Source organism: Streptomyces sp. NPDC051364, from assembly GCF_040682115.1.
GTDB lineage: Bacteria > Actinomycetota > Actinomycetes > Streptomycetales > Streptomycetaceae > Streptomyces.
Genome location: NZ_JBFBAH010000029.1, coordinates 1 through 85,405, shown reverse-complemented (window position 1 = coordinate 85,405; position 85,405 = coordinate 1). Strand labels below are relative to the sequence as shown.

General features: G+C 71.4%; 74 protein-coding genes, 1 pseudogene and 1 riboswitch. Of the genes and pseudogenes, 57 read left to right on the top strand and 18 right to left on the bottom strand.

Features of this window, described 5'->3' with window-relative positions:
• Positions 1 to 94: 94 nt before the first annotated feature.
• Positions 95 to 763, bottom strand: a complete 669-nt coding sequence (locus AB0M76_RS35265; protein ID WP_365956830.1) for a bifunctional DNA primase/polymerase — start codon at positions 761 to 763, stop codon at positions 95 to 97.
• A 479-nt stretch (positions 764 to 1,242) separates the two neighbouring features.
• Here AB0M76_RS35265 and AB0M76_RS35260 point away from each other — a divergent pair, with 479 nt between their 5' ends.
• The 6 genes from AB0M76_RS35260 (at position 1,243) to ftsH (ending at position 11,031) form a co-directional block, all read left to right on the top strand.
• On the top strand, positions 1,243 to 2,676 hold the full coding sequence (locus tag AB0M76_RS35260) for a hypothetical protein (RefSeq protein WP_365956831.1): 1,434 nt from the start codon (positions 1,243 to 1,245) through the stop codon (positions 2,674 to 2,676).
• Positions 2,677 to 3,068: 392 nt separating this feature from the next.
• Positions 3,069 to 4,415: an ammonium transporter gene (locus tag AB0M76_RS35255; RefSeq protein WP_365956829.1), complete on the top strand. Its 1,347-nt coding sequence runs from the start codon at positions 3,069 to 3,071 to the stop codon at positions 4,413 to 4,415.
• Positions 4,412 to 4,750 carry a P-II family nitrogen regulator gene (locus AB0M76_RS35250; protein WP_030162445.1) on the top strand — a complete coding sequence of 113 codons (339 nt, stop codon included), beginning with the start codon at positions 4,412 to 4,414 and terminating at the stop codon, positions 4,748 to 4,750. The genes AB0M76_RS35255 and AB0M76_RS35250 overlap by 4 nt, the downstream gene beginning before the upstream one ends.
• 17 nt (positions 4,751 to 4,767) lie before the next feature.
• Positions 4,768 to 7,209, top strand: a complete 2,442-nt coding sequence (locus tag AB0M76_RS35245; RefSeq protein WP_365956828.1) for a [protein-PII] uridylyltransferase — start codon at positions 4,768 to 4,770, stop codon at positions 7,207 to 7,209.
• A 197-nt stretch (positions 7,210 to 7,406) separates the two neighbouring features.
• Positions 7,407 to 8,975: a signal recognition particle protein gene (ffh, locus tag AB0M76_RS35240; RefSeq protein ID WP_266636366.1), complete on the top strand. Its 1,569-nt coding sequence runs from the start codon at positions 7,407 to 7,409 to the stop codon at positions 8,973 to 8,975.
• Positions 8,976 to 9,114: 139 nt separating this feature from the next.
• Positions 9,115 to 11,031 carry an ATP-dependent zinc metalloprotease FtsH gene (gene ftsH / locus AB0M76_RS35235; RefSeq protein ID WP_365956827.1) on the top strand — a complete coding sequence of 639 codons (1,917 nt, stop codon included), beginning with the start codon at positions 9,115 to 9,117 and terminating at the stop codon, positions 11,029 to 11,031.
• Between the two features lie 31 nt (positions 11,032 to 11,062).
• On the opposite strand, the gene AB0M76_RS35230 is transcribed toward ftsH, so the two are convergent.
• Positions 11,063 to 11,740: a methyltransferase type 11 gene (locus AB0M76_RS35230; RefSeq protein ID WP_365956826.1), complete on the bottom strand. Its 678-nt coding sequence runs from the start codon at positions 11,738 to 11,740 to the stop codon at positions 11,063 to 11,065.
• Positions 11,741 to 11,871: 131 nt separating this feature from the next.
• Between AB0M76_RS35230 and proS the strand changes: the two genes are divergently transcribed.
• The 18 genes and pseudogenes from proS (at position 11,872) to AB0M76_RS35140 (ending at position 26,563) form a co-directional block, all read left to right on the top strand.
• Positions 11,872 to 13,284, top strand: a complete 1,413-nt coding sequence (gene proS / locus AB0M76_RS35225) for a proline--tRNA ligase (protein WP_365956825.1) — start codon at positions 11,872 to 11,874, stop codon at positions 13,282 to 13,284.
• 216 nt (positions 13,285 to 13,500) lie between these two features.
• Positions 13,501 to 14,100, top strand: a complete 600-nt coding sequence (locus AB0M76_RS35220) for a hypothetical protein (RefSeq protein WP_365956824.1) — start codon at positions 13,501 to 13,503, stop codon at positions 14,098 to 14,100.
• A gap of 281 nt (positions 14,101 to 14,381) precedes the next feature.
• Positions 14,382 to 14,822, top strand: coding sequence for a 30S ribosomal protein S16 (rpsP, locus tag AB0M76_RS35215; protein ID WP_030298453.1), 441 nt, complete (start codon positions 14,382 to 14,384; stop codon positions 14,820 to 14,822).
• 2 nt (positions 14,823 to 14,824) lie between these two features.
• Entirely contained in the window at positions 14,825 to 15,064 is a 240-nt protein-coding gene (locus tag AB0M76_RS35210) for an RNA-binding protein (protein ID WP_030011889.1), read from the top strand.
• 94 nt (positions 15,065 to 15,158) lie between these two features.
• Positions 15,159 to 15,716: a ribosome maturation factor RimM gene (rimM, locus tag AB0M76_RS35205; RefSeq protein ID WP_030859857.1), complete on the top strand. Its 558-nt coding sequence runs from the start codon at positions 15,159 to 15,161 to the stop codon at positions 15,714 to 15,716.
• The gene (gene trmD, locus AB0M76_RS35200; protein ID WP_266636353.1) at positions 15,716 to 16,537 is read left to right on the top strand and encodes a tRNA (guanosine(37)-N1)-methyltransferase TrmD; all 822 of its coding nucleotides are present in this window, start codon (positions 15,716 to 15,718) and stop codon (positions 16,535 to 16,537) included. Before rimM ends, trmD begins: the two co-directional genes overlap by 1 nt.
• A gap of 133 nt (positions 16,538 to 16,670) precedes the next feature.
• Entirely contained in the window at positions 16,671 to 17,021 is a 351-nt protein-coding gene (rplS, locus tag AB0M76_RS35195; RefSeq protein WP_008737520.1) for a 50S ribosomal protein L19, read from the top strand.
• 44 nt (positions 17,022 to 17,065) lie between these two features.
• On the top strand, positions 17,066 to 17,827 hold the full coding sequence (lepB, locus tag AB0M76_RS35190) for a signal peptidase I (protein WP_266663305.1): 762 nt from the start codon (positions 17,066 to 17,068) through the stop codon (positions 17,825 to 17,827).
• A 232-nt stretch (positions 17,828 to 18,059) separates the two neighbouring features.
• Positions 18,060 to 19,017, top strand: a pseudogene (gene lepB / locus AB0M76_RS35185) (signal peptidase I); the annotation flags it as partial.
• Positions 18,944 to 19,837, top strand: coding sequence for a signal peptidase I (gene lepB / locus AB0M76_RS35180; RefSeq protein WP_365956823.1), 894 nt, complete (start codon positions 18,944 to 18,946; stop codon positions 19,835 to 19,837). The pseudogene lepB (AB0M76_RS35185) and the gene lepB (AB0M76_RS35180), both read left to right, overlap by 74 nt.
• 44 nt (positions 19,838 to 19,881) lie before the next feature.
• Positions 19,882 to 20,700: a signal peptidase I gene (gene lepB / locus AB0M76_RS35175; protein ID WP_365956822.1), complete on the top strand. Its 819-nt coding sequence runs from the start codon at positions 19,882 to 19,884 to the stop codon at positions 20,698 to 20,700.
• A complete protein-coding gene (locus tag AB0M76_RS35170) occupies positions 20,690 to 21,196 on the top strand; it encodes an NUDIX hydrolase (RefSeq protein WP_365956821.1) in 507 nt (168 codons plus the stop codon). Before lepB (AB0M76_RS35175) ends, AB0M76_RS35170 begins: the two co-directional genes overlap by 11 nt.
• A 55-nt stretch (positions 21,197 to 21,251) precedes the next feature.
• A complete protein-coding gene (locus AB0M76_RS35165) occupies positions 21,252 to 21,560 on the top strand; it encodes a DUF2469 domain-containing protein (protein WP_006139554.1) in 309 nt (102 codons plus the stop codon).
• Between the two features lie 109 nt (positions 21,561 to 21,669).
• Positions 21,670 to 22,041, top strand: coding sequence for a YraN family protein (locus AB0M76_RS35160; RefSeq protein WP_365956820.1), 372 nt, complete (start codon positions 21,670 to 21,672; stop codon positions 22,039 to 22,041).
• The gene (locus tag AB0M76_RS35155) at positions 22,041 to 23,675 is read left to right on the top strand and encodes an ATP-binding protein (RefSeq protein WP_365956819.1); all 1,635 of its coding nucleotides are present in this window, start codon (positions 22,041 to 22,043) and stop codon (positions 23,673 to 23,675) included. Before AB0M76_RS35160 ends, AB0M76_RS35155 begins: the two co-directional genes overlap by 1 nt.
• Positions 23,672 to 24,907, top strand: a complete 1,236-nt coding sequence (gene dprA / locus AB0M76_RS35150; RefSeq protein ID WP_365956818.1) for a DNA-processing protein DprA — start codon at positions 23,672 to 23,674, stop codon at positions 24,905 to 24,907. Before AB0M76_RS35155 ends, dprA begins: the two co-directional genes overlap by 4 nt.
• Before the next feature lie 209 nt (positions 24,908 to 25,116).
• A complete protein-coding gene (whiG, locus tag AB0M76_RS35145) occupies positions 25,117 to 25,953 on the top strand; it encodes an RNA polymerase sigma factor WhiG (protein ID WP_365956817.1) in 837 nt (278 codons plus the stop codon).
• 52 nt (positions 25,954 to 26,005) lie between these two features.
• A complete protein-coding gene (locus AB0M76_RS35140) occupies positions 26,006 to 26,563 on the top strand; it encodes a TetR/AcrR family transcriptional regulator (protein ID WP_266672654.1) in 558 nt (185 codons plus the stop codon).
• A gap of 84 nt (positions 26,564 to 26,647) precedes the next feature.
• Here AB0M76_RS35140 and AB0M76_RS35135 read toward each other — a convergent pair whose 3' ends face one another.
• Positions 26,648 to 27,148: a M23 family metallopeptidase gene (locus AB0M76_RS35135; protein WP_365956816.1), complete on the bottom strand. Its 501-nt coding sequence runs from the start codon at positions 27,146 to 27,148 to the stop codon at positions 26,648 to 26,650.
• 250 nt (positions 27,149 to 27,398) lie between these two features.
• On the opposite strand from AB0M76_RS35135, the gene rpsB reads away from it, so the two are divergent.
• The 10 genes from rpsB (at position 27,399) to AB0M76_RS35085 (ending at position 37,572) form a co-directional block, all read left to right on the top strand.
• Entirely contained in the window at positions 27,399 to 28,319 is a 921-nt protein-coding gene (gene rpsB, locus AB0M76_RS35130; RefSeq protein ID WP_365956815.1) for a 30S ribosomal protein S2, read from the top strand.
• A 135-nt stretch (positions 28,320 to 28,454) separates the two neighbouring features.
• Positions 28,455 to 29,291: a translation elongation factor Ts gene (gene tsf / locus AB0M76_RS35125; RefSeq protein WP_266663285.1), complete on the top strand. Its 837-nt coding sequence runs from the start codon at positions 28,455 to 28,457 to the stop codon at positions 29,289 to 29,291.
• A 162-nt stretch (positions 29,292 to 29,453) separates the two neighbouring features.
• Complete coding sequence (gene pyrH / locus AB0M76_RS35120; RefSeq protein WP_365956814.1) at positions 29,454 to 30,233, top strand: UMP kinase; 780 nt, start codon at positions 29,454 to 29,456, stop codon at positions 30,231 to 30,233.
• A gap of 85 nt (positions 30,234 to 30,318) precedes the next feature.
• Positions 30,319 to 30,876, top strand: a complete 558-nt coding sequence (gene frr / locus AB0M76_RS35115; RefSeq protein ID WP_030298420.1) for a ribosome recycling factor — start codon at positions 30,319 to 30,321, stop codon at positions 30,874 to 30,876.
• Complete coding sequence (locus tag AB0M76_RS35110) at positions 30,876 to 31,952, top strand: phosphatidate cytidylyltransferase (RefSeq protein ID WP_365956813.1); 1,077 nt, start codon at positions 30,876 to 30,878, stop codon at positions 31,950 to 31,952. Before frr ends, AB0M76_RS35110 begins: the two co-directional genes overlap by 1 nt.
• A 94-nt stretch (positions 31,953 to 32,046) precedes the next feature.
• Positions 32,047 to 32,214: a hypothetical protein gene (locus AB0M76_RS35105; RefSeq protein ID WP_365956812.1), complete on the top strand. Its 168-nt coding sequence runs from the start codon at positions 32,047 to 32,049 to the stop codon at positions 32,212 to 32,214.
• Between the two features lie 160 nt (positions 32,215 to 32,374).
• Complete coding sequence (gene rlmN / locus AB0M76_RS35100; RefSeq protein WP_266997254.1) at positions 32,375 to 33,487, top strand: 23S rRNA (adenine(2503)-C(2))-methyltransferase RlmN; 1,113 nt, start codon at positions 32,375 to 32,377, stop codon at positions 33,485 to 33,487.
• A gap of 58 nt (positions 33,488 to 33,545) precedes the next feature.
• A riboswitch (TPP riboswitch) is annotated at positions 33,546 to 33,655 on the top strand.
• Between the two features lie 85 nt (positions 33,656 to 33,740).
• Positions 33,741 to 34,874: a thiamine ABC transporter substrate-binding protein gene (locus tag AB0M76_RS35095; RefSeq protein ID WP_365956811.1), complete on the top strand. Its 1,134-nt coding sequence runs from the start codon at positions 33,741 to 33,743 to the stop codon at positions 34,872 to 34,874.
• Between the two features lie 59 nt (positions 34,875 to 34,933).
• Positions 34,934 to 36,550 (top strand): iron ABC transporter permease, encoded by a 1,617-nt coding sequence (locus AB0M76_RS35090; RefSeq protein WP_365956810.1) that lies wholly within the window; start codon positions 34,934 to 34,936, stop codon positions 36,548 to 36,550.
• Positions 36,550 to 37,572 (top strand): ABC transporter ATP-binding protein, encoded by a 1,023-nt coding sequence (locus tag AB0M76_RS35085; protein WP_365956809.1) that lies wholly within the window; start codon positions 36,550 to 36,552, stop codon positions 37,570 to 37,572. The genes AB0M76_RS35090 and AB0M76_RS35085 overlap by 1 nt, the downstream gene beginning before the upstream one ends.
• Positions 37,573 to 37,718: 146 nt before the next feature.
• Here the strand turns inward: AB0M76_RS35085 and AB0M76_RS35080 are convergent, their stop codons facing one another.
• The 6 genes from AB0M76_RS35080 to AB0M76_RS35055 all read right to left on the bottom strand — a co-directional run bounded on the left by AB0M76_RS35080 (position 37,719) and on the right by AB0M76_RS35055 (position 43,727).
• Complete coding sequence (locus tag AB0M76_RS35080; RefSeq protein ID WP_365956808.1) at positions 37,719 to 38,648, bottom strand: hypothetical protein; 930 nt, start codon at positions 38,646 to 38,648, stop codon at positions 37,719 to 37,721.
• 91 nt (positions 38,649 to 38,739) lie between these two features.
• A complete protein-coding gene (locus tag AB0M76_RS35075; protein ID WP_365956807.1) occupies positions 38,740 to 39,831 on the bottom strand; it encodes an LOG family protein in 1,092 nt (363 codons plus the stop codon).
• A gap of 26 nt (positions 39,832 to 39,857) precedes the next feature.
• Positions 39,858 to 40,931 (bottom strand): hypothetical protein, encoded by a 1,074-nt coding sequence (locus tag AB0M76_RS35070; RefSeq protein ID WP_365956806.1) that lies wholly within the window; start codon positions 40,929 to 40,931, stop codon positions 39,858 to 39,860.
• The gene (locus AB0M76_RS35065) at positions 40,913 to 41,674 is read right to left on the bottom strand and encodes an ATP-binding cassette domain-containing protein (protein WP_365956805.1); all 762 of its coding nucleotides are present in this window, start codon (positions 41,672 to 41,674) and stop codon (positions 40,913 to 40,915) included. Before AB0M76_RS35065 ends, AB0M76_RS35070 begins: the two co-directional genes overlap by 19 nt.
• A 184-nt stretch (positions 41,675 to 41,858) precedes the next feature.
• Positions 41,859 to 43,220: an aspartate aminotransferase family protein gene (locus AB0M76_RS35060; RefSeq protein ID WP_365956804.1), complete on the bottom strand. Its 1,362-nt coding sequence runs from the start codon at positions 43,218 to 43,220 to the stop codon at positions 41,859 to 41,861.
• A 3-nt stretch (positions 43,221 to 43,223) separates the two neighbouring features.
• Entirely contained in the window at positions 43,224 to 43,727 is a 504-nt protein-coding gene (locus tag AB0M76_RS35055) for an Lrp/AsnC family transcriptional regulator (RefSeq protein ID WP_030298396.1), read from the bottom strand.
• 169 nt (positions 43,728 to 43,896) lie between these two features.
• Here AB0M76_RS35055 and AB0M76_RS35050 point away from each other — a divergent pair, with 169 nt between their 5' ends.
• The 3 genes from AB0M76_RS35050 to AB0M76_RS35040 all read left to right on the top strand — a co-directional run bounded on the left by AB0M76_RS35050 (position 43,897) and on the right by AB0M76_RS35040 (position 47,218).
• Complete coding sequence (locus AB0M76_RS35050; RefSeq protein WP_365956803.1) at positions 43,897 to 45,336, top strand: gamma-aminobutyraldehyde dehydrogenase; 1,440 nt, start codon at positions 43,897 to 43,899, stop codon at positions 45,334 to 45,336.
• 104 nt (positions 45,337 to 45,440) lie between these two features.
• The gene (locus AB0M76_RS35045; protein ID WP_365956802.1) at positions 45,441 to 46,619 is read left to right on the top strand and encodes a spermidine/putrescine ABC transporter substrate-binding protein; all 1,179 of its coding nucleotides are present in this window, start codon (positions 45,441 to 45,443) and stop codon (positions 46,617 to 46,619) included.
• A 98-nt stretch (positions 46,620 to 46,717) separates the two neighbouring features.
• Complete coding sequence (locus AB0M76_RS35040) at positions 46,718 to 47,218, top strand: hypothetical protein (RefSeq protein ID WP_365956801.1); 501 nt, start codon at positions 46,718 to 46,720, stop codon at positions 47,216 to 47,218.
• Here AB0M76_RS35040 and AB0M76_RS35035 read toward each other — a convergent pair.
• The 5 genes from AB0M76_RS35035 to AB0M76_RS35015 form a co-directional block, all read right to left on the bottom strand.
• Positions 47,185 to 48,414 (bottom strand): serine hydrolase domain-containing protein, encoded by a 1,230-nt coding sequence (locus AB0M76_RS35035; RefSeq protein WP_365956800.1) that lies wholly within the window; start codon positions 48,412 to 48,414, stop codon positions 47,185 to 47,187. The genes AB0M76_RS35040 and AB0M76_RS35035 overlap by 34 nt on opposite strands.
• A gap of 145 nt (positions 48,415 to 48,559) precedes the next feature.
• Positions 48,560 to 49,291 (bottom strand): response regulator transcription factor, encoded by a 732-nt coding sequence (locus tag AB0M76_RS35030; RefSeq protein ID WP_365956799.1) that lies wholly within the window; start codon positions 49,289 to 49,291, stop codon positions 48,560 to 48,562.
• A complete protein-coding gene (locus tag AB0M76_RS35025; RefSeq protein ID WP_365956798.1) occupies positions 49,288 to 50,481 on the bottom strand; it encodes a histidine kinase in 1,194 nt (397 codons plus the stop codon). Before AB0M76_RS35025 ends, AB0M76_RS35030 begins: the two co-directional genes overlap by 4 nt.
• The gene (locus AB0M76_RS35020; RefSeq protein ID WP_365956797.1) at positions 50,478 to 51,185 is read right to left on the bottom strand and encodes a glycerophosphodiester phosphodiesterase; all 708 of its coding nucleotides are present in this window, start codon (positions 51,183 to 51,185) and stop codon (positions 50,478 to 50,480) included. Before AB0M76_RS35020 ends, AB0M76_RS35025 begins: the two co-directional genes overlap by 4 nt.
• Before the next feature lie 22 nt (positions 51,186 to 51,207).
• Positions 51,208 to 52,233 (bottom strand): adenosine deaminase, encoded by a 1,026-nt coding sequence (locus AB0M76_RS35015; RefSeq protein ID WP_266663245.1) that lies wholly within the window; start codon positions 52,231 to 52,233, stop codon positions 51,208 to 51,210.
• 111 nt (positions 52,234 to 52,344) lie between these two features.
• On the opposite strand from AB0M76_RS35015, the gene AB0M76_RS35010 reads away from it, so the two are divergent.
• On the top strand, positions 52,345 to 53,004 hold the full coding sequence (locus tag AB0M76_RS35010; RefSeq protein ID WP_365956796.1) for a DUF4190 domain-containing protein: 660 nt from the start codon (positions 52,345 to 52,347) through the stop codon (positions 53,002 to 53,004).
• Positions 53,005 to 53,143: 139 nt separating this feature from the next.
• On the opposite strand, the gene AB0M76_RS35005 is transcribed toward AB0M76_RS35010, so the two are convergent.
• Both AB0M76_RS35005 and AB0M76_RS35000 read right to left on the bottom strand, forming a co-directional pair.
• Complete coding sequence (locus AB0M76_RS35005) at positions 53,144 to 54,739, bottom strand: TROVE domain-containing protein (RefSeq protein WP_365956795.1); 1,596 nt, start codon at positions 54,737 to 54,739, stop codon at positions 53,144 to 53,146.
• A gap of 480 nt (positions 54,740 to 55,219) precedes the next feature.
• Positions 55,220 to 55,774: an NADAR family protein gene (locus tag AB0M76_RS35000; RefSeq protein ID WP_365956794.1), complete on the bottom strand. Its 555-nt coding sequence runs from the start codon at positions 55,772 to 55,774 to the stop codon at positions 55,220 to 55,222.
• A 182-nt stretch (positions 55,775 to 55,956) separates the two neighbouring features.
• On the opposite strand from AB0M76_RS35000, the gene AB0M76_RS34995 reads away from it, so the two are divergent.
• The 8 genes from AB0M76_RS34995 to AB0M76_RS34960 all read left to right on the top strand — a co-directional run bounded on the left by AB0M76_RS34995 (position 55,957) and on the right by AB0M76_RS34960 (position 65,792).
• A complete protein-coding gene (locus AB0M76_RS34995) occupies positions 55,957 to 57,474 on the top strand; it encodes a gamma-aminobutyraldehyde dehydrogenase (RefSeq protein ID WP_365956793.1) in 1,518 nt (505 codons plus the stop codon).
• 127 nt (positions 57,475 to 57,601) lie between these two features.
• Positions 57,602 to 58,849, top strand: coding sequence for a spermidine/putrescine ABC transporter substrate-binding protein (locus tag AB0M76_RS34990; protein WP_365956792.1), 1,248 nt, complete (start codon positions 57,602 to 57,604; stop codon positions 58,847 to 58,849).
• A gap of 71 nt (positions 58,850 to 58,920) precedes the next feature.
• A complete protein-coding gene (locus tag AB0M76_RS34985) occupies positions 58,921 to 60,090 on the top strand; it encodes an ABC transporter ATP-binding protein (RefSeq protein ID WP_365956791.1) in 1,170 nt (389 codons plus the stop codon).
• Complete coding sequence (locus AB0M76_RS34980; protein ID WP_365956790.1) at positions 60,087 to 61,016, top strand: ABC transporter permease; 930 nt, start codon at positions 60,087 to 60,089, stop codon at positions 61,014 to 61,016. Before AB0M76_RS34985 ends, AB0M76_RS34980 begins: the two co-directional genes overlap by 4 nt.
• Positions 61,016 to 61,810 carry an ABC transporter permease gene (locus AB0M76_RS34975; RefSeq protein ID WP_266663230.1) on the top strand — a complete coding sequence of 265 codons (795 nt, stop codon included), beginning with the start codon at positions 61,016 to 61,018 and terminating at the stop codon, positions 61,808 to 61,810. Before AB0M76_RS34980 ends, AB0M76_RS34975 begins: the two co-directional genes overlap by 1 nt.
• A gap of 21 nt (positions 61,811 to 61,831) precedes the next feature.
• Positions 61,832 to 63,250 carry an FAD-dependent oxidoreductase gene (locus AB0M76_RS34970; RefSeq protein WP_365956789.1) on the top strand — a complete coding sequence of 473 codons (1,419 nt, stop codon included), beginning with the start codon at positions 61,832 to 61,834 and terminating at the stop codon, positions 63,248 to 63,250.
• A gap of 164 nt (positions 63,251 to 63,414) precedes the next feature.
• Complete coding sequence (locus AB0M76_RS34965) at positions 63,415 to 63,879, top strand: hypothetical protein (protein ID WP_365956788.1); 465 nt, start codon at positions 63,415 to 63,417, stop codon at positions 63,877 to 63,879.
• 86 nt (positions 63,880 to 63,965) lie between these two features.
• The gene (locus AB0M76_RS34960) at positions 63,966 to 65,792 is read left to right on the top strand and encodes a glycoside hydrolase family 18 protein (protein WP_365956787.1); all 1,827 of its coding nucleotides are present in this window, start codon (positions 63,966 to 63,968) and stop codon (positions 65,790 to 65,792) included.
• A gap of 215 nt (positions 65,793 to 66,007) precedes the next feature.
• Here AB0M76_RS34960 and AB0M76_RS34955 read toward each other — a convergent pair whose 3' ends face one another.
• Together AB0M76_RS34955 and gabT are read right to left on the bottom strand one after the other, a co-directional pair.
• Positions 66,008 to 66,778: a phosphatase PAP2 family protein gene (locus AB0M76_RS34955; protein WP_365956786.1), complete on the bottom strand. Its 771-nt coding sequence runs from the start codon at positions 66,776 to 66,778 to the stop codon at positions 66,008 to 66,010.
• 133 nt (positions 66,779 to 66,911) lie between these two features.
• Complete coding sequence (gene gabT / locus AB0M76_RS34950; protein ID WP_365956785.1) at positions 66,912 to 68,258, bottom strand: 4-aminobutyrate--2-oxoglutarate transaminase; 1,347 nt, start codon at positions 68,256 to 68,258, stop codon at positions 66,912 to 66,914.
• A gap of 248 nt (positions 68,259 to 68,506) precedes the next feature.
• Between gabT and AB0M76_RS34945 the strand changes: the two genes are divergently transcribed.
• From AB0M76_RS34945 to AB0M76_RS34895, 11 genes are all read left to right on the top strand, one after another.
• On the top strand, positions 68,507 to 70,933 hold the full coding sequence (locus AB0M76_RS34945) for an ATP/GTP-binding protein (protein WP_365956784.1): 2,427 nt from the start codon (positions 68,507 to 68,509) through the stop codon (positions 70,931 to 70,933).
• Positions 70,934 to 71,032: 99 nt separating this feature from the next.
• Entirely contained in the window at positions 71,033 to 72,613 is a 1,581-nt protein-coding gene (locus AB0M76_RS34940) for a PucR family transcriptional regulator (RefSeq protein ID WP_365956783.1), read from the top strand.
• Positions 72,614 to 72,776: 163 nt separating this feature from the next.
• A complete protein-coding gene (locus tag AB0M76_RS34935; protein ID WP_365956782.1) occupies positions 72,777 to 74,222 on the top strand; it encodes an aldehyde dehydrogenase family protein in 1,446 nt (481 codons plus the stop codon).
• Positions 74,223 to 74,480: 258 nt separating this feature from the next.
• Positions 74,481 to 76,415 (top strand): acyl-CoA dehydrogenase family protein, encoded by a 1,935-nt coding sequence (locus AB0M76_RS34930; RefSeq protein WP_365956781.1) that lies wholly within the window; start codon positions 74,481 to 74,483, stop codon positions 76,413 to 76,415.
• Between the two features lie 71 nt (positions 76,416 to 76,486).
• Complete coding sequence (locus AB0M76_RS34925; RefSeq protein ID WP_365956780.1) at positions 76,487 to 77,863, top strand: hypothetical protein; 1,377 nt, start codon at positions 76,487 to 76,489, stop codon at positions 77,861 to 77,863.
• Positions 77,864 to 77,883: 20 nt separating this feature from the next.
• Complete coding sequence (gene dxr, locus AB0M76_RS34920) at positions 77,884 to 79,137, top strand: 1-deoxy-D-xylulose-5-phosphate reductoisomerase (RefSeq protein WP_365956779.1); 1,254 nt, start codon at positions 77,884 to 77,886, stop codon at positions 79,135 to 79,137.
• Positions 79,134 to 80,435: a site-2 protease family protein gene (locus tag AB0M76_RS34915; RefSeq protein ID WP_365956778.1), complete on the top strand. Its 1,302-nt coding sequence runs from the start codon at positions 79,134 to 79,136 to the stop codon at positions 80,433 to 80,435. Before dxr ends, AB0M76_RS34915 begins: the two co-directional genes overlap by 4 nt.
• Before the next feature lie 175 nt (positions 80,436 to 80,610).
• On the top strand, positions 80,611 to 81,768 hold the full coding sequence (gene ispG / locus AB0M76_RS34910) for a flavodoxin-dependent (E)-4-hydroxy-3-methylbut-2-enyl-diphosphate synthase (RefSeq protein ID WP_266663204.1): 1,158 nt from the start codon (positions 80,611 to 80,613) through the stop codon (positions 81,766 to 81,768).
• Between the two features lie 165 nt (positions 81,769 to 81,933).
• Positions 81,934 to 82,776, top strand: a complete 843-nt coding sequence (locus tag AB0M76_RS34905; RefSeq protein ID WP_365956777.1) for a GNAT family N-acetyltransferase — start codon at positions 81,934 to 81,936, stop codon at positions 82,774 to 82,776.
• 86 nt (positions 82,777 to 82,862) lie between these two features.
• Positions 82,863 to 83,435, top strand: coding sequence for a GNAT family N-acetyltransferase (locus tag AB0M76_RS34900; protein ID WP_365956776.1), 573 nt, complete (start codon positions 82,863 to 82,865; stop codon positions 83,433 to 83,435).
• Between the two features lie 41 nt (positions 83,436 to 83,476).
• Entirely contained in the window at positions 83,477 to 85,174 is a 1,698-nt protein-coding gene (locus tag AB0M76_RS34895; RefSeq protein WP_365956775.1) for a proline--tRNA ligase, read from the top strand.
• Positions 85,175 to 85,405: the final 231 nt, after the last annotated feature.

Genomic DNA, 85,405 nt, shown 5'->3' with positions numbered 1-85,405 from the left:
GCGCCCCCGTACCGGGCGTACTCGGGTGCCGCGACAACGCGGCGAGGTGCCGTGCCGGGCGGCGCGGGGGCGTGCCCCACTTCCCCGAGACCGCTTAGCGCCGCAGGCGGTGGCAGATGTACGCGAGGGTGCCGAGCAGCAGCCGGGCCTGCGGCGGGCCGCCCGCGGAGTCGAGCGCCGGCGGGCGCAGCCAGCCGACCGGGCCGAGGCCCGCGTGGTCGGAGGGCGGGGCGGTCAGGAAGGCGCCGACGCCCAGGGCGCGCAGGTCGAGGTCGGCGTCGTCCCAGCCCATCCGGTACAGCAGCTGCGGCAGCTCGGCGGCCGCCCCCGGGGCGACGAAGAACTGGGCCCGGCCGTCCGGGGTCGCGGTGACCGGCCCGAGCGGCAGGCCCATCCGCTCGAGGCGGACCAGCGCGCGGCGCCCGGCCTCCTCCGAGACCTCGATGACGTCGAAGGCGCGGCCCACGGGGAGCAGGACCGCGGCGCCCGGGTAGCCGCCCCAGGTCTCGGTGACCTCGTCGAGGGTGGCGCCGGCCGGGACGGTCGGAGCGAGGGGCAGCGGATGTGCCCCCGGCGTGAGGCAATTCGTATGACCGCAGGAGCAGTCGCGGGCGGGGGCCGCGGCGCGGGCGCCGGGGACCACGTCCCAGCCCCACAGCCCGGTGTACTCCGCGACCGCCGTGCACTCCGACGTCCGGCCGCGGCGCCGCGAGCCGGAACGGAACTCCTTGGTGCTGCGGCTGCCGCCGATCGTGAAGCCCATGCCCATGCCCCCTCCAACGGGTCGGACGCGCCGGTGGTTACGACGTCGGCGGGACGGGATGCGGGGCCGGGTGCGAGCCCGGTGTCCCGAGGGCCACCCGGCGCACTCCTCGCCGCGTGCGCCCCTGGTGCACTCCCGTCCAACCGATCGTTTTCGCCTCGGTGTCAAGTGAATCGCGCCTGGCCGGTGGCTAGTTCATTCGAAGGGGTGGCGAATGGTGGCGTTTCCGGAATCGACCTCGCGGCAGGGGTGATCGTAGGATTACTTTCAGTGCACCAAACCCCGAAGGCGTGGCGTCCGTGGTTATGCCGGAGGCAACTTGTGGAGGACCTGTGAAGGTCCGTGGCGGCGCTCGCCGCCCCAGCCAGGGTTTCGTATGAAGAGGCTGAGTGGATGGGGGCGTTCCTGTGAGCGGCAACGGCGCAAGCGGAACGAGCGAGGAGCCGGAGGTCCCGGGCTCTGCAGCCCGCAATGAGCAACTGACTTCCTGGTTCGTCCGCAGCGGCTGGTCGAAGGGCGAACTCGCCCGCCAGGTGAACCGGCGCGCCCGTCAGATGGGCGCCCACCACATCAGCACGGACACCTCCCGGGTGCGCCGCTGGCTCGACGGCGAACAGCCCCGCGAGCCCGTCCCGCGGATCCTGTCCGAGCTGTTCTCCGAGCGGTTCGGCTCCGTCGTCGCCATCGAGCAGCTCGGGCTGCGCACCGCCCACCAGACGCCCTCCGTCTCCGGCGTCGACCTGCCCTGGGCCGGCCCGCAGACCGTCGAGCTGCTCGGCGAGTTCTCCCGCAGCGACCTGATGCTGGCCCGCCGCGGCTTCCTGGGGACCTCCCTCGCCCTCTCCGCCGGCCCCGCCCTCATCGAGCCCATGCAGCGCTGGCTCGTCCCGGTCCCCGCCGCCGACCCGGGCCCCCGCGAGGCGGGAGCGGCCGGAGCCCTCAGCGGCCACCGCCCGCCGCGGCTCTCCGAACCGGAACTCGGCCTCCTCGAAGCCACCACCGTGATGTTCCGCCAGTGGGACGCCCAGTGCGGCGGCGGACTGCGCCGCAAGGCCGTCGTGGGCCAGCTGCACGAGGTCACCGACCTGCTCCAGGAGAACCACCCGGCGCCCGTCATGAAGCGGCTCTTCAAGGTCGCCGCGGAACTCGCCGAACTGGCCGGCTGGATGAGCTACGACGTCGGCCTGCACCCCACCGCGCAGAAGTACTTCGTCCTCGCGCTGCACGCCGCCAAGGAGGGCGGGGACAAGCCGCTGGGCTCGTACATCCTCTCCAGCATGAGCCGCCAGATGATCCACCTGGGCCGCCCCGAGGACGCCCTGGAACTCATCCACCTCGCGCAGTACGGCAGCCGCGACTGCGCCGGCCCGCGCACCCAGGCCATGCTGTATGCGATGGAGGCCCGCGCCTACGCCAACATGGGCCAGCCCAGCCGCTGCAAGCGGGCCGTCCGGATGGCCGAGGACACCTTCTCCGACGTCGCCTTCGGCGGCGAGCCCGAGCCCGACTGGATCCGCTTCTTCTCCGAGGCCGAGCTCAACGGCGAGAACTCCCACTCGTACCGCGACCTGGCCTACGTGGCCGGGCGCAGCCCCATGTACGCCTCCCTCGCCGAACCCGTGATGCAGCGGGCCGTGGAGCTCTTCGGGAAGGACGACGAGCACCAGCGCTCGTACGCCCTCAACCTCATCGGCATGGCCACCGTGCACCTGATCCAGCGCGAGCCCGAGCAGGCCACCGTCCTCGTCGGGCGCGCCCTCGACGTGGCCGGAAAGGTGCGGTCCGAAAGGGTGAACACGCGGCTGCGCAAGACCGTCGACACCGCCGCCCGTGAGTACGGCGACGTCGCCGACGTGGTCCGGCTGACCGACCAGCTCGCCTCCCGGCTCCCCGAAGCCGCGGAGGCCGTCTGACGGCCCGAGCGGCCGCCCCCGAAGGCCCCGGCCGCGGCAGTCACCCCGTGAAGCCCGATCAGGCTCCCCCAGCCAGGTCCCCCGGGTCACTGCCGCGGCCGGCCTCTTTTTTGCGCCTGAACCGGCGCCGCTCTCGCGGAGGCGGTTGCTCGCCGTCGTGGTTCCTCAATTGATGGTTGCGGTCGTCCGTCGCAGTTCATCACCCCGTAACAGCCCGGACGCCTTCGTCATCGGCGCGAAACACCGAGCTGCGCCGCCGGAAACCGGCCTGCGCGAATCTCAGGGTCAATAACCGGCCAGCCCCCAGGCCCCACCCCCCGGCCTTACGCCTTGCGCCGCTCAGGTTTTCACGATCGCCCGCACGCGAACGTACCGACGACGAGGAGACGCCGATGGCATCAGCCATCACGACCCTCGCCGCAGACGCCCCGACGCTGTCTGCTGCGAACACCGGGTTCATGCTCATCTGCTCCGCCCTGGTCATGCTGATGACCCCGGGACTCGCTTTCTTCTACGGAGGCATGGTCCGCGTCAAGAGCAGCCTCAACATGCTGATGATGAGCTTCATCAGCCTCGGGATCGTCACGATCCTCTGGGTCCTCTACGGCTTCAGCCTCGCCTTCGGCGCGGACTCCGGCAGCATCATCGGCTGGTCCTCCGACTACGTCGGCCTCAGCGGCATCGGCATCACCGAGCTGTGGGACGGGTACACCATCCCGGTCTACGTCTTCGCCGTCTTCCAGCTGATGTTCGCAGTCATCACCCCCGCCCTGATCAGCGGCGCCCTCGCCGACCGCGTGAAGTTCAGCGCCTGGGCGCTGTTCACCGCCCTGTGGGTCACCGTCGTCTACTTCCCCGTCGCCCACTGGGTCTGGGGCGCCGGCGGCTGGCTCTTCGAGCTCGGCGTCATCGACTTCGCCGGCGGCACCGCCGTCCACATCAACGCCGGCGCCGCGGCCCTCGGCGTCATCCTGGTCATCGGCAAGCGCGTCGGCTTCAAGAAGGACCCGATGCGCCCGCACAGCCTCCCGCTCGTGATGCTCGGCGCCGGTCTGCTCTGGTTCGGATGGTTCGGCTTCAACGCCGGATCCTGGCTCGGCAACGACGACGGCGTCGGCGCGGTCATGTTCGTCAACACCCAGGTCGCCGCCGCCGCCGCGATGCTCGCCTGGCTCGGCTACGAGAAGCTGCGCCACGGCTCCTTCACCACCCTCGGCGCCGCCTCCGGCGCGGTCGCGGGCCTCGTCGCCATCACCCCCTCCGGCGGCTCCTGCTCCCCGCTCGGCGCGATCGCCATCGGCGTCATCGCCGGTGTCGTCTGCGCCATGGCCGTCGGCCTCAAGTACAAGTTCGGCTTCGACGACTCCCTCGACGTGGTCGGCGTCCACCTCGTCGGCGGTGTGATCGGCTCGCTGCTGGTCGGCTTCTTCGCCACCGGCGGGGTCCAGTCCGACGCGGCCGGCCTCTTCTACGGCGGCGGCCTGGAGCAGCTCGGCAAGCAGGCCATCGGGGTCTTCGCCGTCCTCGCCTACTCTCTCGTCGTGTCCGCGATCCTCGCCTTCCTCCTCGACAAGACGATCGGGATGCGGGTCACCGAGGACGACGAGGTCTCCGGCATCGACCAGGTCGAGCACGCCGAGACCGCCTACGACTTCAGCGGAGCCGGCGGCGGCGCCTCCTCCCGGAGCACCGCCACCCCCGTCCCCGCTGCCGCCGCGAGCAAGAAGGTTGACGCATGAAGCTGATCACCGCGATCGTCAAGCCGCACCGGCTGGACGAGATCAAGGACGCCCTCCAGCGCTTCGGAGTCCAGGGGCTCACCGTCTCCGAGGCCAGCGGCTACGGCCGCCAGCGCGGCCACACCGAGGTCTACCGCGGCGCCGAGTACACCGTGGACCTCGTACCGAAGATCCGTATCGAGGTGGTCGTCGAGGACGACGACGCCGAATCGGTGATGGACGTCCTGGTACAGGGCGCCCGCACCGGAAAGATCGGTGACGGCAAGGTGTGGAGCGTCCCCGTGGACGCGGTCATCCGCGTCCGCACCGGCGAGCGCGGCGCAGAAGCGCTCTAGGCGATGGGAGCTCCTGGGTGACGAGCGTCGAGCAGACCACGACGGGTGATTCCGGCGATCCGTCCGGCTCGGGACCCAGCGGGTACGCCGCGGCCCGGCTGCGACTCCTCCAGGAGGAGTCGCGGTCCGGGCCTTCGCGGCGTTCCGCGCTGGCCGGGCTGACCGACGACTGGCTGAACGCCCTGTTCACCACGGCCCTGAGGGAGACCGGGGTACGGGGCGCCACCCTCGTCGCCGTCGGCGGCTACGGGCGGGCCGAACTCTCCCCGCGCAGCGACCTCGACCTGCTGCTGCTCCACGACGGCAAGGCGGAGCCGCGGGCGCTGAGCGCGCTCGCCGACCGCATCTGGTACCCCGTGTGGGACCTGGGCGTGGCCCTCGACCACTCGGTGCGGACCCCGGCCGAGGCGCGCAAGACCGCCGCCGAGGACCTCAAGGTGCACCTGGGGCTGCTGGACGCCCGGCCGGTCGCGGGAGACGCGGGCCTGCTCGCGGGCCTGCGCACCTCGGTACTGGCCGACTGGCGCAACCAGGCCGCCAAGCGGCTCCCGCAGCTGCACGCGCTGTGCCGGGAGCGGGCCGAGCGGGCCGGGGAGCTGCGCTTCCTGCTGGAACCCGACCTCAAGGAGGCCCGCGGCGGGCTCCGCGACGCCACCGCACTGCGGGCGGTCGCCGCGTCCTGGCTGGCCGACGCCCCGCGCGAGGGGCTGGCCGAGGCCCGGCGGCGGCTGCTGGACGCTCGGGATGCCCTGCACCTGGTGACGGGCCGGGCGACCGACCGGCTCGCGCTCCAGGAACAGGACCAGGTCGCCGCCCAGCTGGGCCTGCTCGACGCGGACGCGCTGCTGCGCGAGGTCTACGAGGCCGCGCGGGTCGTCGCGTACGCGGGGGACGTGACCTGGCGCGAGGTCGGGCGGGTCCTGCGGGCCCGGGCGGCCCGGCCGAGGCTGCGCGGGCTGCTGGGGACGCGGGGGGCCGCGGCAGCCGAGCGGGCGCCGCTCGCCGAGGGGGTCGTGGAGTCCGACGGCGAGGCCGTCCTGGCCCTGGCGGCCCGGCCCGACCGGGACCCGGTGCTGGCGCTGCGGTTCGGCGCCGCGGCCGCGCAGGCGGGACTGCCGGTGTCGCTGCACGCCGTACGCCGGCTCGCGGCGCAGGCGAAGCCGCTGCCCGTGCCGTGGCCCGCGGAGGCGCGGGAGCAGCTGCTCACCCTGCTGGGGGCGGGGGAGCCGACGGTGGCGGTCTGGGAGGCCCTGGAGGCCGAGGGCCTGATCACCCGGCTGCTGCCCGACTGGGAACGGGTGCGGTGCCGTCCGCAGCGCAATCCCGTGCACACCTGGACGGTGGACCGGCACCTGGTCGAGACGGCGGTGAGCGCCTCGGCCCTGACCCGCCGGGTGAGCCGCCCCGACCTGCTGCTGATGGCCGCGCTGCTGCACGACATCGGCAAGGGCTGGCCGGGGGACCACTCGGTGGCGGGCGAGACGATCGCCCGCGACGTGGCCGTTCGGGTGGGCTTCGACGCGGACGACGCCGCCGTGCTGGGGGTGCTCGTACGGCACCACCTGCTGCTGATCGACACCGCGACGCGGCGCGACCTGGACGACCCGGCGACGGTCCGGTCGGTTGCGGAGGCCGTGGGATCGCTCGGCACGCTGGAGATCCTGCACGCGCTGACCGAGGCGGACGCCCTGGCCACCGGGCCCGCGGCGTGGAGCACGTGGCGGGGCTCGCTGGTGGCGGACCTCGTGGCGCGGGTCGCGTCGGTCCTGGGCGGGGCTGCGCCCGTCGCGGCGGAGCCGGTCATCCCGACGACGGAGCAGGAACGCCTCGCGGTGGAGGCGCTGCGCACCCGGGAGCCGGTCCTGGCGCTGCACGCGCGCCAGGAGGAGGACGACGCGGTCGGGGTCGAGCTGGTCGTGGCGGTCCCGGACCAGCCGGGGGTCCTCCCGGCGGTCGCCGGGGTGCTGGCGCTGCACCGGCTCACGGTCCGCGCCGCGGACCTGCGCTCGCTGGAGCTGACGGATCTGGCGGGCGAGGTACTGGTCCTCCGCTGGCGGGTGGCGGCGGAGTACGGGGCTCTGCCGGAGGCCGCCCGGCTCCGGACGGACCTGATCCGGGCGCTGGACGGCTCTCTGGACGTCCCGGCGAAGCTGGCGGACCGCGAGGCGGCGTACCCGCGGCGGCGCGGGGTGGTCCCGCCGCCGCCCCGGGTCACGGTGGTCCCGAACGTCTCCTCCCTGGCCACGGTCCTGGAGGTCCGGGCCCCGGACGCGGTGGGCCTGCTGCACCGGATCGGGCGCGCGCTGGAATCCTCCGGGGTCCGGGTCCGCAGCGCGCACGTCTCGACCCTCGGTGCCAATGCCGTGGACTCGTTGTACGTGGTCGACGCCGACGGCAAACCGCTGGCGCCGGCTGCGGCCTCGGCCCTGGCCGCCGCCCTGGAGGCGAGCCTCCACTGACCCGGGGCCACAGGTCCCGCTGCGCGGGCTTGCTCCCCGCCCCGCGCAGCGGCAGCCCATGGCGCCGGCCGGAGCCGGTCGGCAGGGGTGGACGGGGCGGCGGGCCGTACCGGGAACGGGCGGGTCCCCGGACAGGGGAAGGGCCCGATACCCTGGGGGGCGACCACACGCCCCCGACCCGAGGAATCGCGACCACCGTGTTCGATACGCTTTCCGACCGCCTCAGCGCGACCTTCAAGTCCCTCCGGGGCAAGGGCCGCCTCTCCGAGCAGGACATCGACGCTGCGGCGCGGGAAATCCGTATCGCCCTCCTCGAGGCCGACGTCGCCCTCCCCGTCGTCCGCTCCTTCATTGCGAACGTCAAGGAACGCGCCCGCGGCGAAGAGGTCTCCAAGGCCCTGAACCCGGGCCAGCAGGTCCTCAAGATCGTCAACGACGAGCTCGTCTCGATCCTCGGCGGCGAGACCCGGCGCCTGCGCTTCGCCAAGACCGCGCCCACCGTGATCATGCTCGCCGGTCTCCAGGGTGCCGGTAAGACCACCCTCGCCGGAAAGCTCGGCCTCTGGCTCAAGGGCCAGGGCCACTCCCCGCTGCTCGTCGCCTGCGACCTCCAGCGCCCCAACGCCGTCAACCAGCTCAGCGTCGTCGCCGAGCGCGCCGGTGTCGCGGTCTACGCGCCCGCCCCGGGCAACGGCATCGGCGACCCGGTGCAGGTGGCCAAGGACTCCATCGAGTACGCCCGCACCAAGCAGTACGACATCGTCATCGTCGACACCGCCGGCCGCCTCGGCATCGACTCGGAGCTGATGCAGCAGGCCGCGGACATCCGCGACGCCGTCAGCCCCGACGAGATCCTCTTCGTCGTCGACGCCATGATCGGCCAGGACGCGGTGAACACCGCCGAGGCCTTCCGCGACGGTGTCGGCTTCGACGGCGTCGTGCTCTCCAAGCTCGACGGCGACGCCCGAGGCGGTGCCGCGCTCTCCATCGCGCACGTCACCGGCAAGCAGATCATGTTCGCCTCGAACGGCGAGAAGCTCGACGAGTTCGACGCGTTCCACCCCGACCGCATGGCGGGCCGGATCCTCGACATGGGTGACATGCTCACCCTCATCGAGCAGGCCGAGAAGACCTTCAGCCAGGCCGAGGCCGAGAAGATGGCGGCCAAGCTGGCGAAGGGGCCGAAGGAGTTCACGCTCGACGACTTCCTGGCCCAGATGGAGCAGGTCAGGAAGATGGGCTCCATCTCCAAGCTGCTCGGCATGCTTCCCGGCATGGGTCAGATCAAGGACCAGATCAACAACATCGACGAGCGCGACGTCGACCGCACCGCCGCGATCATCAAGTCGATGACCCCGGCCGAGCGCCACGACCCGCACATCATCAACGGCTCGCGCCGTGCCCGTATCGCCAAGGGCTCCGGTGTCGAGGTCAGCGCCGTCAAGAACCTCGTCGAGCGCTTCTTCGAGGCCCGCAAGATGATGTCCCGCATGGCCCAGGGCGGCGGGATGCCCGGCATGCCCGGCATCCCGGGCATGGGCGGCGGCCCCGGCCGGCAGAAGAAGCAGATCAAGCAGGCCAAGGGCAAGCGCAAGAGCGGCAACCCGATGAAGCGCAAGGAAGAGGAGGCGGCGGCAGCTGCCCGCCGCGAGCAGGGCCCGCAGACCGCCCCGCCCGCCACCGGCAGCCCGTTCGGCCTTCCCGCCGCGGGCCAGCCCGGCCAGGACTTCGACCTCCCGGACGAGTTCAAGAAGTTCATGAAGTAACCCGTGCGGTAAGCGCAGTCGCATCGGGAAGGGCCCCGGCCGGATCATCCGGCCGGGGCCCTTCCGTGTAAGTTCTGCGGGCGCAATAGTGCGTTATATCCCTTATCGTCGGCCACGAGGACGGCAGTAAGGAGGCCACGTGCCCAGCCCCACCCCCGTACCGCCTCGCGAACGCGCCGACACGCCCTGGCGCTCCGAGGGCGCGCCGACGCCGCCGCCCAAGAGGAAGATGCCCGGGGGCTGGCGCGGACTGGTCCTCGCCGCACTGATCGTCTTCCTGCTCGCCAACGTGGCCCTGTCGTACTTCAACGCGGGCGACGAGCCGACCGTCTCGTACACGGAGTTCAGCAAGCAGGTCGCCGACGGCAACGTCTCGAAGATCTACTCCAAGGGCGACGCCATCCAGGGCGAGCTGAAGAACAAGCAGCCGCTGCCCGACGGCGACAAGGGCGACTACACGAAGTTCGTCACCCAGCGCCCGGCCTTCGCCGACGACGACCTGTGGGCGAACCTCAGCAAGCACAACGTCGTCGTCACGGCCTCACCGGTCGTCGTGCAGCGCAGCTTCCTGGCCAATCTGCTGATCTCGCTGGCACCGATGCTGCTGCTGGTCCTCCTGTGGGTGTTCATCGCCCGCCGCATGGGCTCGGCCATGGGCGGCGTCGGCGGGCTGGGCCGCAAGCAGCCGCCCAAGCCCGTGGAGCTGGAGGGCGGCAGGCGCACCACGTTCGCCGACGTGGCCGGCATCGACGAGGTCAAGGGCGAGCTCAACGACGTCGTGGACTTCCTCAAGAACCCACAGCAGTACCGGGCCCTGGGCGCCCGGATGCCCGGCGGTGTCCTGCTGGCCGGACCGCCCGGCACGGGCAAGACCCTGCTGGCGCGGGCGGTGGCGGGCGAGGCCGGGGTGCCGTTCTTCTCCGCCTCCGCCTCCGAGTTCATCGAGATGATCGTCGGCGTGGGCGCCTCCAGGGTCCGCGAACTCTTCTCCGAGGCGCGCAAGGTGGCCCCCTCGATCGTCTTCATCGACGAGATCGACACCATCGGCCGGGCCCGCGGCGGCGGGGCCGCCATGGGCGGCCACGACGAGCGCGAACAGACCCTGAACCAGATCCTGACCGAGATGGACGGCTTCTCCGGCTCGGAGGGCGTCGTCGTCATCGCCGCCACCAACCGGCCCGACGTCCTTGACCCCGCACTCACCCGCCCCGGCCGCTTCGACCGCACGGTGTCGGTCTCCCCGCCCGACCGGGCCGGCCGCGAGGCCATCCTGCGGATCCACACCCGGGACATCCCGCTCGCCGCCGACGTGGACCTCGACCAGGTGGCCCGCACCACCCCCGGCATGACGGGCGCGGACCTCGCCAACCTGGCCAACGAAGCCGCCCTCCTCGCGGTGAAGCGCAAGCAGGGCCACGTCACCCAGGCGGACTTCATGGACGCCCTCGAGAAGGTCCAGCTGGGCGCGGCGCGTGCGCTGGTCATGCCCGAGGAGGAGCGCCGCCGTACGGCCTACCACGAGAGCGGCCACGCCCTGCTGGGCATGCTCCAGCCGGGCGCCGACCCGGTCCGCAAGATCACGATCGTGCCGCGCGGCCGGGCGCTCGGCGTCACCCTCTCGACCCCCGACGCGGACCGCTACTCGTACACGGAGGAGTACCTGCGCGGCCGCATCATCGGCGCGCTGGGCGGCATGGCGGCCGAGCACGTCGTGTTCGACGTCATCACCACGGGCGCGGAGAACGACCTGGAACAGGTCACCAACCTCGCCCGCGGCATGGTCGGCCGCTGGGGCATGAGCGAGCGGGTCGGCCGCCTCACCGCGATCCCGGCGGACGCGCAGAGTCCGTACGGGCTGCTGGCGGCACCCGCCACGCTCGACGCGGTGGACCACGAGATGCGGCGGATCGTCGACGAGTGCTACGTCGAGGCCTGCCGGCTGCTGCGCGAACACCGGCCGAAACTCGACGCGCTGACCGAGGCCCTGCTGGCGAACGAAACCCTGGACGAGCCTGCCGCCTACGCGGCCGCCGGCATCCCCCGCCTGTCGAAGTAGCGGCGCAGGCCCTCCGTGCCCGCGGCTGCGGCTACGGCACGCGGGCGATCACGTAGCGGAAGATGTTCGGCAGCCAGACGGTGCCGTCCGCCCGCTCGTACGGGTGAAGGGCCTCCGTGAGCTCCTTCTCGACCTGCGCCGGATCCGAGGAGGACTCGTACAGCCCCGCCGACAGCAGCCCCCGTACCGCGCTGTCCACGTCCGCGTACCCGAAGGGGCAGAACACCCGGCCCGATCCGTCGGGCGAGAGCCCGGCCCGCGCCACCGCCGCGTCCAGATCCTGCGGCGCGGGTCCGCCACCCAGGACCGCGGGCACCGTGCACCGCTCCGCCGGGCCCCAGTCGGCCAGCACCACCGCCCCGCCCCGCCGGACCGCCGGCAGGGCCGCGGCCAGGGCCGCCTCGGACGGCGAGAGGGCCAGCAGCACGTCGTACGGCCGCGCGGCGGCCGGCGGGGCCGGCACCACGTCCAGCAGCCGCTCACGCGCCAGTTCCCGCCGCGCCGGATCCGCCTCCACGCCCGTGGTGACGGCTCCCCGCCCCGCGGCCAGCAGCAGGGCCAGCCCGGACCCGCAGTCGAGGCCGAGCAGCCGGTCGCCCGGCCCGACCTCCAGCCGGTCGTAGACCGCCTCGTACAGCGGTACCAGCATCCGTTCCTGGATCTCCGCCCAGTCCCGGGCGACGAGCGTCGCCGTCGGCGTCGGTGTCATCGAAAGAGCGCTCCTGATTCCTTGTCGCCCCCTTGCCCCCGTTGCCAGAGAACTCCCCATTCGCCCCCGCGTCCAGAGGAGTGCGCCACCCGATTCACGCTCGACGCGCCCGGCGCCGTACCATTCGCGCCATGGCAAAGGCACCCGTTCTCACCCCCCAGGCGGAGGATTTCCCCCGCTGGTACCAGGATCTGATCAACAAGGCCGAGCTGGCCGACAACGGTCCGGTACGCGGCACCATGGTCATCCGGCCGTACGGCTACGGCCTGTGGGAGCGGATGCAGCAGGAGATGGACGCGCGCATCAAGGACGCGGGCGCCCAGAACGCGTACTTCCCGCTGTTCATCCCGCAGTCGTACCTGACGCGCGAGGCCGAGCACGTCGAGGGCTTCGCCCCCGAGCTCGCCGTCGTCACGCACGGCGGCGGCAAGGAGCTGGACGAGCCGGTCGTCGTCCGGCCCACCTCCGAGACGATCATCAACGACTACTTCTCCAAGTGGGTCCAGAGCTACCGCGACCTGCCCCTGCTGATCAACCAGTGGGCCAACGTCGTCCGCTGGGAGATGCGCCCGCGCGTGTTCCTCCGTACGAGTGAGTTCCTCTGGCAGGAGGGCCACACCGCCCACGCCACGTACGAGGACGCCCGCGACTACGCCGCCCGCATCCACACGGACGTGTACGGCGACTTCATGACGAACGTGCTCGGCATCGACGTCGTGCTCGGCCGCAAGACCGCCAAGGAGCGCTTCGCCGGCGCCATCAACACCCTCACCCTCGAGGGCATGATGGGCGACGGCAAGGCGCTGCAGCTGGGCACGAGCCACGAGCTCGGCACCAACTTCGCCAAGGCCTTCAACACGCAGTACCTGTCGAAGGAAGGCAAGCAGGAGCTCGTCTGGCAGACCTCGTGGGGCGTCTCGACCCGCATGGTCGGCGGTCTGATCATGTCCCACGGCGACGACAACGGCCTGCGTGTCCCGCCGCGCCTCGCGCACGTCCAGGTCGTCGTCATGGCGATCAAGGGCGACGAAGCCGTCGCGAAGGTCCGCGAGCTCGGTGCGCAGCTGAAGGCCGCCGGCCTCCGCGTGCAGGTCGACGACCGCATCGACACCCCCTTCGGCCGCCGCGCCGTGGACTGGGAGCTCAAGGGCGTACCGGTCCGCATCGAGATCGGTCCCCGCGACCTGGAGGCCGGCACCGCGATGCTGGCCCGCCGGATCCCGGGCGGCAAGGAGCCCGTGCAGATCGACGCGCTCGCCGACCTGCTGCCCAAGGTGCTCGACGAGGACCAGGCGCAGCTGCTGCGAGAGTCCCGCGAGCGCCGCCTGGCCCGTACCTCCGACGTCTCCACCATCGAGGAGGCCGCCGAGGCCGCCGTCGCCGGCGGCTGGGCGCGGATCCCGTGGGCCGACCTCGGCCCCGAGGGCGAGGCCAAGCTGGGCGAGCAGGCCGTGTCCGTACGCTGCCTGATCGCCGAGGACGGGTCGGTTCCGGAGGCGGACGACGCCCCCGGTACGCTCGCCATCGTCGCGCGCTCGTACTGACCGCTCCTGACTGACCACCGACCCGCCCCGGCACGGCACGAGCCGCGCGCCGGGGCGGGTTCGTGTCGGTCTGGTCGTCGTTACGTACCGACTCCTCCTGGGATCGGCGCACCCGTCCTCGTCGGGACGCATGAGACTGAACTGACTGGTACGTGCAAAAAAATTTGGAATGGCCCGGAATCGGAACACCGGGGCACTCCGGCTCGTTGTCACGACGTGAGCACGACACCACCTGTTCTCGCCGCAGAGCTGGCGCAGGCGTGGGCCGACATTCAGCGGTACCACTCCGAGCTGCCTGACCTTGCCGCGCCCGAGTCCCTGATCGGAGAGTCCTCGTCCGCCTGCGGCGCCGAGCTCTCCTTCGAGCGACTGCTGCACGAGGCAGTCCACGGCATCGCCGCCGCCCGCGGAGTGCGCGACACCTCGCGGGCAGGCCGCTACCACAACCGCAGATTCCTCGCGATCGCCGAGGAAATGGGGCTGGACCACTCCGACGAGCCGCATGCCAGCAGCGGCTTCTCGCTGGTCTCGCTCAATCCCGATGCGAAGAAGCGCTACCGCCCCACCATCGAGCGGCTGCAGCGCGCCCTGAAGGCCCACACGGCTGCGACGGCCGCCGACACCAAGCGCAGCTTCCGCGGGCCGGCCGCCCGGCACGGCTCGTCGGGTGGCGGTGTCCGCGTCAAGGCGGTCTGCGACTGCGGGCGCAACGTGCGCGTGGTCCCCTCCGTGCTGGCCCAGGCGCCGATCGTGTGCGGCGGCTGCATGAAGCCGTTCCGCATCCCCGAGGTCGCCCTCTCGGCCGCCGCCTCCTGAGCCGTACGGCCCCGGGGCCGTACGGGGGCGATGGCCGGGCGGGGATGCCTCCGAAGCCTTCTGCAGGGCGGGGGCGGCCCGGTGGTGCGCGGCCGCGTGCCTCTGATCACCGCTCCCCGCAAGAAGCGCCGCAGGCATGTGGCACAATGGCTAGCTGTACTCGACAGTCGCATAGGACCCCTCTCTCCTCCGGCTGACGCGTCCATCGGGCACCCGAGTACCGCAACCCCACGTGGCATCTCATGTGCCCAACCACGTCAAGTTCAGGAGACACCACTCCAGTGGCAGTCAAGATCAAGCTCAAGCGTCTCGGCAAGATTCGCCAGCCGCACTACCGCATCGTCGTCGCCGACTCGCGCACCCGCCGCGATGGTCGTGCGATCGAGGAGATCGGTCTGTACCACCCGACGTACAACCCGTCGCGCATCGAGGTCAACGCCGAGCGTGCGCAGTACTGGCTGTCGGTCGGCGCCCAGCCCACCGAGGCTGTGCTCGCCATCCTGAAGCTGACCGGTGACTGGCAGGCGCACAAGGGCCTCCCGGCCCCCGCGCCGCTGCTGCAGCCGGAGACGAAGGAGAGCAAGCGTCGCTCCTTCGACGAGTTCGCCAAGGCCCTCGAGGGCATCGGCGAGACCAAGGGCGAGGCCATCACGCAGAAGGCGAAGAAGGCCGACAAGAAGGCGGACGAGGCTGAGGCCGCCGCCGAGTCGACCGAGGCCTGAGCATGCTCGAGGAGGCTCTTGAGCACCTCGTAAAGGGCATTGTGGACAACCCCGACGAAGTGCAGGTTGCCTCGCGCAACCTGCGTCGCGGGCAGGTGCTCGAGGTCCGGGTTCACCCGGACGACCTCGGGAAGGTGATCGGCCGCAACGGCCGCACCGCGCGTGCCCTGCGTACCGTCGTGGGCGCCATCGGCGGCCGGGGGATCCGCGTCGACCTCGTCGACGTGGACCAGGTCCGCTGAGACTTGGTTCATTGAGAACGTGAATCACCGGCACGGGCCGGGGAGGGCATTCGTGCCCACCCCGGCCCGTCGTCGTCTGAACAGGAGAGAGACAGTGGAGCTGGTTGTTGCGCGGATCGGCCGCGCCCACGGCATCAAGGGTGAGGTCACCGTCGAGGTGCGCACGGACGAGCCCGAACTGCGGCTCAGCCCCGGCGCCGTGCTCCGGACCGAGCCGGCTTCGGCGGGTCCGCTGACCATCGAGACGGGCCGCGTGCACAGCGGGAGGCTGATGCTCCGCTTCGCCGGTGTCAAGGACCGCACCGGCGCCGAGGCGCTGCGCAACATCCTGCTGATCGCCGACGTCGACCCGGCGGAGCTCCCTGAGGAGGAAGACGAGTACTACGACCACCAGCTGATGGACCTGGACGTCGTGCTCGAGGACGGCACCGAGATCGGCCGGATCACCGAGATCTCCCACCTGCCCTCGCAGGACCTCTTCATCGTCGAGCGCCCCGACGGCACCGAGGTGATGATCCCCTTCGTCGGGGAGATCGTCGCCGAGATCGACCTGGAGGAGCAGCGCTGCGTCATCACGCCCCCGCCCGGGCTGATCGACGACCGCGCCGAGATCGTTTCCACGCGGGATGCAGAGCCCGAGGGCGACGCCTGATGCGTCTCGACGTCGTCACGATCTTCCCCGAGTACCTGGAGCCGCTGAACGTCTCCCTCGTCGGCAAGGCGAGGGCTCGTGGGCAGCTCGACGTACACGTCCACGACCTGCGGGACTGGACGTACGACCGGCACAACACGGTCGACGACACCCCGTACGGCGGCGGTCCCGGCATGGTCATGAAGACCGAGCCGTGGGGCGAGGCCCTCGACGAGGCGCTGGCCGACGGATACGAGTCCGGTGCGCGCGGGCCGGTGATGGTCGTTCCCACGCCCAGCGGCCGCCCGTTCACCCAGGAACTGGCCGTCGAGCTCTCCGAGCGGCCCTGGCTGATCTTCACGCCGGCCCGGTACGAGGGCATCGACCGCCGGGTCATGGACGAGTACGCCACGCGGATGCCGGTCTACGAGGTCTCCATCGGCGACTACGTGCTGGCGGGCGGCGAGGCGGCCGTCCTGGTGGTCACCGAGGCCGTGGCCCGGCTGCTGCCCGGAGTGCTCGGCAACGCGGAATCGCACCGTGACGACTCCTTCGCGCCCGGCGAGATGGAGAACCTTCTGGAGGGGCCGGTCTACACGAAGCCCCCGCAGTGGCGCGGCCGGGGCATCCCCGACGTGCTGCTCAGCGGCCACCACGGGAAGATCGCCCGCTGGCGCCGGGACGAGGCCTTCCGCAGGACCGCGCAGAACCGCCCCGACCTGATCGAGCGCTGCGAGGCCTCCGCCTTCGACAAGAAGGACCGCGAGACGCTGAGCATCCTCGGCTGGCGCCCGGACGCCGACGGCCGATTTTGGCGTAGGCCGCAGGTCGTGGAAGAATAAGCGGCTGCTGTGTGCTCGCGTGCGCCCCTGCCACAGGGGGACAGTCGTCCGCAGAGTGACCCGGCTCCCGAATTCTCTACGGAAATCCGCACGGGCGGCCTGTGGCGTCGTGCGAAGAAAGCAGACGAAGAACATGTCTCACCTGCTCGATGGCGTCAACGCCGCCTCGATCCGCTCCGACGTCCCGGCCTTCCGCCCGGGTGACACGATCAACGTGCACGTCCGCGTCATCGAGGGCAACCGCTCCCGTATCCAGCAGTTCAAGGGTGTTGTCATCCGTCGCCAGGGCTCTGGCGTCTCCGAGACCTTCACCGTTCGCAAGGTCTCCTTCAGCGTCGGCGTGGAGCGCACCTTCCCGGTGAACTCCCCGATCTTCGAGAAGATCGAGCTCGTCACCCGCGGTGACGTGCGTCGCGCCAAGCTGTACTTCCTCCGTGAGCTCCGCGGCAAGGCCGCGAAGATCAAGGAGAAGCGCGACCGCTGATCTCCTCTCCGGGTTCCGGGGGCGGCCGGATAGGCTCGCCACCGATGGACACCGAAGCAGAGCTCACGCAGCGCGGCCACTCCTTCCCCGAAACGGGGGAGGGGCGGCCGCGTTTTGCGTTGTGGGGGCGCCGTGCGCGTCCCGGCTGGCGCGCGTTCCTGACCTGGCGGCGGGCCGGGGTGCTCGGCGTGCTGTGCACGACCTTCCTGCTGCTGATCAGCAATTTCGTCGTACAGCCCTTCCTGATCCCGAGCCGGTCGATGGAGCCGACGCTCCAGGTCGGGGACCGGGTGCTGGTGAACAAGCTGGCGTACCGTTTCGGCGACCAGCCGAAGCGCGGGGACGTCGTGGTCTTCGACGGCACGGGATCCTTCGTACCGGAGCGCGCCGAGGGCAACCCGATCGGCGAGGCCCTGCACGGCGCTGCATCCGCGCTCGGGATCGGCGAGCCGTCCGACACCGACTTCGTGAAGCGGGTGGTGGGTGTCGGCGGGGACGACGTGGTGTGCTGCGACGCCGGCGGGCGGATCAAGGTGAACGGCGTCCCACTGCAGGAGCCGTACCTGTATCCCGGCGACACGCCCTCGAAGGTGCCCTTCCGTATCGTCGTACCCGTTGGGACCCTTTGGGTCATGGGTGATCATCGTTCCCAGTCCCGGGACTCCCGGGACCACCTGGGGGAGCCGGGCGGGGGGATGGTGCCGGTGGAGAAGGTGATCGGGCGGGCCGACTGGATCGGCTGGCCGGTCTCGCGCTGGGGATCGACGCCCACGGTGGCACCGTCCTCCGGTGGCGGTCATGGGTAGCCGGGGGCGCCCCAGAGGCGGCCGGGTCCCCGAGCCGGAGCCGGAGCCGGAGCCGAGGCGCGCGTCCCGGCCCCCGCGCGCGCCCGAATTCTGGCGTGCGCCCGAGACCCCGGGCGGCCCCGCGCCGCGGCGGGAGTCCGAGCCCGCTGCGGTCCCCGAGCCCGGGCCGGCGCGGGAACCCGGGTCCCGGCGAGGGGGCAAGGCGCAACCCGTTGCGGCGACCGGAGGCGGCAGCCGGGCCGAACGGCGCCGACTGGCCCGCCGGGTCCGCAGGCGCAGGCGTACCCGCCGGGTGGGAGAGGTGCCGCTGCTGATCATCGTGGCGCTGTGCATAGCGCTCGTCCTCAAGACCTTCCTCGTGCAAGCCTTCTTCATCCCGTCCGGGTCCATGGAGCAGACGATCCGGATCGGCGACCGGGTGCTGGTCGACAAACTGACCCCGTGGTTCGGCTCCAAGATCGAGCGCGGCGACGTCGTCGTGTTCAAGGACCCCGGAGGCTGGCTCAAGGGCGAGGCCGCGCGCCCGCCCTCCGACCCGGTCGGCGTCAAACAGATCAAGGAGACGCTGACCTTCATCGGCCTGCTGCCCTCCGCCGACGAACAGGACCTGATCAAGCGGGTCATCGCCGTCGGCGGCGACACCGTCATGTGCTGCGACGCCAAGGGCCGCGTCACGGTCAACGGCGCGCCGCTCGATGAGCCGTACGTGAGCCCCGGCAACGCCCCGTCCGAAATCAGGTTCGAGGTGCAAGTGCCCCCGGGGCGGCTCTTCGTCATGGGCGACCACCGGGCGAACTCGGCCGACTCCCGCTTCCACCTCGACGAGGCCTTCGACGGCACCATCGACGAGGAGGGCGTCGTGGGGCAGGCCGTCGTCATCGCCTGGCCGTTCGATCACTGGCGCAAGCTCGAACAGCCCGCAACCTTCCGTACGGTGCCCGATCCGGCACCGAGCGGGCGACGCGGCCGCCGTGGGCGCCGTCGTCGGCCGCCGTTCGCATAGTGTGTCCTCGGTCTCCCGCGCCTTAGGGAACTCCCGCTCGTTAAGGGAGGGGAGGGCCCGTGCCCGATCCGGCGCGGGCGGCGACTTGCGAGTGAGGAGTGGATGTGGGGGATGTGGCAGTAGGCGCGCGATCCGGACGCGACGAAGGCGAGGAGCGGCCGGACGAAGCCGAGCGCGAGGCCGATGACGGTGGTGCCGAGGCGCGCCCGCACCGCTCGTTCTGGAAGGAGCTCCCGCTCCTCATCGGCATCGCCCTGCTGCTGGCCCTGCTGATCAAGACCTTCCTGGTGCAGGCGTTCTCGATCCCGTCCGACTCGATGCAGAACACCCTGCAGCGCGGCGACCGGGTGCTCGTGGACAAGCTGACCCCGTGGTTCGGCTCCGAGCCCGAGCGCGGCGAGGTCGTGGTCTTCCACGACCCCGCGAGCTGGCTGGCCGGGGAGCCCACCCCGGAGCCCAACTTCATGCAGACGATCCTCAGCAAGATCGGCCTGATGCCGGACGCGGCCGAGAAGGACCTGATCAAGCGGACCATCGCCATCGGCGGTGACACGGTCGAGTGCAAGAAGGGGGGACCGGTCGTCGTCAACGGCAAGGCGCTGGACGAGCCGTACATCTACCCCGGCAACACCCCGTGCGACGACGCTCCGTTCGGCCCGCTCACCGTGCCCAAGGGCAAGATCTGGGTGATGGGCGACCACCGGCAGAACTCGCAGGACTCCCGCTACCACATGCAGGATTCCACCCAGGGCTTCGTGCCGGTCGACAAGGTCGTCGGGCGGGCCGTGGTGGTGGCGTGGCCGATCACCCGCTGGTCGACGCTTCCCATCCCGGACACGTTCGACCAGCCGGGCATCGGGAACCAGGCCAAGGCGACCGCGCTGGGTCTCGGGGCCGCCGGTCTGGCGCCGGTCGGGCTCGGTCCGGCCGCGCTGGGCCTCGTCGGCGCGGTTCCGGTCGTGATGTGGCGCCGGCGGAGGCTGACCAGCGGGACTACCGGCAGGTAGGGTGCCGCCCAGGTCGTCGATCCCGGAAGTGTGGGGGCGCTGCAATGGGCGGAACGCAGGAAAGCGGTACCGAAGGAATACGCGGTGGCAAGGACGGCCGCGGCGGTCTCGGCAATGTGCTGTCGGGAGTCGCCGTGGCCGTCGGCTTTGTGCTCTTCCTGGGCGCCTTCGTATGGGGGGCGCTCGTGTACCAGCCGTACACGGTGCCGACCGACTCGATGATGCCGACGGTGAACCCCGGCGACCGAGTGCTCGCGCAGCGGATCGACGGCGGTGAGGTGCGGCGCGGCGACGTGGTCGTGTTCACTGATTCCATGTGGAGTGACTCGCCCATGGTCAAGCGGGTCGTCGGCATCGGCGGCGACACCGTGAAGTGCTGCGGTGAGGGCGGTCGGCTCACGGTGAACGGCAAGGAACTCGACGAGCCCTACATCGAGCACACCAAACCCGAAGCGGCCGCCGCGGGCACGGGCACGGGGACGGGCACTGGCACGGGCTTGGGCGTGGCCTCCGACACACCGTTCGAGGTGACGGTGCCCGAGGGCAACCTCTTCCTGCTGGGCGACCGGCGGTCCGCCTCGCTCGACTCCCGGGCCCACCTCCAGGAGACAGGCCAGGGCACCGTGGCCCGCTCCGCGGTCGACGCCCGGGTCGACGCCCTCGCCTGGCCCTCGATGGCGATGCTCGAGCGGCCCGGCACGTACGCCTCCCTGCCCGGCGGGACCTCGCAGCCGGGGCCGCTGCGCCTCCAGCTGGCCGCGGTGCTGGCCGGAGCCGCCCTGGTGGTGCTGGGGGCCGCGTACGGGCCCGTCGTACGGGTCCTGGGGCGCGGGCGGCGGCGGGAGCCGGCCGGTGCCCGCTGAGGCGGCCGCCGGGCCCGGCGGCCGCAAGGTGTCACGGGTGATCCTGCTGGACCCCGCGGACCGGATCCTGCTGCTGCACGGCTTCGAGCCGGACGACCCGGCCGACCACTGGTGGTTCACCCCGGGCGGCGGGCTCGAGGGCGGCGAGAGCCGGGAGCAGGCCGCGCTGCGGGAGCTCGCCGAGGAGACCGGGATCACCGAGGTGGAACTGGGTCCGGTGCTGTGGCACCGGTACTGCTCCTTCCCGTTCGACGGGCGGCGCTGGGAGCAGGACGAGTGGTACTACCTGGCCCGGACCGCCCGGACGCGGACCGAGATGGGCGGGCTCACCGAGCTGGAGCGGCGCAGCGTCACCGGTGCCAGGTGGTGGACCTCCGAGGAACTTCTCGCGGCCCATGAGACGGTGTACCCGACCAGACTCGCCGAGCTGCTCCGTACGCTGCTCAACGATGGTCCTCCGGGTGCGCCGGTGGTCCTGGCCCCGGAAATCGTTTAGGGGCGCACGGGCCTGGCGCACAATAGGGGGACGCACGGCTGAAGGGGAACATGCCATGAGCGCCGAGGACCTCGAGAAGTACGAGACCGAGATGGAGCTGAAGCTCTATCGCGAGTACCGCGACGTCGTCGGGCTGTTCAAGTACGTGATCGAGACAGAACGTCGGTTCTACCTCACGAACGACTACGAGATGCAGGTGCACTCGGTCCAGGGGGAGGTGTTCTTCGAGGTCACGATGGCCGACGCCTGGGTGTGGGACATGTACCGGCCTGCGCGTTTCGTCAAGCAGGTCCGGGTGCTGACCTTCAAGGACGTGAACATCGAGGAGCTCAACAAGAGCGACCTCGAACTGCCCGGCAGCTGATTCCCCTCACCCGGAAGGGTGACGGGGTTGTCCACAACGGCCGGGTTGTCCACCAAGATCCACAAGGTGGGCGGGGGCGCGGGATCGTCGGTACCGGAGGTGGTGCCGGATGAACGCGAAGGGCGTGGCACAGCAGGCATTGGGGCGGTACGGCGAGGAGCTCGCGGCGCGGCGGCTGGCCGAGGCCGGGATGACCGTGATCGCGCGGAACTGGCGGTGCCGCAGCGGGGAGATCGACATCGTCGCGCGGGACGGGGACGCCCTCGTCGTGTGCGAGGTCAAGACCCGCCGGGCGGGTGAGTTCGAACATCCCATGGCCGCCGTCCGCCCCGGCAAGGCCGAGCGATTGCGCCGGCTCGCCGGTCGATGGCTCGCCGACCACGGCGGACCACCCCCGGGCGGGGTGCGCATCGACCTCGTGGGAGTCCTGCTGCCGCAGCGCGGTGCGCCCGTGGTGGAGCACGTCCGGGGGGTGGCGTGATGGGGTTCGCACGAGCCTGTTCGGTCGCGCTGGTGGGTGTCGACGGCGTAGTGGTGGAGGTCCAGGCCGACCTGGAGCCCGGGCTCGCCGCCTTCACCCTGGTGGGGCTGCCCGACAAGACCCTGGTCGAGAGCCGGGACCGGGTGCGGGCCGCCGTCGTGAACTCGGGGGCCGCATGGCCGCAGAAGAAGCTCACCGTCGGGCTCAGCCCGGCCTCCGTACCGAAATCCGGCGCCGGCTTCGACCTGGCTGTCGCGGCCGCCGTGCTCGGCGCCGCCGAGGTGATCGATCCCGCTGCGATCGCCGACCTGGTGCTCATCGGGGAGCTGGGGCTGGACGGCCGGGTGCGGCCGGTGCGGGGAATCCTGCCGGCGATCCTCGCCGCGGCGGATGCCGGGTACCGGAACGTGGTGGTGCCGCAGCAGTGCGCCGCCGAGGCCATGCTCGTGCCCGACGTCTGCGTACTCGGCGTCCGCAGCCTGCGCCAGCTGATCGCCGTCCTCACCGACGGGGAGGTGCCCGAGGAGGAGGCGCCAGGCCTACCGGGCCGGCCGGACCCGATGCTGGCCGGACTGGTGGTCCCCGGCGCAGGGCTCGGCACCGGGATCTCCCAGCGCCGGCCCGGGGAGGGTGAGACCCCGGACTTCCCCGACCTCTCCGACGTAGCCGGGCAGCACGGCGCCCGCCGGGCCCTGGAAGTGGCGGCCTCCGGGGGGCACCACCTCTTCCTCAGCGGGCCCCCGGGAGCCGGCAAGACGATGCTGGCCGAGCGGATCCCCTGGATCCTGCCGCCGCTCTCCCGGCAGGACTCCCTGGAGGTCACGGCCGTCCACTCGGTCGCGGGGATCCTGCCGCCCGGCGAACCGCTGGTCGCCCGGCCCCCGTACTGCGCGCCGCACCATTCGGCGACCATGCAGTCCCTGGTCGGCGGTGGAGCGGGTGTGCCCCGGCCCGGGGCCGTCTCCCTGGCCCACCGGGGCGTGCTCTTCCTGGACGAGGCCGCCGAGTTCAGCACCAAGGCGCTGGACGCGCTGCGCCAGCCCCTCGAATCGGGGCACGTGGTCATCGCCAGGGCCGCCGGGGTGGTGCGGCTTCCGGCCGGATTCCTGATGGTGCTCGCGGCGAACCCCTGCCCGTGCGGGCGGCACACCCTGCTCGGCGCCGGCTGCGAATGCCCGGCATCCGTGATCCGGCGGTACCAGGCGCGGCTGTCCGGGCCGCTGCTGGACCGGGTGGACCTGCGGGTGGGGGTCGAGCCGGTCACCCGCTCCGACCTGCTGGGGCGCGGCGGCCGCGGGGAGGCCACGGCGGCCGTCGCCGACCGGGTGCGCGAGGCCAGGGACCGCGCCGCGGCCCGGCTCGCCGACACCCCGTGGCGGCTCAACGCCGAGGTGCCGGGGCACGAGCTGCGCACGCGCTGGCAGGCGGCCCCCGGCGCGCTGGCGCAGGCCGAGCGGGACTTGGAGCGCGGGTTGCTCACCGCCCGTGGGCTGGACCGGGTGTTGCGGGTCGCCTGGACCGTGGCCGACCTGCGGGGCAGGGACCGCCCGGAGGCGCTGGACGTGGCCGTCGCCCTGGAACTACGGACCGGCATCGCCCGCGGCGCGGCCCTGGCCATGGGAGCCGAATCATGAGCGCCACCGCCGGGCCCGAGCCGCCGGCCGAGCCCGAGCCGGCCGCCGGGTCCGACACAGCCGCCGGGTCCGATGCGGAGCTGTTGGCGCGGGCTGCGCTGACGCGGGTGCTGGAGCCCGGCGACGAGCACGGCGGGCGGTGGCTGCGCGAACACGGCGCCGTCGGGCTGATACGGCTGCTGACCGGCCCGGCCGCCGGGGCGGCGGCCCTGGCCGGGGTGAGGGAGCAGCGGCTCGCCGGATACCGCAGACGGGCGGCCCTCGCCGACCCGCAGCGGGATCTGGCGACCGCCGCCCGCGGCGGCGGCCGGTTCATCTGCCCCGGCTCGGCGCAGTGGCCGACCCAGCTGGACGACCTCGGCGACGCCCGGCCCGTCGGGCTCTGGCTGCGCGGCAGACCGGACCTGCGGACCTGGGCGCTGCGCTCCGTCGCCGTGGTCGGGGCCCGGGCCTGCACCCCGTACGGCGCGCACATGGCCCAGACCCTGGCAGCCGGGCTCGCCGAGCGGGGCTGGGTGGTGGTCTCCGGGGCGGCGTACGGGGTCGATGCCGCCGCCCACCGCGGGGCCCTCGCCTCGGGCGGTGCCACGGCCGCGGTGCTCGCCTGCGGGGTGGACATCGCATACCCCCGTGGCCATGCCGGGCTGCTCGGCCGGATCGCCGACCAGGGGCTGGTGCTGGGCGAGCTGCCGCCCGGCAGCCATCCGACCCCCAGCCGGTTCGTCCTGCGCAACCGGGTCATCGCCGCGCTCACCCGGGGCACCGTCGTGGTCGAGGCGGCCCACCGTAGCGGCTCCCTGGTCACGGCCCGGCGGGCCCAGCAGCTCGGGCGGTTCACCATGGGCGTCCCAGGACCGGCCACCAGCGGGCTCTCCGGCGGAGTGCACGAACTGCTGCGCGGCGAGGCCGTACTCGTCACCGACGCCGCGGAAGTGGTCGAGCTGGTCGGCGGCATGGGTGAACTGGCTCCCGAGCGGCGCGGTCCGGTGCTCGCCCGGGACCTGCTGGACCGGGAGACCGCCCGTGTGCTCGAAGCACTCCCGGCCGGGCGGCTCGCGCACGCCGACGAAGTGGCCCTCGCCGCGGGCACCGGCACCGATGAAGTCATCGGCAGACTGTACGAACTTCACTCTCTGGGGTTCGTCGAACGGCAGGGCGAGGGCTGGCAGTTGACCACACAATCACCTGAAGGAGGCACACAAACCGACGGCACCCGGCGAGGCGGTCGTTGACCTGGGGTGTTCCGGTGAAAGAGTGAAGCCGATGAGAGACGCGGTCTTCCCGGTGGCAGCCGCCGGGACCGAGCGCCAGGCGCCGGTCCCGGGTCTCCCGCGCGAGTCACGACGCCCCGGGGCCCACGCGCGATCCCGTACTCTTCGCGCACCGCGACACTTCCGTCACGCTACGCTCCCAAGGAATCCGGCTCCGGCAAAGGCGAAGCATGCCCCAGCACACCTCAGGGTCTGACCGCGCTGCGGTGCCCCCCGCTGCCCGCGGCAGCGTGCGGACCACCGCGCCCTCGTCCCTCGAGGTGCTGTGGCGCTCGTACAAGGAGAGCGGTGACGAGCGGCTGCGGGAGCAGCTGATCCTGCACTACTCGCCCCTGGTGAAGTACGTGGCCGGCCGGGTCAGCGTGGGCCTGCCGCCCAATGTGGAACAGGCCGACTTCGTCTCCTCCGGGGTCTTCGGACTGATCGACGCCATCGAGAAGTTCGACATCGACCGGTCCATCAAGTTCGAGACGTACGCGATCACCCGGATCCGGGGCGCGATGATCGACGAGCTGCGGGCACTGGACTGGATCCCGCGCTCGGTCCGACAGAAGGCGCGCGCCGTGGAGCGGGCCTACGCCACGCTCGAGGCCCAGCTGCGCCGCACTCCGACCGAGCACGAGGTCGCCGGCGAGATGGGCATCGCGGTGGAGGAACTCCACGCGGTGTTCAGCCAGTTGTCGCTCGCCAACGTGGTCGCCCTGGAAGAGCTGCTGCACGTCGGCGGAGAGGGCGGCGACCGCCTCTCGCTGATGGACACCCTTGAGGACACCGCCGCCGACAACCCGGTCGAGGTGGCCGAGGACCGTGAGCTGCGCAGGCTCCTGGCCCGGGCCATCAACACCCTGCCGGAGCGCGAGAAGACCGTGGTGACGCTGTACTACTACGAGGGCCTCACGCTGGCCGAGATCGGCAACGTGCTGGGCGTCACGGAGAGCCGGGTCAGCCAGATCCACACCAAGTCGGTGCTCCAACTGCGGGCCAAGCTGGCGGATGTCGGCCGGTGAGCTTGCGGCACCTCCGTAGAGTGGATGCGTGCCCAGGATTCGAGCGGCCTCTGTGGCCGAGCACCGGTCGATGCAGCGCGGCGCCCTGCTGGACGCTGCGCGCTCCCTGTTGTCCGAAGGCGGGACGGAAGCGCTGACCTTCCCCGCCCTGGCGGAGCGCACCGGCCTCGCCCGGTCCTCCGTGTACGAGTACTTCCGCTCCCGCGCGGCCGTGGTCGAAGAGCTGTGCGCCGTGGACTTCCCCGTCTGGGCCGCCGAGATCGAGGCGGCGATGGAGCAGGCGCAGTCTCCGGAGGCGAAGGTCGAGGCCTACGTACGGAGCCAGCTGGGCCTGGTCGGGGACCGGCGGCACCGGGCGGTGGTGGCGATCTCGGCCAGTGAGCTGGACGCGGGGGCGCGGGAGAAGATCCGTGCTGCGCACGGGGGGCTCGTGGCGATGATCGTGGAGGCGCTCGGGGCCCTGGGGCATGAGCAGCCCCGGCTTGCCGCGATGCTGCTGCAGGGGGTCGTCGATGCCGCTGTGCGGCGCATCGAGCTCGGCGCCGCGGAGGATCCCGGTGTGGTGACGGAGGCGGCCGTGGCCATGGCCCTGCGGGGCGTGCAGGGCTGAGCCCCGGGGCTCAGCCCCCGGACCCCCGCGCCTCAAAAACGCCGGCGGGGGATGGATCGGGGGCTCCGCCCCGGGCCGCGCGCCTCAAACGCCGGCGGGGCTGGATCTGCCTCGAGCTCCGGCCGGGCTGGATTCGTCGAGCGGCAGGAGTCTTGGCGTGGGGGGTGGGAGGACGGTCAGGGGGTTCAGGTAGGTGGTGCCTGACAGGAGGCCCCAGTGGAGGCAGGGCTTCCCGCAGTGCGTGCCTTCCGTGAGGACGGCGACCACCTGGCCCGCCGTGACCTCCTCGCCCTCCGCGACCAGCGGCCGCACCGGTTCGTACGTCGTGCGCAGGCCGCCCGGGAGCGTGAGGGAGAGGACCCCGCGGCCGGCGACCAGGCCCGCGTAGTGCACCCGGCCCGGTCCGACCGCACGCAGCTCCGCGCCCACCGGGGCGGCCAGGTCCACCCCGCGGTGCCCCGCCGCGTACGGGGTCGGGGGCGGGTCCCACCAGCGGGCCACCACGAGTGGGGGCGGCAGCGGCCGGGCCCCCGGTACGAGCGCCTGGGCCAGGGTCAGCAGCAGCGTGAGCAGCAGTGTCGTCATGCCGTCCAGGTTGCCGCCGGCTCGCGCAGCGTGACGGCGCCTGTGGACAGACGGCCGGGTGTGGACAACGGCGTCACCTGGCATACCGCCCGGTCCCGTACACTTCTTACGGCGATCCGGGTCACCGGGTCGACTTCGCACGCCCCAGCACCAGCCGCTCAGGCCGGGTGAATGCGTCTCTCGGTCCCCTTGTCGGGGGCAGGACGCGGTGGGGCGTCAGGAACCAAACCGAGAAATCAAGGAGATGGCCATGGCCGTCGTTACGATGCGGGAGCTGCTGGAAAGCGGCGTCCACTTCGGTCACCAGACCCGTCGCTGGAACCCGAAGATGAAGCGCTTCATCTTCACCGAGCGCAACGGCATCTACATCATCGACCTGCTCCAGTCGCTGTCGTACATCGACCGCGCCTACGAGTTCGTCAAGGAGACCGTTGCCCACGGCGGCTCCATCATGTTCGTCGGTACCAAGAAGCAGGCCCAGGAGGCCATCGCCGAGCAGGCGACGCGCGTTGGTATGCCGTACGTCAACCAGCGCTGGCTGGGTGGCATGCTCACCAACTTCTCCACCGTCTACAAGCGCCTCCAGCGTCTGAAGGAGCTTGAGGCGATCGACTTCGAGGACGTCGCCGCCTCGGGTCTCACCAAGAAGGAGCTCCTGGTCCTCTCCCGCGAGAAGATCAAGCTGGAGAAGACCCTCGGTGGTATCCGCGAGATGTCGAAGGTTCCCAGCGCCGTCTGGATCGTCGACACCAAGAAGGAGCACATCGCCGTCGGTGAGGCGCGCAAGCTCCGCATCCCGGTCGTCGCGATCCTCGACACCAACTGCGACCCCGACGAGGTCGACTACAAGATCCCGGGCAACGACGACGCGATCCGTTCCGTCACCCTGCTCACCCGCGTGATCGCCGACGCCGTCGCCGAGGGCCTCATCGCCCGCTCCGGCGCTGCGACCGGTGACTCGAAGCCGGGCGAGAAGGCCGCCGCCGAGCCGCTCGCCGAGTGGGAGCGCGACCTGCTCGAGGGCGAGAAGAAGGCCGACGACGCCGAGGCCGCTCCGGCCGAGGCCGCTGTCGAGACCCCGGCCGCCGAGGTCGAGGCCCCCGCCGCCGAGGTCGAGGCCCCGGCCGCCGAGGCTGTCGAGGCCCCGGCCGCCGACGCCGAGCAGGCCTGACCCACTGAGAGCGCCCGGCGTTCACGCGCCGGGCACTCACAGCACGGACGATGACGGCGGGGGAGCCGCGCCAAAAGCGCGGCGCCTCCGCCGTTCACCCGTAGATCTACGACTTCGAGAGAGAATCACAGACTCATGGCGAACTACACCGCCGCTGACGTCAAGAAGCTCCGCGAGCTCACCGGCGCCGGCATGCTGGACTGCAAGAACGCGCTCGTGGACGCCGACGGTGACGTCGACAAGGCCCAGGAAGCGCTCCGTATCAAGGGTCAGAAGGGCGTCGCCAAGCGCGAGGGCCGTTCTGCCGAGAACGGTGCCGTCGTCTCCGTCATCGCCGACGACAACACCTCCGGTGTCATCGTCGAGCTGAAGTGCGAGACGGACTTCGTCGCCAAGGGCGAGAAGTTCCTGGCCGTCGCCAACCAGCTGGCCGCGCACGTCGCCGCCACCTCCCCGGCCGACATCGAGGCGCTGCTCGCGTCCGAGATCGAGCCCGGCAAGACCGTCACCGCCTTCGTGGACGAGGCGAACGCGAACCTGGGCGAGAAGATCGTCCTGGACCGCTTCGCGCAGTTCACCGACGGTTACGTCGCGGCGTACATGCACCGCACGATGCCCGACCTGCCGTTCCAGATCGGCGTCCTGGTCGAGCTCGACAAGGAGAACGCCGAGGTCGCCCGCGGCGTCGCGCAGCACATCGCCGCGTTCGCGCCGCAGTGGCTGTCCGCCGAGGACGTCCCGGCCGAGAAGGTCGAGTCCGAGCGTCGCATCGCCGAAGAGGTCACCCGCGCGGAGGGCAAGCCCGAGGCTGCCATCGCCAAGATCGTCGAGGGTCGCGTCAACGGCTTCTTCAAGGACGCCACGCTGCTCGGCCAGGCGTACGCGCTGGACAACAAGAAGTCCGTCCAGAAGGTTCTGGACGAGGCCGGTGTCACCCTGAAGCGCTTCACGCGCATCAAGGTCGGCATCTGAGTCCGTCCGTACACGACGGACACCGGACCCCGGTAGGGTCTGAAGCAGTCGTCCGCCCGCGCGCGGAACGACCGCAGATCTGACGAGGAGGCCATTGCCGTAGAGGGAACCGCGAGGACCCACCGGCAATGGCCTTCTTCGTATGTGCACGAGGAGATCTCCATGAATCAGGGCGTGGACCCCCACACCGCTTCCGACGACAAGAGCGACCACGACAAGAAGGGCCGCCGCTTCATGCTGAAGCTGTCGGGCGAAGCCTTCTCCGGTGGTGGAGGACTGGGCGTCGACCCCGACGTCGTCCATGCCATCGCGCGCGAAATCGCCGCGGTGGTCCGTGACGGCGCGGAGATCGCCGTCGTGATCGGCGGCGGAAACTTCTTCCGCGGCGCCGAACTGCAGCAGCGGGGCATGGACCGTGCGCGGTCCGACTACATGGGCATGCTCGGCACCGTCATGAACTGCCTCGCCCTCCAGGACTTCCTGGAGAAGGAAGGCATCGACTCCCGTGTGCAGACCGCCATCACCATGGGCCAGGTCGCGGAGCCGTACATCCCGCTGCGCGCCGTACGCCACCTGGAGAAGGGCCGCGTCGTCATCTTCGGCGCCGGCATGGGCATGCCCTACTTCTCCACCGACACCACGGCCGCCCAGCGAGCCCTGGAGATCGATGCCGAGGCCCTGCTCATGGGCAAGAACGGCGTCGACGGGGTCTACGACTCCGACCCGAAGAAGAACCCCGACGCGGTGAAGTTCGACGCGCTGGAGTACAGCGAGGTGCTCTCCCGCGACCTCAAGGTCGCCGATGCCACCGCCATCACGCTGTGCCGCGACAACAAGCTGCCGATCCTGGTCTTCGAGCTGCTCGCCGCGGGCAATATCGCCCGCGCCGTCAAGGGTGAGAAGATCGGCACGCTCGTGAGCGACCAGGGCACCCGGGCCTGAGCGTCCCGACGCCGGGCCCGGCCCCACCGGGCCGAGCCCGCCCCGCCCGCCTGAACCATCCAAATCTGACATGCAGGAGCACGTGGTGATCGAAGAAATCCTCCTCGAGGCCGAGGAGAAGATGGAGAAGGCCGTCGTCGTCGCCAAGGAAGACTTCGCGGCGATCCGCACCGGTCGTGCGCACCCGGCGATGTTCAACAAGATCGTGGCGGACTACTACGGCGCCATCACCCCCATCAACCAGCTCGCGTCCTTCTCGGTGCCCGAGCCGCGCATGGCGATCGTGACCCCGTTCGACAAGAGCGCCCTGCGCAACATCGAGCAGGCCATCCGCGACTCGGACCTGGGCGTCAACCCCAGCAACGACGGCAATATCATCCGGGTGACCTTCCCCGAGCTGACGCAGGACCGCCGCAAGGAGTACATCAAGGTCGCGCGCACCAAGGCCGAGGACTCCAAGGTCTCGATCCGCTCCATCCGCCGCAAGGCGAAGGACGCCCTCGACAAGCTCGTCAAGGACAAGGAGTCCGGCGAGGACGAGGTGCGCCGCGCGGAGAAGGAGCTCGACGACACGACCGCGAAGTACGTCGCGCAGGTCGACGAGCTGCTCAAGCACAAGGAAGCCGAGCTCCTCGAGGTCTGATGAACGACTCTCCCTGGGCCACGGAGCAGGTTCCGGCGGGTCCCGCATACGATGCGCTGGTGGGCCCGCACACTCGGCCCATGCCCATCGTGCCCGATGCCGCCGGCCGTGACTTCGACGACCGGGAAGCACGCGATCGGGGGGCCGCCGCCGACGGCGGCCCCCCGTTCCGCGCCGAGACGCCGCTGCAGGAGCCCATGCCCAGCCCCCCGCCTCCGCCCTCGCAGGCACCGCAGGACGCCTCGCCCCCGCCGCAGAAGAAGCGGGCGGGGCGAGACCTGCGTGCCGCCATAGGGGTCGGCGTCGGCCTCGGTGCGGTGATCTTCGCTTCGCTGTTCATCGTGAAGGCGGTCTTCGTCGGCGTCATCGTCGTCGCGGTCGTCGTGGGCCTGTGGGAGCTCACCTCCCGGCTCCAGGAGAAGAAGGGCATCAAGGCGCCGCTCGTCCCGCTCGCGGTCGGCGGCGCCGCCATGGTCATCGCCGGATACGTCCGGGGGGCCGAGGGCGCCTGGGTGGCCATGGCCCTGACCGCGCTGGCGGTCCTGGTCTGGCGGATGACCGAACCGCCCGAGGACTACCTCAAGGACGTCACCGCAGGCGTCTTCGCGGCGTTCTACGTGCCCTTCCTGGCCACCTTCGTCGCGATGCTGCTCACCGCCGACGACGGTCCGGAGCGCGTGGTCACGTTCCTGCTGCTGACCGTGGTCAGCGACACCGGGGCCTACGCGGTGGGCTGGCGCTTCGGCAAGCACAAGCTGGCGCCGCGCATCAGCCCCGGCAAGACCCGCGAGGGGCTGTTCGGCGCGGTGGCCTTCGCGATGGCGGCCGGCGCGCTGTGCATGGAGTTCCTGATCGACGGGGGCGCCTGGTGGCAGGGCCTGCTGCTCGGTCTCGCCGTCGCGGTCAGCGCCACGCTGGGCGACCTCGGCGAGTCGATGATCAAGCGGGACCTGGGCATCAAGGACATGGGCACGCTGCTGCCGGGCCACGGCGGCATCATGGACCGGCTCGACTCCCTGCTGCCGACCGCCCCGGTGGTGTGGCTGCTGTTGGCGGCGTTCGTGGGGACCGGCTGATCCCTGCTGCCGGGCCACGGCGCCCTGCGGCGGAGCCGCATATCGGATACGGCATGGACCGGCTCGACTCCCTGCTGCCGACCGCCCCGGTGGTGTGGCTGCTGCTGGCGGCGTTCGTGGGGACCGGCTGATCCCTGCTGCCGGGCCACGGCGCCCTGCGGCGGAGCCGCATATCGGATACAGCATGGACCGGCTCGACTCCCTGGTGCCGACCGCCCCGGTGGTGTGGCTGCTGCTGGCGGCGTTCGTCGGCACGGGCTGAAACCGGCCTCCGCGGGTTCCGGCCGACGGGCGGTTCACCAGGGGGACCCCGCTGAGCTGGGGCGACGTACGTCCGAAGGCTTCAGGTGGGTCCGGGCGGTTACTCTTGAAAGGCGCGCTGCTTCTGCGGCGCGCCTTTCGTCTTACGAGGAGTACCTGCCATGGCCCGCCCCGTCCCGGGAGAGCTCACCTTCGTCGCCCCTCGCGGAGCCAAGAAGCCGCCCCGGCATCTCGCCGACCTCACCCCCGAGGAGCGTCGCGAGGCGGTCGCCGCGATCGGTGAGAAGCCGTTCCGGGCCAAGCAGCTCTCGCAGCACTACTTCGCCCGGTACACGCACGACCCGGCCGAGTGGACGGACATTCCGGCGGGCTCCCGCGAGAAGCTCCAGCAGGAGCTGCTCCCCGAGCTGATGAACGTCATCCGGCACATCTCGTGCGACGACGACACCACCCGCAAGACCCTGTGGAAGCTGCACGACGGCACGCTCGTCGAGTCCGTGCTGATGCGCTACCCCGACCGGGTCACCATGTGCATCTCCTCGCAGGCCGGCTGCGGTATGAACTGCCCGTTCTGCGCCACCGGCCAGGCGGGCCTGGACCGCAATCTGTCCACCGCCGAGATCGTCCACCAGATCGTCGACGGCATGCGCGCGCTGCGCGACGGCGAGGTCCCCGGCGGACCGGCCCGGCTGTCCAACATCGTCTTCATGGGCATGGGCGAGCCGCTGGCGAACTACAAGCGGGTCGTCGGCGCCATCCGCCGCCTCACCGACCCCGAGCCCGACGGTCTGGGCCTGTCGCAGCGCGGCATCACCGTCTCCACCGTCGGCCTGGTCCCGGCGATGCTGCGGTTCGCCGACGAGGGCTTCAAGTGCCGCCTCGCGGTCTCCCTGCACGCGCCGGACGACGAGCTGCGCGACACCCTCGTGCCTGTGAACACCCGCTGGAACGTCCGCGAGGTCCTCGATGCGGCCTGGGAGTACGCCGAGAAGTCCGGCCGCCGGATCTCCATCGAGTACGCCCTGATCCGCGACATCAATGACCAGGCCTGGCGCGGCGACCTCCTGGGCAAGCTGCTCAAGGGTAAGCGTGTCCACGTCAACCTGATCCCGCTGAACCCGACGCCGGGCTCGAAGTGGACCGCCTCGCGTCCCGAGGACGAGAAGGCCTTCGTGGAGGCCATCGCCCGCCACGGCGTGCCGGTGACCGTCCGCGACACCCGCGGTCAGGAGATCGACGGCGCGTGCGGCCAGCTGGCGGCCTCGGAGCGCTAGCCTGCGGTTTTCGCGGGCCCGATTCGGCCACGAGGTACCCTGTGGCCGAACCAATTGCATATTCCGACAGGGGAGCGCCACAGCGCTGAGAGTGCGGTAACCGTCATCCGCAGACCCTCTGAACCTCGCCCCGGTCATTCGGGGTAGGAAGTTCGGTCATCACTCAAGCTGTTGCGCCCTGCCCGGCGACCGCTCGCACTGAGCGCCGGGCAGGGCCGCGTCTTCTCCTGGACATCCCAGGAGGAATTCACCAGTGAGCACCACCAAGAAGTTCGCGGGCGCAGCGCTCGCGGCCGCGCTCGGCGTCGCCACGCTCAGCGCCTGCGGCGGCGGCGACGCCAAGGACAAGTCCGCGGGCGGCGCGGGCGAGGCGCCGAAGTCCAAGACGGTCACGCTCGTCTCCCACGACTCCTTCAACGTGACCGACACGGTCCTCAAGGAGTTCGAGCAGCAGAGCGGCTACACCGTCAAGGTCCTGAAGTCCGGGGACGCGGGCGCCGCCCTCAACCAGGAGATCCTCACCAAGGGCTCCCCGCGCGGCGACGTCTTCTTCGGTGTCGACAACACCCTCCTCTCGCGCGCCCTCGACAACGGGATCTTCACGCCGTACGAGGCCAAGGGCCTGGCCGACGTGAAGCCCGAGTTCGTGCTCGACAAGGAGCACCGGGTCACCCCGATCGACTCCGGCGACATCTGCGTCAACTACGACAAGGCGTACTTCGCCGACAAGAAGCTCGCCCCGCCGCAGACGCTGGACGACCTGATCAAGCCCGAGTACAAGAACCTGCTGGTCACCGAGAACGCGGCGACCTCCTCGCCGGGCCTCGGCTTCCTCCTCGCCTCCGTCGGCAAGTACGGCGATGGGGGTACCTCCCAGGGCGAAGCCTCTGGGGGAGGGTGGAAGGACTACTGGACCAAGCTCAAGGCCAACGGCGTCGAGGTCGTCGACGGCTGGGAGCAGGCCTACAACGAGCGCTTCTCGGGCTCCGCGGGCGGCAAGAAGGCCAAGGGCGACCGCCCGCTGGTCGTCTCCTACGCCTCCAGCCCGCCGGTCGAGGTCCTGTACGGCGAGCCGCAGCCGGCCGAGGCCCCCACGGGCGTCTCCACCGGCACCTGCTTCCGCCAGGTCGAGTTCGCGGGCCTGCTCAAGGGCGCGAAGAACGAGGAGGGCGGCAAGGCGCTCCTGGACTTCCTGGTGAGCAAGAAGTTCCAGGAGGACATGCCGCTGCAGATGTTCGTGAACCCGGTGGTCAAGGACGCGAAGCTGCCGGAGCTGTTCACGAAGCACGGCGCGGTCGTCGAGAAGCCGGAGAACGTCGCTCCGGAGACCATCGCCAAGAACCGTGAGCAGTGGGTCAAGACATGGTCCTCGCTCGTCGTGAAGTAGGACGCGAGAGCACTCCTGCGAAGGAGGGCGCACGCGGTACGGCCGTCAGGCTCGCCCTGATGGCCGTACCGCTCGCCTTCTTCGGGCTGTTCTTCGCCTATCCCGTCGCCGCGATCGTCGGCCGCGGGATCAAGACCGAGGACGGCTGGCAGTTCGGCCGGATCGGCGAGGTGCTGACCCAGCCCGACATCGCCGAGGTGCTCTGGTTCACCACCTGGCAGGCGTTCGCGTCCACGGCGCTCACGCTCCTGATCGCACTCCCCGGCGCGTACGTCTTCGCGCGCTTCGAGTTCCCCGGCAAACAGCTGCTGCGGGCGGTGGTCACGGTCCCGTTCGTGCTGCCGACCGTGGTGGTCGGCACGGCCTTCCTGGCGCTGGTCGGGCGGGGCGGGCTGCTGGACGAGCTGTGGGGCGTCCGGCTGGACACCACCGTGTGGGCGATCCTGCTCGCGCACGTCTTCTTCAACTACGCCGTCGTCGTACGGACGGTCGGCGGGCTCTGGGCACAGCTCGACCCGCGCCAGGAGGAGGCCGCCCGGGTGCTGGGCGCCGGGCGGTTCGCCGCCTGGCGGCGGGTGACGCTGCCCGCGCTCGGGCCGGCCGTGGCCGCCGCCTCGCTGATGGTGTTCCTGTTCACCTTCACCTCCTTCGGCGTCGTGCAGATCCTGGGCGGTCCCTCGTACGCCACCCTCGAGGTGGAGGTCTACCGGCAGACCGCGCAGCTGCTGGACCTGCCGACGGCCGCCGTCCTCACGATGGTGCAGTTCGTGGCGGTCGGCCTGATCCTCGGTATTCACGCCTGGACCGTGCGCAGGCGCGAGACCGCCCTGAGGCTGGTGGACCCGGCGCGGACCGCACACCGGCCGAGCGGGCCCGGGCAGCGCGCCCTGCTGGGCGGGGTGCTGCTGACGGTGGCGCTCCTGATCGTGGCCCCGCTGCTGGTTCTGGTGGAACGGTCCTTCGACGCCCCGGGCGGGTACGGGTTCGGCTTCTACCGGGCGCTCCAGGACGCGGGCGCCGGCGGCGGAACGTTCCTGGTGCCACCGCTGGAGGCGATCTGGAACTCCTTGCAGTACGCGCTCGCCGCCACCGCCATCGCCCTGGTGATCGGGGGGCTCGCGGCTGCGGCGCTGACCCGGCGCGGGGGCCGGTTCGTGCGCGGGTTCGATGCGCTGCTGATGCTTCCGCTGGGGGTGTCGGCGGTGACCGTCGGCTTCGGCTTCCTGATCACCCTGGACGAGCCGCCGCTGGATCTGCGGACCTCGTGGATCCTGGTGCCACTGGCCCAGGCGCTGGTGGGCGTGCCGTTCGTCGTACGGACCATGCTGCCGGTGCTGCGCGCCGTCGACGGGCGGCTGCGCGAGGCCGCCGCCGTGCTCGGGGCGTCCCCGCTGCGGGCCTGGCGGGAGGTGGACCTGCCGCTGGTGCGGCGGGCGCTGCTGATCGCGGCCGGGTTCGCCTTCGCCGTCTCGCTGGGGGAGTTCGGCGCGACCGTCTTCATCGCGCGGCCCGACCGTCCGACGCTGCCGGTGGCCGTGGCACGGCTGCTGGGACGGGCCGGTGAACTCAACTACGGGCAGGCGATGGCCCTGAGCACGATTCTGATGCTGGTGTGCGCGGTGTCCCTGCTGGTGCTGGAGCGGCTGCGCCCCGACAAGACCTCGGGAGAGTTCTGATGACGTTGCTCGAACTGGCCGGGGTGTCGGTCCGCTTCGGCGAGCGTGCCGTCGTCGACGTGGTGGATCTGGAGGTCGCCGAGCACGAGATCGTGTGCGTGCTCGGGCCGAGCGGGAGCGGCAAGTCCACGCTGCTGCGGGTCGTCGCCGGACTCCAGCCGGTCTCCTCCGGGCGGGTGCTGCTCGGCGGGGCGGACCAGGTACGGGTGCCCGTGCACCGGCGCGGGGTCGGCCTGATGTTCCAGGACCACCAGCTGTTCCCGCACCGGGACGTGGGCGGGAACGTCGCGTTCGGGCTGCGCATGGGGGGCTCCGGCCGCGGGTCCTGCGAAGCCCGGGTCGCGGAATTGCTGGAGCTGGTCGGGCTGCCCGGGGCCCAGGGCCGGTCCGTGTCCTCCCTCTCGGGCGGTGAGCAGCAGCGGGTGGCCCTGGCCCGGGCGCTGGCCCCCGCACCGCGGCTGCTGATGCTGGACGAACCGCTGGGGCAGCTGGACCGGGGGCTGCGCGAGCGGCTGGTGGTGGAGCTGCGGGGGCTGTTCTCCCGGCTCGGGACCACGGTGCTGGCCGTCACCCACGACCAGGGGGAGGCCTTCGCCCTGGCCGACCGGGTGGTGGTGATGCAGGACGGGCGGATCGCGCAGGCCGGGACCCCGCTGGAGGTCTGGCAGCGGCCGGCCTCGGAGTTCGTGGCGCGGTTCCTCGGCTTCGAGAACGTGGTCCCGGCGAAGGTGTCGGGCGGGGCCGCGGTGACGGCCTGGGGCAAGGTCCTGGTGCCGGCCGGTTCCCCGCAGGGCGAGCGGCGGATCCTGGTCCGGCCGGCGGGTGTGGTGCTCGCGGCGGCCGGGCTGCGGTGTGAGGTGCTCGCACGGACGTTCCGTGGGACGCATGTGGCGCTGCGGCTGCGGCCGGAGGCGGGGCCGGAGCTGGAGGCGGAGTGCGGGCTGGCCGGTGCCCCGGCCGTGGGGGACCGGGTCGCGGTGTCCTTCGCCCCGGCCGAGGTGGTCGTCCTCCCGGCGGTGTAGCCGCTGCGCGGGGCTTGTCCCCTGCCCGCCCTTCGCCCTCCCCCAGCTACCGCTGGGAGGTGCCCCCACCCGGGCTCGGCCCGGACCCGGTCCTCAAACGCCGGTCGGGCTGAACGGACCCGGGGCTCCGCCCCGGACCCCGCGCCTCACACGCCGGCGGGGCTGGGATTGGCGGGGGCGGATTCGGGGGTGGGGTCTTCGGCCGGGGTTTCTGCGCCGTCGTGGTTGCCGTACCAGGCGACGGCCACCGCGCCCGTGACGGCCAGGACGAAGCCGAGGACCGCCAGCCATGCCAGGCCCGGCCGCGACGCGTCGCCCAGCCACAGGACGCCGATCGCACCCGGCAGAACGGTCTCGCCGACCACCAATGCGGCTGTCGCGCCGTTCACCGAGCCGATCTGGAGGGCGACCGTGTGCAGGTACATGCCGCCCACACCGGCCAGCAGGATGGCGTAGAGGGCCGGGTCGGCGAGCAGCTTGCCCAGGTCGAACGGGTCGACCCCGTCGAGGATGCGGACGCCGACGCCGAGCGCGCCGAAGGCCAGGCCCGACAGCAGGCCCGCGAGGATCGCGGCCCGGGCGCCCAGGAGGCGGACGGCCACCGTGCCACCCGCGATGATCAGCAGGGTCACGGCGAACAGCCACCAGTGCGTGGACATCGGGGCGTGGTGGCCGCCCTCGTGGCCCGCCGCCGTCGCCAGCAGCACCAGCGCCGCGCAGACGACCCCGATCGAGGTCCATTCCTTCCGGGTCAGCCGGATGTCCAGCATCTTCACGCTCAGCACGGCGGTGATCACCAGGTTGGCACTGATCACCGTCTGGGAGAGGAACAGGGGCAGCAGCCGGGCGGCGAGCGCGCCCAGTCCGAAGCCGACGAAGTCCAGGATGGTGCCGACGATGAACTCCCACGTCATCGCCGCCTTCGCGGTGGACGAGAGGTTCGGGCCGCCGTGCGCGGTCACCCCGGCGGCGGCCGGGGACATCCGGGCCGCTTTGCGCGAGCCGACGGCTTGCAGGACGGACCCCGTGCCGTAGCAGATGGATGCCGCGATCGCGGTCAGCAGGCCTATGAGCACCGAGGGCTCCGTTCACGTCTGGCAGGGTTTTGCACTTTGATTACCTATGGCAGACGTGCGATCGGGCCGGGAAGTTGCCTCGGTCCGTCACTCACTTCATCGAAGCGAGTACGGCGGGGACCTCGGCCACCGAGTCGACCAGCGCGATCCGGGACTCCATCGCACGGCCTCGCGCCAGCGCCTGGAGCAGCGGCCACGCGGGCAGGTGCTCGGTCCAGTGCGTACGCCCGACCAGCACCATCGGGGTCGGCTCGCCCCGCGACCCGTAGTAGTTCGGCGTCGCGTTGTCGAATATCTCCTGGAGGGTGCCCGCGGCGCCCGGCAGGAAGACCACACCCGCGTTCGACCGGGCGAGCAGCCCGTCCTCGCGGGTGGCGTTCGCGAAGTACTTGGCGATGTGGCCGGCGAAGGCGTTCGGCGGCTCGTGCCCGTAGAACCAGGTCGGGATCCCCACCGAGTCGCCGCCGCCGGGCCAGCGGTCCCGTACGGCGAACGCCGCCTGCGCCCACTCGGAGACCGAGGGCGCGAAGGACGGGGCCTTGGCCAGGATCTCCAGGGCCTCCGCCAGGGCGTGGTCCGGGGCCGGAGCCAGGTAGGCGCCGAGGTTGGCGGCCTCCATCGCGCCGGGTCCGCCGCCGGTGGCCACCGTCAGCCCGGACCGGGTGAGCTCCCGGCCGAGTTCGGCCGCGCCCTGGTAGTCCAGACCGCCGCGGGCCATCGCATGGCCGCCCATGACACCGACCACCCGGGCACCGGCGAGGTGCTCGTCGAGGGCGTCGGAGATCGCGTCGTCGTGGATGGACCGCAGCATCGAGGAGAAGATGTCGCCGTCCGCCTTGGTCTCCTGGAACCAGGCGTACGACTGGGCGTCAGGAGTGGCCTCGTATCCGGCGGACAGCCCCGCGAACAGCTCGTCGGCGGTGTACAGCAGGCCCCGGTACGGGTTGAAGGGCAGGTCCGGCACCGGCGGGAAGACCAGCGCACCGTCCGCACGCACCTTGGCCGACGCGTCGGGCTCCATCGCACAGCCCAGGAAGACGGCCGCGGAGGTGTCGGCGGACAGGAGGGCGAACGTGCGCTCCAGCAGGTTGACCGACTGGATCCGGTAGCCGCTGAGCGAGCCGCGGGCCACGACCTGGTCGAATTCGGCGAGCGTCTCGATCTCGATGTCTGCGTTGACCATTCGGCCCACCCTAAGGGCTGCCCGTGTCAGCGGGTCAACGCCAGTGACGTCAGCTGCGCCACACCCCATACGACCGGTACGCATACGGCCGCCAGCGCGGTGGCCCGCAGGGTCGCGGCCGTACGCAGGACCGTGCCCGGAGTGCCCAGGTCGCGCAGGGTCGCGCGGGTGTCGGAGCGGTGCTGGCGGACCTCCACGGCGCAGGTGAGCAGGGTCGCGGCCACGCACAGCGCCACCAGGGCGCAGGCCGGCCCGGTCAGCGGGCCCAGCGGGACGGGGAGGCCGCCCCGGTCGCGCAGGGCCGCGGCGGTGAGGGCACCCGCGCCGACCGCGCACAGCAGGCCGAGCGGACGGCCCAGCCGGGGCGCCTCCTCCTGGAGGGTCCGCCCGGCCAGCAGCCGCATGGCGCCCGGGCGGACCGTCTGCACCATGGCCCCGCAGGCGTAGGCCAGGCCCGGCCCCGCGAGGGAGAGCCCGACGGCGGTGAGTGCCCAGCCGGCCGGCATGCCGGCGCCGCCGAGGCCCGTGTACGCCTCGACCGCCAGTCCGCAGGCGGTGAGCGCGATACCCCAGGGCAGGCCGGTCTGCGGGGCCAGCGGAGGGTGCGGGCGCAGGGCGAGGGCCGTGGCGGCGGAGGCGGTCAGCGGCACCAGGGCCAGCAGGGTGAGGGCGGCCGCCACGGGCAGCGGCCGGTCGGCGTGCAGCATTCGGGCCCCGGCTCCGTCGAAGGGCAGGCCGGTGAGGTCGCCCCGCAGATGGAGGAAGGCGGCCAGGGCCAGGGCGCTGCCCAGGGTGCACGAGACGGCGGTGGAGACCGCCGCGACGAGGGCGAGCCGTACGGGGCCCAGCCCGACGGCGTCCATCCCCTCGCGGGGGCGGGTCGAGGGGTCCGTCCGGGCGACGGCGACCGCGAACTGCACGGTGACGGCGAGCGGGACCAGGGCCCACAGCAGGCGCGGGAACGATCCGGCAGGCCGGGCGGTGGCCTCGGCGAGCACGTACAGCAGGAGGAAACCGGTGCCGGCGCAGGCGGCGGCGACCAGCAGCCGGCGCAGCTGGACGAGCGGGCGGGAGCCGCGGGCTAGGCGGAGAGCGAGCACGCGGCCTGGCCCTCCGGGGTCTCGTCGGAAAGACCGCCGACGGCGGCCGCGGTTCCGGCGGGGCGGCCGTCGAGCAGCGCGACCCGGCGGTCGGCGACGGTCGCGGTCTCCTCGTCGTGCGTGGCCAGCACCACGGTGATCTCGTGCGAGCGGGCCGCGGTGGTGAGCGTACGGAGCAGCAGGGCGCGCTCGGTGCGGTGCAGCGGGGCGGTGGGTTCGTCGGCGAAGACCACGGCGGGCTCGTTCACGAGGGCCCGGGCGAGGGCGACCCGCTGGGATTCGGCGCGGGTCAGGGCACGCGGGCGCTTGCGGGCGAAGCCGCCGATGTCGAGGCGGTCCAGCCATTCGCAGGCGGCTGCCTTGGCCGTGCGGTGGGAGGCGCCGGCGATCAGCAGGGGCAGGGCGGCGTTCTCCCAGACCTTGAGCTCGGGCAGCAGCAGGGGATCGGGGCCGATCCAGCCGAACCGGTCGCGGCGCAGCCGTTCGCGGGCCAGCGCGCCCATGGTGTGGACGGGCACGCTGTTGAACCAGATCTCGCCCTGCTCGGGCACCACGTGTCCGGCCAGGCATCGCAGCAGCGTGGTCTTCCCGCTGCCGCGCGGGCCGGTCAGGGCCAGGATCTCGCCCTGGCGGACGCCGACCGAGACCCCGATGAGGCCGGGTGAACCGCTGTGGGAGTAGTGAACGGACCGTGCCCAGAGGACGTCATTGTCCGGTGGGGCGTTGTCCGGTGGAGCCACCATGGCGTACACCTCCGTCCGGGGGAACGAAGCGGAACCGGTTCGGTCACTGGCGCCGCACTGAGATGTAAAGAGATGAACGTCTTGGATGGTGACAGCACACGGCCCGGACCCCCGCGTTCTCACTCGAACGGAGGATCCGGGCCGTGTGGTTCGGACTATTTGCCGCTCTTTGCAGCGCTGCCGGTTACAGCTTGGTCCACGCCTCGGTGAGCACCGAGCGCAGGATGCCTTCGATCTCGTCGAAGGTGCCCTGGTCCGCGATCAGCGGCGGGGCCAGCTGGATGACCGGGTCGCCACGGTCGTCGGCACGGCAGTACAGGCCGTTCTCGAAGAGCGCCTTGGAGAGGAAGCCGTAGAGCACGCGCTCGGTCTCCTCGTCCGTGAAGGACTCCTTGGTGACCTTGTCCTTGACGAGCTCGATGCCGTAGAAGAAGCCGTTGCCGCGGACGTCGCCGACGATGGGCAGGTCGTGCAGCTTCTTCAGCGTCGAGAAGAAGGCGTCCTCGTTGTCCAGCACGTGCTGGTTGAGGCCTTCCTTGTCGAAGATGTCGAGGTTGGCGAGCGCCACCGCGGAGGACACCGGGTGTCCGCCGAAGGTGTAGCCGTGCAGGAAGGTGTTGCCGCCCTTGTAGAACGGCTCGGCGATGCGGTCCGAGACGATGCAGGCACCGATCGGGGAGTAGCCCGAGGTCATGCCCTTGGCGCAGGTGATCATGTCCGGGATGTAGTCGAACTTGTCACAGGCGAACATCGTGCCGAGGCGGCCGAAGGCGCAGATCGTCTCGTCGGAGACGAGGAGCACGTCGTACTCGTCGCAGATCTCGCGGACCCGCTGGAAGTACCCGGGCGGCGGGGGGAAGCAGCCGCCGGCGTTCTGCACCGGCTCGAGGAAGACGGCGGCGACGGTGTCGGCGCCCTCGAACAGGATCTCCTGCTCGATCTGGTCGGCGCACCAGCGGCCGAAGGCCTCCGGGTCGTCGCCGTAGATCGGGGCGCGGTAGATGTTGGTGTTCGGCACCTTGTGCGCGCCGGGTACCAGCGGCTCGAAGGGGGCCTTCAGGGCCGGCAGGCCGGTGATGGACAGGGCGCCCTGCGGGGTGCCGTGGTAGGCGACCGCGCGGGAGATGACCTTGTACTTGGTGTGCTTGCCCTGCAGCTTGAAGTACTGCTTGGCGAGCTTCCACGCGGTCTCGACGGCCTCGCCGCCGCCGGTGGTGAAGAAGACCTTGTTCAGGTCGCCCGGGGCGTAGCCGGCGAGGCGCTCGGCCAGCTCGACGGCCTGGGGGTGCGCGTACGACCAGATGGGGAAGAACGCGAGTTGCTGGGCCTGCTTGTAGGCGACCTCGGCCAGTTCCTTGCGGCCGTGACCGGCGTTGACCACGAACAGTCCGGCGAGACCGTCCAGGTAGCGCTTGCCCTTGTCGTCGAAGATGTAGGCGCCCTCACCCCGCACGATGGTGGGGACGGGGGAGTTCTCGTACGACGACATGCGGGTGAAGTGCATCCACAGGTGGTCGTATGCGGTCTTGGAGAGGTCCTGGCTCACGGGCTATCGAGTTCCCCACATGTAGGTCTGCTTCTTCAGCTTCAGATAAACGAAGCTTTCGGTTGATCGCACGCCGGGGAGCGCGCGGATCTTCTTGTTGATCGTCTCCAGCAGGTGGTCGTCGTCCTCGCAGACGATCTCCACCATCAGGTCGAACGAGCCCGCGGTCATGACCACGTACTCGCACTCGGCCATCTGGGTCAGTGCGTCGGCCACCGGGTCGAGGTCACCCTCGACGTTGATGCCGACCATGGCCTGGCGTCGCAGGCCCACGGTGAGCGGGTCGGTGACGGCGACGATCTGCATGACGCCCTGGTCGAGCAGCTTCTGCACGCGCTGGCGTACAGCTGCCTCCGACAGGCCGACGGCCTTGCCGATCGCTGCGTAGGGACGGCGCCCGTCCTCCTGCAGTTGCTCGATGATCGCCAGGGACACAGCATCGACCGAAGGGGACGGTTGTCTGTTCCTGGAATCTGCGCTTCGACTGACCACGACCTCACTGTGCACGAGGAGTCGTCTGTTCCGCAAGACGGAATCGATGAAATCCGTTGTCTGGGGACCTTGATCTCACTGATTTCGTAGTTCGTGGCGTCTGGCCCTGCCGAAAGCGTCCGCCTAGGGGCTAAGATTGGGATTCGTCTCAATCGTTGGACATGTGATCAGGAGTGTGGCTGGAGTGACCACCGAACTGCGTCGTCTGCGCAACTACATCGGCGGAGAGTTCAAGGACGCCGCCGACGGGCGGACCACCGAGGTGGTCAACCCCGCCACCGGCGAGGTGTACGCCACCGCCCCGCTCTCCGGCCAGGCCGATGTCGACGCCGCCATGGCCGCTGCCGCGGCCGCCTTCCCGGGCTGGCGCGACACCACCCCCTCCGAGCGGCAGAAGGCCCTGCTCAAGATCGCGGACGCCTTCGAGGCGCGCGCGGACGAGCTCGTGGCCGCCGAGTCGGAGAACACCGGCAAGCCGCTGGGCCTCACGGCCAGCGAGGAGCTGCCGCCGATGGTGGACCAGATCCGCTTCTTCGCGGGTGCGGCCCGCCTGCTCGAGGGCCGCTCGGCCGGCGAGTACATGGACGGGATGACCTCGATCATCCGCCGTGAGCCGGTCGGCGTATGCGCCCAGGTCGCGCCGTGGAACTACCCGATGATGATGGCCGTGTGGAAGTTCGCCCCGGCCATCGCCGCGGGCAACACCGTGGTGCTCAAGCCCTCGGACACCACCCCGGCCTCCACCGTCCTGATGGCCGAGATCATCGACTCGGTCCTGCCCAAGGGCGTCTTCAACGTCATCTGCGGTGACCGCGAGACCGGCAAGGCCATGGTCGAGCACTCCACCCCGGCGATGGCCTCCATCACCGGCTCGGTGCGCGCGGGCATGCAGGTCGCCGAGAGCGCCTCGAAGGACGTCAAGCGCGTCCACCTGGAGCTCGGCGGCAAGGCCCCGGTCGTGGTCTTCGAGGACGCCGACATCGCGAAGGCCGTCGAGGACATCGCGGTCGCCGGCTACTTCAACGCCGGCCAGGACTGCACCGCCGCGACCCGTGTGCTCGTGCACGAGTCCATCCACGACGAGTTCGTGAGCGCCCTCGCCAAGGCCGCGGCCGACACCAAGACCGGCCAGCCGGACGACGAGGACGTGCTCTACGGCCCGCTGAACAACCCGAACCAGCTCAAGCAGGTCGCGGGCTTCATCGAGCGCCTCCCGGCGCACGCCAAGGTCGAGGCGGGCGGCCACCAGGTCGGCGAGAAGGGCTACTTCTACGCCCCGACCGTGGTCTCGGGCCTCAAGCAGGACGACGAGATCATCCAGAACGAGGTCTTCGGCCCCGTCATCACCGTCCAGCCCTTCACGGACGAGGCCCAGGCCCTGGAGTTCGCGAACGGCGTCGAGTTCGCCCTCGCCTCCTCCGTGTGGACCAAGGACCACGGCCGCGCGATGCGAATGTCCAAGAACCTCGACTTCGGCTGCGTGTGGATCAACACCCACATCCCGCTCGTCGCCGAGATGCCCCACGGCGGCTTCAAGAAGTCCGGCTACGGCAAGGACCTCTCCGCCTACGGCTTCGAGGACTACACGCGCATCAAGCACGTGATGACCTCGCTCAACGGCTGATCGGTCTCCACGGAGATCGCATCGATCACCGAAGGAGCTTGAGAGGGCGGGCAGTAGACAATGTGTCTATTGCCCGCCCTCTTCTGTTCCCCGAGGCTTTGCCCATGCCTGAACTCGCCTTCTCCCGCCGCGCGGCACTGCGCGGCCTCGGTGCCGCCGGCCTGTTCGCGGCCCTCGCCGGCTGCGGTGTGCCGGCTGCCTACGTCCCCGAGGACCGTCGGGGAGGCCAGGACCGCTCCGACCGGGACAAGAAGGTCGCCTTCTCCAACTGGCCGCTGTACATCGACACCGATGACGAGGACGAGGAGCGCCGTCCCACGCTGGACGCCTTCTCGGAGAAGACCGGCATCGAGGTCCGGTACACCGAGGAGATCAACGACAACGACGAGTTCTTCGGCAAGGTCAGCCCGGCCCTGATGAACCGCCAGGAGACCGGCCACGACCTGGTGGTGGTCAGCGACTGGATGGCCGCCCGCTTCGTCCACCTGGGCTGGGCCCAGAAGATGGACCGGTCGGCGCAGCCCAACGTGGCCGCCCACCTGGACCCGCAGCTTGGGTCCCCCGCCTTCGACGAGGGCCGCCTGCACACCGTCCCGTGGCAGTCGGGGATCACCGGCATCGCCTACAACCGCAAGGCCCTGGGCCGGGAGATCAAGTCCGTCAAGGACCTGTGGCACCCGGACCTGGCGGGTAAGGTCACCCTCTTCTCCGGTCTGGACGAGTCCTTCGCCCTGCTGATGCAGGGTGACGGCGTGGACGTCACCCGGTGGACCGAGTCCGACTTCCACCGGATGTGCGACCAGGTGCAGAGCATGGTGAAGAAGAAGCACATTCGCCGCTTCACCGGCAACGACTACACCTCCGATCTGAGCAAGGGCGACGTCCTGGCCTGCCAGGCGTACTCCGGCGACGCCATCCAGCTCCAGGCCGACAATCCCGACATCGAGTTCGTTGTCCCGGAGGAGGGCGCCGAGCTCTGGGCGGAGAGCCTGCTCGTTCCCAACCTGGCCCGGCACAAGGCCAACGCCGAGGCCCTGGTCGACTACTACTACGCCCCGGAGGTGGCCGCCGAGCTCGCCGCCGCCGTCAACTACGTCTGCCCGGTCCCGGCTGCCCGCGAGGTGCTGGCCGGCTCCGACGACAAGGAGACCGCCGCACTCGCCGAGAACCCGCTGATCTTCCCCGACGGGGAGATGCGCAAACGGCTCGTCGTGGCCCGGGACATCTCCTCGGCCGAGCGCCGCTCCCTCGCCCGGCGCTGGAACGCCATCGTCGGTCTCTGAGTGCCGGGCGGAGCCGAATGATCACGGTCCCGCCACGGAACTGAACGCGTTCAGAGATTCGGCTGAACGTGTTCAGAAACGGGCGTACGCTTCCTTCCATGAGCGAGAGAAGCGCCCTTCAGCGGCGGATCCGTGCCTGGCTGGTCCTGTTCATCGTCTGCCTCGTGCTCAGCGGTCTCACCGCCTTCCCCCTGGTCAGCGAATTGCACTGGGCCAACTCCCTCGTGTCCCACACATGGCTGCGGCGGGTGGGGGAAGGGCTGGACCGGGCCGATGCGGACTATCCGTTCCTCCTCTACGGCACCGACTGGCTTGCCTTCGCCCACCTGGTGATCGCGGTCTTCTTCTACGGAGTCCACCGCGACCCCGTCCGCAACATCTGGATCGTCGAAGCCGGCATGATCGCCTGTGCCGGCGTGATCCCCCTGGCCCTGATCTGCGGCCCCATCCGGGGCATCCCCTTCGGGTGGAGCGTCATCGACATGTCGTTCGGCGTCTTCGGGGTCATACCCCTGCTGGTACTCCGCCGCATGATCAAGCGCCTCGAGGCAATGCCCCCCGACGGCTACCTGGCGAAGGCCGCCGCGACGATCCCGTAGGCCACCTTGTTCATGTCCTGGCCCTTGGCGTCGGTGGAGTTGACCGAGTAGACGAGGGTGCGCGAGAGATCGCGCGCCCCGCCGATCACGGTGCTGTAGCCGTACCGGGAGCCCGTCTTGCCGTAGACCGCCGTGCCGTCCGGCAGGACGAACCGCTTCAGCCCCGCGGTCTGCACGGCCTCCTCCCCGGACTCGAAGTCCGACACCGCGGGCACCGTGAACATCTCCTCCAGTTGGGCCTTCGGCACCACCCTGCCGCCGAACAGGGCCTCGGTGAACTTCTCCAGGTCCGCCGTGGTCGATATCAGGTCCCCGGCGGCCCAGTTGGAGGAGGAGTTCCACTCGGTCACATCGACCAGCGAGGTCTCGCCGCCGGGCTTCTGCACTGCCTGGTAGCCGTGGTGGTGCGGGGCCGGTATCCGGTTCTCCCGACGCGACGGAACCGAAGTGTGGTGCAGACCCAGCGTCTTGAGGATCCGGGCGGACAGGGCCTGCTCGTATGTCGTCCCCGTCAGCTTCTCGATCAGCACGCCCAGGATCGTGTAGTCGATGTTGAGGTAGTGCTGCTTCTCGCCCGGCCGGAACTCGGGCCCCTTCGCCACCGCTTCGGCGATCAGCGCATGCGGGTCGACCACGTCGAACCGGTGGGTGTACTGCGCCTCGAACGAGTCCCCCGGGCCCTCGGCCGGCTGGATGCCGCTCGTGTAGTTCAGCAACTGCCGCACGCTGATGGGCTCGAAGCCCTTCGGCCCGGCCGGCAGCAGCCCCGGCAGATACTGCTGTACCGGCTCGTCCAGACCGACCTTGCCCTCGGCGGCCAGCTGGAGCACCACCGCCGCCGTGAAGGTCTTGGTCACCGAACCCGCCCGGAACCGGGCGCCGTCGAGCGCCTTGCGTCCGGTGCGGACATCGGCCACGCCGGAACTGCCCACCCAGCGCCCGCTCGTACCGCCCACCCGGACCAGCGCGGCCGTCGCATCCTTGCTGTCCGGACCGACGCCGGCGATCGCCTTCCGCAGCGCCGCCGCGTCGGGCGGGGTCGTGTAGACGGGCGGCGCCGTGCCGTCAGGGGTCACGGGCTCAGCCGCCGGTGCGGTCACCGGCCCGGGCGCCGGGGCGGCATGGGCGACGGCCGGTCCAACCGCAATGCCCAGAACCAGAGCGGTGGCGATCAGTGTGCGCGTACGGACTTTCATGGTGGGAACCCCCCTGTGAGTCATCGGGCCCCAGCGGCCCGATGACTCAATGCTGCAGGTCAGAGGGGTGTTCGCGGATCACCACAGAGAGGGGTCTTCACCGGTACGACAACTCACCGGTGCGAGGGATCCGACCGCCGGCTTCTCACTCCCCAGAGGGAGATACCCCAGAGCCAGCTCCGGCCCCTGTCCCGGCCCCGGTCCCAGCCCCTGTCCCGGCAGCGATCAGGCCCGTCTCGTACGCGCAGATCACCGCCTGGATCCGGTCCCGCAGCCCCAGCTTCGCCAGCACATGGCCCACGTGCGACTTCACCGTGTGCTCACTCACCACCAGCGCGGCAGCGATCTCCGCATTCGACAGCCCCCGCCCCAGATGCAGCAGCGTCTCCCGCTCCCGCGGCGTCAGTACCTCCAGCCGCTGCGCGGGCAGCGCCCCCGCGGCCGCCGGCCGCGCCGTCGCCGCCGTGTACTCCTCGATCAGCCGCCGCGCCACCGAAGGCGCCAGCAGCGACTCGCCCGCCGCCACCACCCGTACGGCATGCACCAGGTCGTCCCGCCGCACGTCCTTCAGCAGGAACCCGCTCGCCCCCGCGTGCAGCGCCTCGTACACGTACTCGTCCGAGTCGAAGGTCGTCAGCATCACCGTCCGGCACGAGGTCCCGGCCGAGATCGCCCGGCACGCCTCGATCCCGTCGAGCACCGGCATTCGGATGTCCAGCAGCGCCACGTCCGGCCTCAGCTCCCGCACAGCCGCCACCGCCGCCGCGCCGTCCCCGGCCTCCGCGACGACCTCGACGTCCTCCTGCGCGTCCAGGATCATCGCGAAACCGCTGCGCACCAGCTCCTGGTCATCGGCCACCACCACACGGATCGTCAACGCCCCACCTCCAGCGGCGAGGTTACAAGGACGACGTGCACCGAGAACCCCCGGCCTCCGGGCCCCGGACCGCACTCCGCCGTACCGCCGTGCGCCGCCGCCCGCTCCCGGATCCCGATCAGTCCGTGCCCGCCGCCGGGCCCGCCGGCAGCAGCTCCCGGAACCGGGCCCTGCCCGTCGTCCGTCACCGTCACCGTGAGCGACTCCGTCCCGTACTCCAGCCGTACGGACACCGCCGAAGCCCCGGCGTGCTTCACCACGTTCGTCAGCGCCTCCTGCACCACCCGGTGCACCGTCGCCTCCAGCGCCGCGGGCAGCGCGCGCACCGCGCCCGTCCGCTCGTACGACACCTGCGGCCCGCTGTCCCGGACCCGCTCCAGCAGCCCCGGCAGCTCCTCGATCCCGGGCTGCGGCGTGCGCGGCGCCGCCCGCTCCGTGCCGTCCGTCCGCAGCACCCCCAGCATCGTCCGCAGTTGCGCCATCGCGTCCCGCCCCGTCTCGGCGATCGCGTCGAAGGCCGCCTCCGCCCGCTCCGGGGCCCTGCGCACCGCGACCGGACCGGCCTCCGCCTGCACGATCATGATGCTGACCGCGTGCGAGAGGATGTCGTGCATCTCCCGTGCGATCCGGGCCCGTTCGCGCGCCGCGGCCTGCTCCGCCTCGATCCGGTTCGCCCGCTCCAGCTCGGCGGCCCGCGCCTCGATCGCCGCCGTGTAGGCCTGGCGGGTGTACTGGAGCCGCCCCAGCGCATACGCCGCCGCGAAGACGAACAGCGCGAACAACAGCTCCCTGGCCGTTCCGGTGTTGAGCGCCACGGAGGCGAGGATCAGCCCCGTCAGGGTCACACCCATCGTGATCCGCACCCGGGCCGGGCACAGGAGCGCCATCGTGTACACGCCGATCAGCGGGGCGTACGGCAGGGGTTGCCCGGGGCCGTCCAGCGCCAGCGTGTAGACCGAGCCGGCCGCGACCATCCCGAAGATCGCCGACACGGGCGCGCGCCGCCGCCACACCAGCGGCACATTGCCCAGCGTGGTCAGCAGGTACGCCGTCCAGGTGGCCGGCGAATCCAGCGGATCGCGGGGCACGACGAACGGAATCGTCGTCGCCACCTGCACCAGCAGCGTCAGTCCCAGGTCCTGCCACCGCGGATCCGCCTGCCGGATCCGCTCCCCCCAGGCGCGTATCACCGGCTGGGCAGCCCGAACTCGGCCCGTACGCCGGCCAGCGCGTCCACCCGGTTGGTGGTGACGGAGTCCACCCCGGCCGCGATCAGCCTGCGCATCGTCCGCGTGGTGTCCGCCGTCCAGGCCGAGACGAGCAGGCCGTCCCGGTGCAGGGCGTCCGTCAGTTCCCGGCTGACCAGCCCGAAGCGGTAGTTGAGCCAGGTCGGCGCCACCGCGTCGATGAGCACCCGGCGCGGCGGCGCCAGCGTGGTCCACGTCAGCGCGATCTCCGCGCCCGGATCGGCGGCGCGCACGGCCAGCATGGTGTCCGGCCCCGCGCTGTAGTACGTACGCTCGCGCGCCCCGCACTCCCGGACCTGGCCGACGACCGTCCGTACGGATTCGGGCGTCGCGCCCGGCAGGTCGATCATCACCCGGCCCGCACCCGCCGCCATCAGGGCCTCGCGCAGCGTCGGGATCCCACCGTCCGTCAACTCCTTCAGCTGCGGGGCCGTGACGGCGTCGAGCCGCACGTCATGGCCCCACAGCCGCTGGAGCGTCTCGTCGTGGAGCAGCACCGCCTCCCCGTCGCGGGTCAGCCGTACGTCGATCTCGACCGCGTCCGCTCCGCGTGCGAAGGCCGAGCGGATCGAGGGCAGGGTGTTCTCACGGACACGGTAGGGATCGCCGCGGTGGCCGACGGCAGTCAGGGTGCGCATGAATGCCATTGTCGGCGTTCCCCGCAGTCCGTCAGCGCGCCAGCCAGGCGTCGGTGTACGTGTCGATCTCCGCGTTGATCTTCGCCTTGCCGGCCTCGTCCAGGAAGGAGGCCTCGACGGCGTTCTTGGCCAGCTGTGCGAGCCCGCGCTCGTCGAGGTCGAGCAGCCGCGCGGCGACCGCGTACTCGTTGTTGAGGTCCGAGCCGAACATCGGCGGGTCGTCGCTGTTGATGGTGACGAGCACGCCCGCCTGCACCATCTCCTTGACGGGGTGCAGATCCAGGTCGGTCACGGCGCGCGTGGCGATGTTGGAGGTCGGGCAGACCTCAAGCGCGATCCGGTGCTCGGCGAGGTACGCGAGGAGCTCCGGGTCCTGGGTGGCGCTGGTGCCGTGGCCGATGCGCTCGGCGCCGAGGTCGCGGATCGAGTCCCAGATGGTCTCCGGGCCGGTGGTCTCGCCGGCGTGCGGCACGCTGTGCAGGCCCGCTGCCCGGGCGGCGTCGAAGTACGGCTTGAACTGCGGGCGCGGGACGCCGATCTCGGGGCCGCCGAGGCCGAAGGAGACCAGGCCCTCCGGGCGCAGTTCGACGGCGAGGCGCGCGGTCTCGGCGGCGGCCTCCAGGCCGGCTTCGCCCGGGATGTCGAAGCACCAGCGCAGGATGACGCCGAGCTCGGTCTCGGCGGCCTTGCGGGCGTCCTCGATGGCCTCCATGAAGGCCTTTTCGTCGATGCCGCGACGGGTGGAGGAGTACGGGGTGATGGTCAGCTCGGCGTAGCGGATGTTCTGCCGGGCCATGTCGCGGGCGACTTCGAAGGTCAGGGTGCGCACGTCGTCGGGGGTGCGGACCAGGTCGACGACGGAGAGGTAGACCTCGATGAAGTGCGCGAAGTCGGTGAACGTGAAGTAGTCGGCGAGTGCCTCGGGGTCGGTGGGGACCTTGGAGTCGGGGTGGCGGGAGGCGAGTTCGGCGACGATGCGCGGGGAGGCCGAACCGACGTGGTGGACATGGAGTTCCGCCTTGGGCAGCCCTGCGATGAAGGGGTTCAGGTCGGGCATGAGGGAGCCTCCGGGAGGGACGCGGGTGCGGACAGATCGGGCTTCATCGTAGGCAGCTCCGGGACTGTCGGCGGCAGCGCTTAGCATGGCCGTACGAGAGGGGGGCGCCGCATGACCGATCAGAGCCCTGAGCCGAGGGACCCGTGGGCGCCGCCGGAGCGGCCGGCGGTGGAACTCGGCAAACCGCAGGCCACGTCGGGCGTGTCGGGTCCGCCGTCCGTGCACGACCAGCCGACGATCGCGGGGATGCCGGGGGCCGACTTCCCGCCGGCGCAGATACCGGGGCCGGCGCCGATACAGGCTCCTGCGGCCACGTCCGAGCCGGCCGCGGTGCTGCCGCCCGCGTACGGGTATCCGGCCCAGCCGGATCCCGGGGGCTACGCGTACCCCGGACCGCCGCCGGCGCAGGCGACGTACGGGTACCCGGGCTATCAGGGATACCCCGGGTACCCCGCCTATCCGCAGAAGAGCAACGGCTTCGGCGTCACCGCTCTCGTCCTCGGCATCATCGGCGTGGTCACCTGTTACCTGGGCGTCCTGTTCGGGGTCCCGGCGGTCATCTTCGGCGCCCTGGGCCGCGGCAAGGCCCGGCGCGGTGAGGCCGACAACGGCTCGATGGCACTGGCCGGCATCATCCTGGGCTCGGTCAGCATCCTGATCAGCATTCTGATGATCGCGCTCGTGATCGCCGGGGTCCTGCTCGGTGACCGGGGCAGCGATTCCGACTTCGACGGCCCGGCCTCGCCGACGCGGATCCGCGAGAACGTCTGACACAGCGGCCGCGGGCGACAGGCCACAGGCTGCAGAGAACACGGCACAGGGCCGGGACCGGGCATACGCTGCCCGCTCCCGGCCCTGTGCCGTCCGGCGGCCTGTGTCTGTCTGTCCGTCCGTCAGTCCGTACCGGGGCCTACGCCACCCACGGCCAGTCGGCGTCCCGGCCGCCCTCGATCAGGGACACCATGCGGAAGGCTGCATCGGTGAGCCCGCCGAAGGTGTGCCGGTTCCCGGACCCGGAGGGCGCGTGGCCCGCCCGGTACCCGGCCAGGTTCCAGGTGTACACGGGGACCTCGTCGGGGACGAGGGCCGTCGGGTCACCGCCGTACTGGTACGTGGCCTGCTCGTCCGTGACGATCAGGACCCGGTCGTGCCCCTTGTAGTACCGCCGCACCGCCTCGGCGGTGTAGGTGCCGCCGAGGTCCTCGAACCGCTCCAGCACCTTCAGTACGGACTCGCCCCGGTCGTACGGGACCTGCTTGCTGTCCGTGCCGAACTGCACCAGGTCCGCATCCTCGGCGCGCAGCGCCAGCGCCGTGCCGAACACGGCCGCCGCGTCCGCCCGGTTGAGCTGCGAACGGTCCGACAGCGGAGCCCACATCGACCCCGAGCGGTCCACGAGGACCAGCGTCCGGCCGGGCAGGGCCGGTACGTTGGCCAGAGAGTGGCCGAGTGCCTGCTCCAGCGGGTACGCCCAGCGCAGCGAGGGCGCGTGCTGGTAGGCGGCCAGGTAGCGGAACGGGAACTGCCGGGACCGGGCGACGACCTCCGGGTCGGAGACCTTCGCCGCGACCTGCGCGGCCACCGCGTCCGAGACACCGGCCTGGTCGAAGTTGCGCAGGTTCCGCAGCAGCGCCATCGCGCCCATGGACGGGATGACCGCCTCCCAGGCGGCCGCGTCCATCGGCCCCTGGAGCCAGCCGGCCAGCGCCTCCCAGGTCATGCCCGCGGCGGCGAGCCGCTCGGCCCCGTCCGGCGCGGTGACCGCGGCCCGGCGCTCCTCCACCGGCAGCTCCATGAGCTCCCGGTGGGCGACCAGGGTGCGGTTGCCGGCAGGGACCTGCGCCGTCTCGGGGTGGTGCCGCCGGTCGAGGGCGTACCGGAACAGCTCGCCCTGCCAGGCCTTGGCGGGATCGGGGGAGGCGTGCACGAGGTTCAGCACGTCGCCGAAACGGAAGCCCTTGGACGAGGTGTCGTACTTCAGCAGCGAGGTGCCGGAGTAGAGCCTGCGGACGGCATCCGCGACACCGCGCTTGACCGGCTTGGGCACGTTCCGCCCGTACGTCGCGGTCCAGTAGGCCAGCAGTTCACCGGGCTCGTCCGCGCGCCGCAGTACGGAGTCCACGACCTGGCGGTTCGAAGGCCCCTCCGTGGCTCCGGCGTCGAGCCGCGCCTTGACGTACTCGGCCGCTCCGACCAGCGAGGCGGTCCGCATGTTCGCGTCGGTGCGCAGCCAGCCGAGCAGGCCGGCGGTCCACGCGGGGTCCTCGACGGCGAGGCGGCGCACGAGTGCGGAGAACCGGTCGTCGCGGGCCTCGCCGCTCTCGTGGAACGTCCGCTGCGTCACGAAGTTGGCGACGGCGAGCAGGAACAGCTCGGAGCGCGGGTCGCGGGCGAAGCCGCGGCTGCCCTGGTGGTTGGCGGTGCGGCCGGTGGAGCGCACGGGCGAGGTGGGCGCGGCGGCCGCGGGTGCGGCCTTGGACGCGCGGCGCAGGTTGAAGCGAGCCATGTGAATCCCCCCGAATTCAGCGGAACGTGGGGGAGGCGTGACGTGCGGGATGCCCGAGATCAGAGTCGGCGACGGACTTATATCCAGGCGAGCTGCCAAGCTGCTCCACCGGCCGGAGCCGGGCGGGATTCGAACCCGCGACCTCCTGGTCCCCGAAGTAACCGTCGCCTGTGCACCGGGCATCCCACACGCGTGCCTCCCGAGATCAAGGTGGCGGCGGCTTGGGATTCTTGGGAAAGAAGGAGCCGCAGCCCGCGCACCGGGAGGTGCGTGACGTAGGTGTCCAGAGTTCGAGGTCGGCGAAACCACGTGCTGCTCTGCCAACTGAGCTACACCGGCCCGGAAGCCGGTGGCGGGACTCGAACCCGCGACCTGCCCATTAAGAGTGGAAGTAGGTCTCGCCTGCGCACCTGGACGAGTCCTACGGTAGGCGGCCCGCTCGCCCGTCCGCCACGCATTTAAGATCCCGTCCGGCCGAGGTCAGGCGGCGTCCGTACGCAGCCGGTCGCGGGCCTCCATCAGGGCGAAGCCCAGCAGGTTCAGACCGCGCCAGCGGGACGGGTCGAGGGCGCGCTCGTCGTCCGCCGCCAGCCCGATGCCCCAGATGCGGTCCATCGGGCTCGCCTCCACCAGCACGCGGTTCCCGGTGGACAGCAGGTACGAGCGCAGCTGGGGGGTCGAGGCGAACTTGTGCACGCTGCCCTCCACCACCAACGCGAACCGCTCCTGCTCCCATATCGCCGCATCGAAGCCGCGCACCAGCCGCCCGACTTTCTTGGCCTGCGCCGGAGTCCGCGCCTCCAGCGCTGCGCGCTCCGCCTCGGGGTCGCCGAACAGCCGAGCCTTGCCGGCCATCATCCAGTGCTCGGCCGTGGCATAGCGGACATCACCCACGGTGAACTCGGACGGCCACCACTGGCTCATGCAGCTGGGCCCGAGCGTCCCGTCCGGACGCGGCCGGTGCCCCCAGAACGGCAGGTACTTCACCCGCTCACCGCGGCTGACCTGCTCGATCAACTTGTCGATCATCTCCATGCACGCGAGTGTGGCAGTCGCCACTGACACTTCGTACGGGATTTGGGACGCGCCTCGACACATGGTCGACCGATTCCGTCGCGTAATCAAAAGGCAACAACGGAATCACTTGGCGGTGGGGACCACCTCTGCCAGGATCGGCACTCAATTCGAGCTGAAGCTACGGAGAGCGTGAGAGCGTCATGGGTAATCGCTTCCAGGTCAAGGACCGCTTCGCACAGGGCGCGCAGCACATCGACGGGCAGCTCAGGTCCGGTACCTCCGGCCGGTCGCACACCATCGTGAACCCTGCGACGGGCGAGGAGGTGCTCACGTACGAGCTCGCCTCCACCGCCGACGTCGACGCGGCCGTGGCCGCCGCCAAGCGGGCCTTCCCGGCCTGGGCCGCGGCCACTCCCGGTGAGCGTTCGGACGCCCTGCACCGGCTTGCCGCCGTGCTGGCCGAGCAGGCGGAGGACTTCGCGTACGCCGAGTCCCTGCAGTGCGGCAAGCCGATCAAGCTGTCCACCGAGTTCGACGTACCGGGGACCATCGACAACACCGCCTTCTTCGCGGGCGCCGCCCGGCATCTGCAGGGGCAGGCGGCAGCTGAGTACTCAGGAGACCACACCTCCTACGTGCGCCGCGAGGCCATCGGGGTCGTCGGCTCCATCGCGCCCTGGAACTATCCCCTCCAGATGGCCGCCTGGAAGATCCTCCCGGCGATCGCCGCGGGCAACACGATCGTCCTCAAGCCCGCCGAGCTGACCCCGCTCACCTCCCTGATGTTCGCCCAGGCGGCCAAGGACGCGGGCCTGCCCGACGGCGTGGTCAACATCGTCACCGGCGCGGGCCGGGACGCGGGCGAGCACCTGGTCGGGCACCCGGACGTGGTCATGACCTCCTTCACCGGCTCCACCGCCGTCGGCAAGCGGGTCGCCGAGATCGCCACCGCCACCGTCAAGCGGCTCCACCTGGAGCTCGGCGGCAAGGCGCCCTTCCTGGTCTTCGACGACGCCGACCTGGAGGCCGCCGCGCACGGCGCCGTCGCCGCGTCCCTGATCAACACCGGCCAGGACTGCACCGCCGCCACCCGCGCGTACGTCCAGCGCCCCCTGCACGACGCCTTCGTCGCCCGCGTGTCCGAGCTGATGGAGACCGTCCGCCTCGGCGACCCCTTCGACCCGGCCACCGACCTCGGCCCCCTGGTCTCGCACGCCCAGCGGGACCGGGTCGCCGGCTTCGTGGAGCGCGCCCGCGGCTACGCCACCGTCGTCACCGGCGGCGAGATCCCGGGGGGCGAGCTCGCCGAGGGCGCGTACTACCGGCCCACCCTCGTCTCCGGCGCCGCCCAGGACAGCGAGGTCGTCCAGTCCGAGATCTTCGGCCCGGTCCTCGTCGTCCTGCCCTTCGACACCGACGACGAGGGCATCGAGCTGGCCAACGACACCCCGTACGGCCTCGCCGCCTCCGCCTGGAGCCGCGACGTCTACCGGGCCGGCCGGGCCACCCGCGAGATCAAGGCGGGCTGCGTCTGGGTCAACGACCACATTCCGATCATCAGCGAGATGCCTCACGGCGGCTACAAGGCGAGTGGCTTCGGAAAGGACATGAGCGCCTACTCCTTCGAGGAGTACACGCAGGTCAAGCACGTGATGTACGACAACACGGCGGTGGCCGCGAAGGACTGGCACCGCACCATCTTCGGGGACCGCATCTAGGGGGTGTCCGGCGGATCAGGGTCGGATAGGCCCTGATCCGCCGGACACCCGCAAACCGTCCACGGCTTCCGCCGAGTGGCAGCCGGCCGCCTGACCAGCGGCGCCACCCCTCCCGAAAGGGCAGCTCATGGAGCAGTACGAGCCCGACCGCCTGTCGGCGGCGCAACTCGCCGCGATGCGGCGCAGCCTCACCAGTGGGCGGGGCGCCCTCACCCGCCGCTCACTGTTGCGCGCCTCCGGGATCGGCGCGCTCACCCTCGGCGGTCTGGCCTCCCTGTCCGCCTGTGGTATCCCGCCCGCCAAACGCGCGGGTGACACCGTCGCCTCCGACGACCGCTCGGTGCAGGAGAAGGAGATCAACTTCTCCAACTGGACCGAGTACATGGACACCAGCGAGGACGAGAAGACCCACCCCACGCTGGAGGAGTTCACCAAGCGCACCGGGATCAAGGTCAAGTACACCGAGGACATCAACGACAACGTCGAGTTCTTCGGCAAGGTCCGCCCGCAGCTGGCGGCCGGCCAGGACACCGGCCGCGACCTGATCGTCGTCACCGACTGGCTCGCCGCCCGCATCATCCGGCTCGGCTGGGCGCAGAAGCTGGACCCCTCCCACCTCCCGCACGCCTACGCCAACCTGATCCCGCAGTTCCGCAACCCCGACTGGGACCCGGGCCGGTCGTACAGCTACCCCTGGACCGGCATCGACACCGTCATCGCCTACAACGCGAAGGCGACCGACGGCAAGAAGGTCGACTCCGTCACACAGCTGCTCGACGACCCCTCCCTCAAGGGCCGCGTCGGCTTCCTCACCGAGATGCGCGACAGCGTCGGTATGACCCTGCTCGACCAGGGCAAGGACCCGGCGAACTTCACCACCGCCGACTACGACGCGGCCATCGGCCGGCTCCAGAAGGGCGTGGATACCAAGCAGATCCGCCGCTTCACGGGCAACGACTACACGTCGGACCTCGACAAGGGCGACCTCGCCGCCTGCCTGGCCTGGGCCGGCGACATCATCCAGCTCCAAGCCGGCAACCCGGACATCAAGTACGCGATCCCGGCGCCCGGTTACATCACCTCCAGCGACAACCTGCTGGTCCCCGCCCACGCCGGGCACAAGGCCAACGCCGAGAAGCTCATCGACTTCTACTACGAGCCGCCGATCGCTGCCCAGCTGGCCGCGTTCATCAGCTACGTCTGCCCGGTCGAGGGCGTCAGGGAAGACCTTGCGAAGATCGACCCCGAGCTCGCGGACAACCCCTTGATCATTCCGGACAAGGCGATGGCGGCCAAGGCCCACGCCTTCCGCTCCCTCACCAGTGAGGAAGAGACCGCGTACGAAGAGAAGTTCGCCAAGCTCATCGGAGCCTGACGAACCCCCTCCCGTGCCGGCACCCGCGCCCCGCACCCTTCCGACGACACCACCACCGAAGGCCGCGACCCATGACTGACAAGACCGCGGGCGGCGACGTCCGCCTCGCCGGGATCAGCAAGCACTACGGCTCGTTCACCGCCGTGCACCCGCTGGATCTCACCATCCCCCAGGGCTCCTTCTTCGCCCTGCTCGGCGCCTCGGGCTGCGGGAAGACCACCACCCTGCGCATGATCGCCGGGCTGGAGGAGCCCTCCACCGGTACGGTCCACCTCGGGGACCGGGAGGTCACACAGCTGCCGCCGTACAAGCGCCCCGTCAACACGGTGTTCCAGAGCTATGCGCTGTTCCCGCACCTGAACATCTACGAGAACGTGGCCTTCGGACTGCGCCGCCGCGGCTTCAAGTCCGTCAAGAAGCAGGTCGAGGACATGCTCGAGCTGGTCGAGCTGGGCCAGTTCGCCCAGCGCAAGCCGCACCAGCTGTCCGGCGGCCAGCAGCAGCGCGTGGCCGTTGCCCGCGCGCTCATCAACCACCCGCAGGTGCTGCTCCTCGACGAGCCCCTCGGCGCCCTCGACCTCAAGCTGCGCCGCCAGATGCAGCTGGAGCTCAAGCGGATCCAGACCGAGGTAGGCATCACCTTCGTGCACGTCACGCACGACCAGGAGGAGGCCATGACCATGGCCGACACGGTCGCCGTGATGAACGGCGGCCGTGTCGAGCAGCTGGGCGCCCCCGCCGAGCTGTACGAGAACCCGAAGACCACGTTCGTCGCCAACTTCCTCGGCACCTCGAACCTCATCGAGGCCGAGGTCCTGGAGGCCGGCGGCGCCGACGTGATGGTCAGCTCGGCGGGAACGAAGCTGCGGCTGCCCGCGGCCCGGTGTTCGACGAGCCCCAAGGCCGGCGGAAGGCTGCTCGTCGGGGTGCGTCCCGAGAAGATATCCCTGGTCCACGCGGACGAGGAGGACTCCGTCGCGGCCGGCCGCAACAAGGTCCGCGGCACGATAGCCGCCTCCTCCTTCATCGGCGTCTCCACCCAGTACGTCATCGACAGCCAGGTCTGCCCCGAGCTGGAGGTGTACGTCCAGAACATCGAGCGGGACGCGCGCCTCGCCCCCGGCGCCGAGGTCGTCCTGCACTGGAACCCGGAGCACACCTTCGGCCTCGACGCGGCCCAGTCCATGCTTGCGGGGACGATGGGCGACGCGGGCATCGAGACGGTCGAGGAGGGCGCATGACCGCCACCGCCGCGCCGCCGGAGGCCGAAGCCACCACCGAACCCCCGGTCCACAGGCCGTCGCTGCGCAAGCGGCTGGTCCCGTACTGGTTGCTGCTCCCCGGCATCCTGTGGCTGCTGGTCTTCTTCGTCCTGCCGATGATCTACCAGGCCTCCACGTCGGTGCAGACGGGCTCCCTCGAAGAGGGCTTCCAGGTCACCTGGCACTTCCAGACGTACTGGGACGCCCTCACCGAGTACTACCCGCAGTTCCTGCGCTCCCTGCTGTACGCCGGCACCGCGACCGTCCTGTGCCTGCTGCTCGGGTACCCGCTGGCCTACCTGATCGCGTTCAAGGCGGGCCGCTGGCGCAACCTGCTGCTGGTGCTGGTCATCGCACCGTTCTTCACCAGCTTCCTGATCCGCACGCTCGCCTGGAAGACGATCCTGGCCGACGGCGGCCCGGTGGTGGACCTCCTCAACACCCTGCACGTCCTGGACGTCACCAGCTGGCTCGGGATGACCGAGGGGGAGCGGGTGCTCGCCACGCCGCTCGCCGTCGTCTGCGGTCTGACGTACAACTTCCTGCCCTTCATGATCCTTCCGCTCTACACCTCCCTGGAGCGGATCGACACCCGCCTCCACGAGGCGGCGGGGGACCTGTACGCCCGCCCCGCCACCACCTTCCGGAAGGTGACCTTCCCCCTCTCCATGCCGGGCGTGGTCTCCGGGACCCTGCTCACCTTCATCCCGGCGAGCGGCGACTACGTGAACGCCGAGCTGCTCGGCTCCACGGACACCCGGATGATCGGCAACGTCATCCAGTCGCAGTACCTGCGCATCCTCGATTACCCGACGGCCGCCGCGCTGTCGTTCATCCTCATGGCCATCGTGCTGATCATGGTCACCATCTACATCCGCCGAGCGGGGACGGAGGACCTGGTCTGATGCGTTGGCTCCGGCGCAATCTCGTCGTCATCTTCGGACTCGGCACGCTCGCGTACTTGATCCTGCCGAACGTCGTCGTGACGGTCTTCTCCTTCAACAACCCCGTCGGGCGGTTCAACTACGCCTGGCAGGAGTTCTCACTGGACGCCTGGAAGGACCCCTGTGGGGTCGCCGACCTGTGCGGCTCCCTGTCCCTGTCGCTCCAGATCGCCGTGTGGGCCACCGTCGTCGCGACCGTCCTCGGTACGGCCATCGCCTTCGCGCTCGTCCGCTACCGCTTCCGGGCGCGCGGCGCGGTCAACTCGCTGATCTTCATGCCCATGGCCATGCCCGAGATCGTGATGGCGGCCTCGCTGCTCGCGCTCTTCCTGAACATGGGCATCCAGCTGGGCTTCTGGACGATCCTGATCGCCCACATCATGTTCTGCCTCAGCTTCGTCGTCGCTGCCGTCAAGGCGCGCGTCCTGTCGATGGACCCGCGGCTGGAGGAAGCCGCCCGCGACCTCTACGCGGGCCCGGTGCAGACCTTCGTACGGGTCACCCTGCCGATCGCGGCACCCGGTATCGCCGCAGGCGCGCTGCTCTCCTTCGCGCTCTCGTTCGACGACTTCATCATCACCAACTTCAACTCGGGCAACACCGTCACCTTCCCCATGTTCGTGTGGGGATCGGCCCAGCGCGGTACGCCTGTCCAGATCAACGTCATCGGCACGGCGATGTTCGTCATCGCGGTGCTGGTGGTGCTCGCCGGCCAGATGGTCGGGAACCGCCGCAAGAACGCACAGCCCAAGTAACTCTGTAGGGAGTTGGAAGCCATGGCCCCAGTCGCCATGCGAAGTGTTGCTCGATCGCTTTCAGAAGCACTGCCGGTCTCGTACTGGCTGGACGACCCCGGCAAGCCCGCCGCACAGCCGGCGCTGACCTCGGACGAGGCCTGCGACCTGCTCGTCATCGGCGGCGGGTACAGCGGACTGTGGACCGCGCTGATCGCCAAGGAGCGCGACCCCGCCCGGGACGTCGTCCTGATCGAGTCGAAGGAGGCGGGCTGGGCCGCCTCCGGACGCAACGGAGGCTTCTGCGCCGCCTCCCTCACGCACGGCCTCGCCAACGGCATGGCCCGCTGGCCGGGCGAGCTCGCCAAGCTGGAGGAGCTGGGCGCCCGCAACCTCGACGAGATCGAGGCGGCCATCGCCCGCTACTGCATCGACTGCGACTTCGAGCGCACCGGCGAGATCGACGTGGCCACCGAGCCCCACCAGGTCGAGGAGCTGCGCGAGCTGTACGAGGAGGCCGGGAAGCTGGGCCTCGCGGGCGGCTCGCGCTGGCTGGACCGCGAGGAGCTGCGCGCCGAGGTCGACTCGCCGACGTTCCTCGCGGGCCTGTGGGACACCGACGGCGTCGCCATGCTCAACCCCGCCAAGCTCGCCTGGGGCCTGAAGGAGGCCTGCCTGTCGCTGGGTGTGCGGATCTACGAGAACACCCGCGGGCTGTCGCTGGCCTCCTCGGGCGCCGGGATGTCCGTGCGCACCCCGTACGGGCGGATCTATGCGCGGCGGGTGGCGCTGGGCACGAACATCTTCCCGTCCCTGGTCAAGCGGATCCGCCCGTTCACGGTCCCGGTCTACGACTATGCGCTGATGACCGAACCGCTGAGCGCCGAACAGCTCAAGGCCATCGGCTGGCACAACCGCCAGGGCCTGGGCGACAGCGCCAACCAGTTCCACTACTTCCGCATCACCCCGGAGAACCGCATCCTGTGGGGCGGCTACGACGCCATCTACCCCTACCGCGGCAAGCTCGACTCCGAGTACGACCACCGCCCCGAGACGTACCTGAAGCTCGCGCAGCACTTCTTCAGCGCGTTCCCGCAGCTGGAGGGCATCAAGTTCAGCCACGCCTGGGGCGGGGCCATCGACACCTGCTCCCGCTTCTCCGCCTTCTTCGGCACCGCGCACGGCGGCAAGGTCGCCTACGCGGCCGGTTACACCGGGCTCGGCGTCGGCGCCACCCGCTTCGGCGCCGACGTGATGCTGGACCTGCTGAACGGGGCCCGCACCGAGCGGACCGAGTTGGAGATGGTGAAGTCCCGGCCGATGCCGTTCCCGCCGGAGCCCTTCGCGTGGACCGGGATCACCCTCACCAAGTGGTCTCTGGCCCGGGCGGACGCCCGTGGCGGGCGCCGCAACCTGTGGCTGAAGGCCCTGGACAAGCTCGGCCTCGGCTTCGACAGCTGACCGGGGCCATGACCGCACGATTCCCCGTACGCCCCCGGCGCGCGCCGCGGTTCATGCCGTGAGCCGCTTCACCACCACGGGGTGACGAAACCCGCGTCATGGCAGGGCCCGGCCCCGCTCTCTCCCGGTGAGGACACCTCACCCCAGAGAACGGAGGCCGGGCGATGCAGGGCTCGGAGATCAGGACCGCGGTGGAATGGCTCGTGTCGGTGGCGCCGGACCCCGAAGCCTGCCGGTGGGAGTGGGAGCGCAACCCCCTCGGGGTCGCCCTGCTGCCCGCCGGCCGGCAGTGGGACGTGCTGATCCTGCCCGGCGAGCTGGGACAGGCCGCCCTCGACGTCCTGACGCATTTCCTCCACCGGCCCGGCCCGGTGCTCGCCGATTTCGCCGACTCGCGGCTGGGCTTCTTCGTGCCCCAGGGTACGGCGTCCCGCTGGATCGCCACCGGCGTACGGGGAGCCGGGCGCGGGACCTGGATCGTGGTCCCGTACCCCGGCCGGAACGCGGGCGGGGTGCGCTGGCTGGTGGTCCCGGACGGCCGCGGGACGCTCACCGATCCGGTGCTGCTGGAGCTCGCGATGCACGAGGCCGCGGCCCGGGCGGTGGGGGAGGAGAGCCGGAAGCCTTGACAAGGACATTGGTCTGGACCATGTTGGGCGCCGCTGCCGCATCATCGGCGGCCTGGCTCCATCCCCCCCATGTTCCGGAGGCAGTTGTGCGCAGACCCCCGACCAGAATCACCGCCTGGTTCACCGCGGCCACCCTCGCGGTGGCCGGCTTCCTCGCCGCGGGCCAGCCGGCCGCCGCGGCCGACGCCGACCTTGCCCGCAACGGCGGCTTCGAAGCCGGACTCGACGGCTGGAGCTGCTCGGCCGGCAGCGGAGCCGTCGTCACCAACCCCGTCCACGGCGGCAGTTCCGCCCTCAAGGCCACCCCGGCCGGCCAGGACAACGCCCGCTGCTCCCAGACCGTCACCGTCAAGCCCGATTCGACGTACACGCTCGGCGCCTGGGTGCAGGGCGCGTACATCTACCTCGGCGCGGCCGGGACCGGCACCACCGACGTGTCCGCCTGGACGCAGACCCCGGGCGCCTGGAAGCAGCTGAGCACGACGTTCCGCACGGGCGCGGCCACCACCTCCGTGACGATCTACACGCACGGCTGGTACGGCCAGCCGGCCCACCTCACGGACGACGTCACGCTCGTCGGCCCGGACCCGGGCGGCTCCGGACCCGGCCAGCCCCAGCCCCCGGCCGCCCCCACCGGCCTGACCGCATCCGGCGCCACCGCGAGCAGCATCGACCTCTCCTGGGCGGCCGCATCCGGCGCCACCTCGTACAAGCTCCACCGGGACGGCGCCGCGCCCGTGAGCGTCACCGGAACCTCGGCGACGGTCACCGGACTCGCCGCGTCCACCTCGTACACCTTCCAGGTCAGCGCAGTGAACGCGGCCGGCGAGTCCGCCAAGAGCGCCCCCGTCCCGGCCTCCACGACGAGCGGCGGCGGCAACCCGGGCAACCCCGGCCTGCCGGCCCCCGCCCTGGTCGGGTACCTCCACGCGAGCTTCGCCAACGGCTCCGGCTACGTCCGGATGGCCGACGTCCCCGCCTCCTGGGACGTCATCAACCTCGCGTTCGGCGAACCGACGTCGGTGACCTCGGGGGACATCCGCTTCTCGCTCTGCCCGGTCAGCGAGTGCCCGAACGTGGAATCCGCGGCCGAGTTCAAGACGGCCATCAAGGCCAAGCAGGCGGCCGGCAAGAAGGTCCTGATCTCGATCGGCGGCCAGAACGGCCAGGTCCAGCTCGCCACCACGGCCGCCCGCGACACCTTCGTGTCCTCCGTCAGCAAGATCATCGACGAGTATGGGCTCAACGGGCTCGACATCGACTTCGAGGGCCACTCGCTCTCCCTGGCGACGGGCGACACCGATTTCCGCGCCCCCACCACCCCGGTGATCGTCAACCTGATCTCGGCCGTCAGGACGCTGAAGGCCAAGTACGGCCCGGACTTCGTCCTGACCATGGCCCCAGAGACCTTCTTCGTCCAGCTCGGCTACCAGTACTACGGCTCCGGCCCCTGGGGCGGCCAGGACCCGCGCGCCGGCGCCTACCTCCCGGTCATCCACGCCCTGCGCGACGACCTCGCCCTGCTCCACGTCCAGGACTACAACTCGGGCTCGATCATGGGCCTCGACAACCAGTACCACTCCATGGGCGGGGCCGACTTCCACATCGCCATGACCGACATGCTGCTCACCGGGTTCCCGGTCGCGGGCGACACCGCGCGCGTCTTCCCGCCGCTGCGCCCGGACCAGGTGGCGATAGGCCTCCCGGCCACGACGAACGCGGGCAACGGCCACAGCTCGCCCGCCGAGGTGAACAAGGCGCTGGACTGCCTGACGAAGAAGACCAACTGCGGCACCTACGCGACACACGGCACCTGGCCCGCCCTGCGCGGCCTGATGACCTGGTCGATCAACTGGGACCGCTTCGGCGGCCGGGAGTTCTCGAAGAACTTCGACGCCTACTTCGGCGGCTGACCCGCCGTCGGTGCCGGCCGGTCCGCCGCCCTCCGGGGCGGCTGGCCGGCTAGTCGTCGTGCTCCCCGAACTCCTCCGCGAACACCCGAGCGTGCAGGGCCGTCAGCGAGGCCTCGACGCTGCCCTCGTAGTCCGTCACGTAGACCCAGTCGCTCGCACCCATGGCGCGCCCCCGCTCTCAGCTGTGGTGAAGAAGCCCAAGATCGGGCGTCAGCCTAGACCCGGGGTCCGACAGCGCGGCGTACGGCGTGGGCGACGGCCAGCAGCAGGGGCGTACACAGGAAGCAGCTGGCCAGCACGTCCAGGGGCCAGTGCCAGCCGCGCAGGATCAGCCCGGTGACCGTGGCGGCCGTCAGGAGGAGGGCGGCGGCCATCGGCCACGCGCGGCGGGTGTGCGGGCCGATCAGCAGCGCCGCGCCGATGTAGGCGACGGCCGAGGTGGCGGTGTGCCCCGAGGGGTAGTAGCCCGCGGCCCAGGGCTCCAGGGGTCCCGGACGGGCGGTCCACTCCTTCAGCGGCACGACCACGGCCGGGACCAGGGCCATCGCCAGGCCTGCGGTCAGGGCCGGGGCCCAGGCGCGGGAGCGACGGACGGAGTACGCCATCGCCAGCACCAGGACCGGCACGGCGACCGGGACGTTGCCGAGGTCGGAGAGGCGCTCGGTGACGGAGTCGGGGACCGTGCGGACCAGGGCGCGGCTGAGGCGCTCGTCCGGCGTGAGCAGCGGACCGGAGACCAGGACCTGCCAGGTCGTCAGGACGAGTCCCAGCAGGGAGAGAAGGAGGAAAATGGCCGGCCGTCCCGGAACAGGGGGGATGGTTCCGGGACGGCCGCCCGGATCGGGTTGCCGAGCGCCCCGGGGGGTTTGGGGCGAACGGCCGTCCGATCGGTGAGGAGTGTGCGCGAACGCAGGCCCAGTGCGGCGCTGGGGAAGCCCGGTACTGGTGTCGCCCCCGGTTTCCCGGGAGCGGGGTGTCTCACTCATCTGCAGAAACCGTACGGCAGCGGAAAGGGGACCGACAGCAGGATCGCGCTCCTGCCATCGGCCCCCCACATCTTCTTCACAGGCTCCGCCCGTTACCGGGGGTACCGGCGGGCTCCTGTGTTCGGAGGGTCGCTCAGACGTCCGTGCCGATGGCCGCGAACGCAGCCTCGATGAGGTCCAGGCCCTCGTTCAGCAGGTCCTCGCCGATGACGATCGGGGGGAGGAAGCGGAGTACGTTGCCGTAGGTGCCACAGGTGAGGACGAGCAGGCCCTCGGCGTGGCAGGCCTTGGCGAGCGCGCCGGCCGCCTCCGGGAACGGGGTCTTGGAGACCGGGTCCTTGACCAGCTCGATCGCGATCATGGCGCCGCGGCCGCGGATGTCGCCGATGATGTCGTACTTCTCCTGCATGGCCGTCAGGCGGGCCTTCATGACGGACTCGATCTTCTTCGCCGCGGCGTTGAGGTCGAGCTCCTTCATGGTCTCGATGGAGCCGAGCGCACCGGCGCAGGCCACCGGGTTGCCGCCGTAGGTGCCGCCCAGGCCACCCGCGTGCGCGGCGTCCATGATCTCGGCGCGGCCGGTCACGGCAGCGAGCGGCAGACCGCCCGCGATGCCCTTGGCGGTGGTGATCAGGTCCGGGACGATGCCCTCGTCCTCGCACGCGAACCACTGGCCGGTGCGGCAGAAGCCGGACTGGATCTCGTCGGCGACGAAGACGATGCCGTTGTCGTTGGCGAACTTCACGATCGCCGGGAGGAAGCCCTTGGCCGGCTCGATGAAGCCGCCCTCGCCGAGGAGCGGCTCGATGATGATCGCGGCGACGTTGTCGGCGCCGATCTGCTTGGTGATCTGGTCGATCGCCTGGGCGGCGGCCTCGGGGCCGCAGTTCTCGGCGCCGGTGGGCCAGCGGTAGCCGTAGGCGACCGGGACGCGGTAGACCTCGGGGGCGAACGGGCCGAAGCCGTTCTTGTACGGCATGTTCTTCGAGGTCAGCGCCATCGTCAGGTTCGTACGGCCGTGGTAGCCGTGGTCGAAGACGACGACGGCCTGGCGCTTGGTGTACGCACGGGCGATCTTGACGGCGTTCTCGACGGCCTCGGCACCGGAGTTGAACAGCGCCGACTTCTTCGCGTGGTTGCCCGGGGTCAGCTCGGCGAGGGCCTCGCAGACCTCGACGTAGCCCTCGTACGGCGTGACCATGAAACAGGTGTGGGTGAAGTCCGCGAGCTGAGCGGAGGCGCGGCGCACGACGGCCTCGGCGGAGGCGCCGACGGAGGTCACGGCGATGCCGGAACCGAAGTCGATCAGGCGGTTGCCGTCGACGTCCTCGATGATGCCGCCGCCCGCGCGGGCCGTGAAGACGGGGAGCACGGAGCCCACGCCGCCGGCGACCGTCTCGAGACGGCGGGCCTGCAGCTCCTGCGACTTGGGGCCGGGGATCGCGGTGACGATGCGGCGCTCCTGCGGGACAGCGGTCATAGAGGGCTCCTGGGGGGTGTTTTCGGACGCACTTGTGTCTTTGTCCGCAGGCTAGGCCCGGGGGAGGGGGTACGGCATGCTCCGTTCGGGAGTGGTGCCCGCGTGTCCTTGTCCGTGACGGCCATAGGAAGGACATGCCGCATGTCTTGTGGACGCTGCGGCAGTACAGGCCGGTACGGGCCCATCGCCGCCTCCGGGCAACTACATTGAGCGACGCAGCGCAGGCACGGGCAGGGGGCAGGGGTTTCATGGACACCGACGGCACGTACGGCCACAGCCAGCGCGGGCCCGGTGGTCCGCCGCACGGAGCGGCTGCCGGAGGCCACGTGCCCCGCCCCGCCGGACCGCCGCCCGTACTGCCGCCACGACCGGCCAAGGCCCCGCCGCCACCCGCCTATGCACCCGGCGCGACGGCTGAGGGCCCGATGCCGGACCGGTCCCCCTTCACCGCCTGGCTGCGTGCTCCCCGCCCGGCGGCGGAGCCGGGCATTTGGCGTTACGCCTACACCCCGGCAGAGCCGAAGCCCACCGGCTCCAACCGGTCCGTGCTGACCCGGGTCGTCGTCGCCTTCCTCGTCTACTTCGTCTGCTGGCGGCTCTTCGTTGCCGGAGAGCTCCCCTTCCTGGGGGCTCCCCTCTATTTCTTCACCCCCGCTGGATGGTGGACCGACGGCCTCACGCGCGCGCCGGTCGACCACCGCGGCATGGCAGCCCTGGAGCTCTACGAGCTGCTGGGCACCGTGGGCATGTTCCTCGGCTTCGCCAGGATCGGCGGGTGGCGAGCCGCCTTCGACCGACTGGTCGCTGCCCGGGGGCCTTGGTACCGGGCGCTGGGGGCGGCGGCCGCCGCCTTCGTCGTGGTGCTGCTGATCGAGAACAAGACGCTGTCGGTCTATCCCTTGGCGTTTGCGCACCTGCCGTACGCGGAACTCGGCAGCACGGCCGCCTCGGTGATCACCTACGCCCTCTACGCCCTGATCTATCTCCCCGTCATCCTCGTCTTCGGCCGCCTTGGCGGCTGGGCCTCCCTGCCGGCGGGTTTCCTCTCTCCGGCCGCCCCTCCTGTGGCCGCCCCCGGCGGCCCGGGCGATCCGGGCGGCCCGGAGGATCCGGTCGGCTGGCCGCAATTGCGTGCCGCCGGGCTGGGGGAGTCCGCCGACCGGTTGGCCGCCGAAGCCGAAGCGGGCCGCATGAACGACGTCGACCTCGCGCGGATCCGCCGCGCCTGGGAGTCCGTAGTGGTGGACCCCTCGCGCCACACCGCCTTCGTCCAAGCCGTGCGGGCCAAGGGAGCCGCCGCCTGCGGCCACCCCTCGGGTGCGCGCGACCTGCCGCTGCGAACCGCCTCCCACGACCTGGCGGTTGCGCAGGTCCGTCTCGGCCGGGTCACCGACGCCGAGCCCAACCCGTACGAGCGGCGCGGGACCGGGTTCGCCGTGGACCCCGAGGTCCTCGGCACCTCGGTTCTCGCCGTCGGCCCTTCGGGCGCCGGAAAGACGAGCCTGCTGGTCCGGCCGGTCGTCGAGTCTCTGGCGCTCCAGGCCCTCGCCGGACAGGCGGCGGTGATCGCCGTCGGTGCCGCCGGAAGCCGGCTGGGGCCCGACGAGGCCTACGACATCGTGGTCCGTCCCGGCGACCCCGGGTCCGCCCATGACCTCGACCTCTACGGTGGCACCACCGACCCCGACGAGGCCGCCTCCCTCCTCGCCGACGCGCTCGTCGGTGACACGCCGGGGTTCGACGTACGCCGGGCTGCCACGGCCCTCGCCCAGCTCCTCGGCCCCTTCCGGGCCGCGTACGGCCGCTTTCCCACCGTTCCAGAGCTGCGGGCACTGCTCGACCAGCTGCCGGCCGCCCTCGCGGAACTGCGCCAAGAGCTGGAGAGCGCCGGGCACCGGACGATGCTGCGCGAGCTCGACGCCCGTGCCCGCCAGCACACCGCCCCCAGCGATCCGGGAGCGGCCCTCGCCGACCGTGTGGCGTTGCTCGACCGGCCCGCCTTCCACGGCTTCTTCGACAGCACCGGTACCGGTCGGCCCTTCTCCATGCGTGCCCTCGAACACCCGATCCGGGTCCGCGTCGACCTCCCGGAGCGCGGTCATCCCGACGCGTCACGGTTGTTGGCCCGGCTGCTCCTCGCGCAGTTCAACGCCTCCGCCACGGCCCGGGCCGACCGCTCCCTCTTCGCCTTCCTCGCCCTCGACGACGCTTCGCACACGCTCACCCCCGATGTCGTTCGCGGAGTACAGAGGCTTCGCACGGCGAACGCCGGAGTCCTGCTCGCGCTTCGCACCCTGGACGACGTACCCGAAACGCTCAGGACCCCGCTGCTCGGGGCGGTCGGCTGCCGGATGGCCTTCTCCGGGGTCACCACCTGGGACGGCAAGCGCTTCGCCGATGCCTGGGGCACCGAGCTGGTCGAGACGCGGGACGTCACGAGCCGGACGGTCTACGCCGATCAGCCCTTCACCCGGGCCCTGCACGCCGTGCGCAAGCTGATCACCGGGAAAGCGGTGACGACCGACGCGGTCACGGTGCGGCAGGTGGAGCGCGAGCGCTGGTCGGCCTCGGCCCTCGCCAACACCGTTCCGCCGGGGCATGCCGTGCTCTCGCTGACCTCGGTCCGCGGCGAGCGGGCGGCGCCGCTGCTGGTCCGGCTGGCCGCGACGGGCTGAGCCGACCCGTACGAGGTGGCAGAATCGAGGGAGTCGTTCATACGACAAGGCGAAATTCCGCGCCGCGCCCCTCCTTCCTCCTAAGGCCCCTGGTACCCGATGCCGCTCACCCTCGCCTCGCTCGTCCAGCACTCGGCGCTCAAGCTCAGCGTCCGGGCGGGGGAGAGCCGCCTGGACACCCCCGTCCGCTGGGCCCACGTCAGCGAGCTCGCCGACCCCGTCCCCTATATGGAGGGCGGGGAACTGCTCCTGATCACCGCGATGAAGCTGGACGCAGAGGATCCGCAGGAGATGCGCCGGTACGTACGCCGCCTCGCCGCGGCCGGGGTCGTCGGCATCGGCTTCGCCGTCGGCGTGAACTACGAGGCGGTCCCGGAGGCGCTGGTCGAGGCCGCGCGGGCCGAGGACCTGCCGCTGCTGGAGGTGCCGCGCCGGACCCCGTTCCTCGCGATCAGCAAGGCCGTCTCCGCGGCCCTCGCCGCGGACCAGTACCGCGCGGTGACCGCCGGCTTCGAGGCACAGCGGGAGCTGACGCGGGCCGCGCTGTCCGCCGACGGCCCCGCCGAGCTGCTGTCGAGGCTGGCGGCGCACGTGCACGGCTGGGCCGCCCTGTACGACACCTCGGGCGCGGTGGTCGCGGCCGCCCCGGAGTGGGCAGCCCGGCGCGCCGCCCGGCTGACCCCCGACGTGGAGCGGCTGCGGGAGCGGCCGGCGCCGGCGAGCGCGGTGGTGGGCGGCTCGGAGGACCGGGTCGAGCTCCAGTCGCTGGGGACCGGTCGGCGGGCCCGCGGCGCGCTCGCCGTCGGCACCGGGGCCCCGCTGGGCACGGCCGAGCGGTACGCCGTGCACTCGGCGGTGGCGCTGCTGACCCTGACCACGGAGCGGTCGAGGTCGCTGCACGATGCGGAGTCCCGGCTCGGGGCGGCGGTGCTGCGGATGCTGCTGGACGGGGAGGCCGAGCATGCGCGGGCGGTGGCCGGGGACCTGTACGGGGCCCTGCTGGAGGCGCCGTTCCGGCTGATCGTGGCGGAGCCGGCGCTGCCGGGGACGGCGCAGCCGGAGGGGCTGGCGTTGCTGGCCGATGCGGTGGAGTCGGCGGCAGCCCGTGCGGGGGAGGCGCTGCTGGTGGTGCCGGAGCCGGGGCGGCTGGTGGTGCTGGCGGCCGACGGGAGCTCGGCGGTGCAGGCGTGCGCGGACCACGCGGAGGCGCTGGAGTCGCGGCGCGGGCGGGAGGCGACGGGGCCGGAGCCGGACGAGCTGGTGGTCGGCCTGTCCGCCGCCGCGGTGCCTGCGGGGGTTTCCGCGGCCTTCAAGCAGGCCGAGCAGGCGCTGGCCGTGGCCCGGCGGCGGGGGCGGCCGATGGTGGAGCACGAGGACCTGGCGGCGGGGTCGGTGCTCCCGCTGCTTGCGGACGACGCGGTACGAGCCTTCGCGGACGGTACGTTGCGGGCGCTGCGCGAGCACGACGAGAAGGGGCGGGGGGATCTGGTGGCGTCCTTGCAGGCGTGGCTGTCGCGGCACGGGCAGTGGGATGCGGCGGCGGCCGACCTGGGCGTGCACCGGCATACGCTGCGGTACCGGATGCGGCGGGTGGAGGAGATCCTGGGCCGCTCCCTGGACGACCCGGACGTCCGCATGGAGCTGTGGCTCGCCCTCAAGGCCACCTCGCCTGCGGCGTAGCCATCGGGTTGCCGCTGCGCGGAGCCCGGGAAACGGAGCGACACTGACAAACCGGCGCGGCCGGTGCTCGGCATGCTCCACCCCGGATAAACGCCGAATCCCGGACGGAGTCCTACGGTGGAGGGGACAAGGACCCGCACACATCCGAAGGGCCGGGATTCGCATGACTTCCACCCACGCCTTCTGGCTCGCCGGCCGCCAGGCCACCGGCGAGGACAGCTTCGACGTCCACTCCCCGTGGGACGGCCGGCTGGTCGCCGCCGTCAGCGTGCCCACCGACGCCCAGGTCGAAGAGGCCGTGGCCGCGGCGTACGCCGTGACGGCCGAGTTCTCCGCGACTCCCGCCCACGTCCGTGCCGCCGCCCTGGACCACGTGTCCAAGCGGCTCACCGAGCGCACCGAGGAGATCGCCCAGCTGATCTCCGCCGAGAACGGCAAGCCCATCAAGTGGGCCCGCGGTGAGGTCGGCCGTGCGGTGTCCGTGTTCCGCTTCGCCGCCGAAGAGGCCCGCCGCTTCAACGGCGGAGAGGCCCAGCGCCTCGACACCGACGCCGGTGGCGTCGGCCGTCTCGCCCTGACCCGCCGCTTCGTCAAGGGCCCGGTCCTCGGCATCGCGCCGTTCAACTTCCCGCTGAACCTGTGCGCCCACAAGGTGGCCCCGGCCATCGCCGTCGGCGCGCCGATCATCCTGAAGCCGGCCCCGGCCACCCCGCTCTCCGGCCTGATCCTGGGTGAGCTGCTCGCCGAGACCGACCTCCCGGCCGGTTCCTGGTCGGTCCTGCCGGTCGCCAACGACAAGATGCCGGCCCTGGTGAAGGACGAGCGCCTGCCCGTCATCTCCTTCACCGGCTCCGACAAGGTCGGCTACGCCATCCAGCAGTCGGTGCCCCACAAGCACTGCACCCTGGAGCTCGGCGGCAACGCCGCCGCCGTGGTCCTGGACGACTGGTCCTCCGAGGCCGACCTCGACTGGGCCGCGACCCGTATCGCGACCTTCTCGAACTACCAGGCCGGCCAGTCCTGCATCTCCGTGCAGCGCGTGATCGCCGACGCCTCCGTCTACGACCGCCTCGTCGAGAAGGTCGTCACGAAGGTCCAGGCCCAGGTCACCGGCGACCCGTCCGACTCCGCCACCGACGTCGGCCCCCTCGTCTCCGAGGACGCCGCCAAGCGGGTCGAGTCCTGGGTCGACGAGGCGATCTCCGCCGGAGCCAAGCTGCTCACCGGCGGCAAGCGCGAGGGTGCCTCGTACGAGCCGACCGTCATCGCCGACCTGCCCGCCGACACCACCCTCGCCGTCGAGGAGGTCTTCGGGCCGGTGCTGACGCTGACGAAGGTCGAGAACACCGACGAGGCCTTCGCCGCCGTCAACGACTCGAAGTTCGGCCTGCAGACTGGCGTCTTCACCCGGAACATCCAGACCGCGTTCCGCGCCCACCGCGAGCTCGAGGTCGGCGGTGTGATCGTCGGCGACGCGCCGTCCTACCGCGCCGACCAGATGCCGTACGGCGGCGTCAAGCAGTCCGGTGTGGGCCGCGAGGGTGTCCGCTACGCGATGGACGACTACACGTACGAGCGAGTCCTGGTCCTGACCGGCCTCGACATCTGATTCTCGTACGGCCCAAAAGCCGACGGCCGGAGCCTACTGTGCGGGGGCTCCGGCCGTCCCCTTTTCTTTTTGGCTCGGTTCGCGGTGGCCGGCGCGGCCCTTCGGCTCACTCGCCAGGCGGTAGCCCCGCGGGCGGGCTGGTTTTCCCTCACTCGGACCGTCCCGGCTTTTCCCGGAGGGCCGGAGAGGGTACGACTCACAGGTAGCACCGGCCAGTAGGCCGGTCCCACCGACTCCGGCGGCGAGGTGAGTCCCCTCATGTCCGCAACACAGCCCAAGGTGACCGAGCGCGAGGCACGGCAGGTCGCGGAAGCGGCCCGGGAACAGGACTGGCGCAAGCCCAGCTTCGCCAAGGAACTCTTCCTGGGGCACTTCCGGCTCGACCTGATCCACCCGCACCCGATGCCGGCGGACGAAGACGTCCGGCGCGGCGAGGCCTTCCTGGCCCGGCTGCGGGCGTTCTGCGAGACCGAGATCGACGGTGCGCGCATCGAGCGCGAGGCCAAGATCCCCGACGAGACCGTGCGCGGGCTCAAGGAGCTCGGGGCCCTCGGCATGAAGATCGACCCCAAGTACGGGGGCCTGGGCCTCACCCAGGTGTACTACAACAAGGCGCTGGCCCTCGTCGGCTCGGTCAGCCCCGCCATCGGGGCCCTGCTCTCCGCCCACCAGTCGATCGGCGTCCCGCAGCCGCTGAAGATGTTCGGCACGCAGGAGCAGAAGGAAACCTTCCTGCCGCGCTGCGCGACCACCGCCATCAGCGCCTTCCTGCTCACCGAACCGGACGTCGGCTCCGACCCGGCGCGGCTGGCCACCACCGCCGTCCCCGACGGCGAGGACGGGTACGTCCTCGACGGGGTGAAGCTCTGGACCACCAACGGGGTCGTCGCGGACCTGCTGGTGGTGATGGCCCGGGTGCCGAAGTCGGAGAACCACCGCGGCGGGATCACCGCCTTCGTCGTCGAAGCCGATTCCCCCGGGATCACCGTCGAGCACCGCAACGCCTTCATGGGCCTGCGCGGCCTGGAGAACGGCCTCACCCGCTTCCACCGGGTCAGGGTGCCCGCCTCGCAGCGCATCGGCGCCGAGGGCGCCGGGCTCAAGATCGCGCTGACCACCCTGAACACCGGCCGGCTGTCCCTGCCCGCCATGTGCGTCGGCGCCGGGAAGTGGTGCCTGAAGATCGCCCGTGAGTGGTCGGGCGTGCGCGAGCAGTGGGGCCGTCCGGTCGCCCGGCACGAGGCCGTCGGCGCCAAGATCTCCTTCATCGCCGCCACTACCTTCGCCCTCGAAGCGGTCGTCGACCTGGCCTCCCAGATGGCTGACGAGGACCGCAACGACATCCGCATCGAGGCCGCCCTCGCCAAGCTCTACGGCAGCGAGATGGCCTGCCTGATGGCCGACGAGCTCGTCCAGATCCGCGGCGGGCGCGGCTTCGAGACCGCCGAATCGCTGGCCGCCCGCGGCGAGCGCGCCGTCCCCGCCGAGCAGATGCTGCGCGACCTGCGCATCAACCGGATCTTCGAGGGCTCCACCGAGATCATGCACCTGCTGATCGCCCGCGAGGCCGTCGACGCCCACCTGTCGGTCGCCGGGGACCTCATCGACCCGGAGAAGGCGCTCGGCGACAAGGCCAGGGCCGGAGCCCGCGCCGCCGGCTTCTACGCCCGCTGGCTGCCCAAGCTCGCCACCGGCCCCGGCCAGGTCCCCGGCGCGTACCGCGCCTTCCACCCCGGCGGCCACCCCGACCTCTCCGTCCACCTGCGCTACGTCGAGCGCAGCGCCCGCAAACTCGCCCGGTCCACCTTCTACGCCATGTCCCGCTGGCAGGGCCGCATGGAGACCAAGCAGGGCTTCCTCGGCCGAATCGTCGACATCGGCGCCGAGCTCTTCGCGATGAGCGCCGCCTGCGTGCGCGCCGAGCACCTGCGGGCCTCCGGGGAGCACGGCCGCGAGGCCTACCAGCTGGCCGACGCCTTCTGCCGGCAGTCCCGGATCCGCGTCGAGGAGCTCTTCGGCCGGCTCTGGTCCAACACCGACGACCTGGACCGCAAGGTCGTCGCCGGGGTGCTCTCCGGCACCTACACCTGGCTCGAGGAGGGCGTGCTCGACCCCTCCGGCGACGGCCCCTGGATCGCGGACGCCACCCCCGGCCCGTCGACTCAGAAGAACGTCCACCGCCCCATCCGCTGACCTGCGATCATCGCCGGGTGCCCGTCAGGCGTACGACACTGGCGACAGGGAACCCGGGGAAGCGGATGCATGTGAACGTGGACAGGGAGAGCCGACGGCTCGCCTGGTGCGTGGCGCTCCTGCTGCGCCACGCACCGGACGGCGTCGCCTCCGACCTCCTCGGGCGGCTGGACGCGCCCACCCGCCGGTTCCTGTGCCGGGACGAGTACCTCCCGGCCTCCGCGGTCACCCTGCTGCTGCGCGAGGGCACCGACGAGGACCGCCGCACCATCGCCCGCAGCCCGCAGGTGCACGGCCGCCCCCTGCCGGGCCTCCCCGGCCCCGCGCGGTACGCGGCCCGCCCCGGCCCCTCGCCGGAGCTGCTCGCCACCCTCGGCGCCGAGCTCGGCCGCCCGCCCGGGCCGCCGCCGACCGGTGCGGAGCCCGTCGGGCCGTCTGCGGAGCCCGTCGGGCCGCCGCTGACCGGCCCTGAGCTCATCGGGCTGCTGCGTCGGCACGGCAGCCGCCGGCCGCGCATCCCGCTCGACGTGCTGGCCCTCCCGTACGAGCTCGACCCCGAGACCCTGCTGCGCGAGCACGCCCGCAGCCCGCTGCCGCCCGGCTCCGTGGAGGCCCTGCTGCTGGTCGCCGATCTGGACCGGCGGGCCAGGCTCGCGCTGCTCGACACCCGCGTGCAGGCCTCGTACGGACCGGCGTGGCACCGGCCGGCGGTCCGCGCCGTCCGGACCGGCACCCTGACCTTCGACGAGCTCGCGGCGGCCGTCGCACCGGCCCACCGGGCCCTGCTCCTCGGGCAGGCCCACGCCGCCGGCGGCCTCGGCTGGAACCTGGCCGAGTGGGCCGGGATGCGCTCGGCCCTGCTGCGGGTGCTCCGCCCGGCGCTCGGCGACGACCCGAGGCTGTGGGCCGAGCTGCAGCGGCACGCCCCCGGGTTCACGGGCACCCTGCCCGAGCTGGTGGCCGCGGTCGCCGCCGGGGCCGCGCCGCCGCAGCCGCAGGCCGCGATACCCGGCCTCGCCGAGGCCGTGGACGCCCTCGCGCCGGGCTCCGCCTGGGAGCCGGACGAGAGCGTGAACCGCGAGCTGGCCCTCGCGAGCCTCGGGGTGCCCAACGCCATGGGCGATCTGCGCGAGGACATACGGTGGGTCCGCGCCTGCCTCGACGACGGCATCCTGGCCGGCGCCGACGTGATCCGGCACAAGGCCCCCGCCGCCTGGGCCCTGGACGAGGGCCACTGGCTGGGGGAGGTGGACCACCCCGACCGCCACGACCACCACCCGGCGGTCCTCGCCGCCCGCGCCGAGGCGGACCGGCTGTTCGAAGCCGCCCTCGGCGGGGACGCCGATGCCTGGTGGCGGGCCGCCCGCGCGCTCCCGGATTTCGCCGGGACGCTGCCCGAACTGCTCGCCGGCGCCGTTCACGGGGACTCCGTGTCCAACCGCTCCTGAGTTGCGGCAACAATGGGGGCATGAGCGACCGCCCAGCCCCCCTCGCCGATCCGCACCTCCTCTTCGACCCCGCGGCCGGCCGGCGGGACATCGTCATCCTCGGGTCCACCGGGTCCATCGGGACCCAGGCCATCGACCTCGCCCTGCGCAACCCCGACCGGTTCCGGGTGACCGCGCTGTCCGCCGCCGGCGGGCGCGTCGGGCTGCTGGCCGAGCAGGCCCGGCAGCTGCGCGTGAACACCGTGGCCGTCGCCCGCGAGGACGTCGTACCGGCCCTGAAGGAGGCGCTGAACGCCCAGTACGGCGCCTCCGAGCCGCTGCCCGAGATCCTGGCCGGGCCCGAGGCGGCGACCGAGCTCGCCGCCTCCGAGTGCCACACCGTTCTCAACGGCATCACCGGTTCCATCGGACTCGCGCCCACCCTCGCCGCGCTGCGGGCGGGCCGCACCCTGGCCCTGGCCAACAAGGAGTCGCTGATCGTCGGCGGCCCGCTGGTCAAGGCCCTCGCGAAGCCCGGCCAGATCATCCCGGTCGACTCGGAGCACGCGGCCCTCTTCCAGGCGCTCGCCGCCGGCACCCGGGCCGATGTGCGCAAGCTCGTGGTCACCGCCTCCGGCGGGCCCTTCCGCGGCCGCACCCGCGCCGAGCTGGCCGGCGTCACCGTCAGGGACGCCCTCGCGCACCCCACCTGGGCCATGGGCCCGGTGATCACCATCAACTCGGCGACCCTGGTCAACAAGGGGCTGGAGGTCATCGAGGCGCACCTGCTCTACGACATCCCCTTCGACCGCATCGAGGTCGTGGTCCATCCGCAGTCGTACGTCCACTCGATGGTGGAGTTCTCCGACGGCTCCACGCTCGCCCAGGCCACCCCGCCGGACATGCGCGGACCCATCGCGATCGGCCTCGGCTGGCCCGAGCGCGTCCCGGACGCGGCCCCCGCCTTCGACTGGACCAAGGCGTCGACCTGGGAGTTCTTCCCCCTCGACACCGAGGCCTTCCCGTCGGTGGGACTGGCCCGGCACGTGGGTACCCTGGGCTCCACCGCCCCCGCCGTGTTCAATGCGGCGAACGAGGAGTGCGTGGAGGCGTTCCTGGCCGGTCGGCTGCCGTTCACAGCAATCATGGATACGGTCTCTGCCGTGGTCGATGAGCACGGGACGCCGGACGCGGGAACTTCTCTCACCGTCGCAGACGTCCTCGAAGCGGAGACCTGGGCCAGGGCCCGGGCACAGGAGATGGCGGCCCGGGCCGCCGTGGAGGCGCGCGCATGACAGCACTCATGACGGTGCTCGGAATACTCATCTTCGTATTCGGGCTGCTCGTCTCCATCGCGTGGCACGAGCTCGGCCATCTCTCGACGGCCAAGCTGTTCGGCATCCGCGTGCCCCAGTACATGGTCGGCTTCGGCCCGACCATCTGGTCGCGCCACAAGGGCGAGACCGAGTACGGGATCAAGGCCATCCCGATGGGCGGCTACATCCGCATGATCGGGATGTTCCCGCCCGGCGAGGACGGCAAGGTGACCGCCCGGTCGACCTCGCCGTTCCGCTCGATGATCGAGGACGCGCGCTCGGCGGCGTACGAGGAGCTCCAGCCCGGCGACGAGACGCGGCTGTTCTACACGCGCAGGCCGTGGAAGCGCGTGATCGTGATGTTCGCGGGCCCGTTCATGAACCTGGTGCTGGCGCTGGCGATTTTCTTCGGCGTCTGGATGAGCTTCGGGATCAACCAGACGACCACGCAGGTCGCGAGCGTCTCGCCCTGCGTCATCCAGCAGAGCGAGAAGCGCGAGATCTGCAAGGCCGGCGACCCGGTCGCCCCGGCCAAGGCCGCCGGCCTGCTGGCCGGGGACCGGATCGTGGCGTTCAACGGCCGCAAGGTGGCCGACTGGGCCGCCCTGCAGAAGCAGATCCGCGACACGGTCGGCCCCGCCACCGTCACGGTCGTCCGGGACGGGAAGCAGCAGACCCTGCCGGTCAGCCTGATCGAGAACAAGGTCGCCAAGACGGACGGCCACGGCGGGTACGTCAAGGGCCGGTTCGTGACGGCCGGCTGGCTCGGCTTCAGTCCGAAGAGCGAGATCGCCCCGCTGTCCTTCGGCCAGTCCGTGGACCACATGGGCGAGGTCGTCGACAACAGCGTCCAGGGGCTGCTCAAGCTGCCCGCCAAGATCCCGGCCCTGTGGGACGCGGCCTTCAGCGGAGCCGAGCGCGAGCCCGACTCCCCGATGGGCATCGTCGGCGCGGCCCGGATCAGCGGCGAGATCGCCACCCTGGACATCCCGGCAGAGCAGCGGCTGGTGTTCTTCCTCCAGCTCGTCGGGTTCTTCAACCTCTCGCTGTTCCTGTTCAACATGCTGCCGCTGCTCCCGCTCGACGGCGGGCACATCGCGGGCGCCCTGTGGGAGTCGGTCCGGCGCACCGTGGCCCGGGTCTTCCGGCGCCCCGACCCCGGCCCGTTCGACGTGGCGAAGCTGATGCCCGCCGCGTACGTGGTGGCCGGCGTGTTCGTCTGCTTCACGCTGCTCGTGCTCGTGGCCGACGTGGTGAACCCGATCAAGATCACCTAGTACGTCCGCATGTACGCCGACCGTATGGGGAGCCGGGCACGCTTCGTGCCCGGCTCCCTACGTTCGGGTGTTCCGGGCCCTCGGATGCATGGGCCGCCCCGTGGTTGGCGTAATCTCGAAACCTGGAGCCCGCCGATCTCGGGACCTTGATCCACACCTTGGGGTTGCACAGCAGATGACTGCCATCTCTCTCGGAATGCCGGCCGTGCCGACGAAGCTTGCCGACCGCAGGGTCAGCCGCAAGATCCAGGTCGGCTCGGTGGCCGTCGGCGGCGACTCACAGATCTCGGTGCAGTCGATGACGACCACCCGGACCTCCGACATCGGCGCCACGCTCCAGCAGATCGCCGAGCTGACCGCCTCCGGCTGCGACATCGTGCGCGTGGCCTGCCCGACCCAGGACGACGCCGACGCCCTCGCCGTCATCGCGAAGAAGTCGCAGATCCCGGTCATCGCCGACATCCACTTCCAGCCCAAGTACGTGTTCGCCGCGATCGACGCCGGCTGCGCCGCCGTCCGCGTGAACCCGGGCAACATCAAGCAGTTCGACGACAAGGTCAAGGAGATCGCGAAGGCCGCCAACGACGCGCGCACTCCGATCCGCATCGGCGTCAACGCCGGCTCCCTCGACGCCCGGCTGCTCAAGAAGTACGGCAAGGCCACCCCCGAGGCGCTGGTCGAGTCCGCGCTGTGGGAGGCCTCCCTCTTCGAGGAGCACGGCTTCAGCGACATCAAGATCTCGGTCAAGCACAACGACCCGGTCGTCATGGTCAACGCCTACCGGCAGCTCGCCGCCCAGTGCACGTACCCGCTGCACCTCGGCGTCACCGAGGCCGGCCCCGCCTTCCAGGGCACCATCAAGTCCGCCGTCGCCTTCGGCGCGCTGCTCTCCGAGGGCATCGGCGACACCATCCGCGTCTCCCTCTCGGCCCCGCCGGTCGAGGAGATCAAGGTCGGCATCCAGATCCTGGAGTCGCTGAACCTCAAGCCGCGCCGCCTGGAGATCGTCTCCTGCCCGTCCTGCGGCCGCGCCCAGGTGGACGTCTACAAGCTGGCCGAGGAGGTCACGGCGGGCCTCACGGGCATGGAGGTCCCGCTGCGCGTCGCCGTCATGGGCTGCGTCGTCAACGGCCCGGGCGAGGCCCGCGAGGCCGATCTCGGTGTCGCCTCCGGCAACGGCAAGGGCCAGATCTTCGTGAAGGGCGAGGTCATCAAGACCGTCCCCGAGTCGAAGATCGTGGAGACCCTCATCGAAGAGGCGATGAAGATCGCCGAGCAGATGGAGAAGGACGGCGTGATGTCCGGCGAGCCCACCGTCGCCATCGGCGTCTGAGCACCCCGGGCGCCCCGGCGGCGCCCCGCACGCATCGGCCCCGGCCCCGTTCCCGCAGCTCGTGGGCGGGGTCGGGGCTTTTTCGTGACCCGTGGGACCAGGCATCCTCCGGTGGCGGCGGGTACAGTTCGGAGATCAGCAGACTTGTATGGTGAGGCCCCAGTGTTGACGCAGACCACCACCCGGGTCCTTGAGCCCAGTGATCTCGACGCCGCCCTCGGAGTCCTGGGACGCGAGCCGGTCGAGAACGCCTTCGTCACCTCCAGGGTCCAGGTCGCCGGCCTCGACCCCTGGCGTCTGGGCGGCGAGATGTGGGGCTACTACGCCGACGGCGAGCTGCGCTCCCTCTGCTACGCGGGCGCCAACCTGGTCCCCGTCTGCGCCGACTCCGACGCCGTCCGCGCCTTCGCCGACCGGGCCCGCCGCACCGGCCGCCGCTGCTCCTCCATCGTGGGCCCCGCCGACGCCACCCGGCTGCTGTGGCGGCTCCTGGAGCCCAGCTGGGGACCCGCCCGCGACGTCCGCTCCCACCAGCCGCTCATGGTCACCGAGCAGGCGTCCGCGGACGTGCGCCCCGACCCGCTCGTGCGGCGGATCCGCAAGGACGAGATGGACCTGATCATGCCCGCCTGCGTGGCCATGTTCACCGAGGAGGTCGGCGTCTCACCGATGGCGGGCGACGGCGGGCTGCTCTACCAGGCCCGGGTGGCCGAGTTGGTCGGCACCGGCCGCTCCTTCGCCCGCATCGAGGACGGCAAGGTCGTCTTCAAGGCGGAGATCGGCGCCGCGACCGCCAGGGCCTGCCAGATCCAGGGCGTGTGGGTAGATCCCGAGTTCCGCGGCCGTGGGCACTCCGAGAGGGGGATGGCGGCCGTCGTCGAGTTCGCGCTGCGCGATGTCGCGCCCGTGGTGAGCCTGTACGTCAACGACTTCAACACCGCGGCGCGGGCGTCGTACCGGCGGGTGGGGTTCCGTGAGGTGGGCGCGTTCATGAGCGTGCTCTTCTGAACGCGCCTCAAACGCCGGCGGAGCCGAGTGCGGTAGGGGTGGGGGCCGTACGGACGGGGTGGGGGAACGCCCAGTAAGGTCGCCGCATGCTGCCTACCCCCGGGGGCGACGACCCCGACCGGCCCGCCGGACTCCGCATCGGTCCCCTCGACCTCGCCGACCGCGTGGACGAGGCGCTGCGCGTGCAGGCCGTGGCCTTCGGGCTCAGCGAGGAGGAGGTCGGCATCCGGCGCTACATCGTGCAGCGCCACATGACCTGCCGCGGAGCCCGTGCCCTCGGCGCGTTCACCGAGGACGGGGCGCTCGCCGGGTTCGTGTACGGGATGCCGAACGACCGGGCGTACTGGTGGTCCTCGGTCGTCGAGCCGTACCTGCGGGCCGAGGGGCAAGACGGCTGGCTCGACGGTTCCTTCGTGATCACCGAGCTTCACGTCCACCCCGGCTTCCAGGGCCACGGCGTCGGCCGCACCCTCATCACCCGGCTCACCGACGCCGCCGAGGAGCCCCGCTCCATCCTCTCCGCCATCGACACCGAGAGCCCGGCCCGCGGGCTCTACCGCGCCCTCGGCTACACGGACCTGGCCCGCCAGGTGCACTTCCCGAGCGCGAGCCTCCCGTACGCCGTGATGGGAGCCCCGCTGCCGCTCCGCCGCGCCTGAAACGGGTTTCCGGGGGGCCGTGCCCCCGGTAGCCTCCCGTCATGTCATCGCAACACGTGCAGCGCATGTCCCGCCTCATGGCCAAGACCCTCCGAGAGGACCCGGCCGACGCGGAGACCCTCAGCCACCGGCTCCTCGTCCGCGCCGGATACGTCCGCCGCAGCTCCGCGGGCGTCTGGACCTGGCTGCCGCTCGGCAAGAAGGTCCTCGACAACGTCTCGCGCATCGTCCGCGAGGAGATGGACGCCATCGGCGCCCAGGAGGTGCTGCTCCCGGCGCTGCTGCCGAAGGAGCCGTACGAGGTCAGCGGGCGCTGGACGGAGTACGGGGACCTGCTCTTCCGGCTCAAGGACCGCAAGGGCGCGGACTACCTCCTCGGCCCCACCCACGAGGAGATCTTCACCCTGGTGGTGAAGGACCAGTGCACGTCCTACAAGGACCTGCCGGTCATGCTCTACCAGATCCAGACCAAATACCGGGACGAAGCCCGGCCGCGGTCCGGCGTGCTGCGCGGCCGCGAGTTCCAGATGAAGGACTCGTACTCCTTCGACGTGAGCGACGAGGGCCTCGCGGAGTCCTACGCCCTGCACCGGGCCGCGTACCAGCGGATCTTCGAGCGCCTCGGTCTGGACCACCGCATCGTGTCGGCGGTGTCGGGCGCGATGGGCGGCTCGGCGTCGGAGGAGTTCCTGGCGCCCGCGCCGGCGGGCGAGGACACGTTCGTGGACTGCCCGTCGTGCGACTACGCGGCGAACACGGAGGCGGTGACCTTCGCACTGACGCCGGTGGACGCCGAGCACCCCGCGCTCGAGGAGGTGGACACCCCCGACACCCCGACGATCGAGACCCTCGCCGCGCACCTGGGCGTGCCCGCGTCGGCGACGCTGAAGAACCTCCTGGTGAAGGTCGACGGCGAGATCACGGCCGTGGGCGTACCCGGTGACCGGGAGGTGGACCTCGGCAAGCTCGGCGAGCATCTGGCCCCGGCGGTCGTGGAGTTGGTGACGGCCGAGGACTTCGTCGACCGCCCCGACCTGGTACGCGGCTACGTGGGCCCGCAGGGTCTCGGCAAGGTCCGCTACCTGGCCGACCCCCGTGTCGCGCCCGGCACTTCGTGGGTGACGGGGGCCAACCGCGAGAACACGCACGCCCGGAACGTGGTCTGCGGGCGGGACTTCGAGGTGGACCAGTACCTCGACGTGGTCGTCGTCGAGCCCGGCGACCCCTGCCCGCGCTGCGGTGCCGGGCTCCGGCTGGACCGCGCGATCGAGATCGGGCACATCTTCCAGCTGGGCCGCAAGTACGCGGACGCGTTCGGGCTGGACGTGCTGGGCCGGGAGGGCAAGCCGGTGCGGGTCACGATGGGCTCGTACGGCATCGGCGTCTCGCGGGCGGTGGCCGCGCTGGCCGAGCAGACCGCCGACGAGCGGGGCCTGGCCTGGCCGGCCGCGGTGGCCCCGGCGGACGTCCACGTGGTGGCGGCGGGCAAGGCGGTTCCGCTGGCGCTGGCGGAGCAGGCGGCCACCGCGCTGGCCGGCGCGGGCCTGCGGGTCCTGCTGGACGACCGGCCGGGCCTGTCGCCGGGCGTGAAGCTCACGGACGCGGAGCTGATCGGGGTCCCGTGGATCCTGGTCGCGGGCCGCCGCTCGGCGGACGAGGTGGTCGAACTCCAGCACCGCGCCACGGGCACCCGCGAGGAACTCCCCCTGTCCGAAGCCCTGTCCCGCCTGACGGCCTGACGGCCTGACGGCCTGACCCCCACCGGCCACCGGCGTCCCGAAACCGGGGGCTCCGCCCCCGGATCCCCGCGCCTCAAACGCCGGCGGGGCTGGAGTTTCCCCCCCGGTCGGGGCTGGATGGCGCGCAGCGCCATTTCAGCCCCGACCGGCGTTTGAGGCGCGGGTCCGGGCAGAGCCCTGGGGGCACCTCCCGGCGGTAGCCGGGGGAGAAACGGAGAAAGGGCGGGGCGG

Bases quoted from the DNA above. Each gene is read 5' to 3' on its own strand.
- AB0M76_RS35265 (WP_365956830.1), bottom strand. From the start codon at position 763: ATGGGCTTCACGATCGGCGGCAGCCGCAGCACCAAGGAGTTCCGTTCC.
- AB0M76_RS35255 (WP_365956829.1), top strand. From the start codon at position 3,069: ATGGCATCAGCCATCACGACCCTCGCCGCAGACGCCCCGACGCTGTCT.
- AB0M76_RS35250 (WP_030162445.1), top strand. From the start codon at position 4,412: ATGAAGCTGATCACCGCGATCGTCAAGCCGCACCGGCTGGACGAGATC.
- AB0M76_RS35230 (WP_365956826.1), bottom strand. From the start codon at position 11,740: ATGACACCGACGCCGACGGCGACGCTCGTCGCCCGGGACTGGGCGGAG.
- proS (WP_365956825.1), top strand. From the start codon at position 11,872: ATGGCAAAGGCACCCGTTCTCACCCCCCAGGCGGAGGATTTCCCCCGC.
- AB0M76_RS35210 (WP_030011889.1), top strand. From the start codon at position 14,825: ATGCTCGAGGAGGCTCTTGAGCACCTCGTAAAGGGCATTGTGGACAAC.
- trmD (WP_266636353.1), top strand. From the start codon at position 15,716: ATGCGTCTCGACGTCGTCACGATCTTCCCCGAGTACCTGGAGCCGCTG.
- rplS (WP_008737520.1), top strand. From the start codon at position 16,671: ATGTCTCACCTGCTCGATGGCGTCAACGCCGCCTCGATCCGCTCCGAC.
- lepB (WP_266663305.1), top strand. From the start codon at position 17,066: ATGGACACCGAAGCAGAGCTCACGCAGCGCGGCCACTCCTTCCCCGAA.
- lepB (WP_365956822.1), top strand. From the start codon at position 19,882: ATGGGCGGAACGCAGGAAAGCGGTACCGAAGGAATACGCGGTGGCAAG.
- AB0M76_RS35165 (WP_006139554.1), top strand. From the start codon at position 21,252: ATGAGCGCCGAGGACCTCGAGAAGTACGAGACCGAGATGGAGCTGAAG.
- AB0M76_RS35160 (WP_365956820.1), top strand. From the start codon at position 21,670: ATGAACGCGAAGGGCGTGGCACAGCAGGCATTGGGGCGGTACGGCGAG.
- AB0M76_RS35155 (WP_365956819.1), top strand. From the start codon at position 22,041: ATGGGGTTCGCACGAGCCTGTTCGGTCGCGCTGGTGGGTGTCGACGGC.
- dprA (WP_365956818.1), top strand. From the start codon at position 23,672: ATGAGCGCCACCGCCGGGCCCGAGCCGCCGGCCGAGCCCGAGCCGGCC.
- whiG (WP_365956817.1), top strand. From the start codon at position 25,117: ATGCCCCAGCACACCTCAGGGTCTGACCGCGCTGCGGTGCCCCCCGCT.
- AB0M76_RS35135 (WP_365956816.1), bottom strand. From the start codon at position 27,148: ATGACGACACTGCTGCTCACGCTGCTGCTGACCCTGGCCCAGGCGCTC.
- rpsB (WP_365956815.1), top strand. From the start codon at position 27,399: ATGGCCGTCGTTACGATGCGGGAGCTGCTGGAAAGCGGCGTCCACTTC.
- tsf (WP_266663285.1), top strand. From the start codon at position 28,455: ATGGCGAACTACACCGCCGCTGACGTCAAGAAGCTCCGCGAGCTCACC.
- pyrH (WP_365956814.1), top strand. From the start codon at position 29,454: ATGAATCAGGGCGTGGACCCCCACACCGCTTCCGACGACAAGAGCGAC.
- AB0M76_RS35110 (WP_365956813.1), top strand. From the start codon at position 30,876: ATGAACGACTCTCCCTGGGCCACGGAGCAGGTTCCGGCGGGTCCCGCA.
- rlmN (WP_266997254.1), top strand. From the start codon at position 32,375: ATGGCCCGCCCCGTCCCGGGAGAGCTCACCTTCGTCGCCCCTCGCGGA.
- AB0M76_RS35090 (WP_365956810.1), top strand. From the start codon at position 34,934: ATGGCCGTACCGCTCGCCTTCTTCGGGCTGTTCTTCGCCTATCCCGTC.
- AB0M76_RS35085 (WP_365956809.1), top strand. From the start codon at position 36,550: ATGACGTTGCTCGAACTGGCCGGGGTGTCGGTCCGCTTCGGCGAGCGT.
- AB0M76_RS35075 (WP_365956807.1), bottom strand. From the start codon at position 39,831: ATGGTCAACGCAGACATCGAGATCGAGACGCTCGCCGAATTCGACCAG.
- AB0M76_RS35065 (WP_365956805.1), bottom strand. From the start codon at position 41,674: ATGGTGGCTCCACCGGACAACGCCCCACCGGACAATGACGTCCTCTGG.
- AB0M76_RS35045 (WP_365956802.1), top strand. From the start codon at position 45,441: ATGCCTGAACTCGCCTTCTCCCGCCGCGCGGCACTGCGCGGCCTCGGT.
- AB0M76_RS35040 (WP_365956801.1), top strand. From the start codon at position 46,718: ATGAGCGAGAGAAGCGCCCTTCAGCGGCGGATCCGTGCCTGGCTGGTC.
- AB0M76_RS35035 (WP_365956800.1), bottom strand. From the start codon at position 48,414: ATGAAAGTCCGTACGCGCACACTGATCGCCACCGCTCTGGTTCTGGGC.
- AB0M76_RS35020 (WP_365956797.1), bottom strand. From the start codon at position 51,185: ATGGCATTCATGCGCACCCTGACTGCCGTCGGCCACCGCGGCGATCCC.
- AB0M76_RS35015 (WP_266663245.1), bottom strand. From the start codon at position 52,233: ATGCCCGACCTGAACCCCTTCATCGCAGGGCTGCCCAAGGCGGAACTC.
- AB0M76_RS35010 (WP_365956796.1), top strand. From the start codon at position 52,345: ATGACCGATCAGAGCCCTGAGCCGAGGGACCCGTGGGCGCCGCCGGAG.
- AB0M76_RS35005 (WP_365956795.1), bottom strand. From the start codon at position 54,739: ATGGCTCGCTTCAACCTGCGCCGCGCGTCCAAGGCCGCACCCGCGGCC.
- AB0M76_RS35000 (WP_365956794.1), bottom strand. From the start codon at position 55,774: ATGGAGATGATCGACAAGTTGATCGAGCAGGTCAGCCGCGGTGAGCGG.
- AB0M76_RS34995 (WP_365956793.1), top strand. From the start codon at position 55,957: ATGGGTAATCGCTTCCAGGTCAAGGACCGCTTCGCACAGGGCGCGCAG.
- AB0M76_RS34990 (WP_365956792.1), top strand. From the start codon at position 57,602: ATGGAGCAGTACGAGCCCGACCGCCTGTCGGCGGCGCAACTCGCCGCG.
- AB0M76_RS34985 (WP_365956791.1), top strand. From the start codon at position 58,921: ATGACTGACAAGACCGCGGGCGGCGACGTCCGCCTCGCCGGGATCAGC.
- AB0M76_RS34980 (WP_365956790.1), top strand. From the start codon at position 60,087: ATGACCGCCACCGCCGCGCCGCCGGAGGCCGAAGCCACCACCGAACCC.
- AB0M76_RS34975 (WP_266663230.1), top strand. From the start codon at position 61,016: ATGCGTTGGCTCCGGCGCAATCTCGTCGTCATCTTCGGACTCGGCACG.
- AB0M76_RS34970 (WP_365956789.1), top strand. From the start codon at position 61,832: ATGGCCCCAGTCGCCATGCGAAGTGTTGCTCGATCGCTTTCAGAAGCA.
- AB0M76_RS34965 (WP_365956788.1), top strand. From the start codon at position 63,415: ATGCAGGGCTCGGAGATCAGGACCGCGGTGGAATGGCTCGTGTCGGTG.
- AB0M76_RS34955 (WP_365956786.1), bottom strand. From the start codon at position 66,778: ATGAGTGAGACACCCCGCTCCCGGGAAACCGGGGGCGACACCAGTACC.
- gabT (WP_365956785.1), bottom strand. From the start codon at position 68,258: ATGACCGCTGTCCCGCAGGAGCGCCGCATCGTCACCGCGATCCCCGGC.
- AB0M76_RS34945 (WP_365956784.1), top strand. From the start codon at position 68,507: ATGGACACCGACGGCACGTACGGCCACAGCCAGCGCGGGCCCGGTGGT.
- AB0M76_RS34940 (WP_365956783.1), top strand. From the start codon at position 71,033: ATGCCGCTCACCCTCGCCTCGCTCGTCCAGCACTCGGCGCTCAAGCTC.
- AB0M76_RS34935 (WP_365956782.1), top strand. From the start codon at position 72,777: ATGACTTCCACCCACGCCTTCTGGCTCGCCGGCCGCCAGGCCACCGGC.
- AB0M76_RS34930 (WP_365956781.1), top strand. From the start codon at position 74,481: ATGTCCGCAACACAGCCCAAGGTGACCGAGCGCGAGGCACGGCAGGTC.
- dxr (WP_365956779.1), top strand. From the start codon at position 77,884: ATGAGCGACCGCCCAGCCCCCCTCGCCGATCCGCACCTCCTCTTCGAC.
- AB0M76_RS34915 (WP_365956778.1), top strand. From the start codon at position 79,134: ATGACAGCACTCATGACGGTGCTCGGAATACTCATCTTCGTATTCGGG.
- ispG (WP_266663204.1), top strand. From the start codon at position 80,611: ATGACTGCCATCTCTCTCGGAATGCCGGCCGTGCCGACGAAGCTTGCC.
- AB0M76_RS34900 (WP_365956776.1), top strand. From the start codon at position 82,863: ATGCTGCCTACCCCCGGGGGCGACGACCCCGACCGGCCCGCCGGACTC.
- AB0M76_RS34895 (WP_365956775.1), top strand. From the start codon at position 83,477: ATGTCATCGCAACACGTGCAGCGCATGTCCCGCCTCATGGCCAAGACC.